The organism is Roseovarius sp., from assembly GCF_027019125.1.
Taxonomy (GTDB): Bacteria; Pseudomonadota; Alphaproteobacteria; order Rhodobacterales; family Rhodobacteraceae; genus Roseovarius.
The window spans coordinates 1-111,342 of sequence record NZ_JALUXE010000024.1; the positions used below are offsets into that span (position 1 = coordinate 1).

Genomic DNA, 111,342 nt, shown 5'->3' on the forward strand with positions numbered 1-111,342 from the left:
ATGGTTGGGAAACCTTGGCTCAGCCCATCGCTCCGATCAGCCTTGACCTCGCGGCCTGATCAGGCCCAAATCCACATGCTCGGAGAACGCCGCCGGAGAATTTCTACCAGATTCGAGACACAACCCATGCCCAACGTCTGGGTAACTTCCACGTTCCAAAGGAAGAATCGTTCCGTAGACTGGGACCCACACGGCACGAGAATACAACCTGCGTCGAAGGTCTCGCAGCTCGAACCATTCTTGACTTAACTCGTCCATGTGAAAGCTCTCGTAGGTGCGTGGGCTAAATCAGCCACTAGTGGGGTCAGTCAGTTCAACCACAATATGAAGCATAAGGGTTTGTCGTTTCAATGCATAAGCCTCAGCGGAATATGGTCTTCGCCGACATGTAGCGGATGTCCGGAATGAAGGGCTATCGCGCAGCGTAGTGGGGACGTCGAGCGCCACCTTTGGGCCGCTCACAATTAGTCTATCGGCGGAAGGGAATTACGTTTTCATCACCCCTGACAAAGGCGACGGGGCCCTCCTTCTGGATGGTCGCCAGTGCTTCCTCGAATGCAGCCCTGTCGTCGTCGAACAGTTCGTCCCAAACAATGGACGTGCCGTCCTCGGTTACCACTTCTAGCGACCAGCCTTCGCCGCCTTCCAGCTTGTAGATGTCCACCTTGAACGGAACGTTGTCGACAACGACCCGTTGTGAAGCACTCGAGATGACCAGATTGGGTTCGGGTTCCATTGGCAGACCTCGCCTTGTTTTTGTTGCATCGTAGACGCCTGGGGGATCGTTGCCAACGCCGCCGATGCGCCTGGCACCCCGTTGCCTGCTTACGGGAAACAGGAAAGTGGCATCAGCGCTGGTTTCAGAAAAGCTACTGAAAGACGTTGCAGCGTGGCGCTGCGTGAGGCCACCGACCCAAAGATACCTCGTCCGGACGTCATCGACGCATGCTCCTCGAACGCAGCAGCGCACGATACCCGCCTTCAACCATATTCCGAGCATCGCGTAGCAAGGCCATGACCGCGAAGCGCTCCGGCGCGCTTTGCCACTCGTCCCGGCTCAACCGAGACAGCCGAAAGACCACTTCAGCTATCTCGCGCTGGGACGCGCCGACCGCGCGCCCGTCAAACGCCTGCAACATGCGCTTGGCGCGCAGGCGTTTTTGGCGGGTGAGGCGTTTGTCGGCAGGAACCACTCTGCCGTGAAGCTGCGCAAGCAAGCGGAAGACAGCGTCGAGACGGGCAAGGCCATCCTGATCGAGTGGGACGATTGCCACAAGCGCATGATTGTCGGGATCCGATTGCAGAGCCTGCAGGCGACGTTGCCCTCCAGCGCCAAGAAGATGGTGGAGGCCGTCATGGGCGTATTTGACTGTCCCTTCAGGTAGAATCGTCGGTTCCACCGCGCCGCTCAGGACCTTCGGAGCCTTCTGCAGCACTACCACCGAGGGATCGATCCGGGGGTCCCAGAGTGCGCAGGCCTTTGGAGCCGGGAGGTTGGGATCGGCCGCGAAATCGCAACCCCCATTTGTCGAGGAGCGCTTCTTTCAGAGACGCGTCGTCCGGTGCGGCCTTGGAGAGGGTCGCATAGTCCTTTGCATAGCGCTTGTTGCGGCGCAGCCATTCCCAGGCAAGATCGGACGCGCTCAGGTCTTCGACGTAGTCGTACTCTGCCGAGGAACGCCAGCCGGAGCGTTCCGACGGCATGACTAATCCCGTTCGTCAACTTCTCAGAAACGACCTGATTTTACACGTATTGATTGATTTCCGGGAGTCCGGCCCACCCCACATGAGCGGGTTTCGGCGCGACTCAGCCGTTCGGGCCGTCACCCCCCTGCCGAAGCAGGTCTCGATAGCCATGCTCAGTCATCCAGCGAGCCCGCGCAAGGTGACTATCGTAGACGTTCCTGCAGCGATCGGGATCATGCTTCGGATCGAGGCCAAACAGGACTTCGACCACTTCCTGCCAATTGGCCCCTTCCTCGGCGGCGTCGAAAATGCGGAGGTAGAGAACCATATGAGCATGGTCGTAGTCGGTCAGCGTATCGCTGTCCGGCGGTGCGTCCAGAAATGTCGTCTCGCCCTGTGCCATTTGCCTACAGGATCGCAGAAACGACCCCCCTCCCAAAGTTGCCTTTCCGTACAGGCGCGCCACCGATATCCGCAACAACCGGTTAAGATCACTTGGCCTTTTTCGCCTTGGTCACATCGATCAAGACGCCTTCACCCTTGTCCAAATGCAGAAACGTGATGCCTGCATCCTCGAACACCCGCCGCACCTGATCCTCGGTCGACTCGTAGACACGAAGATCCTTCTCGGATTCGAGCCTCTTCAGTGCGGTCAGTGATACCAGGGCCTTATCGGCTAGCTCCTGCTGCGTCCATCCCAGCAATGCGCGCGCGGCCCGTGATTGTCGGGCGGTGATCATGATGATCACCTCCCACCCGGCCATTCACACATGCCAGAACTACGACTATTTTAGTCGCATTTCCGGGGGCTTGCCAGTGATCATCGCGGTCAGTGGCAGTTTCCGGCATTGGATCTCGGAAGAGCCGACCAAGGCGCGACTCACCGCAGATTCGGCGGCTGCGCGTGGCGGGATGTCGCCGAGTGATACGAATTGTGAACGGTGTCGGACAGTACCGGCGAAGAGGCCCGGCAGCTCGCGCCGCCGGGCTTCGATGCCGTGTCAGGATTGATCATCCTCATCGTCGATGAAGGAGGGATCCTCGTCCTCGGCCTGCTTGGCCTTGGTCAGGAAGTCGACCGTCTCGGCGATGATCTCGCAGCCGTAGCGATCGACACCCGCGGCGTCGGTCCACTTGGTGTAGTGGATGCGGCCACGGACCAGGAGTTTCATCCCCTTCTCGCAGTACTGCTGGACCGTCTTGCCGAGGCCGTTGAAGCAGGTGATGCGGTGCCATTCGGTGTCTTGAACGCGGTAGCCGTTCTCGTCGCGGACGACCCGGCCTTCGGAATAGCGCGGGCGAGAGGTGGCCAGGGTGAGGGTGGTGATCGAGGTGCCGCCCTGGGTGGTGCGGGTCTCAGGGGTCTGGCCGATGTTGCCGGCGAGGATGACGATGTTCTGCATGGTAAGTCTCCGTTGCTTCATCCGGAGGGACCGTCCCTCCGATGAGGCCCGTCAAAGACCGCTGGACGTGGCCCGCACGGACGCCTCTGGCGTCCGCTCGACCCCCAAGTCGGGACGTGGCGCGGGCAGGCGTGGAACACGCCAACACGGGTCCCGCCGCGCGGGGTTGCTGGCCTCGGACGGACGGGCTTAGGGGATCAATCAGGAGGAGGGACAGGTCTTCTCGGGGGAGCGCCAACGGGGACGCAGTGCCGAACCATCTTCCTCGCGAAGGGCAACTTGGCCCCCAGATCACGCACCCATCGGCAATCAGCCTCGCGCACCCACCGTCGCGTGCCACAGCTGCGCCGTGTGCGATGGCCAGACAACGCAAGCAGAACCGAGCACGTCAGGCGCCGTTCACCGCACTCACGGGCATAGGCCCGGTTGGTCCATGGTCATGCGAGAAGGGGATGGTCCGGGTTTTGGCCTGCGATCACCCAAGGACCGTCGCAGCGCCGATTTGCTCCGCGCCTGCGATCAACTGACCAGGGACGACCGCGACCAAGGGCTACGGGTCGAGCAGCCCCTCGCCCAAGGCATTGAGATTGATCATCGCCGCAACGGCGACGACAGCGCCGCAGCCACCGCAGATCAGCGTCAGCATCACACCCGGGTCGAGCGAATGTTTCGCGATGCCATGGGCCAGCGCGTAACCCGCAACGGCGGCGGGCACAGCAAAGAGACCGAGCGCCCCGAGGCGGAGGAAGGGATTCCGGGCGAAACCGAGAATGGCGATCACCAACACGACAGATGCTGCGGCCCCCGCCAGGCCGGCAAGGAAAGACAGGCCGAAACCGGCCCCACCCTCATTCACCTGCTGGAACGCGACGATCCCGGCCATGACCGGCAGTGCGAAGACCGCGAAGCGGAAGGCCAGAACACCGAGCGCGATGGATAGTGAGATGGCAAGAAGAACAAGCGACATGGACGCCTCCATAGGTCTGTGACTGCGGGGATCACGACAGGCTGCCCGAGTGTGCGCACCGCCTTCGACTATGCTGCTCCGCCGGTTCTGCTAAGTAATGGTGATGCTACATTGTGTTTCGGTCAAGCCTTGCCGTGCTAATCAGCAGAGCGTTGCTGACGATAGACGTTGCCGAGCGAACTCAGGAGATTAGTGTAGCCTCACATGCAGCGCGAAATTTCGATGCTTGTTGCTCGCCCATGGACACGGACTAACCAACTCGCGATTGGAATGGATTAAGATGCCAGTACCCAAGAGTTACAAAGGCCTGAAAGCCATCTATGACGGTCTCGACGGGGATGTGAAGAATTATTTGGGAAAGCTGGAGCCGCTACTGGCCGATGGGAAAAATTACGAAATTGCTTTGGCATACTGCTTTATGAAGCTTGAAGAGGGGCATCACCGCGCCCTTAAATGCGGGCTTATTCGAATACACGATTGCGCCTCGGAAAAAGTTGATAGTGAACTTCAGAAGCAACACTTCACTGCCGACAAATATGCGGCGGTCTTCAAGAACATCTTCTCCAAAGCCATCCCTGCCGATGCCAAATCCAATTTAACGAAAGCTCAGGACATAAGAAACAAGCTCATCCACGGAAAGAAGACAACAGATCCAACCCGTCGAGAGGCAATATACTATGCCCTGCAATACATGAGTGATTTGGGGGAGTTCGTGAAACAAGAAACTGGTAAGAACCCCTATGGTGACCTCAGGGGACTCGCCGGAAAGAAAAAACTTCTACCAGCAAAATCGACCATTTGGATGCTGAAAGGTTTCGGCCTGGGCGAGAAAAGCGAAGCGCCAATCGCATAGTTCTCGAGAGAAGCAACTCATGGGCTGGCTGCTTGTTGTCGAACATGCAAGTCTCGCTGCTCTAAAGACGTGGTCTAAGCGCTATTCTTATGCTTCAGGACCGGAATGCCCAGCTTGCGCGCTTTGTCGGCAAGGTTCTCCTGGATACCCGTACCCGGAAAGACCAGTACGCCGATCGGCAGGACGTCCAGCATCGCGTCGTTGCGCTTGAACGGGGCCGAACGGCCGTGCTTGGTCCAATCGGGACGAAAGGCTACCTGCGGCACCTTGCGATGATCGGCCCAGCGGGAGGCGATGAGTTCCGCACCCTTGGGAGAGCCGCCATGCAGCAGCACCATGTCCGGGTGCTTTGCATGGGCTCGGTCGAGCCGCGCCCATATCAGCCGGTGATCGTTGAAATCCGCCCCGCCGGCCACGGCCACCTTGGGGCCTTCGGGCAGAAGCAGCTGCGCCTCGGCGCGGCGGCGGGCGGCGAGGAAATCCCGGCTGTCGATCATCGCGGCGGTCAGGTTGCGATGGCTCACGCGCGAGCCGGTCCGGGGATGCCAGGGCTTGCCGAGGTGATGCTCGAAACCCTCGGCCGACAGGTCGCGGAAGAGCTCCAGCGCGGTCCGCCGCTCGACCATGCTCTGCCCCTCGGCCACGAGGCGTTCGAGTTCGAGGGATTTCACCTCTGAGCCATCCTGTTCCCGCTGCAGGCGGCGCTGCGCCTGTTCGTTGTCGTCGAGTTCACGTTCGGCCCGGGCGAGCGCCCGGTGAAAGAGGTTGACCGTGCCCCAGAGCAGTTCGTCGAGATCGGGTTCGAGACGTGTATCGCCGAGCGTCGCGACAAGGGCGTCGAGGATATCGGCGACGGCACCGGCGATCTGGCTGCCCTCGGGCAAGGGGCGCGGATCGGGTTCATCCTCGTAGGGGCGCCAGCCGTAGAGCTGGAGTTCGGTCAGGACATGGGCGGTCGAGGACGTGCTGTGATGCGGCTCGTGGGCATCGGTTTCGAGATCGAGGGTCATCTGCGGGTTCCTTCCTCGGGGGAGCCGCGCGCCACACGCGGCCTTCGTGGCAGGAACGCGCCCACGGGCGGGGCGGCCGGGCAGCCCGAGCCTTTCGCGAGGGCCTTGATGGCCAAGCCCGGCTATTTTGCCTCGCGATGCAAAGCGCCCCAAGGGGGCGCGGCGGAAAATAGCCGGAGCGCGGCCATTGCCGGGCCGTCCCGATTGTGGGCCTCCTGCCCTCTGAGAAGGCCGTGCGCGCCCGCCTTTCCCGTGGATGGGAACCGCGCGCGGGATGCCCCTGCGAAAATGATGCTGTGAGCCGTACAGCGCCAGCCCGATTGCCGCCCTGTCACACCGGCACGGAACGAGCGGCATCCTCGACGTGGAGATGAAGCCGAAACCGCGCTTTCAAAGCCGCCAGCCCATAGCGTCGGAGATCATCGTTGAAGTCGCCCAGTCGCGGCGAGAGGGTCAACGCCTCGATCCCGACCTCGGCTGCGCGCGCCTCCAGTCGATCCCTTGCCGCCGCGCCTGCGGGATCACGGTCGCGCAACACGTAGAGCCGCCGCAGGCCAGCGGGAAACCGGATGGCGGCCAGGTGTCCCGATGACAGCGCCGCGACGGCGGGCAACTCAGGCAGGGCCGAGCGCACAGAAAGAACCGTCTCGATCCCCTCGCCCGCGATGAGCACGTCTGCGGGCGCACCGAACCGCACCCCGTTCCCGAGCAAAGCGCCCATCGCGCGCCGCGGTGTGTCGATATCGGCCTTGGCGCTCCCGTCCGGGCGCAGCCAGGTACGGTGGGTCCCGGTCTGGCGGCCGTCGAGATCGGTGATGGCAGCCAGCATGGCCGGAAGCCGCGCGACCGGTCCGCCGCCTTCGGGCCGATAGAAGCAGGCGGGATGGAACCGCAGGCTTGGCATTTGGTCAAACGCTCCGATGCCACGCCTGCGCAGATAGGTTTCTACCGGAGTGCCGCGGATCGGCACGCCCATTGCTAACAGGCGTCGAGCCGCCTCCTGAGATCCGGTGGCAGCTGGTGGCTGTGAATGTGGAGAATGCTGTCGGGGTGGATCAGGCAAGGGCAGGCTCAGGAAGCGTCGGGCCTCATCGGCAACATCCTTGAAGTCGACCAAGCCGCAGCTTTCACGGATGACATCGAGCAAATCGCCATGCTGTCCCGTGGCTGCGTCGGTCCATTTTCCAGCGGCACGGTTGCCGGACAGTGGCCCGGACAGCCGAACGAACATGGATCGGCCCGGTGTGTTCTGAACGTCTCCCACCAGCCAGTAATGACCCTGCTTCCGGCCGTTCGACAGATAGTGCCGGCACACCGTTTCGGCGTTCTGGGAAAGCTGGCGCGAAAGCTCGGTGGCGGGGCTCGTCATGGCGGTCTCCAAGAGGGTTGGACGCAATCAGGGGCCCGCCATGACTGACGGGCCCCTGACTTTGGACCTTGGGGGAAGGTCCCGTGCTGCTCGTAGGTCACTCGGCGGCTGTCTTGGCGAAGGCGTCACCGGCGATGGGATCATCTTCTCCCGAGGGTTCGTAATCTCCGATAGCCGGTTCGCCGCCGTCTTCCGCCGATTGCGCTTCGCTAGCGTCGGGATCGTCTTCGGAACCGTCATCGTCGGTGCGGTCCGCGTCGTCGACCAACTCGATCTCCGGCGCGTCCTCTTCCGGCAGCGGCGGCGTGCGCAGCGGGTCGGGCAGCCAGCCGGTGCCGACGAGCAGGTCCTCGGCGGCGGTCACCATCTCCGCCTTCTTCAGGCCGGCGATCCGGTCAGCGGCGTCTTCGCCTTTCGCCTCGCGCACGGCTTCCAGGATGAGCGCCTTGGTCACGCGGCCGAGGTAGCTGTCACCCGTGGCCGTCCAGCCCGCCTTGGCCATGTCGAGCCCGACGGTCCCGGCCAGCACATCCGCATGCGCGATGGCGCGCGGCCGGCGTTGGTAGGGGTCGTGGACGGCATTCACGCTCATCGCCACGCAATGGGCGAAGAGCGCCTCGCGGCTGCAGCTGTCGAACTCGGTCAGCGCCTCCCAGAGGTCCTCGGATGCCTTCGGCAGGTTCCGTGCCCAGGTCTCGTGGCGCTGGTCGATGGCTTGCGCATAGGCCGTGTCGCCGAGGCCCGGCACCTGCGATCCGAAGGCGGCATTGCGCGGTTCGATCTCGACACAGCTGTCGACCGCGTAGCGATAGAAGAGCCGCAGGACCATCGCGTGCAGCGCCGCGAGGAAGGCGACCTGCGGGTCCTGGGCCAGCGCATTGCGCAGCGCCAGGGTCCGATGGGCCGTCAGTTCCATGACGAGGCGGTCGGAGAGCGGTTTCAGGCCGTCATCCTCTTCCTCCTCGTCCGAGGCCGGCGCAACGGTGTTGTCGGAGTCCTCGATCGGCGCCGTTTCTGGTGCGACCTCACCGATATCCTCCACCTCCTCGGCCGGCTCATCTTCGGGCCGCACGTAGCCCCGTTCGACCCGCAGTCGCCCAGAACTGTCGATGCTGACGAAGGCTCCTGCCAGCGCGAGGTCGTCGGCCTCGTAGCAGATTGGACGCGCCTCGAGTGCCTCCATTGCCTCTTCGATCTCGCCCAACCGGGCATCGACGTCGTCGGGCAACTCGTCGGCTTCCGCATGCTCGGCCTCAAGCGCGTCGTATTCGGCCTTCAGTGCCTGATAGCTGGCAGCCTCCTCGTCGCTCATCGGCACCGCCTCGCCGTGGACCCGGCGCATCCCGAAAGTGTGGCCGTAGGGGAACTCGGTGTCGACCTCGACCCATTTCCAGCCCTCGGCGCGGATGGCTTCAGCCTCTTCGGCGAGCTTCTCGCGCACCATCACGTCGAGCAGGGCGGCATCCTGCAGCCAGCCGCCGTCGTCCTGCTGGAACAGGTCGCGCAGGATCTCGCCCCCGGCCCCGACGTAATCGTCGAGCCCGACGAACTGAGCCCGCTTGTCCGAGGCCCGCACCGCACCCTCGGTCAGCATGCGGCGGATCTCGTAGGGTTGCCGGGAATAGTGCCGCTGCAGCGCCTCCCAGACTTGGCTTTGCCGCGTTTGATCGGGATTGACCGTAAAGGCCATCAACTGGTCGAGCGTCATCTCCTCCTCGGCATAGGCGTCGAGCAGCGACGGCGCGACCGCGGCGAGCTTCAGCCGCTGCTTGACCACGCTGGCCGAGACGAAGAAGGCCGCGGCGATCTCCTCCTCTGTGCGGCCTTTCTCGCGCATCGCCTGGAAGGCTCGGAACTGGTCGAGCGGATGCAGCGGCGCGCGCTGGACGTTCTCGGCGAGGCTGTCTTCCTCGGCGAGCCCGTCTGTGCGCACGATGCAGGGGACAAGTGCTGTCTTGTTCATGCGCTTCTGTTTGACGAGCAGTTCGAGCGCCCGGAACCGCCGCCCGCCGGCGGGGATCGTGTACATGCCGGTCTCGGCGCCGCTGTCGTCCATCACGGGCCGGACCGTGATGGAGCTGAGCAGCGTCCGCCGCGCGATGTCCTCGGCCAGTTCCTCGATCGACACGCCCGCCTTGACGTGGCGCACGTTCGACTGGCTGAGCATCAGCTTGTTGAACGGAATGTCGCGCGAGGCGCTGAGGGTAATTTTCTGTTGCTTGGTCATCGGGATATCTCCGCAACGGGCCAGCCGGGAGCCTCTCTCCCGACCTCCAAACCCGTCACAGAAAACCCGGCCACCCTCTCACTCTATGTGCGATCCCGGTGGCAACACCATGGAATGGCTTTTGCTTCATGGGGGACTTCGTCCAGGAGCACCTTTTTGGGGTGTAGTTCCTGCGATCCGTTTCGCTATAGTGCGAGTAAATTTGGGCGGTAAGGTTTGCCATGAAAACAAAAGCTTTTCAGAGATTTATCCAGCGGATTGGATACTATGACAGCGACATTGAACTGTGTGACTTGTTGGTGAACTCATACCTCAATGGGCCGAACTCGGACGAGAACATCGCGGTTGCTTTGAGTGCGACTGCTGAATCTCACCCAGTTTTGGCGGGGAGGCCGAATACACGAGCATCCCGAAACACCACCGGTAACCACCTCAAGAGCACCGTGGCCGCCGCCTATATCAAAGATCTGTTTGAAGACTTTTCTGAATACATCTCAGAAGTCATGACGAAAGCAGCCATAAAAGGAATTAATCCGGCTCAATTTGTCGGCGACGTGAAGATCGAGATCCAAGCACGAGACATTCTCTCCCATGGCACTTGGGATCAAGTCGTAAGCCACATCTCCGGCGAGATATTCAGAAAGCTGGAGAATGAAAGAAATACGCGCGAATTGATCAGGAAGGCCAGCCGTCGGCTCGGGTTGAACGTCGACAATGCGCTCTTGGACGCCGCGATGCCATATCTCGACGCTCGTCACATATTGGTCCACCGGGATGGCAAAACCGATCAGAAGTATCGCGACACATACCCGGCTGTTCGCCTGCGCAACGAAAAAATCGTCACAGACCTAACGTTTGCGAAGGACGCCAAGACAGCTGTAAAAGCTCTGGGCTCAGATATCGACGCAAAAATCATCGCAGCCGACCTCATTAGGCAGCAAGACCTCAGTGGCAATGCTGCCGAATGAAACCTAGGCGCACGAGTGTCAGCAATGATCGTCGTTTTGACTCAGGAAGTTGATAGATGGCTCCTTGGAAATACGAGTTGTGATGGTGGCGCCCGGTGGGCGTTCATTTGGGCTGAGTCGTTTGTTGGGGCTGGGTGACAACCTGAACTGGTCGTCACCCGATCAGACAAACTAGACCACTCGCTCCAACAACGCCCTCGCCTTCCCCTCCATCACCAGTCGCGCGTCCTGCTGTGGCTTCGACCGAGCAACTGCGGTGATCCCCTGCACAAAGTCGAAGACGCTCTCGGGCGGGCGGCCTTCCTCGGCCAGGACCGTCTCGACAATCCGCCCTGTCTCCGCCTTCGAGAACCCGCGCTTGCGCAGGAAGTCTAGACGGTCCTCGTCCGACCGTGCGACGATCTTCTCCCGCGCCGCGCGAATGCCGTCGATGAAGGGTGCGGGCGAGGACTCTGCGAAGCGGCTGAGCGCAGGCGCGGCCTCATGCGCGAAGCGGGAGGCGGCGTATTTCGAGTGCCGGATGGTGATCTCCTGGAAGTCCTCGACGCCCCAAAGGTTGCGGTTTTGGCACACGGCCCGGAGATAGAAGCTCGCGATGCCGAGTGTCTTGGCGCCCACCTCCGAGTTCCAGCAATAGAACCCCCGGAAGTAGAGGTCGGGCGAGCCATTGGGCAACAGCCCCGCCTCGATCGGATTGAGGTCGTCGACGAGGAACAGGAACACGTCACGGTCCGAGGCGTAGAGCGTCGTCGTCTCCTTCGTCACGTCCACGCGCGGATTGTAGATGCCCGTTGACCAGTCGAGCACGCCCGGCACCTTCCAGCGCGTGTCGCCGGTGCCGTTGCCCGCGATGCGCTGTACGGCGGAGACCAGTTCGTGGTCGTAGATGCGGCCGTAGTCCGGGCCCGTCACCGCGCGCAGTTCCGTGCGGCCATTCGCGACCTCCAGGGTCTTGATCTGCTCGGCCCGGTGGTTGGTCAGCCCGTATTGCAGGTTGATCCCCGCCAGCGGCGCGGGCAGTTGCCGCAGATAGGCGGCAGGCGCGCCGACGAGGCTCGAGAGCTGGCCAAAGGACCAATGCGTCGGCGCGACGGGCTCATCCGTGCCCGGCAGGACAAGGCTTAGTTTCTCCGGGTCGTCGCGATGCGCCTCGACCCGGAGCGCCGCACTCTCCACCGTGCGCGTCCGGCTCCGCTCCGCCCGGCCCTTGACCGAGGCGAAAAGATCGTCGAGCGACAGGAACCGCTCGTCATCCGGCCGCGAGAACCACTCGGACGACACGCGGTCCACATTCGTGCCGCGCGACACATCCACCTTATAGCCGCCGCTCATGTCACGCCCGGCATCGATGAGTTCGGTGTTCATTTGAAAACCTCCGCGACGGGCGCCGGAGGCCTCTCCTCCAGCCCTCAACCCGTCACGGTCCCCCCTGCCCGCCTCTGACTCTCGGGAAACCGTTGAAAGTCCGCAGGAAGTCCGCCGATTTGATCGCATTCTGTCCTATTTCTTCGCCACCTTCTGCCGCCGCTTGCCGCCCTTTTCACGATCAAGGTCCCTCATCCCGCCAAACGCCGCCGCCCGCTCGCATTGATGGAGAACGTGGCTGAGGCCAGGATGTGGAGCAGAGAAACCACCGAGACTGACAGATGAACACGCTTTTTCTCCTGATGGCTCAATATGATGGCCGCGCGGTCGTGCCGGTCGATGCGGTCTGCAAAGACTACTTTTCCCATCTGACCTTGCCGAAGTTTCTCAGGAAGGTCAGTTCCGGTGAAATCGATCTGCCGCTGGTGCGATCGGAGCGCAGCCAGAAGAGCGCCAAGGGCGTCCACCTCTCGGATCTCGCCACCTATCTCGACAAGCGTCGCGAGGTCGCGCTGTACGAGCGGGACGCCTTCAAGTAGTGACTATCGGCTCTTCAGAAGAGGCTCGTCCCAGACCCCAAAACACCGGTTGGATTTGAGCTGGGGAGCGGTTTTCTCACCGATTCGGTCCGTCCAATCCAAGTGGCTCAAACCCCATCGCCCAAAATTCGCGCAAAGCCCGTCCGGCAAAAACTTAAGCAACTGACATTAAATGATAAAATGGCATATCTTGGCGATAAAGGGTGAAATTCTCCGCCTGATTTTTGTGCGCATGGCCGGGACGGACTTACAACATGATTTACAACACGAGTTACAACATGACCTCAAGAAATTGAAAAATCACAGGCTTTTCGAACCGTCGGTCCAGTCCATCATCGGTGCTGTGGACAGGCGCGCGGCCTCTGTGGCTGCGTTCAAGGGCATTCTGCGATCTCCTAGGGGCCACTTGCGGTGAAACGCACCATACGCAGACTGATGATAATCTGCCACCCTGACTGCACGAAAACACGTCAACGGCGATCATTGGGCGGGGCTGGAAGAGAGGCACCCGAAGCGCATATATGCGATCCGCGTCGGCCATTTGGACAAGCGCGTCTAGCAAGCCGCCGAGACGATGATCTCCACCTTCAGGTCAGGGCGGGCCAGTTTCGCTTCGCCGCAGGCCCGTGCGGGCGCGTGGCCCTCGGGCACCCAGGCATCCCAGACCGCGTTCATCTCGGCGAAATCGGCCATGTCAGCCAACCAGATAATCGCCGTGAGCATCCGGTCGGGCGACGACCCAGCCCTGTCAAGAAGCGCCTCGACGCGCGACAGGCAATCGCGGGTCTGTTCGGCTACCGTTGCGCCGTCACCGACCTGACCGCACAGATAGGCGACGCCGTTATGCTTGACGACCTTGCTCATGCGCTGGCCTGTTTCGATCCGTTCTATCATGTCGTTATCTCCTTCTCCGCCTTGTCCAAAGGCGTCTCCTCCATGGCGGCGAGTTCGCCAAGTGTCACGGGCTTGAGGGGTGGGCGAATGCGGTAATATCCGGTCTCGTCCGGGGTGCGCCCGTTCGCCTCGGCCAGCAGCGCCGTCACGGTGAGACCGCAATAGCGCCCTTGACACGGCCCCATACCCGCGCGGCCATAGGCCTTGGCCTGGTTCGGCCCGAGACAGCCCAAACGGGCTTGCTCACGGATCTTGCCCGCCGTCACCTCCTCGCAACGGCAGATCACGGTCTTGTCCTCCGGCGACAGCGCTTCTGCACAAGGTGGGTAGGCCGCATCGAGGAAGGGACGCGCAGCAAGTTCCCGGTCCAGTGCGGCGCGCAGGGGTACGGCATGTCCGTCGCGCTCGACCTCGGTCAGGCGTTCCGCCAGTTCGGCGATCCGCAGCGCGGCGATTTTCCCGGCGATCTCGGCGGCCTTCGCCCCGCCGATGCCGCCACCATCGCCCGCGATGAAGATGCCCGTCACGTCGGTGCCGCCCCAGCGATCCAACACCGGCGCAAAGCAGGTCTGGTCCGCGTTCCAGCGATGCGCAACGCCCAGGGATCGCGCGGCCTGAGTATTGGGCACGACGCCATGGTGAAGGAAGACAGTGTCGCAGGCGATCCGTTGCGACCTGCCCCGACTGGTGAAGCGGACGGCCTCGGCCCTGCCATCGCCTTCCACCTTGATGCCGACCGCGCCTGTGTGGCGAGGCACCCGCGCGCGGACAATCTCGGCCAGCAGCTTCAAGCCCTTGAGCATGTAGGGCCACCCCCTCAGGGCACCGCCCAGATGCCGCATGGCACGTAGCAGGTCTGCGGTCGTCTGCGTTTCGACCATGGCCTGCGGCGGCGTGCCGGCTCGCACCATCTGCGCTGCGATGAGGTAGAGGAGCGGACCCGACCCGACAAGAACCGCGCGGCGCGCCAGCACTCCTGACTGTTTGAGCAGGATCTGACCCGCACCGGCCGTCATCACGCCCGGCAGGGTCCAGCCAGGCAGCGGCATCGGCCGTTCCAGAGCGCCGGTGGCAATCAGAACCCGGTCGGCCGCCAACTGCGCCGCGCGGCCTTCGCGCGTGTAGGAAATCCGGAACCCCTCTTCGATGGCCCAGACCACCGCGCCGGTGACATGACGGATACCGTCGTGCCGCAGCCCGGCCGTAAGGCGCCTGCCATCCGTGTAGTCAGACCCGAGGATGTCGCCGCGCAGTGACCCGGCCCGGTCCACATCGCGGTAAATCTGCCCACCCGGCCGCGCCTGCTCGTCGAGCAGCACAACGCGCAAACCGTGCCCCGCCGCCTCCTGCGCCGCAGCCATGCCCGCAGGGCCCGCCCCGATGATGGCAAGGTCAAACTGGTCCATCGGCATCCCCCCGAGGCTTGGCGATGTCCATGCCAGCCGACACCTCAACCATGCAGGCTTGGCGGACGACGCCCCCGATCTCAACAAGGCAGTCGAAACAGGCCCCCATCATGCAGAAGGGCCCACGCGGCGCGCCCGAGACAGGCGTATGGCGCAAAACATCGACTCCTGCCGCCAGAAGCGCCGCGGCGAGGTTCGCGCCTTCGGGCAACTCGAGCTGCGCGCCGTCGAAGGTAACCGACACGCGCGGACCTTGTTCGAGTTCAAGAAACGGCGAAGCGGGATTCACCGAACACCTCCAGATCGGGGGCCGCGTCAGTGCCTTCCAGCCAGTCAGGCAAAAGGCGTGCATGAGCGGCGGCCAGTGTGATGCCGCTGTGGCAGGTGACGAGGAAGGCCCCAGGCATATCGGGGCTTTGCTGGTAGATGGGCAGCCCGTCGGGCGAGAGCACGCGGAGCGCGCCCCAGGACCGGACAAGCTGCGCCTTTGCGAGCGCCGGGTAGGCCGCGATGGCCTCGGAGGCGAGCCGGGACAGGCCCGGCTGCGTCACCCGGTCATCGAGGCCCACTTCTTCATTGGTGGCCCCGATCTGGATGCCGCCTTCGTCGACCTGCCGCGCGATGAGCGAGGGCCGATTGATCAGCTTTGGCAGCTTTTCGGTGATCAGGACCTGGCCGCGCTGGGGACGGATCGGAGCCTTGAAGCCCATCTTGGGGCCAAGCTGGGCCGCGCCGAGGCCAGCCGACAGGATGACCTTGCCTGCTTCAATGGTTGTGCCATCGGCGCACGAGATGCGGAAGCCATCCGGCCTGTCCACATCCGTTACGGTCTTGCCAGTCAGGACGCGCCCACCCATCCGCCGCACGTCGGCGGCCAGAGCCAGCAACAGCTTGAGCGGGTTCGCGTGCCCGTCCTGATGATGCAGGATCGCGCCGACGACCTTGGGTCCTATATGCGGCTCTTCCTTGCGAAGCGCATTGTGGCCCAGAACCTCGAACGGGTAGTCGCCGCCAAGCTGCGCTTTCAGTCTCTCGTATTTCTCGACAGTCGCCTGCAACGTCTCTTCAGAGAAGTGCAGGTCATACCCGCCATTCTGTTGAAGCGGCACCGTCTGCCCGGTGTTCTCGCCCAGTTCTGCCGCGAACTCCGCCCAGATCGCGGCGGACTGCTGCGACCACTGCGCATAGCGCGGCTGGTTCATGCCCTTGGACTGAACCCAGACCAGACCGAAATTCCCCCGGCTCGCCCGAAAGGAGCCATCGTCGCCATCGAGCACGGCGACGGTCCGTCCGCGCTTGAGCAGACCCCAAGCGACAGAGAGGCCTACGACGCCGCCTCCGATGATGGCAAATTCGGTTTCCATTGATCCGCCCTTCGGGTGAATGAGTCGGGGCGGAATGCCGCCCCGACACCGATGGTCAGTTGGTGGCGGCAGCGACCTGATCGAGGATCGACTGGCCCCAATCAGCCCCCACATCTTCGAGAACCGCCGGCCACACATCGGCGCGGACCTTGGCCGCCATGGCCGCGAGTTCCGCCTCCGACAGATCGACAACCGTTGCTCCAAGGTCGTCGACAAGGCGCTGTTCATTGCGCCCCTGATCGGCTTGGGCCACTTCCCAGCGGGTCGCCTCGAACGCGACGGCCTGCTCTTTGAGGGCCGCCTGATCTTCATCGGATAGCCCGGCAAGGCTCTCGTTGGAGATGATCATGTACCAGACTTCGAAATGCGTGTTGGCGGGAATGTAGGTCTTTGTCACGTCCCGAAACGAGGCGTAGTAGCCTTCGGCACCAGAGCCGATAACGCCATCAACCACGCCGGTCTGAACAGCCGTGAAGGCCTCGGAAAAGGGGATCGGCGACGGGATGTAGCCCAGTGCCTCGCCGGTCAGCTGGAAGCTCTTGATGCCAGGCACGCGCACCTTGATTCCGTTCTGCTCTACCGAACCTGCGTTCGGGTTCTCCACGTTGAGCGAGATACCCCCGAAGTAGACAGGATAGGCCGCCAGCATCGTGATGTCCTGCTCGGAATAGAGGTCGGCCATCACCTCGCGGACCACGCCGCCCGGCCCATAGACCGCGCGGGCCTGGTCCCAGTTGCCAGCGAGATAGGGGAACGAGCTGATCTGCATCCGACGGTCGGCGGCGGTCGCCGCGGGCTGAGTTGCCATGTCGATCGCGCCGACGCTGATCCGCTCCTGCACGGTGGTATAGTCGCCGAGCGCCGAGGCGGGGAAAATCTCGACCTTGACGTCGCCGCCGGTCGCCTCGCTGACGGCTGCCGCAAAGGCCCGCAGCTCTACGTCGATCGTTGCGTCCTGCGGGCGCACATGGCTCATCTTGAGCTCCTGCGCTTCGGCGAAGTTGCCAAGCGCCATGAGGGCCGCGACGGCGGTCGTAAGGAATGCATGTTTCATTTGATTTTCCTCCAGGTTGTCTTTTGCGAAGTTGGGGTGATCAGGGGGCCACGTCGTATCCGAAGAAGCGCGGCAGGAAGAGTGACAGGTCGGGCCAGAGCGAGGTCAGGAAGACCACGGGCACGTATCCGAGCAGGATCAGTTTCATCGCAGGTGGAATGACCTTGGTCACCTTCACCTTGCCGATACGCGCACCGAGATAGAGGATCGAGGCGTAAGGCGGCGTAACACCCCCCATCGCAGTGTTTACCCCCATGATCGCCGCGAACTGGACCGGGCTCACGCCGATGGCCTGCATCAGCGGCAGAAGCAGCGGCGCGATCAGGATGATCGCGGTCACGTCATTCACGACCATTCCCACCAGGAAGAGCAGAATGTTGATCATGATCAGCAGCAGCACCTTGTTCTCGGTGATCGAGAAGATGCCCTGCACAAGCTGCTGCGGAATGCTCTCGTAGACGAACATCTGGCTCAGGATCATGGAGAACAGGATCATCATCATGATCGCCCCCACCGCCGTCGCTGCTTCCCGCCCTGCGGACAGAAAGTTCTCCCACTTCAGGCCCTTGTAGATGAGAAAACCAACCGGGATCGCGTAGATCACCGAGACGGCAGCGGCCTCGGTCGGCGTCATCACGCCGCCGTAGATCCCGCCCAGGATGATCACCGGCATCAGCAACGCCGGGAAGGCGTGAAAGCCCCGGCGCGCGACCTCGCCCGAAAGTTCGGAGAAGGACGGCTTGTCATCCAGAATAAGCGGAAATTTCCGCGCCATGAACAGGTTGATGACCGAAAACGCGACCATGATCAGAAGGCCAGGCCCCAGCGTGGCGAGGAAACAGGCAAGGATCGAGGTGTCGGTCACCCAGCCATAGACGATCATGGTGACCGAGGGCGGGATCAGCAGACCGAGAATCGAGGAATTGGCGATCAGGGCCGTGGCATATTCGCGTGGATAGCCACGCTTTTCCATCTCGGGGATGAGAAGAGGGCCGATGGCAGCGATGCCGGTCAGCCCGGAGCCGGAAATCGCACCGATTACGGCACAAGAGACGGCCGCCACAACGCCCAGGCCCCCGCGCACATGCCCGATGAAAGCATTGACAAAGCGCAACAACGAAGCGGCGATCCCGCTTTCCGCCATGATGGTGCCAGCCAGCACGAACAGCGGAATAGCCAGAAGAACCGGGTTACCAAGCTGTTGGAAGCCCCAGAGCATCATGCCCTTCATGGTCACGTCGCCGATGAAGTACATCACCATCAGCGCCGCGCCGAAGCAGTAAGGCAGCGGAACCCCCAGGGTCAGAGTGATCACCAGAATGGCGATGGCGAGGAGCGCGATCTCGATCATGCGGGCTCTCCCGTGCGCAGGCTGACGATATGCCGCCACAAGTGCCAAGCCGTGTAGGCCATCATCAGCCCAAGCCCGATCAGAATGGCGATGTCGGAATAAAAGGTCGGGATGTAGAGGGTCGGGCTCTCGCGCCAGACCCGCCAGGCATACCGGGTATAGTCCCAAGCCCACGACAGCAGCCAGAGGCCGACGATCAGGCTGATGATTTCGCCGATGATCGCAAGGATCGTATGCCCCCGGTCTGTCTTGATAAAGATTTCCAGGACGTTGGCGCGGATATGCGTGTTTTCGCGCGACGCGTTGACCGACCCCAGGATGTAGAGCCACAGCGTCGGATACAGCATCGTCTCTTCGAGCCCCATCACCGGCACCTGTAACACGTAGCGTGTGATGACCTGCACGAACTGGCCAAGCGCCACGATGCAGATCAGCGCCGTCAGAAGATATTTCGCAACAGTGTCCATAAGCGTCCCCCGCGCCCCGACTCTTGCGAGGCTTTACGGAACTGTCGGTCAAACACGTGCATAAACTCAATTTGAATATTTATTTGACTTCATAAATCTGCTTTATGCTTGAGGTCATGAACCTGTCCTTTCGACAAATACTTACCTTCCGCGAGGTCATGCGCTCGGGATCAATCACCGAAGCGGCCCGCACGCTTGGCCGGACCCAACCCGCGATTTCCACAATGATCCGGACGTTGGAAGAGCAGCTGGATTTGCAGCTATTCCTGCGGTCGCACGGGAAACTGACGCCGACCCCTGAGGCCCGCTTCTTTCTCGAGGAATGTGAAGAAATCCTCGCCCGTGTGGAGCGCACGGAACGCACGATGGCGGAGGTCGGTGCGCTGCAGTCAGGTAAGCTCAAGGTGGCGAGTCATCCTGCCGCTTCGAGCGTGTTCTTGCCCCGGCTTCTGACGCGGTTCCTCGAGAACAAGCCTGACCTGCAAGTCTCCCTGATCATGCGGTCGTCCGAGATGATAGAGGAGCTGATTGCCTCTCAGCAGTTCGACATTGGCTTCGCCGAAACCCCGTCCCCCCGTGCATCGATCCGTCAGCTCGACTACGACCTTGAATGTGTCTGCCTTCTGCCGCCCGACGACCCGCTGGCCGTTCAGAAAGAGATCACCCCAGCTGATCTCGATGGGCGCCCGATGGCCGTGCTCTTTGACCAGCACCCCACAGCGATCCAGACCGAACGCGCCTTTCGCGACATGGGCGCGCGGCTCTACAAGCGGTTGGAACTGCGTACGTTTCTTCCGGGGCTGCAATTCGTGGCCTCTGGCGCCTGCGTGATGGTGAGCGACATGATCACCGCATATAGCCACCTGTTACAGGCACCCGAAGATACCCGGCTTGTCATGCGTCGCTTTCGCCCGCGCATCGCGAACAGCGTGTCGATCCTGACGCCGGGCTATGCCACGCACTCCCTTCCTGCCCGCGCCTTCATCGCCGACCTCGAAGGCGCGGTGGCAGAAATGCAGGCCGAGATCGAGCGCGAGCTTACCCCGCGCTAAAAGCTGGCCCGGTCCCCCATTTTTGGACGGCCGGTCGCCCGACTTCAGCCAATGCGACGAAACTCTCGAAAACCACGTGATCAAACGTGAACCCTAACGACCGTCCCCGGAAGGGTGAATTCATCCTCCCGGGTGTTGACGCGACCCGATTTCCTGGTGCCGTTTTGTTTGGAAGAATGGTCAGGCGGCGGGCACTTGGTAGGCGACGAACTGCATCTCGCCAGCCTCGTCCCGAAGGGCCGCGTGTTGCTGGTACTCGGGTGAATTGAACCAGACGGTCAGCGCGTCGATGTCGGGAAACTGGACAACGCTCGTGACATGCTGGCCGGCCTCCTCTCCGATCAGCGTCGTTATGGCCCCGCCACGAAGAACCACCGCGCCGTCGTGGGCGGCGATCGTCGGGCCGGTCGCGGCGGCATAGTCCTGCATCTTGGCCGGATCCTTCACTTTGATCCGTGATACGAAGAAGGCTGTCATCGGGTTTGTCTCCTTGACTTGGCTGTTTTGTACATTCATGTACAAAACACATCCGAAGCGTTTTGTCCATAAGTGTACAAAACATAATTACAGGAGGCGTCAGATGGCCCGCCCATCGATTTTTGATCGGGAAGCCGCCATCGAAGCGGCGATGCAGGAGATGTGGCGCAACGGGTATGAGGCGAGTTCCGTAAAGGCGGTATCCGAGAAACTCGGCATCACGCGCTCCAGCTATTACAATGCCTTCGGCACCAGAGAGGACCTGTTCAAGGAAGCTCTTGCCGTCTACTTCGCGCAATCGCCGGATGCCGTCTTGCACGGCGGGCTTCCCGATATGCCGATCCCTGTCCTGCTGACCCGGACGTTTCGGGCCATCTGCAAGGCCCGCGCCGAAGATCCCGAAGCGCGCGGCTGTCTGGCAATCAATAGCTTGTCTGAGCTCGACACCCTGCACGACGAGCTTGGCGTCATGATCGCGAACGCCGTCCTGCACAGCGCGGCGCGACTGGAAGACCTTCTGAAACTGGCGGTGAGTGCCGGTGAACTGGCAGAACAGACCGACGTCCATGCCATGGCGCTGGCGCTGCAAAACCTGTTGATCGGTCTGAACCTGTTTTCCAAGGCCCTGCGCGATGAACAGGAATTGTGGCTGACGGCAAGCACCACGCTGAAAGCACTGGGCCTCTATCGGGAGGATGAACATGCGTGATTTCGCAGAGATCTACGAAATTGCGGCCGACCGAAAAGGCGGCCCCGATGCACTGGAAAGACGGCTCTCGACACCTCTTACCCCCGTGCAACTGGCCGCGACCGGGGACGACCGCTGGCTTGCCGCCATGGCAAAGTGCCTCTTTCAGGCGGGCTTCAACTGGCAGGTGATCGATGCGAAATGGCCCGGCATGGAGGATGCGTTCGAACACTTCGACCCGCACCGCGTCGCGGCCTATCACGACGACGATATTGACCGGCTCCTGGCCGACAGGAGAATCGTGCGGAATGGCGCCAAGGTGATGGCGGTGATCGAGAACGCCCGCTTTATCCGGCAGATCGCCGGGGAACACGGCGGCTTTGGCGCATTTGTCGCCAACTGGCCCGGCGAGAGCTACGACGCGCTGCTGTCCGTTCTGTCGAAGCAGGGCGCGCGGCTTGGGTCGGTGACCGGTCAGAGGGTGCTGCGGAGCATGGGAAAGGACAGCTACATCCTGTCGCCGGACGTTGTTGCGCGTCTGATTGCCGAGGGCGTTGTCGACAAGCCGCCAACCTCGAAGCGCGACCTTGCCGCAACGCAGGCGGCCTTCAATGCCTGGGCGGAGCAATCTGGTCGCAGCCTGACGCACATCAGCCAGATCCTCGCGTATAGCGTCTGATCGCGGACAGTTTCGCCTGTTCGCGCAACTATTCTGTCGCCTTTCCATAACACCGGAAACCACCCCGAGAACCGACCACCGAATTGCCCAGACAGGCATCGGGAATGCCGAAGGACGAAAGGAAGTGACCCCTCGCCCCGACCGGATCGCCTATCGCTCGCCTGTCGTTGTCTGAGGCCTTCCCGATTGCCCTGGAGGGGGCAGATCTTTGGCCAAAGGCATATGAGACCCGTCAGGCGCGTTCGCGGGGCCGCGCAATTCGGGCATCCGCCGCGATCACCAGCGCGTCAAGCCCGGCCCCACCGGTCGCGACATGGTCATGCAACTGGGCACGCATACGCGGTTCCCAGAAATCGGAGATATGGGCAGCGACCTTGGCGGGCGCATCTTCTCCCGGCTGTGTCTTGAAAAAGGTGGCGATCTGGTTCGCCATGCGGATCATCTTGTCAGGCGACATCTGCGGCCTCGTCATTGATACGGTCGGGATGGGAATAGAGGTCAAACCCCTCGCCGCGGGCAAATGCGGCAAGAGTGATCCCCACCTCCTGGGCCAGACGCACGGCGGCGCCGGTCGGGGCAGAGACGGCGATCAGGGCGGGAATACCGGCGATGGCGCATTTCTGCACCAGCTCCACCGACAGGCGCGAGGTCATCACCGCCGCGCCCTGGGTCGGATCGAGGCCTTGATGGGCAAGCGCACCGATCAGCTTGTCCAATGCATTGTGGCGGCCGACATCCTCGCGGGCGAGCAACACGCCCGAGCCGGGCATGAGGAACCCGGCGGCATGGGTGGCGCGGGTCAGATCGTGCAGGCGTTGATGATCACGCAAGGCCCCGGTGGCGCGGGTCACGTCCTGCACCGTCATTCGCATATCCGACATGACATGCGGCACAGACCGCATGGCCTGCTCCAGACTGTCGATGCCGCACAACCCGCAGCCGACCGGACCGGCCATGGTCCGGCGGCGTTCGGCAAGCACCTCGGCGCGATCATCGGTCAGCCAGAACCGCGCCTCGATGCCATGGGCATGGTCGACGATCTCGAATTCCTCGACCTGCGACGGCGTGGTGACGATGCCCTCGGTCAGGGCAAAGCCAAGGGCGAAATCCGCCAGATCGGCAGGCGTCGCCATCATCACCGCCTGCGTCGTACCGTTGAACACCAGCGCGACCGGCACCTCCTCGGGCAGCGCGCGATGGATGTCGCGCGTGCCTTCGGTGCGATGCGCCCGACCCGGCGTGCTGATATGGGCCAGCATGGTCATTCCGCCGCCGGCAGGATCCGGCGCGCGCGGGTCGCCTGCGCCGCGTAATCCTCTTGCCAGTCCGTCGGCCCGTTCGAGAGCGAAACCTGCACCGCCGTCACCTTGTATTCCGGACAGTTGGTGGCCCAGTCGGAATAGTCGGTCGTGATGACGTTGGCCTGCGTATCAGGGTGGTGGAAAGTGGTATAGACCACGCCCGGACTGACACGATCGGTCAACTTGGCCCTCAGCGTCGTCTCACCCGACCGGGAGGCCAGCCGCACCCAGTCACCATCGTTGAGACCCCGGTTCTCGGCATCGTGCGGATGAATCTCCAGCACGTCGGCCTCATGCCACACCACATTGTCCGTGCGTCTTGTCTGCGCGCCGACATTGTATTGCGACAGGATGCGACCGGTGGTCAGCAGCAGCGGAAAGCGCGGGCCGGTCTTTTCGTCTGTCGCCACGTATTCGGTGACGATGAACCGTCCCTTGCCCCGCACGAAGCCATCCACGTGCATCAGCGGCGTGCCGTCCGGATGCGCTTGATTGCACGGCCATTGCACCGATCCCTTTTCCTCGAGCAGGGCATAATCCACCCCGGCAAAGGATGGGGTTGTCGCCGCGATTTCATCCATGATCTGGCTGGGATGGGTGTAGGCCCAACCGGCCCCCATGGCGTTCGCCAAGAGTTGCGTCACCTCCCAATCGGCATAGCCGTTCTTCGGGGCCATGACCCGGCGCACGCGGTTGATGCGGCGCTCGGCATTGGTGAATGTCCCGTCCTTTTCGAGGAAGGTCGAGCCGGGCAGAAAGACATGCGCGTAATTCGCCGTCTCATTCAGGAAGAGGTCATGCACGATGACGCAGTCCATCGCCGCAAGGCCCGCCGCCACGTGTTTGGTGTCCGGATCGGATTGCAGAATGTCCTCGCCTTGGCAATACAGCCCCTTGAAAGAGCCTTCGACTGCCGCGTCCAGCATGTTGGGGATACGCAGGCCGGGTTCCGGATCGATCTCGACGCCCCATGTGGTCTCGAATATCTCGCGCGCCTCGGACAGCTTTACATGGCGATACCCAGGCAATTCGTGCGGGAAAGACCCCATATCACAGGAACCTTGCACGTTGTTCTGACCGCGCAGCGGGTTCACGCCCACACCGGGGCGGCCGATGTTGCCGGTCAGCATCGCGAGGTTGGCGATGCCCATCACGGTTGTCGAGCCTTGGCTGTGCTCGGTCACGCCCAGCCCATAATAGATTGCGCCATTGCCACCACGGGCAAAGGTGCGGGCCGCCGCGCGCAGTTCCCCTGCGGGAACCCCGGTCAGAAGCTGGGTCGCCTCGGGCGAGTGGCGCGCGTCCGAAACGAACTCGGCATAGACCTGGAACTCATCCCAGTCGCAGCGCTCGCGGATGAAAGCCTCGTCCATGAGCCCCTCGGTCACGATCACATGCGCCAGCGCGGTCACGACTGCGACGTTGGTGCCGGGTGTCAAGGCAAGGTGGTGCGCCGCCTGGATATGCGCCGACTTTACAAGGTCGATGCGGCGCGGGTCGATGACGATCAGCTTCGCACCGGCGCGCAGGCGCTTTTTCAGCCGGCTGGCAAAGACGGGGTGACCGTCGGTCGGATTCGCGCCGATGACGATGACGACGTCGGTCTGTTCGACGCTGTCGAAATCCTGCGTCCCGGCAGAAGTGCCAAAGGTCTGGCCCAGACCATAGCCGGTGGGCGAATGGCAGACCCGCGCGCAGGTGTCCGTGTTGTTGTTGCCAAAGACTGCGCGCGTCAGTTTCTGCACAAGATAGGTTTCCTCGTTCGTGCAGCGGCTTGAGGTGATGACGCCGATGGACTTCTTGCCATAGGTCTGTTGCAACCCGCGCAAGCGGTTCGCGGCAAAGCTCAGCGCCTCGTCCCAGCTGACTTCGCGCCAGGGCTGGTCAATCGTGTCGCGGATCATCGGGTTCAGGATGCGGTCGCGGTGGTTGGCATAGCCATAGGCGAACCGGCCCTTGACACAGCTATGCCCGCGGTTGGCCTTGCCGTGCTTGTAGGGCACCATGCGCACCAGATCATCGCCCTGCAATTCCGCCTTGAACGAGCAGCCCACGCCGCAATAGGCGCAGGTGGTCACGACAGAGCGATCCGGCGTGCCCATCTCGATGATGGATTTTTCCTGCAGCGTCGCGGTCGGGCAGGCCTGCACGCAGGCACCGCAGGACACGCAGTCCGAGGACAGGAAGTCATCCCCTGCCCCGCCCGCCGACACGCGGCTGTCGAACCCGCGCCCTGCGATGGTCAGCGCAAAGGTGCCCTGCACCTCTTCGCAAGCGCGGACGCAGCGGTTGCAAACGATGCATTTGGACGGATCGTAGCTGAAATAGGGGTTGGAATCGTCCTTAGGCAGCCATTCGGGATTAGCCTCGCCACTGGTGTTGCGCGCGGCAAAGTGGTTGGCCATACCGCCATGTTCCGGTGCCTTGTAGCGCACATCGCGCAGGCCGACCGCCCCCGCCATGTCCTGGAGCTCGCAATCGCCATTGGCCGAGCAGGTCAGGCAGTCCAGCGGATGATCCGAGATATAGAGCTCCATGACGCCCTTGCGGATCTTGCGCACCTTGGCCGAGTTGGTGTCGACAACCATGCCCGGCAGAACCGGCGTGGTGCAAGAGGCGGGCGTGCCTCGGCGCCCTTCGATTTCCACCGCGCAGAGACGACAGGATCCGAACGCCTCAAGATTGTCAGAAGCGCAGAGCTTGGGGATCTGGATGCCGATTTCGGCCGCCGCACGCAGCACGGACGTGCCCTCGGGCACGGTGACCTCAAAGCCGTCGATGGTGAGGGTGACCGGCTTGCCCGTCTTGGCGGGCGTGCCCATATCGCGGTCGTCAGGAATGATGAAATCCTTCATTCGGCGGCCTCCTTCAGGCGAGCGAAATCGTCGGGGAAATGGGTGACGGCGGACATGACCGGGAACGGGGTAAAGCCCCCCAGCGCACAGAGCGAGCCGTCCTTCATGGTCTCGCACAGGTCGGCCAACAGCGGCAGCGCGTCGGCGTCGCCCTGCGCGATCCGGTCGATGGTTTCGACGCCACGCACCGCCCCGATCCGGCAGGGGGTGCATTTGCCACAGCTTTCGACCGCGCAGAATTCCATGGCAAAGCGCGCCATGCCCAGCATGTCGGTCGTGTCGTCGAAAACGGTCAGCCCGGCATGGCCGATCAAGCCGCCCGCCACGTCGAATTCTTCGTAGCCCAGCGGTGTGTCGAATTTTGACACAGGCATATAGGGCCCTAGCGGTCCACCGACCTGCACCGCCTTGACGGGGCGGCCCGAAAGGGTGCCGCCGCCAAGGTCATTCACCACATCGCCAAGGCTGATGCCAAAGGCGGTCTCGAACAGCCCGCCGCGCGCCACATTGCCCGCGATCTGGAGCGTCACGGTGCCACGCGACCGGCCAAGGCCGAAATCGGCGTAGTGCTGCGCGCCCCTCTCGAAGATCACCGGCACGGTCGCGAGGGAAATCACGTTGTTCACCACGGTCGGACGCCCAAGGAACCCTTCGAGCGCGGGCAGCGGCGGCTTGGCACGCACCACGCCGCGTTTGCCTTCGAGCGAGTTGAGCAAAGACGTCTCCTCGCCGCAGACATAGGCGCCCGCACCCTTGCGGATTTCCATGTCGAAGGCTCGGCCGGATCCCAGCACGTTGGCCCCCAGCAGCCCTTCGGCGCGGGCAATCTCGACCGCGCGGGTCATAACGGCAATCGCGTCCGGGTATTCCGACCGCAGGTAGACATAGCCCTTGGTGGCACCAACGCCGATTCCCGCGATGGTCATGCCCTCGATCAGGGTAAAGGGGTCGCCCTCCATCACCATGCGGTCGGCAAACGTGGCGCTGTCGCCCTCGTCGGCGTTGCAGACGATGTATTTCTGCGGCGCGTCGGCATCATGCACGGTCTGCCACTTGATGCCGGTGGGAAAGCCCGCGCCGCCCCGTCCACGCAAACCGGACGTCTTGACCTCGTCGACGATCTCCTGCCCGGTCATGGCCAGCGCGCGGCGTAGTCCGACAAGGCCACCATGCGCCTGATGATCGGCCAGCGACAGAGGATCGATCACACCGACACGGGCGAAGGTGAGGCGGGTCTGGCGCTTCATCCAGTCGAGATCTTCGACCGGGCCAAGCGCCTTGGCGCTGGTGCCGTCCAGGATGCCCGTCACGTCGGACGGGTCCGTCGGGCCAAAACCGTGGCGCACACCGTCCACTTCGACCTCGACCAGCGGTTCCAGCCAGATCATCCCGCGTGAACCGGTGCGCACGATCTGCGCCTCGGGGGTGGCGGCACGCAGGGCGGCAACCACCTCCTCGGCCCCCAGAGCCTTTGCGGCACTGTCCATGGGTACGTAAATCTTCATGCGCCTGCCTCCGCCAGCAGCTTGTCCAGTTTTGCCGCATCGACGCGCCCCACGACCCGGTCATCGACCATCGCTGCCGGCGCGCAGGCACAAAGGCCAAGGCAATAGACAGGTTCGATCGTCACCGCGCCATTCGCCGTTGTGCCGTGCCAATTCAGACCCAACTTGGCCAGAAGCGCGTCCGCCATGGCAGCACCGCCAACGGACTGGCAAGCCTCGGCGCGGCAGATCTTGAGCACATGACGCCCGGCAGGTTTTTCGCGGAAATCGTGGTAGAAAGTGATCACGCCATGCAGCTCGGCGCGCGTGATGTTCAGCCTATCGCAGATCGGCGCATGTGCCTGCGCCGGCACATATCCGAACGCCTCCTGCAAGGCATGCAGCATCGGCAATAGCGGCCCTTCGAGGCGGGCGTGAGCGTCGATGATCCGGGTGATCTCTTCGACGTCGATGACGGTGGCAGGTTGGGCCATGGCTGTCGTCCTCCAATTTGGCCCACCTTGGCACACAGAGCCGGTTGCCGATCAATAACGGCATTCCGTGAGTCGATAGGTGTTTTGGATCAAACGGCCGCAGGCAGGCGCCGCGCTTCGGTCATCAGGGCCGATAGAACCGGCGTACGCGGATCGCAGTGCGGCAGGATCAGCCCCACTTTCTGTGGTCGCTTTTCCCCTTCGAGCGGCACAAGCGCGAGGTCCTTGCCCGCCGACAGAAAGCTGGCCACGTCGCCGGGCAGGACCGTCATGCAATGGCCCGACACCACGCTCGCAACCAGGGCAATGATCGAGTTCGATTCAATGCAGGTCACAGGGGTCACACCGTTGTCGGCGAACAACTGGTTGATGATTCGCCGATTCTGCATGTCGGGCGTCAGCAATGCCAGTGTCTCCCCGTCCAGATCGGACCATGCCATCCTTGTCTTTTTCGCGTGCGCAGACCTTTGGGCACACACGAGAATGTAGCTTTCATCATAGAGCTCTGCGGTATCGACACGACCAAGCGGCTCGTTCTCCAGATATGATATTCCGGCATCGGCCTCGAAATCGTCGAGCATTTGCAGGATCTCGCGCGAATTGCGCGACAGAATGGTAAACCTGACATTGGGGTGACGTTCTGAAAAAGCCGTGCAAAGCCGCCCCGCCCAGGTTTGCGCAGTGGGGATCACCGCCAGCCGCACCTCTCCGGTCAGGCCCTGCCGACTGATGCGCATCTCGTCGCGCAATTGCCGCGCATCATCGACAATCCGTTTGGCCCAGCTGAGTGCTGTCTGTCCCTCGGGCGTCAGCCCTCCATAGCGCGAGCCGCGATGCACCAATTGCACGCCCAACTGCGCTTCCAGTTGCTTGATACCGGCTGACAGTGTCGGTTGCGCAATGTTCAAGCGCTCAGCGGCGCGCCCGAAATGGCATTCCCTTGCAAGGGCTATAAACATTTCCAGTTTATCGAGCACGATAAAGATTCCCGATCAAAATTTTTAAACTTAATCGGAAATTCAAAACACCGCGCGACTAGGCACCTGCGACAGCAGCCCCCTCGAATGCGTCAATCATTCGAGGCAGCCTCGAACTCCGGTTCCTTGCGCGGAGGCTGTTTCTTGTCCGGCGACATCAGCAGATTGCCGAAGAACGCCACGACCAGAGGCGCCGCCCAGCAATAGAGCGTTGCTTTCCAGAGCGAAGGTGCGGGTGATTCCCGCGCAACGTTTGCAAGACGCAGCACGAAAAATCCCGCCCGACCGCGCGCGCGTTAACAAACGAGGCCGGCATCCCTCAGGATTAGCGGGATTTTCTGCTTTACCTTGAAAAAGCCCGCCGTGGCATGCGGCCAGATTGCGACGTCCCACGCGCGCCGCCACTCGGCCCATGCAATCTCCCGGCCCGCAAGATGGGGACGCGCGGCGTCGAGCCAGTCATACAGCGGGCCGCGCGTGACATATGGCGTCACAATCTGCGTCGCCCCCGCCCTGACCGCCCGATGGACCAGAGCCTCGAGATGATCGGCACGCACCATCTCGGCATCCATGTTCAGCCGTGCAGCGGCATCCCTCAACGCCCCCTCTTCGAACCGGTGAACCGCCTCGGCCACAGGCAGGGGCGAACGTAGCTGACTACTGGCCAGCATGACCACCGCGCGGATATCAAGCATGGCGTGATCAAAATCCTCAACCCGGCAATCTTCATCCGTCAGCAAAAGCAAGGTGGGGCGACCGGATTGCGGGGCCTGCACCGGGCGCAGCGGCTGAAGCGGCGGCAGCCCCTCCGGCTCGGTTGCCTCAAGGCCGTGGGTCACTTCCGCGAGGTCCTTGGCGCGCGGCGCAAAGCGGCCATTGGTAAAGGTGGCGATATTGTCGGCGCGCGCCGGATAAGGCTTGCCCCGTGTATGCAGCCCCGCCACCCAGCGCCAACCCAAGGTATTCGCGGCCGCATCCCCGTCCAGCAGGTGACGATAGAAAAAATCCGCCCCCAAACGCCACGGCAACCCAAGCGTGAATATCCAGATAGAGGCAAACCACATCCGCGCGTGATTGTGCAGATATCCGGTTTCGACCAGTTCGGCGGCCCAGGCATCGAAACAGGCCAGCCCGGTTTGCCCCTCTGTGGCGCGCTCAAAGTCGCGGCGCAGGCGGCGATCCTGGTCGAGCGCGGCCAGATCATTCTCAAGCCCCTTCACATAGCTGGACCATACCTGGGGTCTGTGCTCCAGCCAGCCCTTGAAGTATCCGCGCCAGATCACCTCCTGGACGAATTTCTCGGACTGTTCGGGACCATGTTCTTCAAGAGCAGCCGCGACGACCTCGCTCTCGATCACCAAACGCCGCCGGATATAGGGCGACAGGCCGGACACCGCGTGATGCGCGCCCGGCCCATGGTCCGTGTTGCGGCCATTGGCATAGCGCCGCCCCATATGCGGCGCAAAAGCGGCCATGCGTGCCACGCCTTCGGCACGGGTCGCAATCAGATCGGTCATCGCGGCTGTCATCCCTCGCAAAACACCTGTGGAGAGGACAGATGACGCGCCCTCTCCGGATTTCAACACGAGCACAGCCTATGGTCCCTCAAGGAATTCTTTGCCCGCGTGGAATAATCCTGCGAGTGCCCCGTTTCCCTAGCAGAACATCATGCAGGAGACGCACATGCACCGCCACACATTCGCAACAATCGTCACTCCGCATCGGGTCGCCTCGTCATCCGGCACCTTGACCGCACGGGTCATCACACCTGCGGGACGGTCTGGCCTGTCTCCGCTGGTGGTTCTCCACGGTATCTCGCGCAACGCCGATGAGTTGGTCGATCTGTTCACACCAGAGGCCGAGACAAGCGGGCGCGTCGTGGTCGTGCCGCATTTTTCCGAACCGGACTGGCCGCATTTCCAACGCCCCTGCCGCGCTGCGCGGCCCGATCAGGCGCTCTTGGCGGTGCTGTCACATCTGGCCCAGGGCGACGCGGCCTTTGCCGGGCCCGTCGATATCTTTGGACATTCCGGGGGGGCACAACTCGCCCATCGCTTTGCAATGCTCTATCCGCATCGCGTGGGGCGCCTCAGCCTCGCTGCTGCCGGGTGGTATTGCCTGCCTGATGCCAGCATGGCCTATCCCTATGGGCTGGGGGTCGATGAAGATCCCGCAAGCCTGTGCTGGGCACGGCGACATGAGCAGGCCCTCGGCGCATATCTCCGCCTGCCGGTTCAGGTCTTCGTCGGGCTTGAGGATTCCCTTCGCGACGACACTCTGCGCAAGACCCCCCGGCTCGACCGTCTTCAGGGGCCGACACGGATCGCAAGGGCCCGGACCTATGTCGCGCACTTCCGCAAAGCGGCGCAGGCCAAGGGGATCACCCCCGACATCACACTGACCCATTTGCCGGGGATTGGTCATGACGTGACCCAAGCCATTCGCGACGCCGGGCTGGCGACCAAGGTGGCCCGAGGCGTCAACACATCCCGCAGCTGGTTTCCCCTCGAAGTCGCAAGCTGATCTCACACCCTCACCTCAGGATAACGCCCATGACACATGACATGCTTTCTTGCCTTGCAGATGCCAAATGGACCTTTTCGACCCGGCGGGTCGATCACGCCGACATTTCCGGACTGGACACCGACTTTGGCGCAGCCCGTGCCGGGGATCTGATCCTGGCCCAGGTCGCAAGCCTTGGACAACACCATCGTGTCCAGCTCGCCACGGGGCGCCCATCACTGATCTATCCGGGAGATATGGTGGTTCTGGCCTGTGGAGCGCGCTATGCGCCCGATCAGTTCGAAGGTCTCGCGGAAATTGATCCCAAAGGGGCCGACCTCTTGGCAGGTGGCGGCTGTATCGGGCGGATGGTATCCCGAAATGAACGGATCAAGACTGCGACCCGCCTTTTGCCCGTTGGCCGCCTGCTTGATGACGCGGGCAAGCCCGTGAACCTTGACCGCTATGCCCTTTCGCCCCTCGCCGGCACCCGCGACATTCCGGTGATCTTTGTTCTTGGCACCGCGATGAACTCGGGCAAGACCTTGGCCACCGCGCAACTGTCGCTTGGGCTGCGGCGGGCGGGCTACAAGGTGGCCGCGCTCAAAGGAACCGGCACAGGGGCCTTTGGCGACTTCAACGAATATGCCGACACCGGGGCGCATTGGGTGGCCGATTTCACTGACGCGGGTATGGTCACGACCTACCGCGAACCGCTCGAGCGGGTGAAGGCCGGGCTTGACCTCTTGTTGGGACATGCGGCGCAACGGGGGTGCCAGATCGCCGTCATGGAAATCGCCGACGGGCTTTTCCAGCGTGAGACCGGCGCATTGGTCGCGGACCCTTGGTTGCGCGCGCGGCAGTCGGGCCTGATCTTTTCCTGCGGCGATGCCGTCGCGGCGGCGGGTGGGGTGGCCGAACTGGCCCGGCACGGGCTGCGCCCCGATGCGCTGACCGGCATCCTGAGCTGTTCACCGATGGCTGCGGCCGAGGCAGAGACCGCCACCGGCGTGCCGGTCCTGCGCAAAACCGATCTGGCTGATCCGGCTGAGGCGAATGTCTTTGCCTTGCGCGCGTTGGGCACGGATCGGCGGGCCGCGTGATGGCGTTGCCCCCGCTTCTGGATCGCGGACGCGGGCGCGGCCTTGCCCTTGTTGCCGCGCTGACCCTGGTGCAGGGCGCGGCGGCCGGGGCCGCCGCCTTTGCCACCCGCGCGCTGTTCGAAGGGATGCACAGCGGCGGCCCGCTGTCGCTGACCGGCCTGACCGTGCTTGCAGGGGCTGGGGCTATGATCGCCGTCACCCGCATCGCCGCACGATACCTGGGCGAAAGCATCGGTCAGGACTATGCCCGCCAGATCAGGGCGGCCCTGTTCGAGCATGCGGCACGCATGCCCGCAAGCGCCGTGGCAGAGCGGCGCGCCGGCTATATGTCGCTGCGCTTTGTCGGCGACATGACGGCCTTTCGCAACTGGGTGGGCTTGGGTCTGCCGCGGCTTGTCGCGGGGTCCGTGCTGATCCCGGCGATGCTTGTCACCCTCTGGCTCCTTGACCCGATCTTTGCCCTGGCCGTGGTGCCGGTTTTCGGGATCACTCTGCTTGCCATCGCGCTTGGGGGTTTGCGGCTGATCCCGTTGCAGCGCCGTCTGCGGGTGCGGCGCGCCCGGATCGCAGCCGACATGGCCGAGCGGATGCCGCTGGCACCACGGCTGGACCGCCTGGGCCGACGCGGCAAGGAACTGGCCCAGCTGGACAAGCGCACAGAGGCGATGATCCGTGCCGCCCTGCGCCATCGCCTGAGTGCCGAAACCCTCAACGCCCTGCCCGATCTCGCGGCGGGGATTGCCGCGGCGCTGGTCATTCTGACGGGGCACCGCGCGGGGCTGGGACCAGGCAACATTGCCGCTGCGCTGGCCGTTCTCGGCCTCTTGCTGTCGCCCCTGCGCGATCTGGGGGGGGTCTGGAACCATCGGGCCGCCTTTCGGGCCGCCGCGATCAAGGCGCATGCCGCGCTGTCGCGACAGAAACGCGATCTCTACCGGGCTGGTCAGGGTCTGCCAAAAGGGCCGGTCGATGTCACGTTCGAGGATGTGCCCCTGCCATCCGGGCAGATCTTGACCCTGCACACCAAGGGCGGAACAGAAGCCTATCTGGCCATTGACGAGTTCGATGCGCAGGCTGTCCGCGACATGCTGCTTGGGCTCGATACGCCAACTGCGGGGCGGATACTGCTGTCCGGCGTTGACCTGCGCGATCTGAGCCGCGGCAGCCTGCGCCGCAATGTGCAGTGCCTCAGCGCGACCCCCGAGCTTTTGCAAGGGTCCTTGCGCCGCGCCCTCTTGATGGGGTGTGACCATCGCCCGGAGGAGGAAACGCTAGAGCACCTAGCGCGCGACCTGGGGCTCGGCCCCCTGCTCGACCGGCTGGGGGGATTGAGCGGAACCGTTCTGGAGGGCGGCAAGAACCTGACCCACACCGAGCGTCTTGCGCTCAGCCTTGCCCGTGTCCGGCTTGCGCAACCCAAGCTGCTCTTGCTGGCACCCGAGGTCGATGAGAGCACCCGGGTGCGATTGCCCAGTCACCTGCGCAAGCGGAACACGACCGTCATCCAGCTTGGCAGCGCGCGGCAGGCGAGATCCAGTGCAGCCTGAACAGGCACGCGATGCATGGCAATCCGGGCATAGGGCCTGAGGACGGTGGTCTGCGCCCTACCGTCCTGCCTCAAGGCTCTGAGACATCGGATCCGTGGAAAACAATCGCCCAACCCCGATGCTTCGCAGGGACTGCCCCTCCTCCCGCAAGAGGAAGAGCGCATCAAGCCCACGCTGTCGCGCAAGCGTGGCACCCGCATCCGGCCCCAGCACCATCAGTGCTGTCGCCCAGGCATCGGCCTCTGCACAGGTCCGGGCCACAACGGTGACAGAGGCGGGCGCGGCCATCAGGGGCGCGCCGCGCGTCGGGTCCATCGTGTGCGACAGACGCCGCCCCCGCACCTCGACCCAGTGGCGATAATCCCCCGAGGTGGCCACGGCGGCATCTGAAAGCGCGAGGATGGAGTGGGGCGTTCGGCGCGCACTGTCCGGCGATTCGACGGCGATGGTCCAGGCCTCCCCATCGGGCCGCAGACCAAACGCACGCATCTCGCCGTCGATCCCGACCAGGCCATCGGAAACGCCATGACCGCGCAAGACCTCAGCCAGCCGGTCGACCCCGTAACCCTTGGCAATTCCATTGAGGTCAATCGCAATGGGCGCACGCTTGCAGGCCCGCAAGCCGTCAATCTCCAGCACCTCATGCGCCGGGCATCTTCGCTCGGCCATCGCCGCGCGAATGCCCTCGGGCGTGGGCGCATCCGGTCCAAACCCCCAGGCCGTGACAGCATCGCCCATACCAATATCGAAGGCCCCACCTGAGGCCTTTCCGATGCTGAGGCCAAGGCGCAAGACCTCTGCCAGCCGCGCGGGCACCGCCACCCACTGAGCCACCGGTGCCCTGTTCAGGCGCATCAGGTCGCTCTCCGACTTCCAGGTCGACATCTGCCTATCCACCTCATCGACCGCCGCCTGCAGTGCGGCCTTGATCGCGCCCGTGTCGGAACCGGGTTCCATGAAGAACAGCGCCGACCACCGCGTGCCCATCGTTGCACCGTTGAGCGCTACGCGCCCGCGCTCAGTAAACGTCTTCGACATACCGCCCCTCCGCCTTGAGCATCGCAGGCGAAAGCCCGGCTGGCGCCAGAATGTCAGCCAACGCATCGGCCACACCCGCCGCCATGTCGCGCCCGCCACAGACCATCACGCGGGCTCCGTCGCAGATGAGGCGCACAACCTCGGCGGCGTCACCGCGCAACGCGTCCTGCACATAACGGGGCCGCGCCGAGCGCGAGACCGCCGTAACCAGCCGCGTCAGCCGCCGCTGTGCCTGCCAAAGAGGCATCTCTTCGTCATAGAGCAAATCGCTGTCGGGATGGCGCAGGCCAAAGAACAGGTGAATGGGCCGATGGCGGGCATTACCACGCACGAACCCTGCCAATGGGGCGATGCCGGTGCCCGCACCAATCAGGATCAGCGGCGCGCGGTCCCGCCCAGCGTGAAAACCGGGATTGGGGCGTGGAAACGCGCGCACCGTGTCCCCCGGCTCCAACGCCGCGAGTTGACCGGAACAAAGGCCACCGGGCTGTTTCTTCACGACAATCTCGAGAAATCCATCGCGGCGCGCAGAGGCAAGCGAATAGAGCCGAGGCAGCGCGCTGCCCTCAGGCAGAATGCCGATCAGATCGCCAGCCTCGAACCGGGCAAAGCCGCCCCCGGTCAGCCATTGCCAGAGCGTGAGCTTCGGCAGGGCAAACCGCAGGATCGCGGTTGGTGCCTGAACCTCGGCACCGTAATCCCGGCGAGACACGAGCGTCAGCGTCTCGGTGTGCGGCAGCACAGGCTGATGCGCCATGTCGAGGTCGCACCCCAGAACCTCGCCTAGCGCGCGGCCCCAGCGGGCGAAATCCTGCGGCGACTGGCGATCGACCGTATCCAGCGGCACAAGTTGGGCCCAACCCTGTGCCAGGGCCACCGCGGCGACCTCTTCAGCATAGGCGCAATAGGCCGGAAAGGTCCGGTCGCCAAAGCCAACCACGGCCAGCGGAATGCGGCGGGCAGTTTCGGCCTTTCGCAACCGCTCAAGAAACCCGGTGGCAGAGGTCGGTGCCGCCCCGTCGCCATAGGTCGCGGCAAGCAGAATGATCCTCTCGGCGGCATCATAGCGCTCTGGAGCAAAGCCTGACATCGCGCCGACATGAACGCGGTGCCCGGCCCGTTTCAGCGCGGCCTGCAATGTCGCGGCAAAGCCCCAGGTGCTGCCCCCCTCGCTGCCGACCAAGACGATCGTATCGGCGCGTGCCATCGACATGTTGCCCCGTATCCGAGGCCGCCCACGTCGCCCGGCAAGCCAGACCCAAACGCCCGTCACGCCCATCACCGGCACCCCAAGCGCCAAGAGGCCAAGGATCAGCCCCAGCACCGCTGCACCCTGTCCGGTGTGCAGCATGACAAGGGTATCCGACACACGCGCCCATCCGGCCAGGTCCGCCCACCCCAAAAGCGCGCCCGTGCCCTGATCAAGATACCCGGTGCCCTGATCCGTCCGCAGCGTGTAGACATCCGTCGCATCGCCCGGGAAGGGAAAATTCAATTCGCGAAGAGCGCTCACAGGCGTCTGGTTCAGAACCGGGATACGGGCCAATGCGACCCCGGTCTCTCCGCTCACCTCTGCCGGCATGGCAAGCGCGGGATCACTGTCCGGAAGCAGATCAAAGGTCGAGGCCGCCATCCAGAGGGCCGTGCTGGACGACAGGACAAGGCCGATCACCGCAATGCGCGCGACTTCTACATGGAAACGATGGGCGCGCGGCCCGCGCAACCGCGCAAACCAGTTCCGCCAGCCCCCCACCCGGCGCATGACCAGCACCCCGCCCGAGGCCGAAAGAACCAAGAGCGCCGCTGCCCCTATCGCCATGGTGATGCGACCGGCATCCCCCAGGAACAGCGAACGGTGCAGGTTGGTGAGCCAACGCTGGACCTGGCTTGGATCGGCCGCGGCCACGCCCTGCCCGGTCGCGGGGTCGATCACGGCGGCACCGGGCGCGCCCTGATCGAACCAATAGGCCGTTATCCTCCCCGAAGGCGCGCGCCGGATCTGTTCGACACCCGGATAGACGGCCTGAATACGATCCGCCAGGCGCGCAACCGTCAGCCGTGTCTCTGCCTGCGGTGCGGTCAAACGCTCGGCCGCAGGAAAGACCGACAGCGCCGCGCCGCTCAGGGAGAGGATGCAAACGAGCGCCAAGGCCAACAGACCCGGCCAGCGGTGGAATGCGCGGATCATGGTCCCTGTCCTCACATATCGTAGGCAAAGCTGGCAACGTAGCGGCGACCCGGCACCGGCGCGCCTGCGCCCGTGGTGGTCAAGGGCACAGCCACCTCATTGGGGCTGTCGCGCATGTCCTCGACGGCCGCATCAATGTGGAGCGTATAGCCAGCGTCAAAGAGCGCATCCGCCAGATCAAGTGTGATTTCAAGCGTGCGACCCGCCCCGACGCTGGCGCCCGTGATGCCGTTGACCTGCGCCGTGTCGCCACCCGTGGCGCGATACCAGTCGCTCAGATGTTTGTAATATTTAGATTTTCCGCCTGCCATCCACAGGCTACCGGCATAGGCCCCGGACGCATCCGTGACGTAGAGCGCGAGATATGCACCATCTCCACCATAATTGGTCAGCGCCGTGGTCAGCGTCACGGGACGGGCCATGGCAATCGCGGGAAGCGTCAGCGCGGTGGTCAGGGCGAGGGTTGCGAGAAGCGATTTCATCTATGAATTCCTTGTTTCAGTGTGTGACGTTCAACGTGCGGCGCAGCAGCTTCCGCCGCGCCGCAGGATGGATCAATTGACCTTGACTTGCGGCGGGGTGCCGGTACCGAAAAGGCCGTTCTGCGGCGGGGCGACGGTGCCGGCGGGGGCTGGATTGCGGGCACCACCGCGATCATGGTCATCGTCGTCATCATCATCGTCGTCGTCATCATCGTCGTCCCGGTCATCACGGTCGTCGTCGTCATCACCGCTCACACGCACGAGGGGCAGCGCTTGCGTGCCCTCGTCGAAATGCGCAGCGAGCGGCCAGAGGTCCTCGCCGCCAGAGACGCGCATCGTACTCCAAGCCGGGACACCGATGGCGGCGGTCAATGCGGTCGAGGCGACAAGAAGTGTCAGGGTCTTTTTCATGGCAGGGTCTCCTTTCGTCTGCTGCACCCAAATTCGTGCGCCGACCTGAGGAAACCCTGACATCACAGCGTTTTTCGCTTCAGCTTGACGTAAGCAAGAAAAAGGCCCCGCAGTGGACTGCGAGGCCAGTTGCAATCTCAGGGGCGGCCAAGATTTGCTGTATGTCGCCCCTTAGCCAATATCATCGGGACCGGCCCCACGTTTTTCCCCTGTGACCATCGCCCGAACAAGGTTTTCGCGGTGCCGGACCGAGGCCAACACGACACCGCCGACGTGCAGCGCCACCAACACGAGCATCAGGTTGGCCAGTGTTTCGTGGACTTCCTCCAGCACGCCTTCGGCCCCGGATTCCCTGTCGCCGTCATCATCGGCCCAGGCGGGGGCGACGATCTGTGGCATATCGGGCAAGAGGGCCAGACGGTCCGGTTCAGCCATGAGCCAACCGGTAAAGGCGGTGCCCGAGAGCGTCACCAGAAGGGCTATCACCATGGCTGCACCCGCCGGGTTGTGGCCAATGTAGCGCCGCTCGGTGCCGCGTGCCATGTCCCCAAGATAGGATACGAGCGCACGGGGGCCTCTCACGAATTGGGCAAACCGGGCATAGTGACTTCCGACAAAGCCCCAGATGACGCGCAGGGCGATCAGGCCAAAGACGACATACCCCGCAATTTCGTGCAGTCTGTCGAGTTCCTCGGCACTCAGCCACGCCACGGCGAAAGCTGCGACAAGGCTCCAATGAAACATCCGCACCACCGGGTCCCAGACCTTGATCCCTGCGGCTTTGCGCGTGTCGGTTTGCGCCATCGTTCGCGGGTTTGCGTCACTCATCGTCTTCATCCTCATATTCGACCTCGATCACCTCGAGCGTCGCCGGATGGACCGTCACTTCGATCCGTCGGCCAGTCGCGTCGCGGCCATGGATCTCGTAGCAACCATCGTCGATCTTGATGCGGCGCACGGTCCAACCCTTCTCCTCGGCCATCTGGGCCACGGCATCGCGCGGTTTCCAATCGGCCATCGGCACAAAACAGTCATCGTCCGCCAACGCGGCACCAGCCGGAAACACCGCGAGAAATCCCAGAATTGTCACGGTCTTCTTCATGGGCCAAACTCCTTTTTGCGGCTAACGTGACAGCAACGATGCGCGACAAAGCTGACAGGAGCCTGAAGCGACGAGGCCGCGCACGTCAGGTTTGCGTCATACAGGCCTGCGAGAAGCCGGGACGGGGCAGAAAGGAAACAACACCCATGCGCATCCTGTTGATCGAGGACGACACGGTTCTTGGTGCCGCAGTGCGCGACCAGATCGCGGGCGATGGTCAGTCTGTCGATTGGGTCACGCGGCTTGATGCCGCGAATGACGCACAGCGCAGCACGGCCTATGATCTGATCCTGCTCGACCTCATGCTGCCCGACGGGCGCGGCATCGGCTTTCTCAAGAGTTTGCGCGCACGGGGTGACGTGACGCCGGTCATCATCCTGACCGCGCTGGACCAGATTTCCGACCGGATCGAGGGGTTGAACGCAGGGGCTGACGATTATCTGGTCAAACCCTTTGATTTGGCAGAACTATCCGCGCGTATCGGGTCCGTCGCGCGGCGCTATAGCGGCAACCCGAATCCGGTCGTCACCCACGGCCCGCTCGACATCGACCTTGCGGCGCGCAGCGTGCACCGTGATGGCAAGCCGGTCCAGCTGACCGCGCGGGAATGGGCGCTGTTCGAAGCGCTGCTTGCACGGCCCGGCCAGCTTTTGTCCAAGGCACAGCTGGAAGAAAAGCTCTACAGCTTCGACGCCGAGGTGGAAAGCAACACGATCGAAGTCCATGTCAGTCGCCTGCGCAAAAAGCTTGGTGCCGCCATCATCGAGACCGAACGCGGTATGGGTTACCGCTTGGGCAAAGCATGAGGTGGCCTGCCAGTCTTCAGGCGCGGCTTGGGCTTACACTTGGCCTTGTGCTTACGGTTCTCTGGCTGTTGGCCGCCTCGGTGACAGCCTTGATCGTCCGGGACGAGATGGACGAGGTGTTCGACAGCGCCCTGCGCGAAACCGCAGAGCGCATCCTGCCCTTGGCCGTGACCGACATCATCGGCCGCGAGGATCAAGGCGTCACACAGCGCCTGGCGCCGATCCGCGCGCATGACGAGTTCTTTACCTATCTCGTCCGCGATGCCGAAGGGCGTATCCTTTTGCAATCCCATGCCGCGGATGCGTCCATGTTTCCGCCCTGGAACGGTTCGGGATTTCACGAGACCGCCAGCCATCGCTTTTACAGCGACGCAGCCCTTCAGGACACGGTCCGCATCACCGTTGCCGAACCGTTGGCGCATCGTGCCTCTGTCGCGCGGGAAATCCAGATGGGCCTCGGCTTGCCGTTGCTGGTGATGCTGCCCATTGCACTGGCCGCCATCATCTTCGCCGTTCGTTTCAGTCTTGCGCCACTCCGCCGGTTCCGCACCACACTCGAGGCACGCGGCGCGCGTGACCTCTCGGAGGTTCCCGCAGACGATCTGCCTTTGGAAATCACCCCGCTTGCTGCGACCCTGAATAGCTTACTCTCAAGATTGCGCGACGCTTTCGAGGCCGAGCGCAGCTTTGCGGCGAACGCGGCACATGAACTACGGACGCCGCTTGCCGGGGCCATCGCACAAGCGCAGCGCCTCAGGACCGAGACATCGGACCCGGCCACAGGCGCGCGCGCCGCAGAAATCGAGGCCACGCTCAAGCGCCTGACCCGGTTTTCCGAGCGCCTCATGCAGCTTGCGCGCGCCGAAGGTGGGCGGCTGCGCATGGATCATCCAACCGATCTGCGAGACGTCGCACGTCTGGTGGTGGACGATCTGGAACGCATGGCCGCGCCGGGGCGCATCACGCTTACCCTGCCGGACAGGGCCGTTCTGTCGGATATCGACCCGGATGCTTTCGCAATCCTCTGCCGGAACCTCGTGGACAACGCGCTCCGCCACGGGGCACAGAGCGCTCCGGTCGATGTGGCACTGACGGCAGAAGGACGGCTGGTGGTGGCCAATGAGGGGCCGGTTCTGCCGCGCGACACCCTCAACCGCCTGACGACCAGGTTTGAGCGTGCGCAGGCGACAGAAGAGGGCAGTGGGCTGGGTCTCGCCATCGTTGCCGCAATCGCGGAACGGATCGGCAGTTCGCTAAAGCTGGCCTCGCCGCGCCCCGGGGCGACGTCCGGATTTGAGGTCTCCGTCGTACTTCCGACAGAGGCCAAAGACGGCCCCGCAGCCCGCGAGACCACTGGCCCATGACGATGAGACAGCATGTTCAGCGGATCAGAACTTATTCAAATGAACACAAATACCTATGCGACATCGCCGCGCGACACCCTCACCCTGACCTCAGCCGCGATCCGTTATCGGGACCGGACGCAGCCCACGCGATAAAGCCGCTTTATACGCAAACCCCCGGTCGATGACCGGGGGCGGTGGCATGATGACGACGCGCGCCGCAGGCGACCCGAGCCGGGGCTATTGTGCCTGCGCGACCGCGAAGCCGGTGAATCCACCCATGCCAAGGTCGGCCAAAGCGGTGAGCGCCCCGGTGCCCAGATCAACCGAATAGAGACCAGCGGTCGCTGCCCCCTCGATCTGCAGAATGGCATAGGCCATATCCGTGCCTTCCTTAGGCGAGGCAATGTCAAACCCGCCCCAGTCGGAGACATCCACGGTCGCGCCGTCAAGGCTCAGGTGCCCCACGCTGGCCAGTTCACCGGCGTTGTTGGCCAGTGTCACCAGCGCATTGGCCCCGGCATCAAGCGCGTATTGCGCGGTCGATGCGGCCTTGGCCCCCGGAATGGCGTTGGTATAGGCATTGGCAAAGATCACCGGGTCGGCGCCCGCCGACATATCGCCCGCAACATAGAAAGCATCGGTAAAGCGGCGAACGGAATTGGCGCGCTCATCATTGTCGCCGAACCCTTGCGGAAAATAGACGAGGTTAGAGCCATCGGCCCCAACCGCGCGCACGGCGTCGATCTGATTGTTGAAGTCAAAGGCCACGGCCCCTTCGCCGATCACCGCATCCTCCATGAAGGTGGCACCAAGATCCGTAAGTTGGCCCGAGGCCGGATCGACCGCGTAGATCGCGCCATCGGCATAACCCAGAAGCTGACCTGTGACCGGGCGATAGGCAATCGCGCGCAGAGGCGTGGCGAGGGCGTGCGTTTCCACCGCGCCGGGCTGTGACAGGTCGGCCATGGTGACAAGCGTGCCGCCATCCGCAGCCAGCGCATAGCCCTTGAGCATGACATGATCGTCGGCCTGAGCGGCGGTGGCAAACATGGCGGCGACGGTGGTCAGGGCATATGTGGTCTTGAACGACATGAAAAAGTCCTTTCTTGTTGTATTGGGCCGCCCAATGCGGGCCAATTCGGAACAGCCACGACTCGACTGGAGCGAAAGTTTCACGGCGTGGGACATTTTTTGGACAAGGCCAGACCGATCGACACGAATTCCGAAACTGCGCCGTTCTGGCCCGCAACAGACAATGGCGATCCCCCCGCAGACCGCAGGGGGTGCGCGCGTGTCTGACGATCTCGAAGATCTCATTTCACGCTGCGCGCTTGGGGATCGCGCCGCCTTTGCCGCGCTGTATGATGCGACAAGCGCGAAACTTTACGCGGTCTGCGCCCGTGTCTTGGGTCAGGATCATGCCGCCGAGGACGCCATGCAGGACGCCTACGTCAAGATATGGGCCCATGCCGGGCGCTACCGCGTCACCGGACATGCACCGATGACTTGGCTCATCACGATTGCGCGCAACACGGCGATTGACCGGCTCAGGGCGCGGCGGCTGCATCACGACATCGAGGAGCATCACGGAGGCATCGCCGCGCCGGGACCAAGCCCTGAGAGCGTGGCGCTGGCGCGGTCCGAGGCGGGGCGAATTCAGCGCTGTCTGGAAGAACTCGAACAAGACCGGCGCGCGGCCATCACCGGTGCCTATCTCGACGGTCTCAGCTACGCCGAATTGGCCACGCGCGCGGGTATCCCGCTCAATACCATGCGCACATGGCTCCGGCGCGGGCTTGCAGCCTTGCGGGAGTGTATGAGCCGATGACCGACACCTTGGATGATGATGACATGCTGGCGGCGGAATATGCGATCGGTCTGCTCACGGGCGAGGCGCTCGAGGCGGCGCACGCGCGCGTCGGGTCTGATCCGGCGTTTGCCGCGCGTGTCCTGCGTTGGGAGCGGCAGCTTGCGCCGCTGGCCGATCTGCCGCCCCTGGCCCCGCCTGCTGGGGCACGTGCCGCACTCTTGCAGCGGCTGTTCCCTGAACCCGCGCGCGCGCCGTTCTGGCAGCGTCTTGGGCTGTGGCAGGCGCTGGCGGGGGGCGCGGTGGCCGTTGCGGTGGCGCTGGCGGTGTTGAACCCGGGGCCGGTTGCGCCGCCCCAGACCGGGCCGCTCTACGCGGCAGAGATTGCGTCGCAAACCGGCGACTTCCGCGTTGTCGCACTGGTGGACAAGGCGCAAGACGAGGTCTTTCTAACCCGAACCGCCGGGGCAGCCCCCGCAGGGCGCATTCTGCAAGTCTGGGCGCATGGGCCGGACGAGCCTGCGCAATCCGTGGGGCTCTGGCCCGATGGAGAGAGCGTGACGTTGCCGCTGCCGCGCGAGATTGCAGCGGTGCGGGGCACGCTGACCTTGGGCATTTCCGAGGAACCGCCCGGTGGCTCGCCAACGGGCCGGCCATCGGGGCGCGTGTTCGGCACGGTCGATATTCCGGGCGTGACGGGAACGCAGGACTGAGCCGCTGTCCCTTGGTCCGCATAGGGGGGAGAGGGCGCCGGTCATGGCGGTCTGGAATCCGCTTGTCGGGGGCAAGCCTGATATGATCAAGTGAAAAGCGGATTATCATCCCCCGGCAGCGGCTTGCAGGTCGCGTGCGCAGGGGCGGACGTGGAGATGTGACATGAACCTGGCGCGATTGGCCTCCGAGGCTGCGGATCGGGGACAGCCTGTTCGGGCGGGTCTGATTGGCGCAGGCAAGTTTGGCTCGATGTTCCTGAGCCAGGTGCCGACCATCGCAGGGCTCGAGGTGACGGCGATTGCCGATCTCGACCCCGCCCGCGCGCGGGCCGCCTGCGCCGCGGTCGGCTGGGACGACAGCCGCATCGCCAGCACGGCCTATGTTGACGATGGTTCGACGCTTGCCGCCCGTGACGACGTCGATGTTGTCATCGAAGCCACCGGCAACCCACGCGCCGGGATTGTCCATGCGCGGGCCGCCATTGCGGGCGGCAAGCATGTGGTGATGGTGAATGTCGAGGCGGATGTGCTGGCCGGTCCCCTCCTCGCCGCAGAGGCGCGGGCAGCGGGCGTGGTCTATTCCATGGCCTACGGCGATCAACCGGCGCTCGTGTCGGAAATGGTGGATTGGGCGCGGGCCACCGGCTTTCACGTGACAGCGGCGGGCAAAGGCACCAAATACCTTCCCGCCTATCATGCCGTCACGCCTGATGACGTCTGGTCGCATTATGGCCTGACTGCGCAAGAGGCGGCGGCAGCGGGGATGAATCCGCAAATGTTCAACTCGTTTCTCGATGGCACCAAAAGCGCCATCGAAATGGTGGCGATTGCCAATGCCTGCGGTCTCGATGTGCCTGACAACGGCCTCAGCTTCCCCCCATGCGGCGTGGACGACCTTGCGCATGTGCTGCGCCCGCGAGCGTTGGGCGGGCAATTGGACGGGCGCGGCATGGTGGAAACCGTATCCTCGCTCGAACGCGACGGGCGGCCCGTGTTCCGCGATCTGCGCTGGGGCGTCTATGTGGTGCTTGAGGCCCCGAACGACTATGCCGCCGCCTGTTTCAAGCAATACGGCCTGCCCACGGATTCCACCGGGCGCTTTGCGTCGATGTACAAACCCTTTCACCTGATCGGGCTGGAATTGTCGATCTCCGTCCTGAGCGCCGCGCTGCGCCATGAGCCCACCGGCCAAGCGCGCGAGATGCGCGGCACCGTGGCCTCGGTCGCCAAGCGCGCGCTGAAGGCGGGAGAGGTGCTGGATGGCGAGGGCGGCTATACCGTCTGGGGCAAGGCGCTGCCGCTCAGCCGCGCGGGCGCGGCGCTGCCCATCGGTCTGGCCCATGGGGTGCGCGTGACACGCGATATCGCGGCGGGGGCCGTGGTGATGCTCGACGATGTCGATCTGTCGGGCAACGACGCGGCCACGCTCTACCGCGCTGCCATCGCAGGGTGATCAGGGCGCAAGAGCACGCATCGAAGACAAGTTTCATCACCGGAGCAGAGCATATGTCAGACCCCGTTATCGCACAAAAGGCCCCCTACCCCGTCGACGTTGAAGAGGGCAAAACCTATTTCTGGTGCGCCTGTGGCAAGAGCGGCAAGCAGCCCTTCTGCGACGGAAGCCACAAGGACACAGGGTTTGCCCCGGTCAAATATACCGCAGAAACAAGCAAGCGGGTGTTCTTTTGCGGCTGCAAGCACAGCGGCAAGCCGCCGCTCTGCGACGGAACCCACAGCAAGCTCTAGACCAAAGGGGCCGCGGGGCGTCGCAAAGAGGGTAGACGCCACCGGGGGGACATCCTATGCGGAGGCATGACACGCGTTGCCTCTGCCTCTCCATCCACCGACCGCATTCTTGCCGGTGTTGCGCTGATGCTGGGGTTTTGCGTGACCGCGCCCTTGCTGGATGTGGCGGCCAAGCTGGCATCGACCAGCGTGCCGGTGGGCCAGATCACCGCCGCGCGTTTTCTCGTGCAATGCGCGCTGATGGCCCCGTTTGTCTGGATCATGGGGCTGTCGTTGCGCGTGCCTCGCGCGCAATGGCTGGCGCTTTTGTCGCGCGCGGTGCTGCTCTTTGTCTCGACCTTCTGCTTTATCGCCGCAATCCGGGTCATGCCGCTGGCCGATGCGCTGGCGATTGTCTTCGTGGCACCGTTCATCGTGCTCTTGGTGGGCAAGTTCTATTTGGGTGAGGATGTCGGCCCGCGCCGCGTGGGTGCGGCGATGGTCGGCTTTGTCGGCGTCCTGTTCGTGATCCAGCCCAGTTTCGCGGCCTTTGGCGCGGTGGCGCTTTTTCCGCTTGGGACGGCGGTTGGCTTTGCCTTCTATATCCTCGTGACACGCGGGCTGTCGCGGCGGGTGCATCCGGTGGCCTTGCAATTTCACACCGGCCTGATTGCCAGCCTTCTCTGTCTGCCGGTGATGATCCTGGCCGAGGGCACGGGGATCGACATGCTCGATCCGGTCAAACCTCAGGGTATCGCATGGCTCTGGTTGCTCGGGGTCGGGTTCTTCGCCACGCTCAGCCACATGATGATGACCTATGCGCTGTCGCTGGCACCCTCGGCGACACTGGCCCCGCTGCAATATCTGGAACTGCCGGTGGCGACGTTGCTGGGCTATCTGGTGTTCCGCGACTTCCCCAACGCGTTGACCCTGACGGGCATCGCCATCATCATTGGCGCGGGTCTCTACATGATCCACCGAGAGAGGGTCACAGCCCGCCAATTGATGACCGAACGCGCAGCGCCACCCATCTAAGGCCGGTATCACGAAGCATCGTGGCGGCCTCCGCATCACCAAACCTCGTGATCCGGATATACGACGGGGACAGAGCAGCACCGGCAGGCACGGATGCCGGGGCTGGATTACAGGTCAGCGATCTTCTGACCGGGTCATCTTGGCCGTTCGGTCGAACGCATCGCAGCCGTTCATACGATCTCGGAGAGAGGCATCGCCCGTTTCAACAACGCGTCGTATACACCGCGAACTTCGGGGCTGAGCGACTGCGGCGTGCCTACATCCCCATCGCTCATGCGCAGGCTCTGTTCGTAAAAAGGGTTTTCTGCCGGGGCGTCGGACGCAACGCCGAGGCGGCCCGCGAGATGATCCACCGCCTTGCCGTAGGCATCTGGAGACCAGTCAAAGTTGACCAGAGGAATGTCGTGGGCCGCTATATGCCCTAACAATTTGCGATTGTACCTCATCCAAAGCTCCAATGGGGCGATGGCAGGTTGAAGGTTGGGCCCACGCCGCTGCAATGAGCGCACCACGGCAAATGGGTGTCGAAAGGTCGCCACATACTGCATGTCCGGCAACGCCTCTTGCCAGAATGGCAACGTGAATACGCTGCGCGGGTCCTTGAATCCCCAGACAGAATGGCCGTCCAGCGATGCTATATGCATGTCCCGACGCGCTCTCAGGTCATCATTCCACCGCATTTCTTCGGGCGGATTGTCCCAGGATCCACCATTCAGCGCCATAAGGTCATTATTGATCCGCATGATCTCGGGGCTTTCCTTGTTGCCCCGTCGGTTGAATGTTGCAAAATTGATCACATCGCCAAGGAACAGACCGCGTTCCTCCAGGCATCCTGCCAAACAGCTGGTGCCGCTCCGATGCATCCCAAGAATGCAAACAACCTTTGCCGGATAGATTTCTGCCATCAAATACCGCCCTGCTGTGCCGGAGAGCCATCGCCAGCGTTGATCCGGTTTGGTGTGTAGACCAATTCGTCAAGCCGGTCGATATGCGCGCATAGCGCAATGGCCGCAAAGGCGTGACCCTGACACGCGCGGCCCCGCACCCTATCCCCCAGCCAAGTCGCCTATCTTTTCAAGAACGCTGTCCATGGTGTGAGAGAAGGCGGATGGATCGCGCGCCTGTGACAGCCGTTTTCGCATCTCTGTATCCGTCGCCACGCCTTGAACAATGGCCGTGATCTCTTCAACGGGCCGGTCTTCGGCCATATGCACGCCTAGCCCGAGGGCCGCGACACGTCGGGCGTTTTCCAGCTGATCCCCGATGTATCCAGGGGCAACGATCATCGGAACGGTGTTCTGCAAACAATGCCAGACCGTGCCAACGCCGCCCAGGAACAGGAACGATGACAGCCCCGGCATGACCGCGTTGAAGTCCGTCCACCGATGCAAATCGACATGCTTGCCCTGGCTGAGCGCCTGAAAGTGCGCGTAGAGGTCGCGATCGTTGCCAAGAAAGAGGCTCACACCCTGTCCCTGGGGTATCTCCGCGATCAGCGCCTCCGTCAGGCGCACCAGGTTTTCTTTGCGGCCTTGGTTGCCAAAGGATACGCCGATCCGTCGGACCTCAGGCGCAGGCGCGGGCGTGGCATGGTTGTAAATACTGATGCTCGCGGGATCGTTGATGTGCTCGTAGAATCGCGCCGGCAAGAACTGCGCATTCAAATGCGGAGACCGCAGCCAGCCACTGTCCAGCCCACCCTTTTGCCAGCCAAGCTCTTCCTTTAGCCGCTCGCCAAGATCGCGATACTCTTGGATCGGCTCGGGACTAGGATGAATGTTGACGCGCCCTTGGGCGGGGGCCGGAAAAAAGCGCCAGTAACCACCAGGCGTCCCCATCGCCGCATAAGGCAGGTCAAGCTGGGCGGCGGCAAGTCCGGTGCCGACGAGCAGGCGGTCGATAAAGACAACGTCAGGTCGATGCTGCGCCATGCGCTGCCGAACACGGCCCAGCGCTGCAATTATGTCTTCGCGCAGCGCATGGTTTTTCTCCAAGACTTCGATCTGCCGCATCTGCATCAGACTTAGCTGGTTCAGAAGCCTCTCTTCCTCAACCTGGCAGCCATGCACTCGCAGCCGTGTGACCTGATCCCCGCAGCTGATCCATACGCAACTGTGCCCTTCGGCCTCAAGCTTCTGGCTGAGACGCAAGAACCCGAGACCGCCGAAATCCATGTGCCCGTAGGCACCTGACACAAGAAACAGGGCTTTGATGCTGTTACTCCCGCTCATTCTCTGGGGCTGTCTTGTCAACATGCCCGGACCAGTCTTGGGCTTGCTCAACCTATTGCGTATTCGGTCCGTCGTATCAAGCACAGCGGCTCGATGGTGCCTATCCAGTGGATGCCGCGATCATTTTTCGCAAGAACACCCTTTGGACACCAAGAGCGGATCCGCGAAAGGCGGTGCAGGAACATGAGCGACACATGAAACCACTCAGCGATGGTGGTCACCATCCCTATATTCGACTTAATCGCATTTACATTCCGATCATGCCGGATGACATTTCATCCTGCGGGTCCGAAGCGGGAGAATTTCCGTGAAACTTTCTCAGATGAGTTTGAAATGGCTGGAGGTTTTTCAGCTGACGGCGCGACATGGCTCTGTGAAGCTCGCGGCTCAGCACAGTGGGCTTTCCGTCAGCACCGTCTCGCATCATCTGCGCTGTCTGGAGGACGCTCTGGGGTGCCATCTGCTGGATCATGCGAAGCGTCCAATGGCATTGACGGTCCAAGGGACGTTGCTTTTGCCCTATGTCGAGGCGGCGATTGCCATATTGGACAGTGGAACAATCGCCGTGTTCTCGGACCAGATCACCGAAACGCGCAACCTGCGCCTCGGATTGATCGAGGATTTCGACAGCGAAGTTGCCCCGCTCCTGGCACGGCAGTTGGCCGCAAGCCTGCCCAAATGTCAGTTTTCCCACTATACCCGGCCCAGCCACGAGGTGATCGACCTGATCCGCCGTCGGGAGTTGGACATTGGCGTCGCGGCGCAACCAAGTTTCGAGGTAGAGGGCGTCAACGAGTACCCGCTGCTGCGGGATCCTTTCGTACTTGCCGTTCCTGCCGATAGCGATCTTGTGGCAGAGGATTACGTTGAGGGTCGGTCTGCCCTGCCCCTGATCCGCTATAGCCAGCGTCAACTGATCGGAGCGCGGATCGAGACGCAATTGCGCCGCATGAAGCTGAGCCCGCCCAATCGGTTCGAGTTCGAGAGCAACCAATCGGTGCTTGGCCTTGTGGCCGAGGGCCAGGGATGGGCCATCACGACCCCGACCAACTATTACCGCGCCCTGCGCTTTCAGTCGCGTCTGAAACTGCTGCCATTTCCGGGTCGCGGATTTTCACGCTATATCTCTGTCTATACATCGCCCGGGTATGGCAGCGGGGTGGTCGATCTTGTCGTGACGACCTTGCGTCTTCAGATTCAATCAATGGTAATTGATCCGACCACCGACAAGATGCCGTGGCTCAAGGCGGGCTTTCACCTCTTTCCCGCCGCCAAAGCTATAGAAGAATTCTGAATTGCGCGCGGATTTCGGCATCTTGTTCGGGTGACAGATAGGCCGGGTGATGATGGGCGAGAATCTTGCGGGCCTTGGTCCTTGCCCGGCTCCAAGCGTCCTGCGATCCGTTTTCCGACCAAGTGATGGGCTGGTCCCGGTCCGCAAGCACGGGGTAGAAGTAATCCCGCTCCATCGCCGCGAAGGTGTGCTGCCCTCCGAGAAAATGACCGTCGCCGAGAACCGCCTCGCATATGGCGTCAAACCCCAGGTTCTCTTCGGTCACTTCGATCCCACGGAGGGCGCGGTAGGTCGCAGAATGCATTTCGTCGTCCAGAACGAAAGCCTCAAAGCTGGCGCCCAGCAATGATGCCGTCATGCCCGAAGACTCGTAGATCAGGTTGCCCCCTGCCAGGGCTGCAGCCATCGAAGTCAGCCCCTTTTCCACCCCGTATTGGGCATCGATTGCCTTGGCGTCGGTCATGGATGCCGCGACCCCGGAGGGCAGCCCGAGCCAATTGCTGAGCTGCGCGGAAGCTGCGTTCAGCACCGCAATTTCGCCTCCGCCGCCCGTAAAAGCACCCGTACGCAAATCAATGACCAACGGCCAATTAGAAAAGACCATGGGAAAGCCGGGGCTTATGACATTGACCATGACAAGGCTTGCCAATGTCTCGGCCAGCGATTGCGCGAGAAACCCCGCCAAGGTCGCAGGGGCCGTGGCCCCGGATTGGGCCGCCGTGATACAGGACATCGGGATGTTATGGGCAATGCATTCATAGACCACATCCACCGCGTCCTCACCAAAACGCATGGGTGAAATCACCGGGCTGATATGCGCCTTGACGAAGGGTTTTTCCGCGAACTTCCCCGGACCCCCGGCAACGATGTCATACATCCTGACGATGGGGGCCACATGCTCGGCCAAGGTAAAAGCCGTTGCGACAGGCTTGGTCGTGTGTCGCAGCAAGGCATACGAGGTGTTGACATCAAGGTCGAAATTGTCGGGCACATCCGTAGCAATGCAGCAGCGTGTGAACCAGCTGACATTGGTCAAAGTGTCCTGAAGCCGGGTGAAATCGTGCAGGTCCTGCAAGGTGGAAGGGCGGTATTGCCCCGTATCCAAATCCAGTGTTTGCACCGCGGCCCCCCCGGTTCCAAAATAGACCCGGTCGCCACCGACCTCTATCGAGCGATCATCATCGCGCCCATGCAGCACAAAGGTCTTGGCCGCCGATTTGATCGCGGCCCGCGTCAATTCGGGCGGAAACAAAAGACGCCCGGCCCCATTATCCACGGCTCCTGCCGCCCCTAGATCCCGGCCGAGCCTGTCTGGCACCTCTCCCAAGCCAAGCTCTGCCAGCAAGCGGAGCGCTGTCTCGAAGATCGCAACCAGATCCCTCTCGCTCAGTGGTTTGTAGCTGCCGCCTGGCTGACCGGGCGCAGCCGGATTTGCACCTGGTTTGGCCGCGCGCCTCGAAATGCGGTCCTTTCGGCCGGATCGTCTGGTTCCGGGAGGGGGCTCGGTCATGTCAAAACGCTCCGCATGCAATGGCATGACCACTTAGCCTGCGGGGCGGCGCAGCCTGCAAGATCAACAAAGGCCGCGCGATAAAATCATAAAATCAATTCGATGATTTCGAACATAGGCCGCTCGTGTTGACACCTTCCGCCAAAGTGAGACGGTGCCCGGGAGTTCTCGGAGGAATGATATGAAATCGCAGACGCGCGTTGTGGTCATTGGCGGCGGGATCGCTGGATGTTCGACCCTTTATCACCTGACCCGCGAGGGATGGACCGATGTGGTTCTGGTCGAGCGCAACGAACTGACCTCGGGCACCACCTGGCATTCCGCGGCGCAGGTGACGAATTTCGGCATGACCCAGACCATGGTTGGTCTCAAATCGCATTCCATCGCGCTCTACAAGGAACTGTCCGAAGACCCGGATTATCCGATCAACTACCACCATGGCGACGGCGGCATCCGGTTGGCCAACACCGAGGCGCAGATGGATGGCTATCGCCATTTCGCCTCAATGGCTCGGGGCATGGGGGTGCATTTCGAGGTGATCGACGCGGCCGAATGCGCGCGCCGGCACCCTCTGATTTCCACCGAAAACCTGTTGGGCGGCCTATGGGACCCTCTGGATGGCGATATCGACCCGGCGCAGCTCTGTCAGGCGCTCGCGCGGCGTGCGCGCGCAGCAGGGGCCGAAGTCTATCGTCATACCCCCGTGACTGGCCTCACCCAACATCGGGATCACAGCTGGACCGTGCATACAGACAAGGGCGACATCGCCTGCGAGATCGTCGTCAATGCATGCGGCTATCGTGTCAACGAGGTGGGCGCGATGATGGGCGTGCATCACCCTGTGATGTCGATGGAACATCAATATTTCCTGACCGAAGAAATTCCCGCGATCCGCGATGCGGGCCACCGCATGCCGCTCTTGCGTTGCCCGATCAGCGATTACTACTGCCGTCAGGAAAAGAACGGGCTTTTGCTCGGATTCTATGAGCAAGGGTGCAAAACCTGGGGCATGGATGGGATCGACCCGAATTTCGTCAACGCGCTCTGCCCTGACGATCTTGACCGGGTCACGGATGTGCTGGAGGGGGCCTTTGCCCGTATGCCGGCGCTGATGGACGTCGGCATACATACCGTTGTCAACGGCCCGATCACCTATACCATCGACGGCGCGCCTCTGGTGGGGCGCATTCCCGGCAAGCGCAATGCATTCTGCATCATCGGCCTGCGGGCGGGACTTGGCGAAGGGGGCGGTCATGGCTGGCTGCTTGCGCAGCAGATCGTTCATGGCGAGGCCCAATATGACACCTGGGTCACGGACCCGCGCCGGTTCACCAGCCATGCCAATGTGGAATTGACCGCACTAAAGGCTATCGAGGATTATCAGAACGAATTTCGCTTTCATTTCCCGCATGAACACCGCCCCGCCGGGCGACCGATGAAGACCACGCCGCTGACGCCGATCCTGGCGGCGGCCGGTGCGGCGTTCAAGGTCGTCAACGGGTGGGAGCGAGTGGACTATATGAAACCCGGCCCCGAATTCCACGAGACCCACAGTTTTCGGTTCAACGAAACCTTTGACGTTGTGGCCCGCGAGGTGGCGGCGGTTCAGACAGGTGTCGGCATTTGCGAGGTGAACGGCTTTAACCGTATCGAACTGACCGGTGCCGGTGTGCACGACTTTCTTGACCGGATGAGCTGCAGCCATATTCCGCGCAAGCCCGGCAAGGTCGGGCTCTGCTATCTTCTCAATCACTTTGGCGCGCTCAAGGCCGAGGCCACAATCGCAAATCTGCCCGCGTCGGACCGTGGCCCTGACCGGGTATGGTATGGATCTGCTGCGGCGGCAGAGTACCACGACATGGACTGGTTGCGCGCGCATCTGAGACCCGGCGAAGATGTGCAAATCCGCTCGATCACCAATGATCACACGATCCTTGTCGTGGCCGGGCCAAAATCGCGCGCCGTGATGCAGGCGGTCAGCCGTGCCGACTGGTCCCGCGACGCATTCCCTTGGCTCAGTGCGCGGGAATGCTTTGTCGGCATTGCCCCGGCGGTGGTCATGTCAGTCAGCTACTCGGGGGAACTGGCCTATGAAATCCATGTCCCCAATGCGCATCTCTATGCGGCCTGGCTTGCGCTCCGCGCGGCGGGCGCGGCGCATGACATGCAGGTCTTTGGTGCCCGCGCCGTCGAGTCGATGCGCATGGAAAAGGGATATCTGCACTGGAAAGCGGATATCCTGACCGAATTCGACCCGTTCGAGACGGGATTGGAGCGTTTTGTCAGAACCGACAAGGCCGAATTCATCGGTCGCGACGCCCTCTTGACGCGGCAGGCGTCCGGCCCGCAGCGCAGGCGTGTCACGCTGGCCATTCAGTGCCGCGACGCCCCGGCCCATGGCGGGGCATCGGTGATGGTGGACGGCACGGTGAGGGGAACAGTGACATCCGGTGACTGGGGTCACCGGCTCGGCATGAACTTGGCCTATGCCTTTGTCGACCCCGCGCTTGCGACCCCCGGCACAGAGGTCTCTATCGACATAATCGGCAGATCGACCCCGGCCGAGGTCATCGCACCGGGCCCCTATGATCCCGATCATGCGATTGTCCGCGCCTGATCCGGCACGCGGTCCATAGATCCAGGCGCGATAGCTCACATCCGGCGTTGCATCGCCCTCAAGCAGCGACAGTGCGAAGTGGATCGCACCGGCGGCACCCGGGTGAACTCTTGACGGCATCCTGACTTATTGATCTGTATCGCTATTTTAATAGCATTATTGTGGTGCCCGCGGCCGGACTCGAACCGGCACGGCCTTGCGGCCGGGAGATTTTAAGTCTCATGTGTCTACCATTCCACCACGCGGGCACGGGGGTATGCGGGGCGGACAATATCCGCTTTGACGTGGGTGTAAAGCCAAACGCAGGGGTTTGGGACGGATCAGATCACGTCGGAGAGGGCGTTTTCCTTGACTGCCTGCATCGCAACATAGGTCGAGGTATTGGCCAGATGTGGCAGGGTCGAAATGTGTTCGGCCAGCACCCGGCGATAGTCGGCCATGCTCTGCGTGCGGATCTTCATCAGGTAGTCGAAATTCCCTGCGATCAGATGCACTTGCTCGATCTCGGGGATCTTTGACACGGCGGCGTTGAACTCTGCCAAGGCTGCCTCGCGGGTGTCGTGCAGGCGCACCTCGACGAAACTCACGTGATCGAGGCCAAGGCGGATCGGATCGAACAGCGCGCGGTAGCCGGTGATCACACCGTCCCGCTCCAGCCGCCGAAGGCGGGCTTGCGTGGGCGATTTCGACAACCCAATCTCGCGCGCAAGCTCAGTCACGCTGATCCGCCCGTCGCCGGCCAGAACCCGTAGAATCGCCCGGTCAAAGCGGTCAAGGTCGAGCTGTTCGTTTTGATCCATGGTATGCTCCAAATTCAAACCATCCGGCCTGAAATTTCATTCTAATCAGGAAAAGTCACTGGTTCAATGATGCTATGATGTGCCATCCAACCATGGGGACCCGCATGCCATACGACACCGACATTCGCCGCGCCATCGACCTTGCCACCTATGCGGACGAGGCGGAAACGCTGGCGCGTCTGACCGCTGCCGCCAATCTCTCCGAGGCTGACCGGGCGCGGATCTGCGCGCGCGGTGCCGATCTCGTGCGCGCCATTCGCGGGCAATCCAGCCCCGGTCTGATGGAGGTGTTTCTGGCCGAATATGGCCTCTCGACCGATGAGGGCATTGCGCTCATGTGTCTGGCGGAGGCGCTGTTGCGGGTGCCGGATGCCGACACCATTGACGCGCTGATCGAGGACAAGATCGCGCCGTCGGACTGGGGCAAGCATATGGGGCATTCCACCTCGCCGCTGGTCAATGCCTCGACGTGGGCCTTGATGTTGACAGGCAAGGTGCTCAAGGACGAAAAGCCGGGGCCCGTGGGCCATCTGCGCGGTGCCATCAAACGGCTGGGCGAGCCGGTCATCCGCACCGCCGTGGGGCGCGCGATGAAGGAAATGGGCCGCCAGTTCGTGCTGGGCGAGACCATTCAGGGCGCCATGGACCGCGCGGCGGCGATGGAAAAGAAGGGCTACAGCTATTCCTATGACATGCTGGGCGAGGCGGCGCGCACCGATGCGGACGCGACCCGCTATCACCTCAGCTATTCCCGTGCGATCACTGCCATCGCCAACGCCTGCACGCAGGCCGACATTCGCAGCAATCCCGGCATTTCGGTGAAACTCTCGGCGCTGCATCCGCGCTACGAGGTGGCGCAGCGCGCGCAGGTGATGGAGGTTCTTGTGCCCCGCCTGCGCAGCCTCGCCCTTTTGGCGAAATCGGCCAAGATGGGTCTCAACATCGACGCAGAAGAGGCGGATCGTCTGTCGCTCTCGCTCGACGTGATCGAGACGGTGTTGGCAGAGCCCGCCCTTGCCGGATGGGACGGGTTCGGTGTGGTGGTGCAGGCCTACGGCCAACGCGCCAGCCATGTGATTGATTTTCTTTATGATCTGGCTACGCGTCTGGATCGCAAGATCATGGTTCGTCTGGTCAAGGGTGCCTATTGGGATACCGAGATCAAGCGCGCGCAGGTGGCGGGGATCGACGGTTTTCCGGTCTTCACCTCCAAGGCCGCAACCGATGTCAGCTATATCGCCAATGCGCGCAAGCTCTTGTCGATGACCGACCGCATCTATCCGCAGTTCGCGACCCACAACGCCCACACCGCCGCCGCCATTCTGGATATGGCCAGCGACAAGGGCGCATTCGAGTTCCAGCGCCTGCACGGCATGGGCGAGGCGCTGCATGATATCATCCTCAAGGCCGAAGGCACCCGCTGTCGCATCTACGCGCCTGTGGGCGCGCATCGCGATCTCTTGGCCTATCTGGTGCGGCGCCTCTTGGAAAACGGTGCAAACTCCAGCTTTGTGAACCAGATCGTCAATGACGAGGTGGCCCCAGAAGAGGTCGCGCGCGATCCCTTTGTCGCCGTGAACGACCCGCAACCGCGTCTTCCCAAAGGGCAGGACCTGTTCCAGCCCGAGCGCCCCAATTCGCGCGGCTTCGATCTGCGCCACCAGCCGACGCTGGACCAGATCGAGGCAGCGCGCGCGCCCTTTGCGCAGCACCGCTGGGAAGCCGCGCCGCTGATCGCGGGCACGCCCGCACCGCAAGCAGCGGAGGCCGTCGAGAACCCGGCCGATCCCGCCGACACCCCCGGCACCGTGGCCTGGGCCAGCAAGGCCGATATCGAGGTGGCCTTGAACGCCGCCGCCGCATGGGGTGCCCCCGCCAAGGAGCGTGGCGCAATCCTCAACCGCGTGGCGGACCTCTATGAGGAGAATTATGGCGAGATATTCGCACTGCTGACCCGTGAGGCGGGGAAATCCATCCCCGATGCCGTGGCCGAGCTGCGCGAGGCGGTGGACTTCCTGCGCTACTACGCCGCCCACGCCCCCGAGGACGCGCCGATCGGCACCTTTACCTGCATTTCGCCGTGGAACTTCCCCCTGGCCATCTTTACCGGCCAGATCGCCGCGGCCCTGGCCGCCGGCAACGCGGTGCTGTCGAAACCCGCCGAGCAGACACCGCTCATCGCGCATCTGGCGGTGGGCCTCATGCACAAGGCCGGCGTGCCCGTCACGGCCCTGCAACTTCTGCCCGGGGCCGGGGATGTGGGCGCGGCGCTTACCTCTGACGCGCGCGTGGGTGGCGTGGCCTTTACCGGCTCGACCGAAACAGCGCTCAAAATCCGCGCGGCCATGGCCAAGCATCTCGCCCCCGGCGCACCGCTCATCGCGGAAACGGGCGGCATGAACGCGATGATCGTGGATTCGACCGCGCTGCCCGAACAGGCCGTGCAGGCAATTGTCGAAAGCGCCTTTCAATCCGCGGGTCAGCGCTGCTCCGCTCTGCGCTGTCTCTATGTGCAGGATGACATCGCGCCGCATTTCCTCGAGATGCTGACCGGTGCAATGGATGCGCTGACCGTCGGCAATCCGTGGCACCTGAGCACCGATTGCGGCCCGGTGATCGACGAAGAGGCGCGTGCAGGCATTGCCGCGCATATCCAGACCGCGCGCGCGCAAGGACGCCTCTTGCACGAGCTGAAAACCCCGAACGCGGGCACCTATATTGCCCCCACACTGATCAAGGTTGGCGGGATCGGCGATATCGAGCGGGAAATCTTTGGTCCCGTGCTGCATGTCGCCACGTTCAAATCCGGCGATCTCGACCGGGTTATCGGCGCCATAAACGCCACTGGCTATGGCCTGACCTTTGGTCTGATGACACGGATCGACGACCGTGTTCAGCATGTGACCGAGGCGGTGCACGCGGGCAATATCTATGTCAACCGCAACCAGATCGGGGCCATCGTGGGCAGCCAGCCCTTTGGCGGCGAGGGCATGTCGGGCACCGGGCCCAAGGCGGGGGGGCCACATTACCTCACGCGCTTTACCGCGCGCCCCGCGTCGGAAAAGGGCGAGAAATGGACCGAGGCCATGTCGGCGCAAGCGGCGCAAAAGGCGCTCGATGCCGCCAATGCCGCCGCCCGTGCGCCCCGCGCGGCCCTTGTTCTGCCGGGGCCGACCGGCGAGTCGAACCGACTGACCACCCATGTACGCCCTGCGCTGTTGTGCATGGGGCCGGGGGCGGATCTGGCGGCAGCGCAGGCGCGCGCGATCGAGGGGCTGGGCGGTGTGGCGGTTACCGCCACGGGCCGGGTCGACCCAGAGGCGCTTGTAACCATGGGCGGCCTATCGGGCGTGCTCTGGTGGGGCTGCGAAAGCGAGGCGCGCGCCTATGCCGGAGCCATGGCGCGACGTGCAGGCCCGATCCTGCCCTTGATCACCGGCATGCCTGACACCGGCCACGCGCTCCACGAGCGGCATGTCTGTGTCGACACCACGGCGGCGGGCGGCAATGCGGCGCTCTTGAGCGGAATGTCCTGAGGCCCAGGTCGATCAGGCCAAAAGCATCCACAAGGCCACGGTCCCGAGGACCACGCCGAAAGCTGTATTCAGTGCCAGCGCGCTTCCAGCGCGGGCAAAAAGCCGACCCAATCTCGCGCCCATCATGGTCCACAGGGTAAAGGCCACAAGGTTGTTAAGCGTAAAAAGCGTGGTGATACCCAGTACCAACAGTGTCTGGTTGGTGTCCGAAACGCTCAGGAATTGCGTGAACATCAACGCAATGATCACATAGGCCTTGGGATTGAGGAGCAAGAGCACCGCCCCATCCCGAAACGAGGCCGGGCGTGCCTCAATCGCACTGTCGCGTGCCCCGGCACGCAGCAAACCCCAAGCGATCCAGAAAACGTAAAGCGCACCAGCGAGTTTGAGCAAGACGAAAATCCCCGGCGCGGCCTCCAGCGCGCCGACAAAACCGAAACCTATCGCGGCTGTCACCAGCCATGTGGCGATGTGATACCCAAAGCTTGCCGGAAACGTCGCCCGAATCCCAAAGCGCGCACCATTGGCGGCGAAAAAGAGGTTACCGGGACCGGGACTATAGGCCAGCGGCAAAAGAAAAAGCACCAGCGCAAATGCAAGCTGAGTCATCGTCATCTCCTATGGGTGGGAAAACTTTGCGCACCGATCCCGATAATGGGCGACCCGGTTCTTGCGCAAATCGAGACGGCGGGTGCAATCACCGGCTTTCCGTCCCCCGTGATCCGCGCTAGCTTTCGCCCATGTTCCCGATCCGCGATCATAACCCTTCGGGGCGCAGACCCTATGTCACCTACGGGCTGATCGCGCTCAATATCGTGATTTTCATATCCTACTGGCCGCTTTTCGCGAATGAGAGGGCGCTCAATCTCTTTTTCTACGATTGGGCCATGATCCCCGCCAAGGTGACGCAACTGGGGGATTTCAGCGGGTTGCTGACCTCGATGTTCCTGCATGGGGGCGCGCTGCATCTGGCGGGAAACATGCTGTTTCTCTGGATCTTCGGGGATAACATGGAGGATCGGATGGGGCATCTGCCCTATCTCGGCTTTTACCTTGCCACCGGCGTGGCGGCGGGGCTTGCGCATATCCTGGGCAGTCCGGGCTCGATGGTGCCAACCGTCGGGGCCTCGGGCGCGATTGCGGGGGTGATGGGCGGGTATCTCCTGCTCTTTCCACGGGCGCGGGTGGATATCCTGCTGTTTTTCTTCGTGTTCTTTCGCATCATCCCGATTCCCGCAGCGATCATGCTGGTGCTGTGGTTCGCGCTTCAGGTCATGGCAGGGCTCGGCAGCGATCCCGACATGGGCGGGGTCGCCTATTGGGCACATGCGGGTGGGTTTGTTGCAGGCTTGGCATTGACACTGCCGGTCTTTCTGCGGCTTGGCGGCCCGCGTTTCTGGCGCGAGACCCATGGCTCGCCACCGCATCCTGCGCCCGACTACCGCTTTCGTCCCAGTTCCATTCCGACAGTGAGGAAACGCCGATGACCCACCCCCTCAAGGCCACCTGCCATTGCGGCGCGGTTGAGCTGCGCGTGACGCTCTCCGAGGGGCTTTCGACCGCGCGACGCTGTGATTGCTCGTTTTGCCGCAGGCGCGGCGCGGCGGCAGTTTCGGCCCCCCTGAACGGGGTCGAGGTGCTCCGCGGCGCGGATAATCTTACGCTCTATCAATGGGGCACTGGCACGGCCAAACACTATTTCTGCAAGACTTGCGGAATTTACACGCATCATCGGCGCCGATCGAACCCGAATGAGTATGGCGTCAATCTTGGGGCGATCGAGGGCGTGAACCCGCGTGATCTCGACCCGATTGGATGGGTCGACGGGGTAAACCATCCGTCGGATGCGTGAAGGGCCGTGAGGAAGAGTTTGGCCGAGAGTTGACATCGGCCCTAACCGCCAAAGCGCGGCGTCACGGCGTCAAACGCGACGCCGATACTTGCCCCCTCAGCCCCGGATCACGCCCGCGAACTTGTCAAAGATCGCCTCGTTGGCGCAGATCACCTCGCCATCGGCGAGAATATCGCCACCGGGGCGCACCGGTTCGACAAAACCGCCCGCTTCGCGCACGATGATCACGCCCGCCGCGAGATCCCAGGCGTTCAAACGCCGCTCCCAGAACCCCTCATAGCGGCCCGCCGCCACATAGGCCATATCGAGCGCCGCCGACCCCCAGCGCCGCACACCCGCGCAGGTGGGCATGAGCCGCGCCAGATCCTGCAAGGTTTCGGGCAGGTCCGAGCGTCCGCCAAAGGGCAGACCGGTGGCAAAGATCGACTCGATCATCTTGTTGCGCCCTGACACGCGCAGGCGGCTTTCGTTCATCCAGGCGCCCGCGCCTTTCTCGGCAAAGAACGCCTCGTCCTTGCTGGCATCGTAAATCACGCCTGCCACCACCTCGCCCTTGTGTTCCAGCGCGACAGAGACGGCCCAATGCGGCAGGCCGTGCAGGAAATTGGTGGTCCCGTCCAGCGGGTCTACGATCCAGCGGCGGGTGGGGTCCTGCCCCTCTTCTTCGCCGCCCTCTTCGGCCAGCCAGCCATAGGTCGGGCGCGCGCCCATCAACTCGGTCTTGAGAATCTTCTCGGCGGCAATATCGGCGCGGCTGACGAAATCTCCGGCCCCTTTCATGCTGACCTGAAGGTTCTCGACCTCGCGGAAATCCTTGGCCAGTGCCCGCCCCGCTTTGCGCGCGGCCTTGAGCATGACGTTGAGATTGGCACTACCTACCATTGCAAGGGCTCCTTTTGGGTCAGGCCGGGGCTATACGCCGCGCGTCCGCAACAGACAAGGGCTGATCAGGTAAAGCGGTTGTCACGGGGAAAACCGCGCGGGGCCATGCGGCCGGTGCCCGCACGCTTGCCCAGCCATTCCTCGAGATTGCTTTCGGTGCGGGTGCGCCCGGCCGGATCGCGCCATGTCAACCCGTCTGCCAGATCAAAGGTGGTGGCATCACTCAGTCCGCCATCCTTGTATTTCTGCAGCCGCACGCCCTTGCCGCGCCCCAGTTCGGGCAGTTCGTCCAGTGCAAAGACCAGCACCTTGCGGTTATCGCCCACGCAGGCGACGTGATCGCCCATCACCGGGCGGCAGACCACGGCGCGCGCGGGATCACGCAGGTTGAGCACCTGCTTGCCGCTGCGGGTCTGGGCGATCACCTCTTCCTCGGGCACGATGAAACCGTCCCCGGCGTCAGAGGCGACCAGCAATTTTCGCCCCGGCTTGTGAATGAGCAGATCGACGATCCCTGCCTCGTTGGGCAGATCGACCATCAGGCGCAGCGGCTCGCCCATGCCGCGCCCACCGGGCAGATTCGCGGCGCTGAGCGTGTAGAAACGGCCATTGCTGCCAAAGACCAGAATCCGGTCGGTCGTCTCGGCGTGGAACATGAAGCGAGGACCGTCGCCATCCTTGAACTTCAGCTCGCGGCTCAGATCGAGATGCCCGGTCATGGCCCTGATCCAGCCCATCTGGCTGCACACCACGGTAATCGGTTCTCGGTCGATCATCGCCTCGAGCGGCACGTCCTCGACGCTTCCCGCCTCGGCAAACTGTGTGCGACGCGCACCGATGGCATGGCCCTTGCCAAAGGTTTTCTTGACCTCTTTCAACTGATCGGCCACCGCCACCCACTGCAACGAAACATCGTCGAGCAAATCCTCAAGGCCTGCGCGTTCCGCCATCAGCGCATCCCGCTCGGCGCGCAGTTCCATTTCTTCCAAGCGCCGCAAGGAGCGCAGGCGCATGTTGAGGATCGCCTCGGCCTGCACTTCGGTCAGCCCCGGCTCGTCGGACGGAGGGGGCGGCACATAATCCGCCTCGGACATGGCGCGCGGCACGGTGCGGCTCCAATCCTCGCGCATCAGGGCCGATTTCGGATCGTCGTCATAGCGGATGATGTCGATCACCCGGTCGAGATTGAGGAAGGCCACGATCAAGCCTTCCAGAACCTCCAGCCGGTGGTCGATCTTTTCCATCCGGTGCGCCGAGCGGCGCAACAGCACCTCTTGCCGGAAATCGAGAAAGGCGCGCAGCACCTCCTTCAGCGAACAGACCTTGGGCGTGACCCCGTCGATCAACACATTCATGTTGAGCGAGAACCGCACTTCCAATTCGGAATTGCGATACATCATGCCCATCAACACCTCGGGATCGACATTCTTGGAGCGCGGCTCGAGGATCAGGCGCACGTCATCGGCGCTCTCGTCACGGACATCGGCAAGGATCGGCACCTTGCGGCTCTGGATCAGTTCGGCGATGCGCTCGATCAGCTTGGATTTCTGCACCTGATAGGGGATTTCGGTCACGACGATCTGCCATTGCCCGCGGCCCAGATCCTCCAGTTCCCATTTGCAGCGGAGGCGGAACGCGCCGCGCCCCGTGAGATAGGCCTGCGCGATGCTCTCGGCAGGCTCGACGATGACGCCGCCGGTGGGGAAATCGGGGCCCGGAATATAATTGAGCAGGGTCTCGTCACGGGCATCCGGTGTCTTGATCAGATGCAGGCAGGCATCAATCAATTCACCGATGTTATGCGGCGGGATATTGGTGGCCATGCCAACCGCAATGCCCGAAGAGCCGTTGGCCAGCAGATTTGGAAAGGACGCGGGCAGAACCACGGGTTCGCGCAGCGTGCCGTCGTAATTGTCGCGAAAATCGACCGCATCCTCGGCCAGGCCGTCCAGCAGCGCCTCGGCAAAGGCGGTCATCCGCGCCTCGGTATAACGGCTGGCGGCGGGATTATCGCCGTCGATATTGCCGAAATTGCCCTGCCCGTCCACCAGCGGATAGCGCACCGCGAAATCCTGCGCCAGACGCGCCATCGCGTCATAGATCGCGGCATCGCCATGCGGGTGATAGTTGCCCATCACATCACCGGAAATCTTTGCCGACTTGCGAAAGCCCCCGGTGCTGGAAAGCCGGAGTTCGCGCATCGCATAGAGGATACGCCGATGCACCGGCTTCAAACCGTCGCGCGCATCCGGCAACGCCCGGTGCATGATCGTGGACAGCGCATAGGTGAGATAGCGCTCACCGATCGCGCGGCGCAGCGGCTCTGACACAGCCTCGGGCTGCATATTGGGGTCGTCCAACAGATCACTCATGCATGTGGTGATAGCCCTGCCATCCTGCGGCGTAAAGCATTCAGAGGCCGCAGGTTTCAATCTTTTCCGATTTCCCCCTCATGGAGACGGGCGAATCGGATATACTGAACCTGCTGCCAAGCATTTGATTTTATCGTGTGGTACTGGGGGGATGCGCAATGTGGCGCTTTATTATCGTGAGCTTTGCTTTTCTGGGATGGTCTTTTTATGAATTGAGCGGCGGGTCCGACTATCGACCTTCGGCCAATTCCATTCAGGCGCGCGCCCTGCTTGACAATCAGCGGCCCGTGGCGCGGCCCTTGCGGGTGAACGTGATCGAACTGGCTCGGAATGGCGCCCCGCGGCATGATGCGGAGGTCACGCGCACCATCACCTCACTACATGATCTGGGCCTGACCATGGGAGAGAAGGTGGTGGTGACGCTGGCCTCGGCGGAGGAGGATGTCAAACCCGCCCCCATTGCCATGAGCCTGCCCACCGCGCGCGTCACCACGCCAGCGGTCATTCCCGACACGCCCGAAGTTGCAATGCCCGTGCAAGAGGCCGTGCTGGAGGGCGAAACGCTGGCCCCTGCCCTCGACATGCGCCAGGTATCCGGCAATTCGGTCAATCTGCGCACCGGACCCGGCACAGGCTTTGGCCGCATCGCCAGCCTCAAGCGCGGCACCGAAGTGATCGTGCTCAACGACCCCGGCGAAGGCTGGATCAAGCTGCGGGTGGTCGAAACGGGGCGCATTGGCTGGATGGCGGAAACCCTGCTGACGCTGGCCGCCGACTAGGACTTGCATCGCGCCGTGCCACGCGCCACAAGGTCGGGCATGACAGAACGCTCCATCCTGATTACTGGCTGTTCTTCGGGAATCGGCTATGACGCGGCGCTTGGGTTGCGCGCGCGCGGTTGGCGGGTCTTTGCCGCCTGCCGCAAAGAGGCGGATTGCGAGCGCCTGCGCGCCGAAGGGTTCGAGAGCCCGCGCATTGATTACGCCGACGAGGCCAGCATCCAACAGGGCGTGGCCGAGGTGCTGGCTGCTACCGGAGGGCGGCTCGATGCGCTATTCAACAACGGGGCCTATGCCTGTCCGGGGCTGGTCGAGGACCTGCCGCGCGGCGCGCTGCGTGAGATTTTCGAGAGCAATGTCTTTGGCTGGCAAGATCTGACGCGGCAGGTGATCCCGGCCATGCGCGCGCAGGGGCATGGGCGCATCGTGCAATGCTCGTCCGTGCTGGGGCTGGTGGCGATTGGCTGGCGCGGCGCATATGTGAGCACGAAATTCGCCCTCGAGGGGCTGACAGACACGCTACGCCTCGAAATGCGCGGCACCGGCATCCATGTCAGCCTGATCGAACCCGGCCCCGTGACCACCAAGATCCGCGAGAATGCACGCGCGCCTTTCGAGCGCTGGATCGACTGGGAAAACGCGCATCGCGCCGACGAGTATCGCGACAAACTGCGTCCGCGCCTCTATGGTCCCTATTCCAAGGACACATTCGAACTGCCCCCCGAGGCGGTGACGAAAAGACTGATCCACGCCATCGAATCGCCCCGCCCGCAGGCACGCTATTACGTGACCACGCCCACCTACCTCATGGGCACGCTGCGCCGCCTCTTGCCGACCCGCATGCTGGATTGGGTCATCTCCAAAGGCTGACGGGCGCGGGGGGCGCGTCATATTTTCCCTTTCGCTTTTCCCGCCGTGCCGCCTAGATGTGCCCCAAAGCCAAACCCGAAAGGACGCTCCATGCTGCAAGATCCGCTTTTCATCCTCGTCGCCGTGGGCTGTATAACGGTTGCGCTGATCCTGATCCGGGGCATTTCCACCTTTGGCAAAGAGGGGGTGGAGAATGCGAAGCGTTCGAACAAATACATGCAATGGCGGTTGATCGCGCAATTCGTGGCGATCATCCTAATCCTGATTTTCGTCTATTTCCGCAGGCAGGGAGGATAATCCATGGTCGTTCTCAACAGAATTTACACGCGCACCGGCGATGCCGGGGAAACCGCGCTCGGCAATGGCACGCGCGTGGCGAAACATTCGGCCCGCGTCACCGCCTACGGCACGGTGGATGAGGTCAACGCGACCGTGGGTCTCGCGCGCCTTTATGCCAAGGATGAGACGGACGATGCGCTGGCACGCATCCAGAATGACCTCTTCGACCTTGGGGCCGACCTCTGCCGCCCGGATATGGAGCGGGACGCCGATGCCGAATACCCGCCGCTGCGCATGTCCTCCAGCCAGGTGGACCGGCTGGAAGCAGAAATTGACGCGATGAACAAGCATCTGGAACCCTTGCGCAGTTTCATCCTGCCCGGCGGATCGCCTCTGGCCGCCCATCTTCATCTTTGCCGCACCGTATCGCGACGGGCCGAGCGGCTGACGGTGGAATTGTCGGCGCTGGAGAATGTCAACGAAGCGGCGCTCAAGTATCTGAACCGCCTGAGCGATTGGTTTTTCGTGGCATCCCGCATGGCCAATGACAGTGGCAAAGCGGATGTTTTGTGGGTTCCCGGCGCGAACCGCTGAAATACTCTGGCAACATTCTTGCGCTGAAAACCTGAAACGCGACGTCGCCAGACGCTAACGTGACGATTTTGCCCTGTTTCCCGCGCGGCAGAGCCGGTATCAACGCGCTGGAGAGCTTATCCGGGGGGCGCTACGCCCCCCACCACCATTAAGGGAGACCATGCCAATGAAGGTGCTCGTACCTGTCAAACGTGTGATCGACTATAACGTGAAGGTTCGTGTCAAGGCGGACGGGAGCGGTGTCGATCTTGCGAATGTGAAGATGTCGATGAACCCGTTTGACGAGATTGCCGTCGAAGAGGCGATTCGCCTCAAGGAGGCGGGCAAGGCGAGCGAAGTGATCGCGGTGTCCATTGGCGTGAAACAGGCGCAGGAGACCTTGCGCACGGCGTTGGCGATGGGCGCGGACCGCGCCATCCTCGTCGTGGCCGCGGATGACGTGCATCAGGACGTCGAGCCGCTGAGCGTGGCAAAGATCCTCGCCAAGATCGTCGAGGAAGAGCAGCCCGGCCTCGTGCTCTGCGGCAAGCAGGCGATCGACAATGACATGAATGCGACGGGCCAGATGCTCTCGGCACTTCTGGGCTGGTCGCAGGCAACCTTTGCCTCCAAACTCGACGTCGAGGGCGACCACGCGCTCGTCACCCGCGAGGTGGATGGCGGCTTGCAGACCATCAAGGTCAAGACGCCCACCATCGTCACGGTGGACCTGCGCCTCAACGAGCCGCGCTATGCGTCGCTGCCCAATATCATGAAGGCCAAGAAAAAGCCGCTGGATGAGAAGACCGCCGCCGATTACGGCGTCGATGTCACGCCCCGGCTGGAAATCACAGGCACATCCGAGCCCGCAAGCCGCGCGGCCGGTGTGATCCTCGGCTCGGTGGACGAGCTGGTTGCGAAACTCAAGGAAGTGGGAGCCGTATGATGTCCGTTCTTCTTCTCGCCGAAGTCACCGATGGGGAACTCGCGCTGGACGCCACCGCCAAGGCGGTGACGGCAGCCGCCAAACTGGGCGATGTGACCGCCCTGTGCTGTGGCGCTTCGGCTGCTGCCGCAGGGGCCGCCGCTGCGAAAATCGCCGGCGTCAAAAAGGTGCTGGTGGCCGAGGATGCCTCGCTCGGGCACCGCTTGGCCGAACCGACCGCAGCGCTGATCGTCAGCCTCGCGGGCGACTACAGCCATATCGTCGCCCCTGCCACCACGGATGCCAAGAACGTGCTGCCGCGTGTGGCGGCCCTTCTCGACGTGATGGTCATCTCCGACGCCTCGGGCGTGGTCGATGCCGATACGTTCGAGCGCCCGATCTATGCCGGTAACGCCATCCAGACCGTGAAATCGCGCGATGCGAAGAAGGTCGTGTCCTTCCGTACCTCGACCTTTGACGCGGCGGGCGAACAGGCGGCAGCCCCAGTCGAGACGATCTCGGCCGTGGCCAACCCGGGCCTCTCGGAATGGATCGAGGACAAGGTTGCGGCCTCCGATCGCCCCGAACTGACATCGGCAGGTGTCGTCGTGTCGGGCGGGCGCGGTGTCGGGTCCAAGGACGATTTCGCGTTGATCGAGAAACTCGCGGACAAGCTGGGTGCCGCTGTGGGTGCCAGCCGCGCCGCCGTCGACTCGGGCTATGCGCCGAACGACTGGCAGGTCGGCCAGACCGGCAAGGTGGTCGCCCCCAACCTTTATGTCGCCGTGGGCATTTCGGGCGCGATCCAGCATCTCGCGGGCATGAAAGACAGCAAGATCATCGTCGCCATCAACAAGGACGAAGAAGCGCCGATCTTCCAGGTGGCCGATTATGGCCTCGTGGCGGACCTTTTCACCGCCCTGCCGGAACTGACCGAGAAACTCTGAGGTCAAGCAGAACCAAACAAACCCGCGTCCTAACCGACGCGGGTTTTTTAATTGGCCAGGAGGTTTTCCAGAACAGGCGACAGCGCCCGCGCCGCCTCGGAATGGGCGAGCAATCCGGGCAGATCGGCAGCGACCGCCTCTTGCATCGGGTCAAAGCGCATACCGCGCGTCCCCTGAGCGCAAGCCTCGGGGCTGATCACCACTTCGACCACCCGCGCCGCGCGTGCGCCCACCGCGCGCAGCATGGCGCGGCTGACATAGGCCGGATCATCCGCAATACCCGCCGCCTCATGCCCGAGGCCCGGCAAATGCCGCGAGAACCACATCAGGACAACCGGCGGCTCGATCTGTTCCAAGAGCGCCTGCATGGCCCCGACCCAGGCCTCTTGCAGGCCCTCGCGCAGCACGGCAAACCGGTCAGGCGAAACATCCTCCAGCCGCCGCATCATATGGCGGGTGAAGTGGAATTCCGTGAAATCGACCTCGGGATAAAGACGCCGCAAGCGCTGTGTCGCCTCAAGAAAGCGGTCATTGCGACGCGGATGCACGCGGTAGAAGGGATTGCAGAGGTTCATCGCCCCGGGCACCTGCAACACGACGGCGCGTGCGCGCGATACTATGTCAAGCAGCCCCTCATCCTTGAGAAAGGCATCGACACCGGCATTGGGCCACCCGAAATTGACACACGGAAGCGCAAGGGACCGCTCCATCAGATCGGGATAGGGGCGGTCGATGAAGGTGCCGTAGGTTTCCGTGCCGCCGACACAGGCCACGAAATCGCCTGTCAATCGACGCTGCGGCCCGCGAAACACCAGCTTGGACCCGTCATAACGGACAGGCCGATAGTCCAGGGGCCTGTGCCCCACGCGTTCAAATCCCATGTCACCCACCTTGATCTACTCACCCGTGGAAAGGGTGGACGATTCCTCTTGCTAAATCGCTAAACGGCCAATTCGCGGATTATTTTACCTGTCTCATGCCCTTGCGGCCTGCGCCCGCCGCGGCCTATGCTGCTGCAGCATTCAGACAGGGATCGGGCGGATGGACATCACGAGAATCGGTGTGGTTGGCGCGGGCCAGATGGGCAATGGCATTGCGCATGTCATGGCTCTGGCAGGGTATGACGTGCTGCTCAACGACATAAGCGCCGAGGCGCTGGATCGTGCCATGGCCGCAATCCGCAAGAACATGGAGCGTCAGGTCAGCCGGGGCAAGATCACGCAAGAGAACATGGACTCGGCCATGGCCCGGATCGTGACCACGCAGACGCTCACCGATCTGGGCAAGACCGATCTGGTGATCGAGGCCGCGACCGAGCGTGAGGCCGTGAAACAGGCAATCTTCGACGAGCTCTTGCCGCATCTGGAACCGCACACGATCCTGACCTCGAACACCTCGTCGATCTCTATCACGCGACTGGCCAGCCGCACCGACCGGCCCGAGAAGTTCATGGGGTTCCATTTCATGAACCCCGTGCCGGTGATGCAACTGGTCGAATTGATCCGTGGCATCGCCACTGACAAGGAAACCTATAACGCCTGCCTCGCCGTGGTCGAAAAACTGGGCAAGACCGCCGCCTCGGCCGAGGACTTCCCGGCTTTCATCGTCAACCGTATCCTGATGCCGATGATCAACGAGGCGGTCTATACGCTTTATGAAGGGGTCGGAAACGTCAAATCCATCGACGAGTCCCTGAAGCTTGGGGCCAATCATCCGATGGGGCCGCTGGAACTGGCGGATTTCATCGGGCTGGATACCTGTCTGGCGATCATGAACGTGTTGCACGACGGGTTGGCGGATACCAAGTACCGCCCCTGCCCGCTCTTGACGAAATATGTCGAAGCGGGGTGGCTTGGCCGCAAGACCGGGCGCGGGTTCTATGATTATCGCGGTGAAGTTGCCGTGCCGACGCGCTGAGCGGCTGAGCGTTACTTGCCGGTCTTGCCCAACGAGAGCGTGTGCGCGCGCAGCCATTCCATGAAGCCGCGCGGATCGCTTTCCAGCATCGCCATGCGTTCGTCGCTGATCGGCGCGCCCACCACCGGTTTCTGCGGATGGTTGCAGCTTCTGACGACTTCATGCAGCAAGAGCCCCTGGCGCATCGTCGCCGAAATCCGGTTGGCCATCTGATACCAGCGTGAATTGGCACCGGGGAAATAGATCGGCACGACACGCGCGCCCGACCGGCGGATCATCTGCGCTGTAAAGACGTTCCATTCCCGCTCGATCACCGGCCCGAACATCGTATCGCTCGAGGCCACGACGCCTGAGGGGAACACGCTGATCACCCCGCCCTCCTTGAGATGCGCCATCGCCTTGGCACGCATCTCGACCGACTTGCGCTGCGCGTCGGGTTCATGCGGAAAGGGTACGGAAATCATGTACGAGGCGGCCACTTCGTCAATTCCCGTGAGCAACGCGCGCGTCAGGATCTTGTAATCACTGCGCCGCCGTCCGATCAGATCCGCAAGGATCATCCCGTCCACAAGACCATGCGGATGGTTGGCCACAACCACCACCGGCCCGTCGAGCGGGATATGCGCCACCTGTTCATCCGGGGTCAGGAGCGGAATGCCCATGGTATCCAAGGCCGCGCGCCAGAACGCCTGACCGGTCGGCGCGCCACGCTTCTCGAACTTTCGGATCATGCGCAGGATGGTGATCTTGCCGGTCATCCACTCCATCAGGCGAATGATGAACGATGTCAGACCGTCGTCGAAACTGTTGGCATAAGTCAGGCTGCGGCGGTCGTACTTGGTGAAGAGAACCGTATCGCCCGTCTCTGTGCCGGACTCTGGCTGCGGCTTGGTGTTCACTGCTTTGTTCCTGTCCCGGTCATGTCGCGACGGCTAGATCCTGCGCGCCTACATGCTCTCGCCAAATCTGTCCGCAACCAGTGCTGCAACCGCCTCGGCCAGTGGGGTTGCGTCCGGCCCGACGATTTCGACGTCAATAGTGGTTCCTTTGGCCGCTGCCAACATCAAAAGCCCCATAATACTGTCGCCAGAGGCGGATTGCCCATTGCAAGACACCTCGGCGCGGGCATCAAAACCCTCGACCACTTCAACCAGTTTCGCCGCGGCCCTCGCATGCAGCCCCTTCTCGTTCACGATTTCCATCCGGCGCGTCACCTTGTCCATGCTCACGGTCGCCTCCTCACTCTTCCGAAACATTATGGCTGTCGATATATTTGCGCCCCGCCTCGAGCGCCGCGCGCACCGCGTCGGGTAGCGGCAAATGCCGACTCTTGGCAAGCTTGATGAGCATGGGCAGGTTGGCCCCATAGATAATGCGGCGGTCATTCGGGCGGCAGGCCCGCAGCGACAGGTTCGAGGGCGACCCGCCAAAGATATCGGTCACGAGCACGACACCGCCGCCGGTATCGACCGCATCGGCGGCGACACAGATCTCGTCCTGCTTCGCGGCGCGATCATCGTCGCTCTCGATGGAAATCGCCATCACGCCGGTCTGGGCGCCTACCACATGCTCGACGGCCCTGAGATACTCATTGGCCAGCCCGCCATGTGCCACGATCACGATTCCGATCAAGACTGCGTCACTCCTAAGACGTCGTGGGTGTGGCCGGGGGCCACTGCCCCACTGCGCCGCTCCAGCTCCCGATGCCTTATTGACACTTGCCAGCCGTCTTTCGCAAGGGTCGCACCCAAAGTTTCTGCCATGGCCACGCTGCGATGTTGCCCACCGGTACAGCCAAACCCGATCGAGAGATAGGCCTTGCCCTCGGTCTCATAGGCAGGAAGCAGGAGTTCGACCATCTCTGTCACCCGGCGGCGGAATTCCGCGAAAAGCGGATCACCCGCGACATGCACGGCAACCTCGGGCGCGCGCCCGTCCAAGCCGCGCAACTCCGGCTGCCAATAGGGATTGCGCAGGAAACGACAGTCGAACACCATATCAAGGCCGCGTGGCAAGCCGCGCTTGTAGGAAAACGAATGCACCGAGACTGCAAGGCTTTCGGCCTCGCCGGGACCAAACCAGCGCCCCATCTCGGCGCGCAGGTCATGCGGCGTCATGTCGGATGTGTCGATCAGCAGGTCCGCGCGCGCGCGCACGGCCGCGAGCAGGTCGAACTCGCGCGCGATTCCGGTCTCTGCGCTCTCGTCCGGGGCCAGCGGGTGCCGCCTCCGGGTTTCCGAGAACCGCCGTTGCAGGATTTCAGCGCGACAGTCGAGATAGAGCACCTGAAGCGGCTGGCCGGGATGCCAGTCACTTTGGTCGATCATGCCCGTCAGCGCATTGGTCGAGAAATCCCGGTTGCGCGCGTCAATGCCAAGCGCCAGAGGCTTGTCGGATTGTGGCCCCTCCAACAGGCGCGGCAAGAGCGAGAGAGGCATGTTGTCGATCGCCTCATAGCCCATGTCCTCAAGCGCGCGAATGGCGGTACTGCGGCCAGCCCCCGAAGGACCCGTCACCAGAACAAGGCGATTTCGCGCCTCCCCGGCTCTTGGGCGGGTATCAGGCTCGGGCGGCATGGCGTACTCCTTCAGATCAGCGTCCCATGGATGAGATATAGCAGGACCGCCGCCGGAAAATGCGCATGATCCGCTTTTTTTACAAGCGGCACGCTCTGCCCCAATAGATCGGCATGGGTCAGCGACGGAATGCGCTCCGTCGTCTCGGCATCCAGATCGACGATCAGGGCAACCGGCTGTGGCCCGGTGGAGGGTAGTCTCAGGATCCCCATGCCGCGCGCCTCGATCTGACCCCGGATGGTTTCCGGCGCATCCGCCATGACACGCCCCTCCGCGGCCCAGAGCCGGGTGCGGTCATCGGCGACCAGCCCCGCGCCAAGCGCCAGAAGCTGGAGCGCAAGGCCGGATTTGCCGCGCCCCGATGCGCCCCGGATCAACACCGCGCGCCCCGAATGGGCCACGCAGGTGGCGTGCAGGATGATCTCGCCCGAGGCAGGGGGGCTTGTCACCGGCTCAGACCGGCAGACCCACGACAAAGCGCGCGCCCAGCGGATCAGAGGTGGCATCGGCATGGGTGGGACGGATGTTTTCGGCCCAGATCACGCCATCATGCGCCTCGACGATCTGCTTGGAGATGGCAAGGCCAAGTCCGGAGTTGTTGCCGAAATCGCCCTCTGGCCGCTGCGAATAAAAGCGTTGGAACACTTTTTCCAGCGCCTGTTCGGGAATGCCGGGTCCGGTATCCTCGACCACCACCAACACACGGTTGGCCCGCCTGCGCGCCCAGACGCGGATCGCGTCGCCCTCTTCGCAGAAACTGATCGCATTGGTGATGAGATTGACAAAGACTTGCGCCAGGCGCCCCTCCAGCCCGGTGATGACGATGGGTTGCGGCGGGAAATCCATGATGAATTCGATCCCGTTCCTCTGGGCCTCTTCGCCCAGGTAATTCCCAAGGTTCTGCAGCATCTTGAGCAGATCGAACGCCTCTTGCTCTTCCTTGACCAGTTCACTGTCGAGCCGCGAGGCATTCGAAATGTCGCTCACAAGGCGGTCCAGGCGGCGCACGTCATGTTCGATCACTTCCAACAACCGCTCGCGCTGATCGTCGCGCTTGGCGATGCGCATGGTGCCCACCGCCGAGCGCAGGCTGGCCAGCGGGTTCTTGATCTCATGTGCCACATCGGCCGCGAACTGCTCGTTGCTGTCGATCCGGTGATAGAGCGCTGATACCATGCCGCGCAAGGCGCCACTCAGCCGGCCGATTTCATCGGGGCGCGCGGTCAGGTCGGGGATACGAATGCGGCCCTTGGCCCCCTTGCCCTTGTTGCGGTCCCTGCCGATTTCCGCCGCCGCCGCCAGATCGGCCAGCGGGTTGGAAATGGTCGAGGCCAGAATGAGACTGAGACCAACCGACACCAGCGTCGCAATCAGGAACATCTGGAGCACGCGCTCGCGCTCGACCCGCGCCAGTTTGTCAATCTCGCCGCTGGCATTGGCCAGCGCCACCACCGCGACGGGCGTGTCGCCCTGCATGACCGGGGCAGCCACGGTCAGGACCGCCCCCTGCGCGGTGTCAGCGGTGCGCAATTGCACGCCGCCGCCGACCGCCAGATCGACCATGTCGCGCGCGACATCCTCGACGCCGTGCCCTACCGCAGTCTTGTCCGCGCCGGAAAACGGGCTCGAAATCTGCTCCCAAAGACGGCTGAGGAAATCCGTCATTGGCGTCGCAGGCAGGGTCTCGGTGCCGCCTTGGCCCTGCGTATCCCCCTGCTTGCGCCCGACGAGCATCCCGGTGCGGTCAAACAGCAAGACCTCGGTTCCGATCTGCACGTCAAGATGCGCAAGCGTGCCGGCCATATCCACCCCGTCGCCGGTGGCAAAGCTGACCGGCGCGCCCGCGGGCAAGCGCGCCTCGACCACGTCGGCAATCAGGGCAGCCTGCACCCGCAGGCTATCGGCGCGCTGCATCGCCAGATTGTCGCGCGACGAGTTGAGATAGAGAATACCGACAACCAGCACGTTGAGGGCAATCAGATTGAAGGTGATGATCTTGCGGGTGAGCGAGGAGTCGCGAAAGCTGAACCAGCCGCGCTTGGCGCGGCGGGCGTTCAGCTCTCCTTCGTCCAGACGATCCGGTGCGACAAAATCATCGCCAAGGACAAGATCGTTATCCCTACGCGGCTGCACGCTCCGCACCCCTATCCGCTCGACCAGAGCCATTATTCTTCGTTATACCGATACCCGATACCATAGAGCGTCTCGATCGCCGAAAACTCGGGATCGACCATGCGCAGCTTCTTGCGCAACCGCTTGATGTGGCTGTCGATGGTGCGGTCATCGACATAGACCTGATCGTCATAGGCCACATCCATCAGCTGATCACGGCTCTTGACGAAGCCGGGCCGCTTGGCCAGCGCCTGAAGCAGCAGGAATTCGGTCACGGTCAGCGACACGTCCTGCCCTTTCCAGCTGACCGAATGGCGCAGCGGGTCCATCAGCAGATTGCCGCGTTCGATCACCTTGGTTTCCTCGGTCTCGACCACGACATGCCCGTTGGCGGCATCCTGACGCCGCAGAAGGGCGCGGATACGTTCCACCAGCAAACGCTGCGAGAATGGCTTCTTGACGTAGTCGTCTGCACCCATGCGCAGGCCCAGAACCTCGTCGATCTCATCATCCTTGGAGGTCAGGAAGATCACGGGCATCTGGGATTTCTGGCGCAGGCGCTGCAAGAGGTCCATGCCATCCATGCGCGGCATCTTGATGTCGAGCACGGCCATGTCAGGCAATTTCTTGCTGAAGGCGTCAAAGGCCTGTTGGCCATCATTATAGGTTTCTACCTCAAAGCCTTCGGCTTCGAGAGTCATGGATACGGATGTCAGAATATTCCTGTCATCGTCCACGAGGGCGATTTTGGACATAGTTCTATTCCTTTTACTGCTCAGTCTGCCTGCATTTTTTGTGCCACTATGCTCTCTTTCCTGTTGTTTGATCAATTCAAATCTGCGAATCAGCCGGGCCGCCAAGGCCAATTGACGCAAAAAAATCTTGATAATGGCTAAATTGACTCACTTTGCACGCTCTGGGTGTTCAATGTTTGCGCCAACATCCACCTGGTTGCGCTAACCTGCAGCTGGTTGCGCTAACCCTATGAATCTGCCATGTTATTTTTCCAAGGCCGCGTGCTATGAGCCGCTCAGCCGGGCATGTTGCCCGACCGACGCCGCAGCGGCGGCGCCCTGAACGATCCGGCAAAACAGGCGCGGATCAGTCGAACAGGAGCTTGACACTATGACAATCGGACGGGTGAACCCGCAGTTTCAGCTTGAGGATCAAGGCATCACCGGGCTGGGCAAGGTGCATTACAACCTCATCGAACCGGCGCTGATTGAAGCGGCGCTCAAGAATGGCGAGGGCACGCTTGGACAGGGCGGCACGCTGCTCGTGACCACAGGCAAATTCACCGGCCGGTCGCCCAAGGACAAACATATCGTCAAGACCGACGGCGTCGCCGATACGATCTGGTGGGAAAACAACGCCGAAATGTCGCCGGAAGGGTTCGAGGCGCTCTATGCCGACATGCTGACCTATCTCAAGGGACGCGATGTCTTCGTTCAGGATCTGATCGGCGGTGCTGACCCCGCTCATTCCATCAACATGCGGATGATTTCGGAACTGGCGTGGCACAGCCTTTTCAACCGGACCATGCTGCGCCGCCCCGAGCGCGCGGCCCTCGACAGTTTCACCGCCGATTTCACCGTCATCAATTGCCCCGGCTTCAAGGCCGATCCAGCGCGCCATGACTGCCGCTCGGAAACCGTGATCGCGATGAATTTCGATCGCAAGCTGATCCTCGTGGGCAATACCGAATACGCAGGCGAAAACAAGAAATCGGTGTTCTCGCTGCTCAACTATCTCTTGCCGGAAAAAGGCATCATGCCGATGCATTGCTCGGCCAACCACGCGCAGGGCAATCCGGTCGATACCGCCATCTTCTTTGGCCTTTCGGGCACGGGCAAGACAACGCTTTCGGCGGACCCTGACCGCACGCTTCTGGGTGACGACGAACACGGCTGGTCGGATCGCGGCACTTTCAATTTCGAAGGCGGTTGCTATGCCAAGACCGTCAATCTGAGCGCCGAGGCCGAGCCGGAAATCTATGCCACCTGCGGCATGTTCGGCACCATCATCGAAAACATGGTGTTCGACCCCGAAACGCTCGAGTTGGATTTCGAGGATGACAGCCTGACGCCCAACATGCGCTGCGCCTACCCGCTGCACTACATCTCGAACGCATCCGAGACCGCCCTTGGCGGGCATCCCAAGAATGTCATCATGCTGACCTGCGATGCCTTTGGCGTGCTGCCACCGATTTCGCGGCTGACTCCGGCGCAGGCGATGTATCATTTCCTGTCGGGCTTCACCTCCAAGATGGCAGGGACGGAACGTGGCGTGACCGAGCCGCAACCGGTGTTTTCGACCTGTTTCGGTGCCCCCTTCATGCCGCGCCGCCCCGAAGTTTACGGCAATCTTTTGCGGGAAAAGATCGCCAAACACGGCGCAACCTGCTGGTTGGTCAATACCGGCTGGACCGGCGGCGCGTTTGGCACCGGATCGCGGATGCCGATCAAGGCCACGCGCGCGCTTTTGACTGCGGCGCTTGATGGATCGCTCAACGGGGTCGAGTTCCGCAAGGACCCGAATTTCGGCTTTGACGTGCCCGTGGCGGTGCCCGGCGTGCCCGAAGTGCTGCTCGACCCGCGCCGCACCTGGGTGGATACTGCAGCCTATGATGTGCAAGCGGCCAAATTGGTGCAAATGTTCGCAGATAATTTCGCACAATATGTACCTTTCATCGACGAGGATGTACGCGCAGCCTCGCTGGGCTAAGTCCACAGCCAAACAGATCCAGACCCTCGCCGTGACCGGCGGGGGTTTTTCTTTGGGCGCAATTCGCGCACGTCCGGTCGAATTTCCGATTTCCTTCCCTCGGCTCTGCGGTTAGCGTCCCGCCAAAGCATCCAGACAGGAGACCGAGACATGAGCCAGTTCGAGAAAAAACTTGCCGAAATGGGCGTCACCCTACCCGAGGCTCCGGCCCCTGCGGCCAATTACGTGCCCTATGTGCTGGCCGGCGACATGCTCTTTGTCTCGGGCCAAATTGCCAAGGAGGGCGACACGCTCTTGACCGGCAAACTGGGCGCTGATCTGGACGTGGCCGATGGGGCCAAGGCCGCCCGCGCCTGCGCGATTGCCCTGCTTGCGCAGGTCAAGGCAGCCTGCGGCGGCGATCTCGACCGGCTGGTGCGGGTGGTGAAACTGACCGGGTTCGTCAATTCGACCGCTGATTTCACCCAGCAACCCGCCGTGATCAACGGGGCTTCGGATTTCATCGGCGAGGCCTTGGGCGACGCCGGCAAACACGCCCGCGCCGCAGTCTCCTCTCCCTCGCTGCCCTTTGGAGTTGCGGTGGAGATCGACGGGGTATTTCAGATCAAATGAGCGCCCTGCCCGACGGTTTTCGCCGTATCCCGCTGGCCCATCGTGGCCTGCATGACAAGGCGCAGGGTCGCCCCGAGAATTCGCGCGCGGGCATCGCGGCGGCCATCGCGGCAGGCTACGGGATCGAGATTGACCTGCAACTCAGCCGTGACAACCGGGCGATGGTGTTTCACGACTATGACCTTGGCCGTCTCACCCCGGAAAAGGGCGCGGTGCGGCAGCGCGATGCCGCGGACCTCGCGCAGATCCCGCTTCTGGGGGGCGATGAGGGGATACCCGACCTGCCCACCATCCTGACCCTTGTCGCAGGCCGCGTGCCGCTCTTGATCGAACTCAAGGATCAGCAGGGGCAGATGGGCGCAAGCTGTGGCACGCTCGAGGCCGCCACCGCCGCAGCCCTTGCAGGCTATGCTGGCCCCGTGGCGGTCATGTCCTTCAACCCGGACATGGTGGCGCAGATGGCCAAACTCGCCCCGGAGACCCCGCGCGGCATCGTCACCTGCGCCTATACGGCCGAGGATTGGCCGCTCTTGCGCAGTGAAACCCGCGCGCGCCTGCGCGACATTCCCGATTATGACGCGACAGGGGCGTGCTTTGTCAGCCATGACATCGACGATCTGAACGCCCCGCGCGTTGATGCCCTGCGCGCCCAGGGGGCCGCGATCCTCTGCTGGACCGTGCGCAGCCCAGAGGCCGAGGCCGAGGCCCGCAAACGCGCCGACAACATCACCTTCGAGGGCTATTTACCCGATCACCCGGCTTGATCCGCGCGCCGCGTGACCCAAGTAAACCGCCGGGGCAAAAGGGGCCGTCAGCGCCAATGACGCAAGGTCAAATCACGATCACCCTGCATGACCGCCTGTCCGACATCGGGCAGGACGATTGGGATGCCTGCGCCTGCCCCGAGGCCGCCACGGGCCGCCCCGATGATCCCTTCACCACTTACCGTTTTCTCAAGGCGCTGGAGGACAGCCGCTCGGTCGGCACGGGCAGCGGCTGGCAAGCTCATTACCTGAGCGCCGAACAGGAGGGCCAGATCATCGCCGTGGCCCCACTCTACCTCAAGTCCCATTCTCAGGGCGAATACATCTTTGATCACAACTGGGCACATGCCTATGAGCGGGCGGGCGGGCGCTATTACCCGAAATTCCAGATCGCCGTGCCCTTTACCCCGGCCACGGGGCGTCGCCTGCTGACCCGACCGGGGTTCGAGGCTGTGGGCCGGGCGGCGCTGGTCGAGGGCGCGCGCGATGTGGCGCAGCGCAATGGGCTCTCGTCGCTGCATATCACCTTTTGCACCGGGGAAGAGGCAGAGGCGGGGGCCGCCCTTGGCCTCATGCCCCGGCGCACCCAGCAATATCACTGGGTCAATCGCGGCTATGCCGATTTCGATGGCTTTCTGGCCGACCTGTCGTCACGCAAACGCAAGGCGATCCGCAAGGAACGCACCCGCGCAGCGGAATTCGGCGGCGAGATTGTCACCCTCACCGGGGATCAGATACAGCCTGAACACTGGGATGCGGTCTGGGCCTTTTACCAGGACACCGGCGCGCGCAAATGGGGCACGCCCTATCTGACCCGCGCGTTTTTCAACCGCGCGCATGACACGCTGCGCGATGACATCCTGCTCATCCTTGCGCTGCGGGGGGGACGGCCCGTGGCGGGGGCCATGAACCTGATCGGCGCGTCGGCGCTTTATGGCCGGTATTGGGGCTGTATCGAGGATCACCCCTGTTTGCATTTCGAACTCTGCTATTACCGGGCGATCGAGTTTGCGATTGAAGCGGGGCTGCAAAGGGTAGAGGCTGGCGCGCAGGGCGAACACAAGCTGGCGCGCGGTTATCTGCCCGTGGCCACACATTCGCTGCATTGGCTGCGCGATCCGGGCTTTGCCGAGGCGGTCGCGCAGTATCTCAAGGCCGAGCGTGCCGCCGTTGACGAGGATATCGAAATTCTCACCAGCTATGGGCCGTTTCGCAAGACACCAGAAGAGGATCACGAATGAGCGAAAAACTCAGCGACACCGCCCGAAAGACCACGCTGGCCCCGCTGCTGGAGAACGGCTGGACCATGGTCGAGGGGCGCGATGCCATCACCAAGACCTACAAGTTCGCCGATTTTCCAGAGGCCATGGGTTTCATGACCCGCGCCGCGATCTGGGCGGAAAAATGGAACCATCACCCGGAATGGTTCAACGTCTACTCCAAGGTAGAGGTCACGCTGACCACACATGACGTCGACGGCCTCAGCAGTCTTGACGTGAAACTCGCGCGCAAGTTCGACGGGTTGGCGGGCTGATCGCAGATACGAAAACGCCCCGGCGGTTGGGCCGGGGCGTTTCCTGTTGCGTTTATGCGCCGTGTCAGTGTTTGCGCAGCTTGCGGATCGCTTCCAGTTCCGACGCGCTGATGCCGGTGTTGCGGGCGATGCTGTCGGCCTTCTGGCCAAAGCGGGCCATGTCGATCGCCTGTTCGATCATCCGGTCACTGACCAGCCAATCGAAGTCGCGGCGCATTTCATCCATGCGGTCGGCGATGCTCACCAGCGAGGCCTCTTCGCTCAGGCCCAGCTTGTGACCCAGACGGCGCGCGATCTGGTCAATTTCTGCATCACTCAGATGCAGCATCTGACCGCTCAGATGCGCCAGGGTCTTTGCGATACGAACCGATACCGCCAGCAGCAGCGGCAGCGTGATCATGCAAAGTACTGCGAGCGCGTAGAGGGTAATTTCAAAGTAGGTCATGCTCTGCCTCGTCTCAGCGCGTCATCGCGCTGTAGTCTTGAAAAATGCTATCTGCGATGCGCTTGGCATCCACAGGATAGTTGCCGTTCGCGACAGCCTCCTTGATCCGCGAGACGCGCTCTGCGTCAAAGGGCGGGCCCTGTTCGACCATCTTGTCGATCACCCCGACCGAAGCCGAGGAGCTGAGTTTCACGGAATCCACCGCGCTGACCGGCTTGTGAGCCTTGGCACCAGCGGCACCGCCCGGCGCGCCTTCGGTCGAGACCGGCATGAGCCGCGGTCGCGCGGCGTGGGAAGAATTGACTGAATCGACCATCTGATCTCTCCGGTGAGGCGTCATTGGGACGCTGTTCTTGGAGTGAAAAACGGCAGGCCTTCACCGAATGTTAGGACGCACCGTGACTTTGTTGCGGCCCGTCACCGTGACATGCACCACTTCGCCGCTGCCCGCGTTGGACACGCGGATATCCTGCCCTATCTGGCCGGGCTCGAGCGCGACGCCCGCCGCCTCGATCCGGATTCCGCCCAGAACGGTGACAATCGTGACCGGCCCGCCGTCCGTGACGTGCCAGTCATGGTCGAGATGCCGCGCCAAGAGCGGCTGACCGGCCCCGAGGTTGGTCTTGAGACGCCGGCCAATGGCCGTTTCCAGGGAAACGATCAGATCGCCACTTGCCCGCGCGCCAATCGGCGCCTCGCGCAGATGTGCGGCCTCAAGAATGGTGCCACGCGGCAGGCTCTCGGCCAGCACCAGTGCCGGGCGTTGCGGCTGATCCCAGGGGGCTCCCGGCACGCGCGGCGCGGCGGCACCGCCTTCGATGCGGATCACGCGGTGCCAGCTGCCCGGCCCGGCGCAGCTCACTTGCACAGCCTGCCAACCGCCCTGATGCGGGGTGACGTCGAGAGGTTCCGCGCAGGGCGGATAGGGGCGGTTGGCCGCAACGACAGGTGCGCCGCCCTGCCCGGCGTCGGCCAGCGCCTGCACGATCCGCGCCTGCACGGCCTGCCCATCGAGCGCCGCCACGTGTTGCGGCACGAGACAGAGCAGAAGCATGGCGACACTGCCCCGGATCACAGCCCCGCCTCGACGAAATAGACCCGCAACCCGTTGAAGCTGGCCGGGGTGCGCGTGGGATCAAGCGGGCGTAGCTTGGTACGGCGATTGTCGAGCGTGATCACTTCCAACAGGCCAAAGCCGTCATTGGGATCATCCACGAAGGCAAGGCTCGCCCGCGTCAACCCATGCCGCCGCCCCAAGGGCACGCTCAGCCCGTCGGCACCCAGCGCCAGACGCGCCTCGGCGGGCTGACAGGCCAGACCGTCGAGCATGGCGCGCACCTCTTGCAGGAGACCGGCCGTCAGATCCGCCTCGGCGCGGCTGCGGTTTTGGCCGGTGGCATAGCCTGCGAACCCGCCGCGCGGCACTGCCGCCTCGCGCGCGAAGCGGCGCGTGACGCGGCTGCCGTCCTGACCGCTGAGGGACAGCTCCAGTGTCAGGCGCAGCACCTTGCCCTGCCGGTCCACGGTGATGCTCTGGCTCATGCGGTGGTCGCCCGGCGCGGGCAGCGATTGTCCGCGGGTCAGCGCGGTGTAATCCAGCGCCGTCGCCACAGGCGCGGCAGAAACGGGTGCGATACGTTCAAGATCGGTGTCAGGATGGGCGCGCAGCACCTCCATCAGATCGCGCGCCAGCCCCTGCGCCAGGGGTTCAGCCCAGGCGGAGGCCTCTGGTGTGACGCGGATTTGCGGCGGCGTGGCGCTGACGGTCATGCGCCGGCGCGCGGCACAAGCCCCGACCGGCATCGGCCCGACCTCGGCTGCCAGGCGCACGAGCCATTGCCCGTCCCGCAACTGGGCGGACAGAACACGATGGGTCAGAACGCGCCCGGTAGGCCGCAGGATGGTCAGATCGGCGGTGATCCGCCCCTTGTCCATCGCAGTATGGCCACGCAGGCTGGCACCACCGGCCAGCGCGGCGGAGACCAGCGCCTCGCCGATGGCACGGCGGCGCGCGGCGTCCTGATCGGCGGCAGAGGCGACATAGGCCCGCCCCTCGGCCTCAACCCATAGCGTTGCCTCTTTGGCCCCGACCGCCGCGCAAATGAGACTGCTCAACAGGACCAGAAGCCAGAATTGCGGTCTGAAAACATGCCCCCACATGACCTATCCCCGCTGGCGCACGGCGCGCAGGATGTAACGGACCGTATCGGGATCCAGCGCCAGAACCACCTCAAAGGAGTCGTCGCCCTTGGGCGTGATCCGCAGCGTACGTGCGCCCCGGATCTCTCCGGCGACCACCGCGCGCACCGCGTCGCTGCGCAGCACCTGATCGTGCAGCGTGCTTTCGGAATTGATGCGGATACCGTGGATCTGCTCGGTCAGATCACGGATCGCCTCGAGTCGCGCGGCGCGGATCGCCATCAGGCGGCGCTCGTTGATCGAGGCCCCCGGTTGGGTCGAGACCTGCGACAGGCCAAGCCCGGTGAATTGCACGATCTCGGGCGCGCTGACGGCGGCAGGCACGGGGAATCCTGACAGATCATCCCGCAGCTGGGCGACGGCCTCGGTTCGGGGGCTGGCATCAGCTGGCAGGGCATCCACCGCCCGGCCGGGCGACATGCAGGCACCAAGCGGCATCAGTGCCAAGGGCAGAAGGACGGGACGAAGCAATCTGGATAGCATGGGAACCTCTTTCGACGGGGCCGGACAGGCGCGGTTTTCAGCGCCAGACCTGCAAGGCCCGTGCCAGCCCCGCGCCATGGATCGTCCCACGCCCTTACACCCGAAAATTGGCACGCGATTTGCACCCATTCCCCTGATGCGACGCAACACAAGGGATACCCTATGGCCGCGCTGAGCCGTGCCTCTTACCGCCCGCAACTCGGAGCTGGTCTGCTGCCTGTGGGCATCCTCGCCGTTGTGGCGATGATGGTGCTGCCGCTGCCCCTGGCGCTGCTCGACATTTTCTTTGTGTTCAACATCCTACTGTCGCTTCTGGTGCTGATGGTCGCGCTCTACAGCTATCGGCCTCTGGATTTCTCGTCCTTTCCCTCGGTGCTGCTGATTGCCACCGTGTTCCGCCTCGCGCTCAACGTGGCCTCGACCCGGATCGTGCTGACCTCGGGACACGAGGGCAGCGGTGCTGCTGGCAAGGTGATCGAAGCCTTCGGCAATTTCGTGATCGCGGGCAATTTCGCCGTGGGTCTGGTGGTCTTTGTCATCCTCGTCATCATCAACCTCATGGTCATCACCAAGGGCGCGGGTCGCGTGTCCGAGGTCTCGGCCCGCTTTACGCTCGATGCCATGCCGGGCAAGCAGATGGCGATTGACGCCGATCTCAACGCCGGGATCCTCACCCCTGAACAGGCCCGCGCCCGCCGCGCCGAAGTGGGCGAAGAGGCGGATTTCTACGGGGCCATGGATGGTGCCTCGAAATTCGTCAAAGGCGATGCCATCGCCGGTATCCTCATTCTTGCCGCCAACATTCTGGGCGGCATCGTCATTGGCACTTCGCAATACGGGCTCTCGCTGGGACAAGCGGCGGAAACCTATGTGCTTTTGTCCATCGGCGATGGTCTCGTGGCGCAGATCCCCTCGCTTTTGCTCTCCATCGCCACGGCGGTGATCGTGACGCGCGTGGCCTCGGCCAAGGACATGACCGGCCATATCGGAAGCCAGATCGGCATGCACCGGGCATGGCTGCCGGTGGCGGCGGTCATGGCCATCATCGGCCTTATTCCGGGCATGCCCAACCTGCTCTTTATCCTAGCGGCCATGGCGGCGGGCGGGGTGGCCTGGGCCACCCGCAAACAGCCCGCCCCCGGCGAAACCGCCGAAGCCCCAGCCCCTGGCCAAGCGCCGCGTCGGGCCGCCCTGCCGGCCCCTGGCGGCGCGGGTGCCAGCCAGCCGGGCGCGCGCCCCGACACCAGTGGCGCCATCACCGCCGAGGATGTCACGGATTATGCGCCCATCACCATCCAGATCGGCTTTGGCCTTATTCCTCTGATCGAAGAGGGCTCAGGCGGCGCGCTGGTCTCGCGCATCACCGGCATCCGACGCGAGGTCTCGACCGCGATGGGCTTTGTCATTCCCGGCGTGCGTATCCGCGACGATATGGGTCTGCCGGCCAACAGCTATCGCATCCGCATCCGTCAGGCCATCGTGGCCGAAGACATGGCCTATCCCGACCGCAAGCTGGCGCTGCCCGGCGGCGGCACCACCCGCAAATTGCGCGGCATCGAGGTCAAGGACCCGTCCTTTGGCATGGATGCCGTGTGGATCCAGCCACATCAACAGACCGAGGCCGAAGCGGATGATTACGTCGTGGTCGAACCCGCCTCTGTGGTCGCCACCCATCTGAGCCAGATGCTCTATGCCCATGCCGCCGACCTTCTGGGCGCGGATGACGTGCAGGGGCTCTTGGACAATCTCGAACGATCCGCCCCGACATTGGTGGAATCCGTGGTGCCGAAGCTGGTGCCGCTGCATGTGCTGACCGCCGTGTTGCGCGCGCTCTTGCGTGAGCGCATGCCGATTGCCGACCTGCCGCGCATTCTAGAGGATCTGGCGGGTATGTCCGCGCGCCTCAGTGAACCGCAGGACATGGCCGAGGCGCTTCGCCCGGCCCTCGCCCCGCAACTGCTCCAACAGATCGCGCCGCTCAAGGAAAGCCTGCATCTGATCACGCTTGCCCCCGATCTCGAAGACCTGCTGACCCGCTCGCAGCACGACACCGCGGGGCTGATCGTGGAACAGGGGCTGACGCGCCAGATTCTTGGCCAATTGAACGAGGCGCAGGAAACGCTGGCCGGTCAGGGCCGCCAGGCGGTCGTGGTGGTTTCCGCCGCGCTACGGCGTGCCTTTGCTGCCTTTCTGCGCACCCATGGCGTCGATGCCATCGTGATGGCTGTCTCCGAACTGCCCGACAACCGCCGCGTCGAAATCGCGGCCTCCATTGGCGGTGCCAGACCCACCCCGCCCAAACCGTCCAACTGAGGATGTGACCGATGAGCACGATGACCTTTCGCGCACGAGACAGCGTAACCGCGTTGGAACAGGTGCAACGCCGCCTCGGACCGGACGCCCTGATCTTGTCCAATGACCTGGTCGACGGGCAGGTTGTGATCGTCGCCAGCAATGACTCTCCGGAAAGCATCCCGCACCCCGCGCCGCGTCTGCGGGCTGTGCCCACGTCTCAGCGCGTTGACGTGGTGGTGGATGATCCGATTGACCCGATCGTGCCGCCGGCACCGGCGCTGACGGCGCCTGCGGCGCGCCTGCCCAGCTTTCTGAATGCCCAGGCCCCGAACCCCTTTGATCGCATCCTGAGCGAGGCCAAGGTCGCCGCCCCTGCCCCCGAGACGCCCGAAGGTGATATTCCGGACATCCAGACGCCCGAGCCAGAGCCAGAGGCAGAGGTAGAGACAGAGACAGAAGCAGAGGCAGATCCTGCGGCTGAGGCTGAGCCAGAGCCAGAGGCAGAGACCGTGCCTGAAACACCGGCACCGAGCCTGCCTGATCCTCTGATCCTGCGCGACCGTCTCCTCTCGACGCCACGGATCGTCCTTGTCGGGCAGGTCGGTGCGGGCAAATCGCAGATCGCTCTGCAACTGGCCCTGATGCGCCTCACCCGCACACCGGGCGTCACAGTAGAATTCTGCTTTTGTGGCACCGGATCGCATGGTGACGGCGCCGTCTTGGCACAGAAATCGCATCTGCTGGGTATGACAACCCTGTTTGACACACCCGATACCCTCGCCGCGCCCAAGCCGGGCACGATCCAGATCGTCGTAATCTCGGGGCGGGGCAGCGACGGCGCAACATTGGCCGAATCCGCACTGAGCCTGCCAGAGGCCCGCGCCGCGCTGGTCGTGCCCGGCGGCCTGCGCCCCGAGCGCATCGCCGCACTTCAGCACCGTTGGGCAGAGCGGACCATATCCGCGATCCTGTCGGGCTGCGAGGACATGCCCGACGCCACCACAGATGTGGCGGCGTTGCGGTCTGTGGGTCTCGTGCCGCTCTGGTGCGCGTCAAACGACCGGCTGGTCGATGGGTTGCGCGTCATCGAGGACGACACCGCGACCGAAGCCGCGACCGTCGATGACCAAACCGACCTGTCACAGCCCACGCTCTTTCGCCACCACGGCCCCGATGCGGAGTCCCGGTCATGATTGCCCCCCAAGCCTATGCCGAACAACAGCCCAACCCGGCCCGTCTGGTCGAACAGCACATGCCGCTGGTGCAACGGCTGGCCTGGCATTTTCATGGTCGCGTTGGCCGTTTCATCGAAATCGACGATCTGTTGCAGGCGGGCTATCTGGGTCTGATCGACGCCTCACAGCGCTATTCGGTCTGTGACGGGGTCAGCTTTGCAGCTTATGCAGCGATCCGCATTCGCGGTTCGATCATCGACCATCTGCGCCGCAATTCGAACCTATGCCGCAACTCGATCACCATGCGCCAGAAAATCGAGGCCACCCGCCGCAAGCTGTCGCAGCAGCTGGGGCGCGAACCCGAAGTGCCGGAACTGGCCAAATCGCTCGAGCTTACGACCGAAGAATTCCAGGATTGGGAGAGCCGCTTTCAGACCAATCAGCTTCAGTCGCTCGACGAGGTTTATACCGACCACTCGCTGCTGTTCAGCGATCATGGCACTTCGCCAGAGGATGAGGTGGAACATATCCAGCTCAAGGCGCTGCTGCAAAGCGCGCTGGAAGAGCTGCCAGAGCGCTCGGCGCTGGTGCTGCAACTCTACTATGTCGAAGAGCTCAACGTCTACGAGATCGCGGCCATCCTCGATGTCACGACCGGGCGTGTGTCGCAGATCAAGAAGGCGGCCATCGGACAATTGCGCGACCTGATGCAGGCAAGGCTGCATCACGACGCGGCGGAGTGATCCATCAGGATGCGCGCGCGTCAGCTTGCCAGGGGAAATTCTGCCTCGGGTGCGGCCTCGGGCCAGAGCGCAAGCGCCCGCCGGGTTTGCCAGACGCCTAGGGTTTCGGCCAGCGCCGGATAAGCCTGGCCAGCATAGCCGGCCGCTGCCAGAGCGGCATGAACCTCGACCCGTCGCTCCGGGGACAGGCGCGCGATGATCTCTGGACAGGGATAGAGGCTCTCGATTGGCGTGCCATTGGCAAGGATCAGCGCGTGACGATCCAGCAACAGGTGATGGTAGGCGATCCGACCAGACGGATGCGCAACGCGCACCCCTGGCAAGCCCACAAAACCCAGTGCAGGACCAAGGCAGGGCGGCGCATCCCTATCCGGCTCCGGGACCGGCAACGGGAGATGATGCAACGGCGACAGCTTGAGCGGGCGCATGGGATGCCCAGCGCCCAGCGCGCCCACTTCAAAGCGGACGGGGGCCACGGAATTGGAGGTGAGCGGATCAAGATCGACCTCGCTCACGCCCGTCCAGATCACCACCCGCTCTGCGCCAGAGGCATCCAGGACCCGATCGCCCACGTCCAGTGTCTGCACCTTTCGCGCGCCCGTCGGGGTCAGGATTTCGGTGCCCGCGACCAGACCCAGTGGGCCGCCTGCATCGCAGCGATAGCCAATGGGGGCCAGATCGACGATCAGCGCCACCATGTTCGGCGCATAGGGCGCTCCTTGGGGGTAAACATAATAGATCTCGCCGGTATCTTCCTGCCGCAACAGGAGCAGATCATGGGCCTCGCCCTCAGGCTCGATGACATCGAGCAGGGGCATGCCGGGCTGGATATGGCCGGATCCGAGCACGATGCAGGATGCGCCGCGGAGCGTCACGCGCGTTCCCACCTCGAGCAGGAAACCATCCACCGATAGCGCACCTTCGCGCAACTCTCCGAGATCATCGCGCAGAACCGCCTCGCGCGCGCAGGTCGGGCATTCCGCAAGAGGCTCGCCGCCGAGTACCTGATAGACCACGTGCCACTCAGCCATGCCGCGTGCCTTTCCCCAAAGCCGTCCCGCATCGCGCTGCGCAGTTTTGCGGATCACCGATCCGCATTCCACCCATCCACGAGGTTGGTCAGGTAATCGCCGGTCGAATTGAGCTGCGTCACGATCATTTCCATCTGCGTGAACTGGCTGAGATAGCGCGTGCGCACCTCTTCGGATCGCCCGTCCAGCACCTCGAGGGCGGCGGTCTCGGTGGCAATCGACTTGCCCAGCGCGTCCTCGCGCTGCGCCAGCGCGCTGCCGTCGGCCAGAACGCCCGACAGAAAGGTTTGCAGGCTGCTGACCATGCTGGGTTGAAAATTGATCTCTGCCTGCTCGGTCGTGGCCCCGACGGTCAGCGACAGACCGCGCATCGGCCCCGAAGGGACGCGGTAGGTCCAATCGCCATTCGCTTGTGCCGAACCGAACAATGCCACGCCGTCAAGCGTGGCCGCGCCGGTTGCGGCATCGCGCACCAGCGCATAGCGCCCCGCCGTGGCAGCGGCACCCGGGGTTCCGGTGATCTGCACATCCTTGCCCACCAGATCGTCACGGATCAGCGGATCGAGCAACCCCGGATTGGCGCCCAGCGCCCTGGAAAAGCGGTCAGCGTCGAGCGCGAGGCTTCCGTCGCGTTCGGTGCGAATTCCGATGTCCGACAGATGCACGCCCTGCACGCCAAACCCGCGCGAGAGCACGGATTGCATGCCACGCAACACACCATCGGCCAGACTGTCGCCCGCCAGATCGCCCGCCACGCCGCCTTCGCCAAAGCCGCGTGCGGTCAGTGACTTCACAAGGGTCTGGGTGGCATTGATGATGTCCACAAAGCTCTGCATGACCTCCAGCGCGCCCTCGACATTGGCCCGGCCCGAGAGGGTGGCATCGGTCAGGGTCTGCGCCGTGATGTTGAGGGTCACACCCGGCAAGAGATCGTCGATCTGGTTGCTGGACCGGGTGACGGCAATGCCGTTGAGGCTAAGCTTGGCGTCCTGCCCACCCTGGACCTGAATGGCACCGGGATCGGTGCTGATGTCGAACTGCGCCATGCGCGGATCGGCATCCGCCGCCACGCTGAGGCGCAGCTCGTTCTGCGAGCCCGTTTCGGAAATGACGCCCAACGAAAAGGTGCCGTCGCCGAGGTCGATCACCCGCGCCGACAGCCCCTCGATGCTGCTGAGCGCCTCGGCCATATCGGCAAGGGTGCTGCCGGGTTGAAAGGTGATGGTCTGCGCCGTCCGTTCCCCGGCGCTGAACACCGGCGGCACATCCTCGGACCACGAACCAAAGGACACCGTCAGCGCGCCCGCGCCAATCTCGGCCTCGGCCTCGGAGAAACCGACATAGCTGAGAACCTGTGACTGCGCGAGTTGCGACACACCGATGCGCGCGCTGCGCAGGTCCACCGCGCCCGGATCGCTGACCGTTACGGCAACAGCGCTGTTGTCGCTGCTCAGACTGCGGGACGAGAGGCCGCGCATGAGGTCCAGCGCGTCGCCCATCTGTTCGGCCTGCCCGCGCAGTCGGTCATAGCCCGACAGGCGCACCTCGGCCCGGTCGATCCGCTCGGCGACGAGCGCCCGCCGGGGCGCAATCTCGGCCTGCGTCAGCGAGTCGGCCAGTTCCGTGATATTGATCCCTGTGCCGCCGCGATTGAGCGCGACCAAAATCTCGTTTTCCATGATAAGCCCTCTCTGCCCCTGACAACGGCACGCGGCGCAGGGCTGTTAGGCCCCATCCCTCAATAGGTGATCTCGATTTCGATCCGACGGTTCTGTGCCCGGCCCGACGCGGTGTCATTCTCGGCCACCGGCATGGATTCGCCCCGGCTGGTCGCGGTCAGGCGCTCGGGCTCGATCAGCCCGGACCCCGACAATTCACGCACCACCGAAGAGGCCCGCGCAGCGGCAAGGCCCCAATTGTCACGATAGGGCGACGCCGCACCCAACGGCACCGAATCCGTGTGTCCGGTCACGACAATTTCGCTGGCCTCGCCCATCGCGGCAAAGGCCAATCGCGCCATCACGTCTCGGGCCTCGTCGGTCAGGTCCGCCCCGCCCGAGGGAAAGGCCCCGCCTTCGCCCACGGTGATCACGACCTTGTCGTCGCGCTGCTCGACCGATACCATCCCCTCGCCGATTTCCTGCTGCAGGGCGACGCGCAATTGCGCGTCGGCAATCGCGGCGTTGCGTGCGGATTGCCCGGCCTGCGTCTCGGCCTCGGCCTTGGACTGCATGACATCGGCCATCTCCTGGAGATTGTCCGCAAGCCCTTGCATCATCACATCGGAGGCGGATTGCCCGGTCGCCTCTGCGGCCTGTTGCAGCGCATCAGCCGCCTCGGTCAACTGTGCCGGCAGGCTCTGGGCATCGGGGGCGTCAAAGCTCATCACCACCTCGCCATCGCGGGTCTCGACCTTGAGCTGGCCAGACTGCAGCGCCTCTTGCAGGGCCTGAGCCAAATCGCGCGCTTCGGATTGGCCGGGCGCATCGGCCCCCTCGCCTTCGGCGGCACCTTTGCCATCCTCTTCGGTTACGGGGCGCTGAATCTCGGGTTTCTCGGTTTCGGTCGTGTCCTGTGTCATCTGTTCGGTGACGGACATTTCCGGCGAAGGGCTAAAGGAAAGGTCCAAGATCGTGGTGCCCTTGGGCTGCTCCATCACCGGCACCTGCCTTTGCACGCCAAAGGCCATGCTGAGCGATCCCGCCACCATCTTGAACTTGGGCTGGTTGAACTCGGCAAAAGACAGGATCAGCACGAAGAACGCCATCAACAGCGTGGCGATATCGGCAAAGGTCGCCATCCAGGCGGGCGCGCCCTTGGGCGGGCATTTCGGGCACTCGTCCTCGGGGGCCTCGATGGGCACAGGCAGGGGAATGGGTTTGCGCGCCATGTCTCAGAGCACCTTGTTTAGGCTGCGAGCAGCTTGGTTTGCAGCTTGGGCGGCAGGACCGCGACCATCTGTTCTTGCACGTTGCGCCCGGACTCGCCCTTGGCGATGTTGCGCAACCCTGCCAGAACCATATCCCGATACGCGGCCTCGCTGGCGGTATACCCCTCCAGCTTGGACAGGACCGGACCAAAGATCACGTTCGCGACAAAGGCCCCATAGAGCGTGGTCAACAGCGCCACCGCCATCGCGGGGCCGATTGCCTTGGGGTCGGCCATGTTGCCCAGCATCTGAACCAGACCGATCAGCGTGCCGATCATGCCCATGGCGGGGGCAATGTCGATCCAGCCACGCAGCGCCTCGTGAACCTCGCCGTGGCGCACTTTCATGGCCTTGATCTCGTCCGAGAGTTGCTTGACCAGCTTGGACTCGTCCGCGCCGTCCACCAACATCTGCAATCCCTTGGAAAAGAACTTGTCCGGCACTTCCTGATTTTCCAGCGCCATCAACCCGCTTTTACGGGCGATGTCCGACAACTCGACCATCTTGGTGATCAGGCCTTCCGGACTTGGGGCCTTGGGCATGAACGCCTTGCCCATGGCCCCAAAGCTACGCAGGAAAACCGGCATGGTGCATTTGTACATGACGGCAAAGAATGTCCCGCCGAACACGATCAGGATCGAGGCCACGTCAATGAACGGCCCGAGACCGCCTGCTGCCAGCATCGATCCGATCACCATTCCCAGTGCACCGATCAAGCCGATGAGCGAAGCAATATCCATTGTCAGGACTCCCTGAAAAGCGTGGCAACTGGCACTCAGCCAAGTCTCGTGAGAGAAGGGGCAAGAACCATACCAAGCCGATCAGGGCCGAAAGCAAAAGTATTAAATTGTTAAATTACAGATACTTAAAACGATTTTGAGAAATTTCGCTAAACATTTTCCGCCGCCGCCGTTGCTCTTGTCAAGCGCTGGACAGCGTATCCAACCCAAGCGCTGCCCAACGTAGGACGTCAACCCAGGAGACTGAAAATGACCACGATCAATACCAATATGAGCGCGATCACGGCACAAGCCAACATGAAGCGCGTCAACGACGATATGAACGCGGCCATGAGCCGCCTGTCCTCGGGCCTGCGCATCAACGCCGCCAAGGACGACGCCGCCGGCATGGCCATCGCGGAAAAGATGACCTCGCAGATCACCGGCCTCAACCAGGCCGTCCGCAACGCCACCGACGGCAAGAACCTGCTGGACACGACCGAAGGCGCGCACGTCGAAGTTTCCAACATGCTCCAGCGTCTGCGCGAACTGGCCGTTCAGTCGTCGAACGACACGAACACCGCCTCTGACCGTTCGAACCTCGGGGCCGAAGCCAAGCAGCTCGTGACGGAAATCAACCGCGTCGCCAAGGACACCACCTTTAACGGTATGAACATTCTTGACGGCTCCTTCACCGGCAAGCAATTCCAGATCGGCGCTGACTCGGGCCAGGTCCTCAACATCAGCGTGGACAGCGCCGCCGCGACCGATATTGGCGCGCATACCGTGACCTCGAACGTGTCGCTGGCCGCAGGTGCGGGCACCACCGACACCGGCATCGCCGCCGCCACGACCATCAACATCACCGGTTTTGCCGGCAGCGCCGAACTGACCACCACCGCAGGCCAGTCGGCCGAGGAAATGGCCGCAGCGATCAATGATGTCAGCGCCTCGACCGGCGTTACAGCATCGGCTGAGACGAACCTTGAGCTGTCGGGCTTCTCTGCCGCCGACACTGTCACCTTCGACGTCAACGGCGTGAATATCGGCACCGTTGCAATCTCGGATACGTCCGATCTGCGCGGCATCGCCACGGCGATCAACAACCAGTCTGGCCGGACCGGCGTGACCGCGACCATGGGCGACGACAATTCGACGATCAAACTGACCGACGCAACCGGCGCCGACGTCCTGATCTCCGGGTTCACCACCGGCACCGGCACCTCGACCATGGCTGTCACGGCGATGAATACGGACGGCACAGCCTCTGGCGCGACCGCGGGCACGCATACCGCGACCCTCACCGATGCTGCTGGCGACGCCGCCATCAGCGGTCAGGTGGAACTGAGCTCGACCAAGCAGTTCTCGGTCGGGACCGATGTTGTCACCGCCGGGACCGTGTTCTTCGAGTCCGCAGCCAACACCTCGGAACTGAGCTCGGTTGCTGAAATCGACCTGACGACCCTCGAAGGGGCCGCCGACGCGCTCAAGGTGATCGACGTCGCCCTGCAAAAGGTCAGCCAGGCACGTTCCGACCTCGGTGCCGTGTCCAACCGTCTCGACAGCACGATCTCGAACCTGACCAACATCACGGTTAACGTTACCGCGGCGCGTTCGGGGGTCATGGACGCCGACTTTGCCAAGGAATCGTCCGAGATGGCACGCTCGCAGATTCTGTCGCAGGCCAGCACCGCGATGCTCGCACAGGCCAACCAGTCGGCTCAGGGGATGCTCTCGCTGCTCCGGTAAACGTCGAAATCTCGACAGTATCGAAAGAACCCCAACGGTATCGTTGGGGTTTTTTCAATTTAATCAAAGTGACTTAGTGGATTTTATCGTCACCGGTTCGACAAGCCCCATAGCGTCGAATTCCGAGTCTTCAGTCTAACGGCAGGCCAGATAGGTATTTAAGCACGAGATAGGAGAAAAATTGATGAACCTGCAAATTTCTCAACGCGCGGCCCAAACACAGGGGCTTGTCATGACGGGCCATATGCAACAGGCGATTGCCCTGCTGCAACTGTCGAATACCGACCTCCAACGCTATATCGAGCAGGAGGCCGAGGAAAATCCGTTCATCGAAGTGGCCCGCTCTGACCGCGCCCTGCCCAGCCTGCCGCATGTCGGCGGCAGGGGGACGGATGCCGACGACGCCACGGGCCGGATCGCCGATCACCCGCTCTCGCTCTATGCCCATGTCGCGGCTCAGTTCGATCTGATGTTTCATTCTCCCGAGGACCGTCTTATCGCCGACCGCTTTCTCGAAGCGCTGGATGAGAACGGCTGGCTTGGCGAACCTCTGGAAGAGATCGCCTTTGCCTGCGGTCTCGACATGGCCGAGGCAGAACACATGCTGCACGCGGTGCAGGCGGCTGAGCCTGCGGGCCTCTTTGCCCGCAACCTTGCCGAATGTCTGGCTCTTCAGGCCGAGGATCAGGGCCTCATGACGCCGCTCTTTCGCGCCGTGCTCGACAACCTGCCGCGCCTTGCGGCCGCGGATCTGGTCGGGTTGGCTCGGGTCTGTGCCTGCTCCATGGAGGAGCTGCGCGCCACGCTGAAACAGTTGCGCAGCCTCAATCCCAAACCCGGTGCCGATTTCCACTTTACCAATATTGAAGAGCGTGAACCGGACCTGATCGTCAGCCGTGGCGCATCGGGCTGGAAGGTGGAACTCAATCGCTCGACCCTGCCTGCCGTGCTGGTGGACGAGGAGAGCGCCGCCGTGGCGACGCAGGACAAGCGCGCCCGAGAGTATGTCGGTGAGCGTCTTGGCGTTGCCCGCTGGCTGCGCCGCGCGGTCGAACATCGCAACCAGACCGCCCTTGCCGTGGGTGCCGAGATCGTGCGCCGTCAGGCCGCGTTTCTGGAGCATGGTCCGGCCAAGATCGCGCCGATGACGCTGGCCGATGTGGCGCAGGCGATCGGCGTGCATGAAAGCACCGTCAGCCGCGTGACGACCGGCATCCTGATGGTCACACCGCAAGGCACCATGGGGCTCAAGCGGTTCTTCAGCACCGCGCTTGCCGGCGATGCCGATGGCGAAGGCGGGGCCTCGGCCGCAGCCGTCCGTTACCGGATTCAAAAGATGGTCGCCGGGGAAGACCCTGCCAATCCGCTGAGCGATGATGCCATCGCCCAGATGATCAGCGCCGATGGCCCGGTCCTGGCCCGCCGCACGGTCGCGAAATACCGCGACATGCTGCATATCCCCTCGTCCTTTCAGCGCAAGCGTCAGGGCAAACTGAACAGCATGTAATGCGCGGTCGAGGCGTCAGCGCGCCACGACCCGCTCTGGCTGCGACCGCACCGGTGCGTGAACGAACCGCATATCCGGTGCCAGCGTGGTCATCTGCCTGTGCAAGTTCCGTTCTGACTTTGCCGCAATCACCCGCCAAAGGCGAAAGCCGCGCGCCGTACGATCCGAGCGCACCAGCATCGGCGCAGCGCGCCAGAAATACACGCAGATAAGCCCCTGAAGCGCGGCCCCCGCAATCCATCCCAACGGGACAGAGAGAAGCAACAACGCAGCCCACAGGATCAGCGGCGTCCAGAGCCGCATCTGGATCATGTAGAGTGGCGGCATCAGGGCCAGCACCGATGGCGTCCGCGGTTGCGCATCATAGCTTTCATCCGGGCCGATCATGACATCAAAGTTCTTCCACCGGTCCTCCGGGCGATGCTCGGGAAGGGCGGCGATGGCCTCGGGCTTTGGCATCACGCGCCAGCGTCCAAGAATGGCGCTGCGCCCCAGTATCGGCCACACCTGCCCGTCACGGCAGATCCACATCAGGCGCGCACGCTCGGGCTGCTCCTTGAACAGGGCCTGGATATCCTTAATCGTGCCGTCGACCGACTGCCCGTCCACCCGGAGCAGGATGTCACCGGGCCGCAGGCCTAGCGATTTGCCCAGCGGATTGACCGAGGTCAGCGCGAGCGCGGTGGCGCGGGGTGATGGATCAGTGGGGCTCATGCGCCCACCCTCCTAGGGGAAACCAAAGGGATTAGGTTCGACGCGGGCCTGCGGCTTCTTGCGCGACGGAGCCTTGGCAACCGGCTTGGGTGCGGCAGCGGCAGTCTGTGGTGCGGCCTTGGCAAGCACCTCGGCCCGCTCTGCCAGCATCTTTGTCATCGCGAGTTGCAGATCCGACAGCCCCTTGGCGAAGGCATCGCGTGTCTCGACATGGCTGGCCTCGACCCGATCGACCAGACCGCGCAGCATTTGCGGCGCGGCGGGGTCCTCGGTGGCAGACATGGCCTCGGCCAGACGCGCGGTCTCGGCCATCATCGTTTCCTCAAGGCGCTCGATCCCGGCGGTCTGCGCCGCCTCGATGGCCGCCACCTTCTCGGACATATCGCCCAGCGCCTCTAGCTGCGCCTGCAAGTCGCCCACGGATTTGGAGAAAACCGTCAGCGCCTCGATCTGGGTGGCGGTCGCGGTCCGCATGTCCGACAGGGTGCGCAGATAGACCAGACCGGCCAGCGCCACACAAAGCACCGCCGAGGCCACCACACCAAAGAGGAGCGGCTTCATGCCCTTGGCGAATTTATCCAGCCGCGCGGCGGCGGCCAATGTCTCGGTCGATACGCGCGCCACATCCTCGGCGCTGTCATTGGCGGCGGTCGCCGCCTCCAGCGCCAGTTGAATACTGTTTTCCAGCTCGGTCGGGGGGGTGGTCATGCGGGAATCCTTTGGATGTTGGGGATCGCCGGAGGGTCCGGCCCTGGCCCGAGCCTGCAGGGTTCATGCCAAGTGAGCTGCTAACATTCTCACCGGCCCAGTCGTTGACTAACTCAGACCCGAACCTACGATAGAGACCGCATATGCACAGCCAGACCTTCATGACCGACACCGTTGCCGTCCACGCAGAGTGCCGTCCCCGCTGCGCGAGCCATGGGCATGTCTGCAGCGCCAGCGGTCCCTTTGCGCTGCTCTCTCTGGGCGCGCGCAACTATGAGATCGCCGAAGCCACGGGCGAGGGCGAGCGCCTGGCATTTCGGGCGCAGGGCCAGCAGGAATGGTGCGCGCTTGACCGCCGTATCGCCGAAGGCTGGATCGAGGTTGGGTCCGATATTCTCCTGCTCGACCCAGATGTGCTCTTTGACTTTCTGATGACCCATGCGGTGCGGACCCAGACCTCGGAGGAACCGCCCTATGAGATGGCCTTCGACACGCTTGGCGTCAAATGGTCTGCCCGGCTCTTGCAAGATCGCGATGGCGAGGTGAGTTTTGGCGATGGCATTTGGCAGCACGCCCGGCTTGGCCTCAAGGCGCCGCAGGATGGGCGCGAACGTGCCATCATGGTCCTGATCGCCGCCATGCCCGATGCCCGTCAGCGATTCGAACCGCATATCACCAACTGGGCCCGCCGTATCGCCCAGGGGGTGCGCGTCATGCCGGTGATGTGACGTTGCGTCACTCGCTGCAATCTTAGGCAAAGGGCCTGATCCAGGGACAGCGTCCACGTTCAAGTGACCGCATGTCTAAACGGTGAATGCGTTGATTTTGCAGCGCTTTCACTGGGGCGCGTTATCTTTAGATACATCAACTTCTTTAGATATGATCGCTCATTCAAAAAATCTGCTAAAAAACCCAAAGCGACACCGCTTTGTTCCAGTATCCAAATGAGACACATGATGAACCGTAGATTCTTTCTGACCCTCGCGGCCCTTGGCCTTTCGCTTGCTCAGACCATCGCAAGCCCAGCTTTCGCCGATGAGGTCATCCTGACCGTCAACGATCTGCGCAACGGCGTGACCAAGACCTTCACCGAGGCAGATCTTCTCGCTCTGCCGCAAGAGAGCTTTGCGACGACGACCATCTGGACCGACACGGCGCCCAAGACATTTTCCGGCCCCTCTCTGCGAACAGTGCTCGAGGCCGCAGGCAGCGCGCCGGGTTCCCTGCGGATCTATGCCATCAACGACTACAACGTGACCTTCCCCGAGGCGCGCATGGAAGAGAACGTGCCGATCCTTGCCATCCGGATCGACGATGCGGCCTTTTCGGTGCGCGAAAAGGGACCGCTCTGGATGGTGTTTCCCTATGACTCGGACACCCGCTATCAGAGCGAAGAGTATTTTACCCTCAGTGTTTGGCAGTTGAACAAGATAGACATTCTTGCGGAATGATCCGTGCTGACACCCCCACCCACAGGCTATGGCCCAGACAAGGTCTTTAACACGACCAAGCGTCTTTCGGCGCAAATACTGCTGGGCCTAATGCTTGTGGCAAGCATCGCGCTGCTCGTCAGCGCGATGGCCTTTCAGCAGCGGCTTGAACACGTCCGCTCGGCCAACACCGACAATGGCGGCTGGGTCGTGGCACAGCTCGAGGTGGACCATCTCGGGTTGATGCAGAAACTTGACGCGGCGGTTCTCACGACACGGCCCGAAGTCACGGCACCGCTCACGGCTGAGACGCTGACCATGGTCAAGCGTGAGTTTGATATATTTTACAGCCGTGTGGACATCTTCAGCTCGACCCTGCAGCGCATGGATGTATCCGATGACCTGCTGGACCGGGTCGAGCGGCTCAAGGTCGTGCGCGAACGTCTCGCCGACAGGATCGATGCGATCGAAGGAGATGATCCAGCGGCACTCGAGGCGTTCCGCACTGCCGTAGATAGCACCTACCCGATGGTTCGCGACATCACGGTGGCCGGGCTTCAAGAGATCACCGTCGAAACCTCACGCGCCCGCGAAGAGGAGCAGCGCCTCTTTGTGCGCTTTTTCATGCAATCTCTGCTGCTTTTCTGCCTGATGACCATCGGAGCGTTTCTGGCGGTGCGCATCTGGCGCGAGCTGGAACGCCGCACCGCCGAGACAGGGCGCATCGCGGCCATGCTCTCGACTGCTTTCAATTCGACGATGAACGCTGTCATCGTGACCGATCCGAAATCGCGCATCCTCTATAGCAACGACCGCGCACGACGCCTCTTGGGCTATACTGCCGAAGACCTGCAGACCATGTACGCCGAGGATATCCTGATCTTCGACCCCTCCGTGCCGCGCGACACGGTCGAGGGGCTGACGCCCCGGAACAAGGCCTCTTTTGTCGCGGCCTGCAGAAGCGCGGTGGGCCGCGAGATTCCGGTGGATTTCTCGATGGTCGAGGATCACGACATTTCAGGCAATCCCATCGTCATTCTCTTCATCCGGGACATTTCAGCCCAGGTCGAGGCCGAAACCAATCTGCGTGAAGCCCTGGTTCAGGCCAAACAGGCCGCCCGCGCCAAGAGCATGTTCCTCGCGACCATGAGCCACGAGATGCGCACGCCACTGCATGGGCTGATGGCCTCGCTTTCGTTGATGAACGAAACCGATATGTATCCCGAAAACCGCGCTTTGCTGAAAACCGCCCGCGATTGTAGTGCACGGGCGCTCATTCAGATCGACGACGTGCTGGAACTGACCCGCTTGGGTGAGAGCACGGAAACGCCCACGTCCTTTAGCCCCGCACGCATCGCCGCCGACATCGTGGACGAGCTGCAACCCCTTGCCAAGAAGTCGAATAACCGGATCGAGCTGATCACCCAGGGCGATTTTGATCTGCATCGCCTGGAAGGCTTGCCCAATGCGTTTTCCCGCACGCTCTATAACCTTGCCGGCAATGCCGCGAAATTCACCAAGAATGGCACCATCACCATCCGGCTTAGCCTGGGTGGTCACGCGCCGGACAACCTCGACCTTACGGTCGAGGTCGAGGATACCGGCATCGGTATCGCACCAGAAGATCAGAAGCGCATTTTCGAGAGTTTCGAAACTGTCGGCCGCAGCGAGGTGAATTCCGCCATGGGCACGGGCCTCGGCCTGCCGATCGCCAAGCTTGCGATCGAACGGCAGGGCGGCGTTCTGGGGCTTCACAGCACACCGGGCGTCGGCAGTTGCTTTTTCTTCACCATACCGCTGCGCCTGTCACAAGCGCCGCAAGAGGACCTAGTTGCTACATCCAATGCGGCCGAAAGCGGCGTTGCGGACACGCCTCGGCGTATCCTCGTCGTCGATGACAATGACATCAACCTGACACTGATGACCGAAATGGTCCGACGCATGGGCCATAGCCCAGACGTCGCCATGAACGGTCAAGAAGCGTTGGACAAGGCCACAGCCGAGGCCTTTGACGTGATCCTGATGGATTTCTCGATGCCGGTGATGGATGGGCCGACATCGGCAAGACTGATCCGCAGCTCCGGCGGACCCTCCGCGCAGTCGGCAATCATCGGGGTGACTGCCCTTATCGGCGCGCATAGCGGCGACGAACGTGCGGCAGCAATGGACAATATCCTGACCAAGCCCGTAAGCCAGGAGAATCTCGCCCGTGCGATCCGTGACACGCGACACCATGAGCGCGCCGCCGTCGAAGCCGCAGAGGACAACACGGACGAGGATGGGGACGAGGAGCTTTTGACCGAGAGCCGCGACGCCGCGACCATGCTGCACGATCTGGGCGAGATGGTGGGCCACGACACTGCGTTGCGGCTGGTGCGGACCACGCTAAGCGATGCCGAGGCCGCCTTTGCGGCCATGACCGATCCAGCGCTCTCGCTCGACGAAAAGGTGTTTATCATCCACAAGGCGGCGGGATCGACCGGGTTTATCGGGCTGGAGGAGCTCACGGAGACCCTGTCGGAGGCGGAAACCCTCGCACGGGCTGGCACGGATCCCGGCACAAGCGAGCTTGTCCCCGCCGCACGGGCACTGTTGCGAGAGGCCTGTAACGATTTTGCGCCGCTTCTGCCTGCGCAAGACGGTGCCGATTTGCCGTCAGAGGCAGTCTGACTCGAGCCCCAGCTTCTGCATGCGGCTGATGAGGGTGGTCCGCTTGAGCCGCAGCATCTCGGCGGCACGGGTGACGCGGCCCTCGCTCAGTTCCAGCGCGGATTGGATCACCTTGACCTCGACCCGCTGCAACATGGTGCGCAGGTCGAGCGTGCCGCTTTCGGTCAGCATCCCCTTGAGGTCGGTCACGCCCTCGGGCAAGGCCCCGACATCGGGCTCGGGCGTCACGGGGGCAGCCCCGGCAAAGCTCAGGCGCGGCGCCATGGCGATACGCGCCTCGTCTTCGGTGATGGTGCGGTTGCGGAACAGGATCTGCGCCCGGTCGTGGAAATTGCGCAGTTCGCGCACGTTGCCCGGCCACTCCTGCGCCATCAGAAACGCCAGCGCACAGGGGGTCAGTTGCAATGTGCTGCCGCCCCGGCTGCCCTGCTCCATCGCCCGAAGGATCTGCGGAATATCCTCGGCATGTTCGCAAAGGGCGGGCACACAGAGGCTGAACACCTCGATCCGGAACAACAGGTCCTCGCGGAACCGCTTTTGGGCGACTTCCTGCTGCAAATCGCGATGCGTCGCGCTCAGCAGGCGGAAATTGACCGGGATCGGCGCGCCGCCCCCGACCCGTTGAATGGTCTGGGTTTCGAGCGCACGCAGCAACTTGACCTGCACATGCAATGGCGTCTCGCCAATCTCATCAAGAAAGAGCGTGCCGCCCTCGGCCTGTTCGATCAGCCCGATCCGCTGCGCCGTGGCGCCCGTGAACGATCCCTTTTCATGGCCAAAAAGCTCGGATTCCAGCAGGTCAGCGGGAATGGCCCCGCAATTGACCGGGATCATCGGCCCAGTGCGCCCCGACATGAGGTGCATCGCATTGGCAACCACTTCCTTGCCCGCGCCGGTCGGTCCGTTGATCAGGACCGGCACATCGCTCGGCGCGATGATGCAGATCGCCTGCTTCAACCGCCGCATCACCGGCGTATCTCCGACCAGCACTGCATCCAGACGCAGGTCGATGGGAAACTGTTCGGTAATGGAAGAGGTGGGCCAATAACTGGTCATGCTACGCGATCCGGTATGCTTAAGGATATACATCCTCAATAGCAGCATCCCGGACATTACCTATGCGTGCAAAAGAAGTCCGCAGATTATCTAAAGATAAGAAGCGCCCCCTTGGCCACCACTCAACGGCGTGTCTTGTCGGGGGTCTTGCGTGCGGGCATGCGCGGAACGGTGCCCTCTGGCAGGGCTGCGGTTTCCCAATAGCGGACCTGCTGCACATGGCTTATGAGCGGTTCCGATCCGGCAAAGCGCCGATCTGCGCGCGGTGCGGGCTCGGCAAGACGCGGGGCCTCGCGCGGCGGGATCATCGGCCCCGCCATTCCCATCGCGGCCCGTGCAATCTCGGTCTCCGGCACCATCTCGGGGGAGGTTTCGACCGGCCCCAACCGCGCCATGGCCTGACGCACCCGGCCCAGATAGGCCGCACCGCGCCGCGGATCACGGGAATGGTAATAGCGGGTTGCCGCCTCCCAGCTTCCGGTTTCCGCGCGCAACTCGCTCAGGTAACGGGCGGCATAATCGGTATTGCGGGCCGGGTCGATCATCTCGTCCAGATTGGCGAAATTATCGCCATGCCACCGATAATTGAGCTGCATGCAGCCCACGTCGAAGCCGCGCACGCCGCGCGCCACCAATTGCCGCAGATGCGTCAACGCCTCGTCCTTGCTGCCAAAGTAATAGCCCTTGCCCCGCACATTCGAGGTCCAGGCCCAGGCCTGTGTGCCCGCCTTGCCCTGCGCGCGCCCTGACTCTGTGCGTGCAATCGCCCGCAAAAGCCCCTTGGGCAGGCCATAGCGCTCGGCTGCTTGTGCTGCCAATGCCTCACAGTTCGCGGGGCTGGCAAAAGAGAGGGACGGCACCCAGAATAGGGCCACACAAAAAAGGATAACATGTCTCATGCCCCCTCTTTGCAAGCCTCGGGCCAAGTGGGGCCAGACCTTCGGAATCCTCAGCGCAGGAAATCAAAGAGGCTCTGCTGCGTGATCCGCACATAGGCCTGTTGGGTGGCATCCCGCGTCAGCATGGATTGCTGGAGCTTGGTCAAGGCATTGGCAAGATCCAGATCCTCCAATCCCGACACCGCCTTGCTCATCGCGAGCTTGCGGTTGTCGATCAAGTCCGAATGCCGCGCGGCATCGGCCGACAAGGCCCCCAGCTGTGTGCGTTGGTCGATCAAATGCTCGGACGCCCCGCGCAGCCGGTCGATCACCGCATCTCGCGTGCGGCCTTGTGGCACCAGCGCCTGTGTGCCCCCTTCGGCATCGCGCGCGACCATCAACACCCCGCCCGCGTCGGGCTGACGAGAGACATTCGACACCGTGACAGGACCCTGAGCCGTCAGGATCAGCCCGCCAGTTTCGGGATCGAGAGCTGCGCTAATGCCAGTGGCCGTGGTCTGGGCGTTGATCGCCTCGACCGCGCCCGTCATGGCCCCTTCGGCGGCAACAAAGGGCACTATCGCCGTGCCCAATGGTCCGTCAAGCGTCATCGCCCACTCTGCGGGTGCGCGGGTCAACGCGGGATCAAGGCTCAGTTGCCCAGCCCCTGTTGCGCTGGCGCGCGGCGCGCTGCTCGCCGTGGACAGGCTGCCCAGAAAATCGTCGATCACGGCAAAGACATCGCCGCCCTCTGCCCCCATGCGAAACACCGTATTCCCGCTCAGCCCCGTGGGCAGGCTGAGGGTCTCCGACACTTGCAACCGCGATTGCCCGCCGTCGCCCAGGTAAACCACGCCCTCCGGCCCGTCACGAAACGGATCGGATTGCGTGTTGTAGCCACCAAAGAGCGTGCGACCGCTCTCGTCGCGGACATTGGCCAGCCCCACAAGACTGTCGCGCAGCGCCCGCACCTCGGTGCCGATACTGTCGCGCTCTGTCGCCGTCGCCGTGTCCGAGGCCGCGCGCAGGGCCAATTCGCCAATCCGGCGCATGACATTGCCCGCCTCAGACAGCACCGTATCGGCCTGATCCAGCCGCGCGCCCGCCCGTTCGAGATTGCTCGAATAGCGATCCAGCGCCTCTTGCTGCTCTTTTGCCGCCGACAGGCGCAGCGCACGCACCGGATCGGCCGAGGGACGCGGATCGTTCACGCCAGAGGAAATCTCCCCCTGCAAATCGGAAATCCGCTCATTCACCTGCGACAGGTTGCGGGTGGTGACGTTGTGAAAAAAACTGGTGCCGATACTCATTCAGAGCCTCATATCGCTTGCAGCAGGGTGTCGAAGATGGACCGCGCCACGGAAAGAACCTGCGCATTGGCCTGATAAGCCTGTTGCTGTTGCATCAATTGCGCCGCCTCGGCATCGAGATCGACCCCGCCAAGTTCGGATTCGGCGCGTGCCGCACTCTCGGCCTCGGCCTCGGCGGTAGCGACCCGGTTCTCGCTCGCCGTGACCTGCGCGCCTGCCCGCTGTTGCAGACTGGCAAAGCCGGTGGCATAGCCGCCCCGCCCGGTCAGCCCATCGCGTTGCCGCAGATTGGCCAGCGATTCGATGCTGCGCCCGTCCCCGGCCCCGCCGCTGCTGGGCGACAAGAGGTACCGGTCGCCTGTCACGCGCCCGCCCCCCAATGTCACCTCGAGATCGCCAAAACGCGTGGTGCCTGCGGCATCCAGCGTGCGCGACGCCAGATGTGCGCCGCTCTCGCTGTCAAAGAGGCCCACAAGGCCGGTGGTGGCATCCAGCACCCGCAACTCGCGCGCGCGCTCGGTGGCGGGGGTGTCGCTGATCTGACCGGCAAGCCGCAAGGCCCCTGTGCCGCCCATGACCACAATCAGATCCTCGTCGGGAATGTTGTCGAGGCGCAGGACGGAACCACCGCCGCTTGGGATGCTGTCAACCGCCAATACCCGGTCATCCGTGGCCGTCAGACGCAGCGCGCCGCCCTCTGTCACCTCGGCGCGCAGGCCCAGGGTCTCGAACCCCGCCGCCGCAGCCCCCGGCTGTGCGTCAATCAGCATCTCGCCATCCAGGGCGCTGAACTGGATTTCAACCCGGCCAAAGGCGGTGTTGATATGGCCCGTGCCGGGGAAGGTTGCGGGCAGCACGACCGCCCCTGCTGATACGCTGACAAAATGCTCCTGCCCGTTCAGCTTGATTGTGAAACTTGCGGGCAGGCTGCCCGCGTCGAAGGGCTGACCGATGATGGTCGTCACCGGCGCATTGCCCTGCCCCATGCCAAAGCGCGCCGCCTCGCCCGCATCGCCCGGCAAACGCAGCGCCGAACCATCGAGCGTGCCGCCTTCGGTTTCGAGGATGAGGCGGTTGTTTTCGTCAAAATGCGCGGTGACGCGGCCCTCTTCAGGGCCGCTTACCACCGGCACGCCGCCGCTCATGCGGATGGCATAATCCTGCGTCCCAAGGCTCACGCGCATCTGCGCGCCCTCGGGCGGCAACGCGGTCAGCGCCGCGCCGGTGATCCGGCTGGCCGGGGCCGTTGCGCGCAGGTCCGCGGCCAGCGCCCGCGCCATGGCCGCCCCGGTGCCAAGCGCCGGATCGGCCTCGGCTGTCACCACGCGGCCATCGGCCCCGGTCACGCTGATCCGCCGCAGGCTCTGATCCCCTGGCCCCGGCTCGGCCGGGGTCAGGGTCACTTGCGCCCCCGCCGCGCTGGTCTGTCTGGTGATGAGGCCGCTCTCGAACCCATCCGGTGCCGCCACTTGCAAGACACCGTTCTCGGTCACGCCAAAGCCGGCGCTGCCGCTCAGGCGCACCGTGCCGGAAATCCGCGCCGCATCCGGACCGCCGGCCCCAAGGGTGACCGAGCCCAACGCCGCGCCATCCGGTGCCAGCCGTGTGAGCGTCACGGGCTCGGACCCGGAATGGGCCACGCGGCTCAGTGAAATATCCGCACCGCTCGCCTCGACCAGCACAAGCCGCCCGCCGTTGGGGGCAAGCTCGGCGCGGATGCCCGTCGCCCCCGATTGCGCGTTGATCGCCGCTTGCAGCCCCGCCGCACCGACCGCGCCCAGGTCGGCCTCGATCGCCAGGGGTGTCAGATTCTGCCCCGACAGCCGCAGCGACAGCACGCCACTTGCAGGCACGTCGAGCTCCAGACGGGTTTCCGCCTCGGCGCGCACGGGCAAGGCGGTCGTCAATTCCTGCGCGACCCAAGCGGCGTTGGCACCGCCGGGCAGGCGCAGCGTGCTGGATTGCGTGGCCCCCTCGTAACCGATTTCAACGCCTGGGTTGGCCGGGGCTGGTGTGGTGCCGGTCCAGGTGGCGATCCCGCCCGCCTGCCCCAAGAGCGCCACGTAATCGCCGGTCACGGATTGCCGCGACAGTGTCAGGCCGCCATAAGGTGCCGCCCCGTCGAGGTAATCGGCAACATAGGCGGCATCCGTGTAAAACCCGTTCTCAGGCGTCAGCAGTGCTGCGGCCGCGCTCGTCCCCAGAGGTGGGCCGGAGAGCTGCCGCCCGTCGCGGGTAAAGACGGACAGCACCGCCGCCGGGGCCGCATCCGCGACGACGACACCGGACAGATTGCCCTGATCGGTCGCGAGGTTGGTCGACAACGGCAAAGACCCGTCGCGCGCCAAGAGCGTCAGCGTATCGCCCACCGCTTCGGCCATAAGGCCAAAGGCGCTCAGGCTCTCGCCTGCGTCCGTCTGCACAGCGCCGCTGTTGAGCGCCGCTGCCAGGGTCTCGCTCGTCAGGCCTGCGGGCAGCGCGAATTGCGCCACGCCGTCAGGCGCGGTCAGGCTCAGCGTTTGCGGTACAGCCCCCCCAAGCGGCCCCAGATCCATCGCCGCGTAGCGCGGTTGCACCGACAGCGCCGCCCCGGCATGGCCCGCCGGGATCACCCCGACAACGCCCGCGCTCAGAAACTCGACCGGTTCCGCGGTCAAAACCCCGGAAAGGTCCCGCGGGCCGGTCGCCTCGGAGAGAAGCGCGGTCGCATCCAGCGTGGCGGTGCCACGATTGCCCGGCACGGCGCTCACCGTCAGCGTGCCTGCGGCGGCAATACCTTGCGGATCATTCAGCACCAGCGTCATATGCCGCGCCGACGCATCCTGCCGCGTCAGGGTGATCCGGTCGCCATCCTGCGGCACGCCGCTCATGTCGATCCGCAATCCCGGCAGGCTCAGGGTCTGTTCACCTGTCGCCAGAATCTGCCCCGCCGCATCCCGCGCCTGCCACAGGCCCGTGGGCGCATCCTGCACCAGCGTGAGCGGCCCTTTGGGCATGATACGGGCATCCGTTATGGTGACACTGGCCGCCCCGGTGCCACGCATCAACGCACCCGGCGCCGCCTCCCATCCAGACACGGAAAAGAGTGCCCCGCCGCGCTCGCCCGAAGGCGTCAGGCCTTGGGAATGCACCGCGTTGATTTCCTCGGCCATCCGGCTGGCCCAGCGGTCAAGATCGGAGGCCGCCTGCGCCATCACGCCAGCCGCATCCGCCAGCCCGCCCAGCATTCCGCCACGCAGGCTGGTCTGCACTTCGACCGCCTTGGTATCGGCAGAGGTGACGATATAGCGCCCCGCCGTGCCCTGCTCTATCCGCCCGGCGCGGCCCCGCTCGAGAACCATCGGCCCGCTGCCATCGGCCCCAAGCCGCACCGTCGCGCGCCCTGCGTCATCCAGCTCGACATCTATCGATACAAGTTCCGCCAGATTGACCAAGAGCCGGTCGCGCTGATCCAGCAGGGGATTACGCGCGCGCTCATCGTTCACTTGCGCCAATTGTTCCTGAACATCTGCCAGACCGCTCAGAACGGTGTTGACCCGTTCCACGGTTTGCGCGGTCTCGTCCCGCACATTACGCGCGAGAACGTCGATCCCTTCGGCCAGGTCGGCCACGCCGCTTGCCAGCGCCTCACCCGCACTCAGAACCGCCTGCCGCAACCCCTGGTCCTCGGGCACCTGCGACAGCCCGTCCAGCGCATCGAAAAACCCATCCAGCAGATCGGGCAACCGGCCCTCTCCGGGCAAGAGCCGATCCTCCAGTGCCTGCACATGGCTCAGATGGGTCTCTGCCGCCCCCAGCGTGCTCTGGGCATCGCGGCTGCGCGCGGCCAGCAAACCGTCAAAGGCGCGGCGGATGTCCACCACGTCCACGCCGCCGCCTACGCCCACCTCTTGCATCACCGCATCGCGGCGACGATAGCCATCGGTGTCGACATTGGCGATATTCTCGCCAGTCACACCAAGGGCTGTGCGATAGGCCAGAACCCCCCCGCGCCCGATGTCCATGATGTCGACCATGGTTTACTCCTGTGCCCCGCCCAGATGGGCAGAAAACTGGCGATAGATTGCCTCGGACAGGCCCAGACCCGCGCGCCCCGCCCCCACTTCGGTCAGCGTGCTGTCGAGGAGGGATTGAGCGGTCTGGGTTGCCGAACTTTCCGTCAACGAGTCTCCAAACGACGCGGCGCGGCCGGATTGTAGGATCTGGTTGAGAAAAAGCGCCTCGAACCCCTCTGCCGCGCCGCGCAGCCGGTCCGCGTCGCGCGTGGCCTTGGTGGCAATCTTGTCGTCGGACAGGCTAGAAGCCTGGCGGGCATCAAACGCTGTGGCAACCGGGGACAGGGTCATGGCTGTATGCTCCTCAGATCACGATCAGGTCGGCGCGCAGGGCACCCGCGCGGTGCAGCGCCTCGAGAATGGCCACCAGATCGGCGGCACTCGCCCCCACGGCATTGATCGCATCGACCAGCGAGGCCAGCGACACACCCGGATCAAACACAAAGGCGGGGTTGTTTTCCTGCTGCACGTCAATCTGCGTATCCGGTGTCACCACGGCATTGCCCGGCACCACCACGCCGCCATCCCGGCCATTAACAACCGTTGCGCCCTGGTCGACGTTGAAATCCTCGTTCACCCGCACGGTCAGCGAGCCATGCGAGACAGCGGCGGGCGTCACCCGCACCATGCCACCAATGACCACCGTGCCGGTGCGCGCATTGACGATGACCTGTGCCGGCGGCGCAGCGGGATCAACCTCGATATCCTGCAAGAGACCCATGAAAGGCACCCGCGCCGCCGGATCGGCCGGCGCGCGCACCCGCACCGAACTGCCGTCAAAGGCCACGGCCACACCATCGCCAAACTGCGCATTGATCGCATCGGCCACATTGCTCGCGGTCGAGAAATCCGGGCGGTTCAGATTCAGCACGAAATACTCGGTTTCCAGAAAGGCTGTTTCGACCATCCGTTCGACCGTGGCACCACGCGGCACCCGCCCCACGGTGGGCACATTGACCACCACGGACGAGCCGTCGCCGCCTTCGACCCCCAGGCCGCCAACCACCAGATTGCCCTGGGCGATGGCGTAGACCTCGCCATCCGCCCCCATCAGCGGCGTCATCAATAGGGTACCGCCCTGCAGGGACTTGGCCTTGCCAGCGGTCGAAACCGTGACATCCAACACCTGACCCGGCTTGAGAAACGGCGGCAACTCGGCCGTCACCATCACCGCCGCCGCGTTCTTGGCATCCAGGTCGTTGGTCCCCACCTCGAGCCCGAGGCGCGAGATGATGGATTGCATGGATTGCCGCGTGAGGCCCGAGTTGCCGTCGCCCGACCCGTTCAGACCCACGACAAGACCATAGCCCACCAGCGGGTTCGATCGCACCCCGGCCACATCCGCCAGATCCTTGAGCCGGTCGGCCAGCGCCGCCCCCGGCACGAGGCAGACCAGCAACAACAGGACTCTCAGCATGCCCGCGCCCTTCATAGCGGCGACACGGTTTCAAAGGCGCGGCGCAGCCAGCCTTGCTTGGCGGTATCGGCCACATCGCCCGCACCCACATATTTGATCTCGGCATGGGCGATCCGGTCAGACCGCACGACGTTGTCGGCGGAAATATCCGTAGGCCGCACCACTCCGCGCAGACGGATGTATTCCTGACCATTGTTGAGCGTCAGTTTCTTTTGGCCCACGATTTCGAGGTTGCCACCGGGGAGCACCCGCACAACGGAAACCGATACGCGGCCCGTCAGAGAATTGGACTGCGTGGCATTGCCCCGCCCGGCATAGCTGCGGGTGGTGCCGCTGGTCAGGCGACTATCGTCAAAGCCGAAGGACAGAACGTCGGGCAGGTCCAGCTCGAAACTGTCGGTCTTGCTTGATCCCGCCGCCTGCGATTTGCTCGCGGCAAAACGCTCGGAGAATTCGACCGTCAGAATGTCGCCCACGGATCGCGCGCGCCGGTCGGCAACGAAGAGACCGTTGGAATATCCGGCATAGATCGAGCCTGTGGGCATCAGGCGCGATTGCTGCACCTCTTCGACCGGGTAAACCGGCGCATAAAGCTCCGATTCCGCCTCTTCGATCTGGGTGGAACAACCGGCCAGCGCAACAAGCGCGACAGCGGTGCAGGTGAAACGGCGCATCAGGATCCCCTTCAGAGATTATTGGCGAGATAGCTCATCATGTCGTCCGAGGCCGAGATGGAGCGGGAGTTGATTTCATAGGCGCGCTGCGCTTCGATCATGTCGACCAGCTCCTGCACCACGTTGACATTCGAGGTCTCCAGCGTGCCCTGAAGCAAGGCCCCCATGCCGTCCTCGACCGGATTGCCCACGATCGGCGCGCCGCTTGCGGTGCTCTCGACCACAAAGGTTTCGCCCACCGGCTCCAGCCCGCGCGGATTGGCGAATTGCGCAAGGGTCAACTGCCCCACCTCCTCGGCCTCGACCGCATCGGGCAGGGTCACGCTGACGATGCCGTCACGGGAAATGCTGATGCTGGTGGCCTCGGCGGGGATCTGGATTTCGGGCTGCACGATGTAGCCGCTCGACGTGGTCAGGACACCATCGGCATTCTGCGAGAACGTGCCGTTGCGCGTGTATCCGATCCGCCCATCCGGCATCAGCACCTGAAAGAACCCCTTGCCGTCAATCGCCAGATCCAGCGCGTTGTCTGTCGTGGTCAGGCTGCCTTGGGTATAGATCTTTTCGGTGCTGACCAGCCGCACACCCGTTCCCAGCGTGGTGGGTGCCGTCTGTTCGGTCGCCTCGGATGTCTGCGCGCCGGCAGGCCGCAGCGTCTGATAGAGCAGCGTTTCGAAATTGGCGCGGTCGCGCTTGAAACCGGTGGTGTTGACG

General features: G+C 63.3%; 110 protein-coding genes and 1 tRNA gene (1 of these 111 only partly in view). 41 read left to right on the forward strand and 70 right to left on the reverse strand.

Annotation, left to right across the window (positions count from 1 at the left end; translation table 11 throughout):
- Positions 1–469: 469 nt before the first annotated feature.
- The 7 genes from MVC20_RS07295 to MVC20_RS07325 all read right to left on the reverse strand — a co-directional run bounded on the left by MVC20_RS07295 (position 470) and on the right by MVC20_RS07325 (position 4,056).
- The gene (locus tag MVC20_RS07295; protein WP_297539886.1) at positions 470–736 is read right to left on the reverse strand and encodes a hypothetical protein; all 267 of its coding nucleotides are present in this window, start codon (positions 734–736) and stop codon (positions 470–472) included.
- Positions 737–935: 199 nt separating this feature from the next.
- Positions 936–1,442: a DUF2285 domain-containing protein gene (locus tag MVC20_RS07300; RefSeq protein ID WP_363320718.1), complete on the reverse strand. Its 507-nt coding sequence runs from the start codon at positions 1,440–1,442 to the stop codon at positions 936–938.
- Positions 1,378–1,704 carry a DUF6499 domain-containing protein gene (locus tag MVC20_RS07305; protein WP_297539888.1) on the reverse strand — a complete coding sequence of 109 codons (327 nt, stop codon included), beginning with the start codon at positions 1,702–1,704 and terminating at the stop codon, positions 1,378–1,380. The genes MVC20_RS07300 and MVC20_RS07305 overlap by 65 nt, the downstream gene beginning before the upstream one ends.
- Before the next feature lie 103 nt (positions 1,705–1,807).
- Positions 1,808–2,089: a DUF2285 domain-containing protein gene (locus MVC20_RS07310; RefSeq protein WP_297539890.1), complete on the reverse strand. Its 282-nt coding sequence runs from the start codon at positions 2,087–2,089 to the stop codon at positions 1,808–1,810.
- Positions 2,090–2,177: 88 nt separating this feature from the next.
- A complete protein-coding gene (locus MVC20_RS07315; RefSeq protein WP_043841892.1) occupies positions 2,178–2,426 on the reverse strand; it encodes a helix-turn-helix domain-containing protein in 249 nt (82 codons plus the stop codon).
- A 261-nt stretch (positions 2,427–2,687) separates the two neighbouring features.
- On the reverse strand, positions 2,688–3,089 hold the full coding sequence (locus tag MVC20_RS07320; protein WP_297539892.1) for a single-stranded DNA-binding protein: 402 nt from the start codon (positions 3,087–3,089) through the stop codon (positions 2,688–2,690).
- 550 nt (positions 3,090–3,639) lie between these two features.
- Positions 3,640–4,056, reverse strand: a complete 417-nt coding sequence (locus MVC20_RS07325) for a hypothetical protein (RefSeq protein WP_297539894.1) — start codon at positions 4,054–4,056, stop codon at positions 3,640–3,642.
- 280 nt (positions 4,057–4,336) lie between these two features.
- On the opposite strand from MVC20_RS07325, the gene MVC20_RS07330 reads away from it, so the two are divergent.
- The gene (locus MVC20_RS07330; protein WP_297539896.1) at positions 4,337–4,909 is read left to right on the forward strand and encodes a hypothetical protein; all 573 of its coding nucleotides are present in this window, start codon (positions 4,337–4,339) and stop codon (positions 4,907–4,909) included.
- A 74-nt stretch (positions 4,910–4,983) separates the two neighbouring features.
- Here MVC20_RS07330 and MVC20_RS07335 read toward each other — a convergent pair whose 3' ends face one another.
- The 3 genes from MVC20_RS07335 to MVC20_RS07345 form a co-directional block, all read right to left on the reverse strand.
- Entirely contained in the window at positions 4,984–5,919 is a 936-nt protein-coding gene (locus MVC20_RS07335) for a DUF2493 domain-containing protein (RefSeq protein WP_297539898.1), read from the reverse strand.
- Between the two features lie 331 nt (positions 5,920–6,250).
- Positions 6,251–7,288 carry a toprim domain-containing protein gene (locus MVC20_RS07340; protein WP_297539900.1) on the reverse strand — a complete coding sequence of 346 codons (1,038 nt, stop codon included), beginning with the start codon at positions 7,286–7,288 and terminating at the stop codon, positions 6,251–6,253.
- A 97-nt stretch (positions 7,289–7,385) separates the two neighbouring features.
- A complete protein-coding gene (locus MVC20_RS07345; protein WP_297539901.1) occupies positions 7,386–9,515 on the reverse strand; it encodes a ParB N-terminal domain-containing protein in 2,130 nt (709 codons plus the stop codon).
- A gap of 221 nt (positions 9,516–9,736) precedes the next feature.
- Here MVC20_RS07345 and MVC20_RS07350 point away from each other — a divergent pair, with 221 nt between their 5' ends.
- Complete coding sequence (locus MVC20_RS07350; protein WP_297539903.1) at positions 9,737–10,483, forward strand: hypothetical protein; 747 nt, start codon at positions 9,737–9,739, stop codon at positions 10,481–10,483.
- A 171-nt stretch (positions 10,484–10,654) separates the two neighbouring features.
- Here MVC20_RS07350 and MVC20_RS07355 read toward each other — a convergent pair whose 3' ends face one another.
- Positions 10,655–11,848 carry a DUF932 domain-containing protein gene (locus MVC20_RS07355; RefSeq protein WP_297539904.1) on the reverse strand — a complete coding sequence of 398 codons (1,194 nt, stop codon included), beginning with the start codon at positions 11,846–11,848 and terminating at the stop codon, positions 10,655–10,657.
- Positions 11,849–12,129: 281 nt separating this feature from the next.
- On the opposite strand from MVC20_RS07355, the gene MVC20_RS07360 reads away from it, so the two are divergent.
- Positions 12,130–12,387: a pyocin activator PrtN family protein gene (locus tag MVC20_RS07360; RefSeq protein WP_054538582.1), complete on the forward strand. Its 258-nt coding sequence runs from the start codon at positions 12,130–12,132 to the stop codon at positions 12,385–12,387.
- Between the two features lie 555 nt (positions 12,388–12,942).
- On the opposite strand, the gene MVC20_RS07365 is transcribed toward MVC20_RS07360, so the two are convergent.
- Genes MVC20_RS07365 through MVC20_RS07395 form a run of 7 tightly spaced genes read right to left on the reverse strand, consistent with a single transcriptional unit; the run spans position 12,943 to position 18,923 of the window.
- Positions 12,943–13,281, reverse strand: a complete 339-nt coding sequence (locus tag MVC20_RS07365; RefSeq protein ID WP_297539908.1) for a RidA family protein — start codon at positions 13,279–13,281, stop codon at positions 12,943–12,945.
- Positions 13,278–14,687 (reverse strand): NAD(P)/FAD-dependent oxidoreductase, encoded by a 1,410-nt coding sequence (locus MVC20_RS07370; protein WP_297539910.1) that lies wholly within the window; start codon positions 14,685–14,687, stop codon positions 13,278–13,280. The genes MVC20_RS07365 and MVC20_RS07370 overlap by 4 nt, the downstream gene beginning before the upstream one ends.
- On the reverse strand, positions 14,674–14,976 hold the full coding sequence (locus MVC20_RS07375) for a (2Fe-2S)-binding protein (protein ID WP_297539912.1): 303 nt from the start codon (positions 14,974–14,976) through the stop codon (positions 14,674–14,676). Before MVC20_RS07375 ends, MVC20_RS07370 begins: the two co-directional genes overlap by 14 nt.
- A complete protein-coding gene (locus MVC20_RS07380; protein WP_297539914.1) occupies positions 14,951–16,051 on the reverse strand; it encodes an FAD-dependent oxidoreductase in 1,101 nt (366 codons plus the stop codon). The genes MVC20_RS07375 and MVC20_RS07380 overlap by 26 nt, the downstream gene beginning before the upstream one ends.
- Before the next feature lie 55 nt (positions 16,052–16,106).
- Positions 16,107–17,105, reverse strand: a complete 999-nt coding sequence (gene dctP, locus MVC20_RS07385; RefSeq protein ID WP_297539916.1) for a TRAP transporter substrate-binding protein DctP — start codon at positions 17,103–17,105, stop codon at positions 16,107–16,109.
- Positions 17,106–17,145: 40 nt separating this feature from the next.
- Complete coding sequence (locus MVC20_RS07390; RefSeq protein ID WP_297539918.1) at positions 17,146–18,456, reverse strand: TRAP transporter large permease; 1,311 nt, start codon at positions 18,454–18,456, stop codon at positions 17,146–17,148.
- Positions 18,453–18,923: a TRAP transporter small permease subunit gene (locus MVC20_RS07395; RefSeq protein ID WP_297539920.1), complete on the reverse strand. Its 471-nt coding sequence runs from the start codon at positions 18,921–18,923 to the stop codon at positions 18,453–18,455. Before MVC20_RS07395 ends, MVC20_RS07390 begins: the two co-directional genes overlap by 4 nt.
- Positions 18,924–19,027: 104 nt before the next feature.
- Between MVC20_RS07395 and MVC20_RS07400 the strand changes: the two genes are divergently transcribed.
- Complete coding sequence (locus MVC20_RS07400; protein WP_297539922.1) at positions 19,028–19,975, forward strand: LysR substrate-binding domain-containing protein; 948 nt, start codon at positions 19,028–19,030, stop codon at positions 19,973–19,975.
- Positions 19,976–20,155: 180 nt separating this feature from the next.
- On the opposite strand, the gene MVC20_RS07405 is transcribed toward MVC20_RS07400, so the two are convergent.
- Entirely contained in the window at positions 20,156–20,452 is a 297-nt protein-coding gene (locus tag MVC20_RS07405; RefSeq protein ID WP_297539924.1) for a DUF1330 domain-containing protein, read from the reverse strand.
- Positions 20,453–20,555: 103 nt separating this feature from the next.
- Here MVC20_RS07405 and MVC20_RS07410 point away from each other — a divergent pair, with 103 nt between their 5' ends.
- Both MVC20_RS07410 and MVC20_RS07415 read left to right on the forward strand, forming a co-directional pair.
- On the forward strand, positions 20,556–21,161 hold the full coding sequence (locus tag MVC20_RS07410) for a TetR/AcrR family transcriptional regulator (RefSeq protein ID WP_297539926.1): 606 nt from the start codon (positions 20,556–20,558) through the stop codon (positions 21,159–21,161).
- On the forward strand, positions 21,154–21,819 hold the full coding sequence (locus MVC20_RS07415) for a DNA-3-methyladenine glycosylase I (RefSeq protein WP_297539928.1): 666 nt from the start codon (positions 21,154–21,156) through the stop codon (positions 21,817–21,819). The genes MVC20_RS07410 and MVC20_RS07415 overlap by 8 nt, the downstream gene beginning before the upstream one ends.
- Positions 21,820–22,051: 232 nt before the next feature.
- Here the strand turns inward: MVC20_RS07415 and MVC20_RS07420 are convergent, their stop codons facing one another.
- From MVC20_RS07420 to MVC20_RS07455, 8 genes are all read right to left on the reverse strand, one after another.
- Entirely contained in the window at positions 22,052–22,276 is a 225-nt protein-coding gene (locus tag MVC20_RS07420) for a formate dehydrogenase subunit delta (RefSeq protein ID WP_297539930.1), read from the reverse strand.
- Positions 22,266–23,078: a formate dehydrogenase accessory sulfurtransferase FdhD gene (fdhD, locus tag MVC20_RS07425; protein WP_297540199.1), complete on the reverse strand. Its 813-nt coding sequence runs from the start codon at positions 23,076–23,078 to the stop codon at positions 22,266–22,268. Before fdhD ends, MVC20_RS07420 begins: the two co-directional genes overlap by 11 nt.
- A gap of 2 nt (positions 23,079–23,080) precedes the next feature.
- Positions 23,081–25,975 carry a formate dehydrogenase subunit alpha gene (fdhF, locus tag MVC20_RS07430; RefSeq protein ID WP_297539932.1) on the reverse strand — a complete coding sequence of 965 codons (2,895 nt, stop codon included), beginning with the start codon at positions 25,973–25,975 and terminating at the stop codon, positions 23,081–23,083.
- The gene (locus MVC20_RS07435; RefSeq protein ID WP_297539934.1) at positions 25,972–27,480 is read right to left on the reverse strand and encodes an NADH-quinone oxidoreductase subunit NuoF; all 1,509 of its coding nucleotides are present in this window, start codon (positions 27,478–27,480) and stop codon (positions 25,972–25,974) included. The genes fdhF and MVC20_RS07435 overlap by 4 nt, the downstream gene beginning before the upstream one ends.
- Complete coding sequence (locus MVC20_RS07440) at positions 27,477–27,953, reverse strand: formate dehydrogenase subunit gamma (RefSeq protein WP_297539936.1); 477 nt, start codon at positions 27,951–27,953, stop codon at positions 27,477–27,479. Before MVC20_RS07440 ends, MVC20_RS07435 begins: the two co-directional genes overlap by 4 nt.
- Positions 27,954–28,042: 89 nt before the next feature.
- Positions 28,043–28,930 (reverse strand): LysR family transcriptional regulator, encoded by an 888-nt coding sequence (locus MVC20_RS07445; protein ID WP_297539938.1) that lies wholly within the window; start codon positions 28,928–28,930, stop codon positions 28,043–28,045.
- Between the two features lie 92 nt (positions 28,931–29,022).
- Entirely contained in the window at positions 29,023–29,199 is a 177-nt protein-coding gene (locus tag MVC20_RS07450) for a hypothetical protein (protein ID WP_297539940.1), read from the reverse strand.
- Between the two features lie 27 nt (positions 29,200–29,226).
- Entirely contained in the window at positions 29,227–30,447 is a 1,221-nt protein-coding gene (locus MVC20_RS07455; protein WP_297539942.1) for an FAD-binding domain-containing protein, read from the reverse strand.
- A 166-nt stretch (positions 30,448–30,613) separates the two neighbouring features.
- Between MVC20_RS07455 and MVC20_RS07460 the strand changes: the two genes are divergently transcribed.
- Genes MVC20_RS07460 through MVC20_RS07470 form a run of 3 tightly spaced genes read left to right on the forward strand, consistent with a single transcriptional unit; the run spans position 30,614 to position 34,082 of the window.
- Entirely contained in the window at positions 30,614–31,453 is an 840-nt protein-coding gene (locus MVC20_RS07460; RefSeq protein WP_297539944.1) for an alpha/beta hydrolase, read from the forward strand.
- Positions 31,454–31,482: 29 nt separating this feature from the next.
- Entirely contained in the window at positions 31,483–32,535 is a 1,053-nt protein-coding gene (locus tag MVC20_RS07465; RefSeq protein WP_297539946.1) for a hypothetical protein, read from the forward strand.
- Positions 32,535–34,082 carry an ABC transporter ATP-binding protein gene (locus tag MVC20_RS07470; RefSeq protein WP_297539947.1) on the forward strand — a complete coding sequence of 516 codons (1,548 nt, stop codon included), beginning with the start codon at positions 32,535–32,537 and terminating at the stop codon, positions 34,080–34,082. The genes MVC20_RS07465 and MVC20_RS07470 overlap by 1 nt, the downstream gene beginning before the upstream one ends.
- 57 nt (positions 34,083–34,139) lie before the next feature.
- Here the strand turns inward: MVC20_RS07470 and MVC20_RS07475 are convergent, their stop codons facing one another.
- From MVC20_RS07475 to MVC20_RS07500, 6 genes are all read right to left on the reverse strand, one after another.
- The gene (locus tag MVC20_RS07475) at positions 34,140–35,120 is read right to left on the reverse strand and encodes an FAD:protein FMN transferase (protein ID WP_297539949.1); all 981 of its coding nucleotides are present in this window, start codon (positions 35,118–35,120) and stop codon (positions 34,140–34,142) included.
- A complete protein-coding gene (locus MVC20_RS07480) occupies positions 35,101–37,308 on the reverse strand; it encodes a PepSY domain-containing protein (RefSeq protein WP_297539951.1) in 2,208 nt (735 codons plus the stop codon). The genes MVC20_RS07475 and MVC20_RS07480 overlap by 20 nt, the downstream gene beginning before the upstream one ends.
- A gap of 11 nt (positions 37,309–37,319) precedes the next feature.
- Complete coding sequence (locus tag MVC20_RS07485; protein WP_297539952.1) at positions 37,320–37,790, reverse strand: DUF2271 domain-containing protein; 471 nt, start codon at positions 37,788–37,790, stop codon at positions 37,320–37,322.
- 72 nt (positions 37,791–37,862) lie between these two features.
- Positions 37,863–38,201 (reverse strand): hypothetical protein, encoded by a 339-nt coding sequence (locus MVC20_RS07490; RefSeq protein WP_297539953.1) that lies wholly within the window; start codon positions 38,199–38,201, stop codon positions 37,863–37,865.
- A gap of 171 nt (positions 38,202–38,372) precedes the next feature.
- Complete coding sequence (locus MVC20_RS07495) at positions 38,373–39,029, reverse strand: cytochrome b/b6 domain-containing protein (protein ID WP_297539955.1); 657 nt, start codon at positions 39,027–39,029, stop codon at positions 38,373–38,375.
- Complete coding sequence (locus MVC20_RS07500) at positions 39,022–39,303, reverse strand: PepSY domain-containing protein (RefSeq protein ID WP_297539957.1); 282 nt, start codon at positions 39,301–39,303, stop codon at positions 39,022–39,024. The genes MVC20_RS07495 and MVC20_RS07500 overlap by 8 nt, the downstream gene beginning before the upstream one ends.
- Before the next feature lie 146 nt (positions 39,304–39,449).
- On the opposite strand from MVC20_RS07500, the gene MVC20_RS07505 reads away from it, so the two are divergent.
- Both MVC20_RS07505 and MVC20_RS07510 read left to right on the forward strand, forming a co-directional pair.
- The gene (locus MVC20_RS07505) at positions 39,450–40,109 is read left to right on the forward strand and encodes a response regulator transcription factor (RefSeq protein WP_297539959.1); all 660 of its coding nucleotides are present in this window, start codon (positions 39,450–39,452) and stop codon (positions 40,107–40,109) included.
- On the forward strand, positions 40,106–41,473 hold the full coding sequence (locus tag MVC20_RS07510; RefSeq protein ID WP_297539961.1) for an ATP-binding protein: 1,368 nt from the start codon (positions 40,106–40,108) through the stop codon (positions 41,471–41,473). The genes MVC20_RS07505 and MVC20_RS07510 overlap by 4 nt, the downstream gene beginning before the upstream one ends.
- 219 nt (positions 41,474–41,692) lie before the next feature.
- Here the strand turns inward: MVC20_RS07510 and MVC20_RS07515 are convergent, their stop codons facing one another.
- Positions 41,693–42,547 carry a DUF4394 domain-containing protein gene (locus MVC20_RS07515; RefSeq protein WP_297539963.1) on the reverse strand — a complete coding sequence of 285 codons (855 nt, stop codon included), beginning with the start codon at positions 42,545–42,547 and terminating at the stop codon, positions 41,693–41,695.
- A gap of 163 nt (positions 42,548–42,710) precedes the next feature.
- On the opposite strand from MVC20_RS07515, the gene MVC20_RS07520 reads away from it, so the two are divergent.
- From MVC20_RS07520 to MVC20_RS07540, 5 genes are all read left to right on the forward strand, one after another.
- On the forward strand, positions 42,711–43,283 hold the full coding sequence (locus tag MVC20_RS07520) for a sigma-70 family RNA polymerase sigma factor (protein ID WP_297539965.1): 573 nt from the start codon (positions 42,711–42,713) through the stop codon (positions 43,281–43,283).
- Entirely contained in the window at positions 43,280–43,975 is a 696-nt protein-coding gene (locus tag MVC20_RS07525; RefSeq protein WP_297539967.1) for an anti-sigma factor, read from the forward strand. The genes MVC20_RS07520 and MVC20_RS07525 overlap by 4 nt, the downstream gene beginning before the upstream one ends.
- A gap of 163 nt (positions 43,976–44,138) precedes the next feature.
- Complete coding sequence (locus MVC20_RS07530; protein ID WP_297539969.1) at positions 44,139–45,428, forward strand: Gfo/Idh/MocA family oxidoreductase; 1,290 nt, start codon at positions 44,139–44,141, stop codon at positions 45,426–45,428.
- 53 nt (positions 45,429–45,481) lie between these two features.
- Entirely contained in the window at positions 45,482–45,721 is a 240-nt protein-coding gene (locus tag MVC20_RS07535; protein WP_297539971.1) for a CDGSH iron-sulfur domain-containing protein, read from the forward strand.
- 66 nt (positions 45,722–45,787) lie between these two features.
- Entirely contained in the window at positions 45,788–46,735 is a 948-nt protein-coding gene (locus tag MVC20_RS07540) for a DMT family transporter (RefSeq protein ID WP_297539973.1), read from the forward strand.
- A gap of 170 nt (positions 46,736–46,905) precedes the next feature.
- Here MVC20_RS07540 and MVC20_RS07545 read toward each other — a convergent pair whose 3' ends face one another.
- From MVC20_RS07545 to MVC20_RS07555, 3 genes are all read right to left on the reverse strand, one after another.
- A complete protein-coding gene (locus MVC20_RS07545; protein WP_297539975.1) occupies positions 46,906–47,640 on the reverse strand; it encodes a hypothetical protein in 735 nt (244 codons plus the stop codon).
- A 141-nt stretch (positions 47,641–47,781) separates the two neighbouring features.
- Positions 47,782–48,966, reverse strand: coding sequence for a hypothetical protein (locus tag MVC20_RS07550; RefSeq protein ID WP_297539977.1), 1,185 nt, complete (start codon positions 48,964–48,966; stop codon positions 47,782–47,784).
- 247 nt (positions 48,967–49,213) lie between these two features.
- On the reverse strand, positions 49,214–49,438 hold the full coding sequence (locus MVC20_RS07555) for a hypothetical protein (RefSeq protein ID WP_297539979.1): 225 nt from the start codon (positions 49,436–49,438) through the stop codon (positions 49,214–49,216).
- Here MVC20_RS07555 and MVC20_RS07560 point away from each other — a divergent pair.
- The gene (locus tag MVC20_RS07560) at positions 49,340–50,260 is read left to right on the forward strand and encodes a LysR family transcriptional regulator (protein ID WP_363320731.1); all 921 of its coding nucleotides are present in this window, start codon (positions 49,340–49,342) and stop codon (positions 50,258–50,260) included. The two genes, MVC20_RS07555 and MVC20_RS07560, sit on opposite strands and share 99 nt — an antisense overlap.
- Here the strand turns inward: MVC20_RS07560 and MVC20_RS07565 are convergent.
- The gene (locus MVC20_RS07565; RefSeq protein ID WP_297539983.1) at positions 50,244–51,770 is read right to left on the reverse strand and encodes a trimethylamine methyltransferase family protein; all 1,527 of its coding nucleotides are present in this window, start codon (positions 51,768–51,770) and stop codon (positions 50,244–50,246) included. The two genes, MVC20_RS07560 and MVC20_RS07565, sit on opposite strands and share 17 nt — an antisense overlap.
- Before the next feature lie 181 nt (positions 51,771–51,951).
- Between MVC20_RS07565 and MVC20_RS07570 the strand changes: the two genes are divergently transcribed.
- Complete coding sequence (locus MVC20_RS07570; protein WP_297539985.1) at positions 51,952–54,387, forward strand: FAD-dependent oxidoreductase; 2,436 nt, start codon at positions 51,952–51,954, stop codon at positions 54,385–54,387.
- Positions 54,388–54,549: 162 nt separating this feature from the next.
- Here the strand turns inward: MVC20_RS07570 and MVC20_RS07575 are convergent.
- A tRNA-Leu gene (locus MVC20_RS07575) sits at positions 54,550–54,635 on the reverse strand.
- Positions 54,636–54,707: 72 nt separating this feature from the next.
- Positions 54,708–55,187 carry an Lrp/AsnC ligand binding domain-containing protein gene (locus MVC20_RS07580; RefSeq protein WP_037273900.1) on the reverse strand — a complete coding sequence of 160 codons (480 nt, stop codon included), beginning with the start codon at positions 55,185–55,187 and terminating at the stop codon, positions 54,708–54,710.
- 104 nt (positions 55,188–55,291) lie between these two features.
- Here MVC20_RS07580 and putA point away from each other — a divergent pair, with 104 nt between their 5' ends.
- The gene (gene putA / locus MVC20_RS07585) at positions 55,292–58,723 is read left to right on the forward strand and encodes a bifunctional proline dehydrogenase/L-glutamate gamma-semialdehyde dehydrogenase PutA (RefSeq protein WP_297539988.1); all 3,432 of its coding nucleotides are present in this window, start codon (positions 55,292–55,294) and stop codon (positions 58,721–58,723) included.
- 12 nt (positions 58,724–58,735) lie between these two features.
- Here the strand turns inward: putA and MVC20_RS07590 are convergent, their stop codons facing one another.
- Entirely contained in the window at positions 58,736–59,332 is a 597-nt protein-coding gene (locus MVC20_RS07590) for a LysE family translocator (RefSeq protein ID WP_363320726.1), read from the reverse strand.
- A gap of 131 nt (positions 59,333–59,463) precedes the next feature.
- Between MVC20_RS07590 and MVC20_RS07595 the strand changes: the two genes are divergently transcribed.
- Both MVC20_RS07595 and MVC20_RS07600 read left to right on the forward strand, forming a co-directional pair.
- Positions 59,464–60,210 carry a rhomboid family intramembrane serine protease gene (locus tag MVC20_RS07595; RefSeq protein WP_297539991.1) on the forward strand — a complete coding sequence of 249 codons (747 nt, stop codon included), beginning with the start codon at positions 59,464–59,466 and terminating at the stop codon, positions 60,208–60,210.
- Positions 60,207–60,575: a GFA family protein gene (locus MVC20_RS07600; protein ID WP_297539993.1), complete on the forward strand. Its 369-nt coding sequence runs from the start codon at positions 60,207–60,209 to the stop codon at positions 60,573–60,575. Before MVC20_RS07595 ends, MVC20_RS07600 begins: the two co-directional genes overlap by 4 nt.
- A gap of 96 nt (positions 60,576–60,671) precedes the next feature.
- Here MVC20_RS07600 and MVC20_RS07605 read toward each other — a convergent pair whose 3' ends face one another.
- Both MVC20_RS07605 and MVC20_RS07610 read right to left on the reverse strand, forming a co-directional pair.
- Positions 60,672–61,457 (reverse strand): inositol monophosphatase family protein, encoded by a 786-nt coding sequence (locus MVC20_RS07605; protein ID WP_297539995.1) that lies wholly within the window; start codon positions 61,455–61,457, stop codon positions 60,672–60,674.
- Positions 61,458–61,522: 65 nt separating this feature from the next.
- Positions 61,523–63,829 (reverse strand): DNA topoisomerase IV subunit A, encoded by a 2,307-nt coding sequence (locus MVC20_RS07610; protein WP_297539997.1) that lies wholly within the window; start codon positions 63,827–63,829, stop codon positions 61,523–61,525.
- Between the two features lie 158 nt (positions 63,830–63,987).
- Between MVC20_RS07610 and MVC20_RS07615 the strand changes: the two genes are divergently transcribed.
- The 6 genes from MVC20_RS07615 to MVC20_RS07640 all read left to right on the forward strand — a co-directional run bounded on the left by MVC20_RS07615 (position 63,988) and on the right by MVC20_RS07640 (position 68,202).
- Positions 63,988–64,608, forward strand: a complete 621-nt coding sequence (locus MVC20_RS07615) for an SH3 domain-containing protein (protein WP_297539999.1) — start codon at positions 63,988–63,990, stop codon at positions 64,606–64,608.
- Between the two features lie 39 nt (positions 64,609–64,647).
- Positions 64,648–65,478: an SDR family NAD(P)-dependent oxidoreductase gene (locus MVC20_RS07620; protein ID WP_297540001.1), complete on the forward strand. Its 831-nt coding sequence runs from the start codon at positions 64,648–64,650 to the stop codon at positions 65,476–65,478.
- Between the two features lie 90 nt (positions 65,479–65,568).
- On the forward strand, positions 65,569–65,775 hold the full coding sequence (locus MVC20_RS07625) for a twin transmembrane helix small protein (RefSeq protein ID WP_297540003.1): 207 nt from the start codon (positions 65,569–65,571) through the stop codon (positions 65,773–65,775).
- Between the two features lie 3 nt (positions 65,776–65,778).
- Positions 65,779–66,351 carry a cob(I)yrinic acid a,c-diamide adenosyltransferase gene (locus tag MVC20_RS07630; RefSeq protein ID WP_037273881.1) on the forward strand — a complete coding sequence of 191 codons (573 nt, stop codon included), beginning with the start codon at positions 65,779–65,781 and terminating at the stop codon, positions 66,349–66,351.
- Between the two features lie 166 nt (positions 66,352–66,517).
- Positions 66,518–67,276 carry an electron transfer flavoprotein subunit beta/FixA family protein gene (locus MVC20_RS07635; protein WP_037273879.1) on the forward strand — a complete coding sequence of 253 codons (759 nt, stop codon included), beginning with the start codon at positions 66,518–66,520 and terminating at the stop codon, positions 67,274–67,276.
- The gene (locus MVC20_RS07640; protein ID WP_297540006.1) at positions 67,276–68,202 is read left to right on the forward strand and encodes an FAD-binding protein; all 927 of its coding nucleotides are present in this window, start codon (positions 67,276–67,278) and stop codon (positions 68,200–68,202) included. Before MVC20_RS07635 ends, MVC20_RS07640 begins: the two co-directional genes overlap by 1 nt.
- Before the next feature lie 47 nt (positions 68,203–68,249).
- On the opposite strand, the gene MVC20_RS07645 is transcribed toward MVC20_RS07640, so the two are convergent.
- Entirely contained in the window at positions 68,250–69,083 is an 834-nt protein-coding gene (locus tag MVC20_RS07645) for a DUF6473 family protein (protein WP_297540008.1), read from the reverse strand.
- Positions 69,084–69,243: 160 nt separating this feature from the next.
- Between MVC20_RS07645 and MVC20_RS07650 the strand changes: the two genes are divergently transcribed.
- Entirely contained in the window at positions 69,244–70,119 is an 876-nt protein-coding gene (locus tag MVC20_RS07650; RefSeq protein ID WP_297540010.1) for a 3-hydroxybutyryl-CoA dehydrogenase, read from the forward strand.
- A gap of 11 nt (positions 70,120–70,130) precedes the next feature.
- Here the strand turns inward: MVC20_RS07650 and MVC20_RS07655 are convergent, their stop codons facing one another.
- The 7 genes from MVC20_RS07655 to MVC20_RS07685 are packed head-to-tail and all read right to left on the reverse strand — an operon-like array spanning position 70,131 to position 75,562.
- Positions 70,131–71,018: a lysophospholipid acyltransferase family protein gene (locus MVC20_RS07655; RefSeq protein WP_297540012.1), complete on the reverse strand. Its 888-nt coding sequence runs from the start codon at positions 71,016–71,018 to the stop codon at positions 70,131–70,133.
- Between the two features lie 48 nt (positions 71,019–71,066).
- Positions 71,067–71,342 carry an HPr family phosphocarrier protein gene (locus tag MVC20_RS07660; protein ID WP_037273870.1) on the reverse strand — a complete coding sequence of 92 codons (276 nt, stop codon included), beginning with the start codon at positions 71,340–71,342 and terminating at the stop codon, positions 71,067–71,069.
- Positions 71,343–71,358: 16 nt separating this feature from the next.
- A complete protein-coding gene (locus MVC20_RS07665) occupies positions 71,359–71,751 on the reverse strand; it encodes a PTS fructose transporter subunit IIA (protein ID WP_297540014.1) in 393 nt (130 codons plus the stop codon).
- Entirely contained in the window at positions 71,748–72,695 is a 948-nt protein-coding gene (gene rapZ / locus MVC20_RS07670; RefSeq protein WP_297540016.1) for an RNase adapter RapZ, read from the reverse strand. Before rapZ ends, MVC20_RS07665 begins: the two co-directional genes overlap by 4 nt.
- A gap of 11 nt (positions 72,696–72,706) precedes the next feature.
- Positions 72,707–73,144: a serine kinase gene (locus MVC20_RS07675; RefSeq protein WP_297540018.1), complete on the reverse strand. Its 438-nt coding sequence runs from the start codon at positions 73,142–73,144 to the stop codon at positions 72,707–72,709.
- Positions 73,145–73,148: 4 nt separating this feature from the next.
- Entirely contained in the window at positions 73,149–74,861 is a 1,713-nt protein-coding gene (locus MVC20_RS07680; protein WP_297540021.1) for a sensor histidine kinase, read from the reverse strand.
- Complete coding sequence (locus MVC20_RS07685) at positions 74,861–75,562, reverse strand: response regulator transcription factor (protein WP_037273860.1); 702 nt, start codon at positions 75,560–75,562, stop codon at positions 74,861–74,863. Before MVC20_RS07685 ends, MVC20_RS07680 begins: the two co-directional genes overlap by 1 nt.
- A gap of 370 nt (positions 75,563–75,932) precedes the next feature.
- Here MVC20_RS07685 and MVC20_RS07690 point away from each other — a divergent pair, with 370 nt between their 5' ends.
- The 5 genes from MVC20_RS07690 (at position 75,933) to MVC20_RS07710 (ending at position 80,441) form a co-directional block, all read left to right on the forward strand.
- Complete coding sequence (locus tag MVC20_RS07690; RefSeq protein ID WP_297540023.1) at positions 75,933–77,531, forward strand: phosphoenolpyruvate carboxykinase; 1,599 nt, start codon at positions 75,933–75,935, stop codon at positions 77,529–77,531.
- A gap of 150 nt (positions 77,532–77,681) precedes the next feature.
- On the forward strand, positions 77,682–78,143 hold the full coding sequence (locus tag MVC20_RS07695; RefSeq protein ID WP_297540025.1) for a RidA family protein: 462 nt from the start codon (positions 77,682–77,684) through the stop codon (positions 78,141–78,143).
- Positions 78,140–78,907: a glycerophosphodiester phosphodiesterase family protein gene (locus MVC20_RS07700; RefSeq protein WP_297540027.1), complete on the forward strand. Its 768-nt coding sequence runs from the start codon at positions 78,140–78,142 to the stop codon at positions 78,905–78,907. Before MVC20_RS07695 ends, MVC20_RS07700 begins: the two co-directional genes overlap by 4 nt.
- Positions 78,908–78,963: 56 nt before the next feature.
- Complete coding sequence (locus tag MVC20_RS07705) at positions 78,964–80,148, forward strand: GNAT family N-acetyltransferase (protein WP_297540029.1); 1,185 nt, start codon at positions 78,964–78,966, stop codon at positions 80,146–80,148.
- On the forward strand, positions 80,145–80,441 hold the full coding sequence (locus MVC20_RS07710; protein WP_297540031.1) for a 4a-hydroxytetrahydrobiopterin dehydratase: 297 nt from the start codon (positions 80,145–80,147) through the stop codon (positions 80,439–80,441). Before MVC20_RS07705 ends, MVC20_RS07710 begins: the two co-directional genes overlap by 4 nt.
- 64 nt (positions 80,442–80,505) lie before the next feature.
- Here the strand turns inward: MVC20_RS07710 and MVC20_RS07715 are convergent, their stop codons facing one another.
- From MVC20_RS07715 to MVC20_RS07735, 5 genes are read right to left on the reverse strand one after another with little or no spacing between them, the layout of a single operon-like run.
- Positions 80,506–80,886: a hypothetical protein gene (locus tag MVC20_RS07715; RefSeq protein ID WP_297540033.1), complete on the reverse strand. Its 381-nt coding sequence runs from the start codon at positions 80,884–80,886 to the stop codon at positions 80,506–80,508.
- A gap of 13 nt (positions 80,887–80,899) precedes the next feature.
- Entirely contained in the window at positions 80,900–81,202 is a 303-nt protein-coding gene (gene flgM / locus MVC20_RS07720; RefSeq protein ID WP_037273846.1) for a flagellar biosynthesis anti-sigma factor FlgM, read from the reverse strand.
- 60 nt (positions 81,203–81,262) lie between these two features.
- Entirely contained in the window at positions 81,263–81,940 is a 678-nt protein-coding gene (gene flgA / locus MVC20_RS07725; RefSeq protein ID WP_297540036.1) for a flagellar basal body P-ring formation chaperone FlgA, read from the reverse strand.
- Between the two features lie 17 nt (positions 81,941–81,957).
- Positions 81,958–83,046 (reverse strand): flagellar assembly protein T N-terminal domain-containing protein, encoded by a 1,089-nt coding sequence (locus tag MVC20_RS07730; RefSeq protein WP_297540038.1) that lies wholly within the window; start codon positions 83,044–83,046, stop codon positions 81,958–81,960.
- Between the two features lie 3 nt (positions 83,047–83,049).
- Positions 83,050–83,568 (reverse strand): LPP20 family lipoprotein, encoded by a 519-nt coding sequence (locus tag MVC20_RS07735; RefSeq protein WP_297540039.1) that lies wholly within the window; start codon positions 83,566–83,568, stop codon positions 83,050–83,052.
- A 162-nt stretch (positions 83,569–83,730) separates the two neighbouring features.
- Here MVC20_RS07735 and flhA point away from each other — a divergent pair, with 162 nt between their 5' ends.
- Genes flhA through MVC20_RS07750 form a run of 3 tightly spaced genes read left to right on the forward strand, consistent with a single transcriptional unit; the run spans position 83,731 to position 87,781 of the window.
- Complete coding sequence (gene flhA, locus MVC20_RS07740; RefSeq protein WP_297540041.1) at positions 83,731–85,881, forward strand: flagellar biosynthesis protein FlhA; 2,151 nt, start codon at positions 83,731–83,733, stop codon at positions 85,879–85,881.
- An 11-nt stretch (positions 85,882–85,892) separates the two neighbouring features.
- Positions 85,893–87,056: a hypothetical protein gene (locus MVC20_RS07745; protein ID WP_297540043.1), complete on the forward strand. Its 1,164-nt coding sequence runs from the start codon at positions 85,893–85,895 to the stop codon at positions 87,054–87,056.
- Complete coding sequence (locus tag MVC20_RS07750; RefSeq protein ID WP_297540045.1) at positions 87,053–87,781, forward strand: FliA/WhiG family RNA polymerase sigma factor; 729 nt, start codon at positions 87,053–87,055, stop codon at positions 87,779–87,781. Before MVC20_RS07745 ends, MVC20_RS07750 begins: the two co-directional genes overlap by 4 nt.
- A gap of 20 nt (positions 87,782–87,801) precedes the next feature.
- Here MVC20_RS07750 and MVC20_RS07755 read toward each other — a convergent pair whose 3' ends face one another.
- From MVC20_RS07755 to MVC20_RS07770, 4 genes are read right to left on the reverse strand one after another with little or no spacing between them, the layout of a single operon-like run.
- A complete protein-coding gene (locus MVC20_RS07755; RefSeq protein ID WP_297540047.1) occupies positions 87,802–88,812 on the reverse strand; it encodes a Hint domain-containing protein in 1,011 nt (336 codons plus the stop codon).
- A 53-nt stretch (positions 88,813–88,865) separates the two neighbouring features.
- A complete protein-coding gene (gene fliD, locus MVC20_RS07760; RefSeq protein ID WP_297540049.1) occupies positions 88,866–90,491 on the reverse strand; it encodes a flagellar filament capping protein FliD in 1,626 nt (541 codons plus the stop codon).
- A gap of 59 nt (positions 90,492–90,550) precedes the next feature.
- A complete protein-coding gene (locus tag MVC20_RS07765; RefSeq protein WP_297540051.1) occupies positions 90,551–91,702 on the reverse strand; it encodes a flagellar motor protein MotB in 1,152 nt (383 codons plus the stop codon).
- 17 nt (positions 91,703–91,719) lie between these two features.
- Positions 91,720–92,481 (reverse strand): MotA/TolQ/ExbB proton channel family protein, encoded by a 762-nt coding sequence (locus MVC20_RS07770; RefSeq protein WP_297540052.1) that lies wholly within the window; start codon positions 92,479–92,481, stop codon positions 91,720–91,722.
- Between the two features lie 249 nt (positions 92,482–92,730).
- Between MVC20_RS07770 and MVC20_RS07775 the strand changes: the two genes are divergently transcribed.
- Positions 92,731–94,209, forward strand: coding sequence for a flagellin (locus tag MVC20_RS07775; RefSeq protein ID WP_297540055.1), 1,479 nt, complete (start codon positions 92,731–92,733; stop codon positions 94,207–94,209).
- 184 nt (positions 94,210–94,393) lie between these two features.
- Entirely contained in the window at positions 94,394–95,716 is a 1,323-nt protein-coding gene (rpoN, locus tag MVC20_RS07780) for an RNA polymerase factor sigma-54 (protein ID WP_297540057.1), read from the forward strand.
- Positions 95,717–95,731: 15 nt separating this feature from the next.
- On the opposite strand, the gene MVC20_RS07785 is transcribed toward rpoN, so the two are convergent.
- Positions 95,732–96,430: a PDZ domain-containing protein gene (locus MVC20_RS07785; RefSeq protein WP_297540059.1), complete on the reverse strand. Its 699-nt coding sequence runs from the start codon at positions 96,428–96,430 to the stop codon at positions 95,732–95,734.
- A gap of 12 nt (positions 96,431–96,442) precedes the next feature.
- Positions 96,443–97,138, reverse strand: coding sequence for a hypothetical protein (locus MVC20_RS07790; protein ID WP_297540061.1), 696 nt, complete (start codon positions 97,136–97,138; stop codon positions 96,443–96,445).
- A gap of 143 nt (positions 97,139–97,281) precedes the next feature.
- On the opposite strand from MVC20_RS07790, the gene MVC20_RS07795 reads away from it, so the two are divergent.
- The 3 genes from MVC20_RS07795 (at position 97,282) to MVC20_RS07805 (ending at position 101,238) form a co-directional block, all read left to right on the forward strand.
- Positions 97,282–97,866 carry a hypothetical protein gene (locus MVC20_RS07795; RefSeq protein ID WP_297540063.1) on the forward strand — a complete coding sequence of 195 codons (585 nt, stop codon included), beginning with the start codon at positions 97,282–97,284 and terminating at the stop codon, positions 97,864–97,866.
- A gap of 228 nt (positions 97,867–98,094) precedes the next feature.
- On the forward strand, positions 98,095–98,589 hold the full coding sequence (locus tag MVC20_RS07800) for an oxidoreductase (RefSeq protein WP_297540065.1): 495 nt from the start codon (positions 98,095–98,097) through the stop codon (positions 98,587–98,589).
- 3 nt (positions 98,590–98,592) lie between these two features.
- Complete coding sequence (locus MVC20_RS07805) at positions 98,593–101,238, forward strand: ATP-binding protein (protein ID WP_297540067.1); 2,646 nt, start codon at positions 98,593–98,595, stop codon at positions 101,236–101,238.
- Here the strand turns inward: MVC20_RS07805 and MVC20_RS07810 are convergent.
- From MVC20_RS07810 to flgG, 8 genes are all read right to left on the reverse strand, one after another.
- A complete protein-coding gene (locus MVC20_RS07810; RefSeq protein WP_297540069.1) occupies positions 101,224–102,294 on the reverse strand; it encodes a sigma-54 dependent transcriptional regulator in 1,071 nt (356 codons plus the stop codon). The two genes, MVC20_RS07805 and MVC20_RS07810, sit on opposite strands and share 15 nt — an antisense overlap.
- 122 nt (positions 102,295–102,416) lie before the next feature.
- Positions 102,417–103,193, reverse strand: a complete 777-nt coding sequence (locus tag MVC20_RS07815; RefSeq protein WP_297540071.1) for a transglycosylase SLT domain-containing protein — start codon at positions 103,191–103,193, stop codon at positions 102,417–102,419.
- A gap of 50 nt (positions 103,194–103,243) precedes the next feature.
- Entirely contained in the window at positions 103,244–104,482 is a 1,239-nt protein-coding gene (flgL, locus tag MVC20_RS07820; protein WP_297540073.1) for a flagellar hook-associated protein FlgL, read from the reverse strand.
- Between the two features lie 8 nt (positions 104,483–104,490).
- Positions 104,491–108,498 carry a flagellar hook-associated protein FlgK gene (gene flgK / locus MVC20_RS07825; protein ID WP_297540075.1) on the reverse strand — a complete coding sequence of 1,336 codons (4,008 nt, stop codon included), beginning with the start codon at positions 108,496–108,498 and terminating at the stop codon, positions 104,491–104,493.
- 3 nt (positions 108,499–108,501) lie between these two features.
- Positions 108,502–108,828, reverse strand: a complete 327-nt coding sequence (locus MVC20_RS07830) for a rod-binding protein (RefSeq protein WP_297540077.1) — start codon at positions 108,826–108,828, stop codon at positions 108,502–108,504.
- 13 nt (positions 108,829–108,841) lie between these two features.
- Positions 108,842–109,954, reverse strand: coding sequence for a flagellar basal body P-ring protein FlgI (locus tag MVC20_RS07835; RefSeq protein WP_297540079.1), 1,113 nt, complete (start codon positions 109,952–109,954; stop codon positions 108,842–108,844).
- Between the two features lie 11 nt (positions 109,955–109,965).
- Entirely contained in the window at positions 109,966–110,631 is a 666-nt protein-coding gene (locus MVC20_RS07840) for a flagellar basal body L-ring protein FlgH (protein WP_297540202.1), read from the reverse strand.
- Positions 110,632–110,639: 8 nt separating this feature from the next.
- Positions 110,640–111,342, reverse strand: partial view of a flagellar basal-body rod protein FlgG gene (gene flgG, locus MVC20_RS07845; RefSeq protein ID WP_297540081.1) — the 3' portion only. 86 nt of this gene lie beyond the right edge of the window; 703 of the gene's 789 nt are visible here — the last part of the coding sequence; the start codon falls outside the window, past its right edge — the gene reads right to left on this strand; its stop codon occupies positions 110,640–110,642.

Coding starts and splice junctions, on each gene's coding strand:
- MVC20_RS07750 (WP_297540045.1), top strand. CDS start 87,053: ATGATTGCCCCCCAAGCCTATGCCGAACAACAGCCCAACCCGGCCCGT.
- MVC20_RS07315 (WP_043841892.1), bottom strand. CDS start 2,426: ATGATCACCGCCCGACAATCACGGGCCGCGCGCGCATTGCTGGGATGG.
- MVC20_RS07730 (WP_297540038.1), bottom strand. CDS start 83,046: ATGTGGGGGCATGTTTTCAGACCGCAATTCTGGCTTCTGGTCCTGTTG.
- MVC20_RS07325 (WP_297539894.1), bottom strand. CDS start 4,056: ATGTCGCTTGTTCTTCTTGCCATCTCACTATCCATCGCGCTCGGTGTT.
- MVC20_RS07380 (WP_297539914.1), bottom strand. CDS start 16,051: ATGGAAACCGAATTTGCCATCATCGGAGGCGGCGTCGTAGGCCTCTCT.
- MVC20_RS07335 (WP_297539898.1), bottom strand. CDS start 5,919: ATGACCCTCGATCTCGAAACCGATGCCCACGAGCCGCATCACAGCACG.
- MVC20_RS07545 (WP_297539975.1), bottom strand. CDS start 47,640: ATGGCAGAAATCTATCCGGCAAAGGTTGTTTGCATTCTTGGGATGCAT.
- MVC20_RS07555 (WP_297539979.1), bottom strand. CDS start 49,438: ATGATCCAGCAGATGGCACCCCAGAGCGTCCTCCAGACAGCGCAGATG.
- MVC20_RS07745 (WP_297540043.1), top strand. CDS start 85,893: ATGAGCACGATGACCTTTCGCGCACGAGACAGCGTAACCGCGTTGGAA.
- MVC20_RS07620 (WP_297540001.1), top strand. CDS start 64,648: ATGACAGAACGCTCCATCCTGATTACTGGCTGTTCTTCGGGAATCGGC.
- MVC20_RS07510 (WP_297539961.1), top strand. CDS start 40,106: ATGAGGTGGCCTGCCAGTCTTCAGGCGCGGCTTGGGCTTACACTTGGC.
- MVC20_RS07500 (WP_297539957.1), bottom strand. CDS start 39,303: ATGAAGAAGACCGTGACAATTCTGGGATTTCTCGCGGTGTTTCCGGCT.
- MVC20_RS07420 (WP_297539930.1), bottom strand. CDS start 22,276: ATGTCGCCTGACAAGATGATCCGCATGGCGAACCAGATCGCCACCTTT.
- MVC20_RS07340 (WP_297539900.1), bottom strand. CDS start 7,288: ATGACGAGCCCCGCCACCGAGCTTTCGCGCCAGCTTTCCCAGAACGCC.
- MVC20_RS07565 (WP_297539983.1), bottom strand. CDS start 51,770: ATGACCGAGCCCCCTCCCGGAACCAGACGATCCGGCCGAAAGGACCGC.
- MVC20_RS07405 (WP_297539924.1), bottom strand. CDS start 20,452: ATGACAGCCTTCTTCGTATCACGGATCAAAGTGAAGGATCCGGCCAAG.
- flgL (WP_297540073.1), bottom strand. CDS start 104,482: ATGAGTATCGGCACCAGTTTTTTTCACAACGTCACCACCCGCAACCTG.
- MVC20_RS07610 (WP_297539997.1), bottom strand. CDS start 63,829: ATGAGTGATCTGTTGGACGACCCCAATATGCAGCCCGAGGCTGTGTCA.
- MVC20_RS07505 (WP_297539959.1), top strand. CDS start 39,450: ATGCGCATCCTGTTGATCGAGGACGACACGGTTCTTGGTGCCGCAGTG.
- MVC20_RS07635 (WP_037273879.1), top strand. CDS start 66,518: ATGAAGGTGCTCGTACCTGTCAAACGTGTGATCGACTATAACGTGAAG.
- MVC20_RS07495 (WP_297539955.1), bottom strand. CDS start 39,029: ATGAGTGACGCAAACCCGCGAACGATGGCGCAAACCGACACGCGCAAA.
- MVC20_RS07390 (WP_297539918.1), bottom strand. CDS start 18,456: ATGATCGAGATCGCGCTCCTCGCCATCGCCATTCTGGTGATCACTCTG.
- MVC20_RS07685 (WP_037273860.1), bottom strand. CDS start 75,562: ATGTCCAAAATCGCCCTCGTGGACGATGACAGGAATATTCTGACATCC.
- MVC20_RS07470 (WP_297539947.1), top strand. CDS start 32,535: ATGGCGTTGCCCCCGCTTCTGGATCGCGGACGCGGGCGCGGCCTTGCC.
- MVC20_RS07650 (WP_297540010.1), top strand. CDS start 69,244: ATGGACATCACGAGAATCGGTGTGGTTGGCGCGGGCCAGATGGGCAAT.
- MVC20_RS07590 (WP_363320726.1), bottom strand. CDS start 59,332: ATGACTCAGCTTGCATTTGCGCTGGTGCTTTTTCTTTTGCCGCTGGCC.
- MVC20_RS07695 (WP_297540025.1), top strand. CDS start 77,682: ATGAGCCAGTTCGAGAAAAAACTTGCCGAAATGGGCGTCACCCTACCC.
- rapZ (WP_297540016.1), bottom strand. CDS start 72,695: ATGCCGCCCGAGCCTGATACCCGCCCAAGAGCCGGGGAGGCGCGAAAT.
- MVC20_RS07360 (WP_054538582.1), top strand. CDS start 12,130: ATGAACACGCTTTTTCTCCTGATGGCTCAATATGATGGCCGCGCGGTC.
- MVC20_RS07460 (WP_297539944.1), top strand. CDS start 30,614: ATGCACCGCCACACATTCGCAACAATCGTCACTCCGCATCGGGTCGCC.
- fdhF (WP_297539932.1), bottom strand. CDS start 25,975: ATGAAGGATTTCATCATTCCTGACGACCGCGATATGGGCACGCCCGCC.
- MVC20_RS07455 (WP_297539942.1), bottom strand. CDS start 30,447: ATGACCGATCTGATTGCGACCCGTGCCGAAGGCGTGGCACGCATGGCC.
- MVC20_RS07485 (WP_297539952.1), bottom strand. CDS start 37,790: ATGAAATCGCTTCTCGCAACCCTCGCCCTGACCACCGCGCTGACGCTT.
- MVC20_RS07435 (WP_297539934.1), bottom strand. CDS start 27,480: ATGAAGATTTACGTACCCATGGACAGTGCCGCAAAGGCTCTGGGGGCC.
- MVC20_RS07490 (WP_297539953.1), bottom strand. CDS start 38,201: ATGAAAAAGACCCTGACACTTCTTGTCGCCTCGACCGCATTGACCGCC.
- MVC20_RS07790 (WP_297540061.1), bottom strand. CDS start 97,138: ATGACCACCCCCCCGACCGAGCTGGAAAACAGTATTCAACTGGCGCTG.
- MVC20_RS07595 (WP_297539991.1), top strand. CDS start 59,464: ATGTTCCCGATCCGCGATCATAACCCTTCGGGGCGCAGACCCTATGTC.
- MVC20_RS07305 (WP_297539888.1), bottom strand. CDS start 1,704: ATGCCGTCGGAACGCTCCGGCTGGCGTTCCTCGGCAGAGTACGACTAC.
- MVC20_RS07615 (WP_297539999.1), top strand. CDS start 63,988: ATGTGGCGCTTTATTATCGTGAGCTTTGCTTTTCTGGGATGGTCTTTT.
- MVC20_RS07550 (WP_297539977.1), bottom strand. CDS start 48,966: ATGAGCGGGAGTAACAGCATCAAAGCCCTGTTTCTTGTGTCAGGTGCC.
- MVC20_RS07835 (WP_297540079.1), bottom strand. CDS start 109,954: ATGCTGAGAGTCCTGTTGTTGCTGGTCTGCCTCGTGCCGGGGGCGGCG.
- MVC20_RS07625 (WP_297540003.1), top strand. CDS start 65,569: ATGCTGCAAGATCCGCTTTTCATCCTCGTCGCCGTGGGCTGTATAACG.
- flhA (WP_297540041.1), top strand. CDS start 83,731: ATGGCCGCGCTGAGCCGTGCCTCTTACCGCCCGCAACTCGGAGCTGGT.
- MVC20_RS07520 (WP_297539965.1), top strand. CDS start 42,711: ATGGCGATCCCCCCGCAGACCGCAGGGGGTGCGCGCGTGTCTGACGAT.
- MVC20_RS07465 (WP_297539946.1), top strand. CDS start 31,483: ATGACACATGACATGCTTTCTTGCCTTGCAGATGCCAAATGGACCTTT.
- MVC20_RS07515 (WP_297539963.1), bottom strand. CDS start 42,547: ATGTCGTTCAAGACCACATATGCCCTGACCACCGTCGCCGCCATGTTT.
- fdhD (WP_297540199.1), bottom strand. CDS start 23,078: ATGCTGGCCCATATCAGCACGCCGGGTCGGGCGCATCGCACCGAAGGC.
- MVC20_RS07660 (WP_037273870.1), bottom strand. CDS start 71,342: ATGGACAAGGTGACGCGCCGGATGGAAATCGTGAACGAGAAGGGGCTG.
- MVC20_RS07700 (WP_297540027.1), top strand. CDS start 78,140: ATGAGCGCCCTGCCCGACGGTTTTCGCCGTATCCCGCTGGCCCATCGT.
- MVC20_RS07705 (WP_297540029.1), top strand. CDS start 78,964: ATGACGCAAGGTCAAATCACGATCACCCTGCATGACCGCCTGTCCGAC.
- flgA (WP_297540036.1), bottom strand. CDS start 81,940: ATGCTTCTGCTCTGTCTCGTGCCGCAACACGTGGCGGCGCTCGATGGG.
- MVC20_RS07630 (WP_037273881.1), top strand. CDS start 65,779: ATGGTCGTTCTCAACAGAATTTACACGCGCACCGGCGATGCCGGGGAA.
- MVC20_RS07475 (WP_297539949.1), bottom strand. CDS start 35,120: ATGTCGAAGACGTTTACTGAGCGCGGGCGCGTAGCGCTCAACGGTGCA.
- MVC20_RS07640 (WP_297540006.1), top strand. CDS start 67,276: ATGTCCGTTCTTCTTCTCGCCGAAGTCACCGATGGGGAACTCGCGCTG.
- MVC20_RS07410 (WP_297539926.1), top strand. CDS start 20,556: ATGGCCCGCCCATCGATTTTTGATCGGGAAGCCGCCATCGAAGCGGCG.
- MVC20_RS07755 (WP_297540047.1), bottom strand. CDS start 88,812: ATGGCTGAGTGGCACGTGGTCTATCAGGTACTCGGCGGCGAGCCTCTT.
- MVC20_RS07775 (WP_297540055.1), top strand. CDS start 92,731: ATGACCACGATCAATACCAATATGAGCGCGATCACGGCACAAGCCAAC.
- MVC20_RS07295 (WP_297539886.1), bottom strand. CDS start 736: ATGGAACCCGAACCCAATCTGGTCATCTCGAGTGCTTCACAACGGGTC.
- MVC20_RS07785 (WP_297540059.1), bottom strand. CDS start 96,430: ATGAGCCCCACTGATCCATCACCCCGCGCCACCGCGCTCGCGCTGACC.
- MVC20_RS07710 (WP_297540031.1), top strand. CDS start 80,145: ATGAGCGAAAAACTCAGCGACACCGCCCGAAAGACCACGCTGGCCCCG.
- MVC20_RS07415 (WP_297539928.1), top strand. CDS start 21,154: ATGCGTGATTTCGCAGAGATCTACGAAATTGCGGCCGACCGAAAAGGC.
- MVC20_RS07345 (WP_297539901.1), bottom strand. CDS start 9,515: ATGACCAAGCAACAGAAAATTACCCTCAGCGCCTCGCGCGACATTCCG.
- MVC20_RS07400 (WP_297539922.1), top strand. CDS start 19,028: ATGCTTGAGGTCATGAACCTGTCCTTTCGACAAATACTTACCTTCCGC.
- MVC20_RS07715 (WP_297540033.1), bottom strand. CDS start 80,886: ATGACCTACTTTGAAATTACCCTCTACGCGCTCGCAGTACTTTGCATG.
- flgK (WP_297540075.1), bottom strand. CDS start 108,498: ATGGTCGACATCATGGACATCGGGCGCGGGGGGGTTCTGGCCTATCGC.
- MVC20_RS07600 (WP_297539993.1), top strand. CDS start 60,207: ATGACCCACCCCCTCAAGGCCACCTGCCATTGCGGCGCGGTTGAGCTG.
- MVC20_RS07815 (WP_297540071.1), bottom strand. CDS start 103,193: ATGAGACATGTTATCCTTTTTTGTGTGGCCCTATTCTGGGTGCCGTCC.
- MVC20_RS07605 (WP_297539995.1), bottom strand. CDS start 61,457: ATGGTAGGTAGTGCCAATCTCAACGTCATGCTCAAGGCCGCGCGCAAA.
- MVC20_RS07690 (WP_297540023.1), top strand. CDS start 75,933: ATGACAATCGGACGGGTGAACCCGCAGTTTCAGCTTGAGGATCAAGGC.
- MVC20_RS07580 (WP_037273900.1), bottom strand. CDS start 55,187: ATGGATCAAAACGAACAGCTCGACCTTGACCGCTTTGACCGGGCGATT.
- MVC20_RS07770 (WP_297540052.1), bottom strand. CDS start 92,481: ATGGATATTGCTTCGCTCATCGGCTTGATCGGTGCACTGGGAATGGTG.
- rpoN (WP_297540057.1), top strand. CDS start 94,394: ATGAACCTGCAAATTTCTCAACGCGCGGCCCAAACACAGGGGCTTGTC.
- MVC20_RS07795 (WP_297540063.1), top strand. CDS start 97,282: ATGCACAGCCAGACCTTCATGACCGACACCGTTGCCGTCCACGCAGAG.
- dctP (WP_297539916.1), bottom strand. CDS start 17,105: ATGAAACATGCATTCCTTACGACCGCCGTCGCGGCCCTCATGGCGCTT.
- MVC20_RS07830 (WP_297540077.1), bottom strand. CDS start 108,828: ATGACCCTGTCCCCGGTTGCCACAGCGTTTGATGCCCGCCAGGCTTCT.
- MVC20_RS07365 (WP_297539908.1), bottom strand. CDS start 13,281: ATGATAGAACGGATCGAAACAGGCCAGCGCATGAGCAAGGTCGTCAAG.
- MVC20_RS07645 (WP_297540008.1), bottom strand. CDS start 69,083: ATGGGATTTGAACGCGTGGGGCACAGGCCCCTGGACTATCGGCCTGTC.
- fliD (WP_297540049.1), bottom strand. CDS start 90,491: ATGGAAAACGAGATTTTGGTCGCGCTCAATCGCGGCGGCACAGGGATC.
- MVC20_RS07355 (WP_297539904.1), bottom strand. CDS start 11,848: ATGAACACCGAACTCATCGATGCCGGGCGTGACATGAGCGGCGGCTAT.
- MVC20_RS07480 (WP_297539951.1), bottom strand. CDS start 37,308: ATGATCCGCGCATTCCACCGCTGGCCGGGTCTGTTGGCCTTGGCGCTC.
- MVC20_RS07525 (WP_297539967.1), top strand. CDS start 43,280: ATGACCGACACCTTGGATGATGATGACATGCTGGCGGCGGAATATGCG.
- MVC20_RS07535 (WP_297539971.1), top strand. CDS start 45,482: ATGTCAGACCCCGTTATCGCACAAAAGGCCCCCTACCCCGTCGACGTT.
- MVC20_RS07765 (WP_297540051.1), bottom strand. CDS start 91,702: ATGGCGCGCAAACCCATTCCCCTGCCTGTGCCCATCGAGGCCCCCGAG.
- MVC20_RS07735 (WP_297540039.1), bottom strand. CDS start 83,568: ATGCTATCCAGATTGCTTCGTCCCGTCCTTCTGCCCTTGGCACTGATG.
- MVC20_RS07320 (WP_297539892.1), bottom strand. CDS start 3,089: ATGCAGAACATCGTCATCCTCGCCGGCAACATCGGCCAGACCCCTGAG.
- MVC20_RS07680 (WP_297540021.1), bottom strand. CDS start 74,861: ATGGCTCTGGTCGAGCGGATAGGGGTGCGGAGCGTGCAGCCGCGTAGG.
- MVC20_RS07800 (WP_297540065.1), top strand. CDS start 98,095: ATGAACCGTAGATTCTTTCTGACCCTCGCGGCCCTTGGCCTTTCGCTT.
- flgM (WP_037273846.1), bottom strand. CDS start 81,202: ATGGTCGATTCAGTCAATTCTTCCCACGCCGCGCGACCGCGGCTCATG.
- MVC20_RS07440 (WP_297539936.1), bottom strand. CDS start 27,953: ATGGCCCAACCTGCCACCGTCATCGACGTCGAAGAGATCACCCGGATC.
- MVC20_RS07370 (WP_297539910.1), bottom strand. CDS start 14,687: ATGGACCAGTTTGACCTTGCCATCATCGGGGCGGGCCCTGCGGGCATG.
- MVC20_RS07810 (WP_297540069.1), bottom strand. CDS start 102,294: ATGACCAGTTATTGGCCCACCTCTTCCATTACCGAACAGTTTCCCATC.
- MVC20_RS07310 (WP_297539890.1), bottom strand. CDS start 2,089: ATGGCACAGGGCGAGACGACATTTCTGGACGCACCGCCGGACAGCGAT.
- MVC20_RS07570 (WP_297539985.1), top strand. CDS start 51,952: ATGAAATCGCAGACGCGCGTTGTGGTCATTGGCGGCGGGATCGCTGGA.
- MVC20_RS07330 (WP_297539896.1), top strand. CDS start 4,337: ATGCCAGTACCCAAGAGTTACAAAGGCCTGAAAGCCATCTATGACGGT.
- MVC20_RS07395 (WP_297539920.1), bottom strand. CDS start 18,923: ATGGACACTGTTGCGAAATATCTTCTGACGGCGCTGATCTGCATCGTG.
- MVC20_RS07530 (WP_297539969.1), top strand. CDS start 44,139: ATGAACCTGGCGCGATTGGCCTCCGAGGCTGCGGATCGGGGACAGCCT.
- putA (WP_297539988.1), top strand. CDS start 55,292: ATGCCATACGACACCGACATTCGCCGCGCCATCGACCTTGCCACCTAT.
- MVC20_RS07540 (WP_297539973.1), top strand. CDS start 45,788: ATGACACGCGTTGCCTCTGCCTCTCCATCCACCGACCGCATTCTTGCC.
- MVC20_RS07350 (WP_297539903.1), top strand. CDS start 9,737: ATGAAAACAAAAGCTTTTCAGAGATTTATCCAGCGGATTGGATACTAT.